At 43.5% G+C, this 115,343-nt stretch carries 108 protein-coding genes and 3 pseudogenes (1 of these 111 running past the window's edge); 52 read left to right on the forward strand and 59 right to left on the reverse strand.

Going from position 1 to position 115,343, the window contains the following annotated elements:
- Nucleotides 1-2: 2 nt before the first annotated feature.
- Entirely contained in the window at nucleotides 3-632 is a 630-nt protein-coding gene (locus tag AACT52_RS04535) for an AAA family ATPase (RefSeq protein WP_073629432.1), read from the reverse strand.
- A gap of 404 nt (nucleotides 633-1,036) precedes the next feature.
- Here AACT52_RS04535 and AACT52_RS04540 point away from each other — a divergent pair, with 404 nt between their 5' ends.
- The gene (locus tag AACT52_RS04540; RefSeq protein WP_073629434.1) at nucleotides 1,037-2,509 is read left to right on the forward strand and encodes a TldD/PmbA family protein; all 1,473 of its coding nucleotides are present in this window, start codon (nucleotides 1,037-1,039) and stop codon (nucleotides 2,507-2,509) included.
- 154 nt (nucleotides 2,510-2,663) lie between these two features.
- Nucleotides 2,664-4,004 (forward strand): TldD/PmbA family protein, encoded by a 1,341-nt coding sequence (locus AACT52_RS04545; RefSeq protein ID WP_073629436.1) that lies wholly within the window; start codon nucleotides 2,664-2,666, stop codon nucleotides 4,002-4,004.
- A gap of 99 nt (nucleotides 4,005-4,103) precedes the next feature.
- Here the strand turns inward: AACT52_RS04545 and AACT52_RS04550 are convergent, their stop codons facing one another.
- The 4 genes and pseudogenes from AACT52_RS04550 to AACT52_RS04565 form a co-directional block, all read right to left on the reverse strand.
- Nucleotides 4,104-4,511 carry a pentapeptide repeat-containing protein gene (locus AACT52_RS04550; RefSeq protein WP_073629438.1) on the reverse strand — a complete coding sequence of 136 codons (408 nt, stop codon included), beginning with the start codon at nucleotides 4,509-4,511 and terminating at the stop codon, nucleotides 4,104-4,106.
- A 400-nt stretch (nucleotides 4,512-4,911) separates the two neighbouring features.
- A pseudogene (locus AACT52_RS04555) lies at nucleotides 4,912-5,364 on the reverse strand (Clp protease N-terminal domain-containing protein); the annotation flags it as partial.
- Between the two features lie 138 nt (nucleotides 5,365-5,502).
- Nucleotides 5,503-5,751, reverse strand: a pseudogene (locus AACT52_RS04560) (ArsR/SmtB family transcription factor); the annotation flags it as partial.
- Between the two features lie 106 nt (nucleotides 5,752-5,857).
- Entirely contained in the window at nucleotides 5,858-6,847 is a 990-nt protein-coding gene (locus tag AACT52_RS04565) for an aspartate carbamoyltransferase catalytic subunit (RefSeq protein WP_073629442.1), read from the reverse strand.
- 346 nt (nucleotides 6,848-7,193) lie between these two features.
- Between AACT52_RS04565 and AACT52_RS04570 the strand changes: the two genes are divergently transcribed.
- Both AACT52_RS04570 and AACT52_RS04575 read left to right on the forward strand, forming a co-directional pair.
- Entirely contained in the window at nucleotides 7,194-8,126 is a 933-nt protein-coding gene (locus tag AACT52_RS04570; protein ID WP_073629444.1) for a CBS domain-containing protein, read from the forward strand.
- Between the two features lie 1,619 nt (nucleotides 8,127-9,745).
- Nucleotides 9,746-16,654 carry a LamG-like jellyroll fold domain-containing protein gene (locus tag AACT52_RS04575; protein ID WP_073629446.1) on the forward strand — a complete coding sequence of 2,303 codons (6,909 nt, stop codon included), beginning with the start codon at nucleotides 9,746-9,748 and terminating at the stop codon, nucleotides 16,652-16,654.
- A gap of 238 nt (nucleotides 16,655-16,892) precedes the next feature.
- Here the strand turns inward: AACT52_RS04575 and AACT52_RS04580 are convergent, their stop codons facing one another.
- Nucleotides 16,893-17,084 carry a hypothetical protein gene (locus AACT52_RS04580; RefSeq protein WP_073629448.1) on the reverse strand — a complete coding sequence of 64 codons (192 nt, stop codon included), beginning with the start codon at nucleotides 17,082-17,084 and terminating at the stop codon, nucleotides 16,893-16,895.
- Between the two features lie 230 nt (nucleotides 17,085-17,314).
- On the opposite strand from AACT52_RS04580, the gene mnmE reads away from it, so the two are divergent.
- The 6 genes from mnmE to AACT52_RS04605 all read left to right on the forward strand — a co-directional run bounded on the left by mnmE (nucleotide 17,315) and on the right by AACT52_RS04605 (nucleotide 24,133).
- Complete coding sequence (gene mnmE / locus AACT52_RS04585) at nucleotides 17,315-18,697, forward strand: tRNA uridine-5-carboxymethylaminomethyl(34) synthesis GTPase MnmE (protein WP_073629450.1); 1,383 nt, start codon at nucleotides 17,315-17,317, stop codon at nucleotides 18,695-18,697.
- 401 nt (nucleotides 18,698-19,098) lie between these two features.
- A complete protein-coding gene (locus AACT52_RS04590) occupies nucleotides 19,099-19,869 on the forward strand; it encodes an SDR family NAD(P)-dependent oxidoreductase (RefSeq protein WP_073629452.1) in 771 nt (256 codons plus the stop codon).
- A 468-nt stretch (nucleotides 19,870-20,337) separates the two neighbouring features.
- The gene (locus tag AACT52_RS04595; protein WP_073629691.1) at nucleotides 20,338-21,927 is read left to right on the forward strand and encodes an alkaline phosphatase D family protein; all 1,590 of its coding nucleotides are present in this window, start codon (nucleotides 20,338-20,340) and stop codon (nucleotides 21,925-21,927) included.
- A gap of 190 nt (nucleotides 21,928-22,117) precedes the next feature.
- On the forward strand, nucleotides 22,118-22,591 hold the full coding sequence (locus AACT52_RS04600; RefSeq protein WP_073629454.1) for a peptidoglycan-binding domain-containing protein: 474 nt from the start codon (nucleotides 22,118-22,120) through the stop codon (nucleotides 22,589-22,591).
- A gap of 218 nt (nucleotides 22,592-22,809) precedes the next feature.
- A complete protein-coding gene (locus AACT52_RS41190; RefSeq protein WP_143172739.1) occupies nucleotides 22,810-22,881 on the forward strand; it encodes an element excision factor XisI family protein in 72 nt (23 codons plus the stop codon).
- A gap of 154 nt (nucleotides 22,882-23,035) precedes the next feature.
- On the forward strand, nucleotides 23,036-24,133 hold the full coding sequence (locus tag AACT52_RS04605; RefSeq protein WP_073629456.1) for a serine/threonine protein kinase: 1,098 nt from the start codon (nucleotides 23,036-23,038) through the stop codon (nucleotides 24,131-24,133).
- 85 nt (nucleotides 24,134-24,218) lie between these two features.
- Here AACT52_RS04605 and AACT52_RS04610 read toward each other — a convergent pair whose 3' ends face one another.
- A complete protein-coding gene (locus AACT52_RS04610) occupies nucleotides 24,219-25,634 on the reverse strand; it encodes a 1-acyl-sn-glycerol-3-phosphate acyltransferase (protein WP_073629458.1) in 1,416 nt (471 codons plus the stop codon).
- Nucleotides 25,635-25,781: 147 nt separating this feature from the next.
- On the opposite strand from AACT52_RS04610, the gene AACT52_RS04615 reads away from it, so the two are divergent.
- The 5 genes from AACT52_RS04615 (at nucleotide 25,782) to AACT52_RS04635 (ending at nucleotide 30,407) form a co-directional block, all read left to right on the forward strand.
- Nucleotides 25,782-26,594, forward strand: coding sequence for a uroporphyrinogen-III synthase (locus AACT52_RS04615; RefSeq protein WP_073629460.1), 813 nt, complete (start codon nucleotides 25,782-25,784; stop codon nucleotides 26,592-26,594).
- An 893-nt stretch (nucleotides 26,595-27,487) separates the two neighbouring features.
- A complete protein-coding gene (locus AACT52_RS04620) occupies nucleotides 27,488-28,336 on the forward strand; it encodes a GTPase domain-containing protein (RefSeq protein ID WP_073629464.1) in 849 nt (282 codons plus the stop codon).
- A gap of 235 nt (nucleotides 28,337-28,571) precedes the next feature.
- A complete protein-coding gene (locus AACT52_RS04625; RefSeq protein ID WP_073629466.1) occupies nucleotides 28,572-29,156 on the forward strand; it encodes a hypothetical protein in 585 nt (194 codons plus the stop codon).
- A gap of 49 nt (nucleotides 29,157-29,205) precedes the next feature.
- A complete protein-coding gene (locus AACT52_RS04630) occupies nucleotides 29,206-29,355 on the forward strand; it encodes a hypothetical protein (protein WP_143172736.1) in 150 nt (49 codons plus the stop codon).
- A gap of 74 nt (nucleotides 29,356-29,429) precedes the next feature.
- Entirely contained in the window at nucleotides 29,430-30,407 is a 978-nt protein-coding gene (locus AACT52_RS04635; RefSeq protein WP_073629468.1) for a 2-hydroxyacid dehydrogenase, read from the forward strand.
- Between the two features lie 175 nt (nucleotides 30,408-30,582).
- On the opposite strand, the gene AACT52_RS04640 is transcribed toward AACT52_RS04635, so the two are convergent.
- Together AACT52_RS04640 and glgA are read right to left on the reverse strand one after the other, a co-directional pair.
- Nucleotides 30,583-31,146, reverse strand: coding sequence for a Uma2 family endonuclease (locus AACT52_RS04640; protein WP_073629470.1), 564 nt, complete (start codon nucleotides 31,144-31,146; stop codon nucleotides 30,583-30,585).
- A gap of 187 nt (nucleotides 31,147-31,333) precedes the next feature.
- The gene (gene glgA, locus AACT52_RS04645) at nucleotides 31,334-32,812 is read right to left on the reverse strand and encodes a glycogen synthase GlgA (protein ID WP_073629472.1); all 1,479 of its coding nucleotides are present in this window, start codon (nucleotides 32,810-32,812) and stop codon (nucleotides 31,334-31,336) included.
- Nucleotides 32,813-33,088: 276 nt separating this feature from the next.
- Here glgA and AACT52_RS04650 point away from each other — a divergent pair, with 276 nt between their 5' ends.
- Complete coding sequence (locus AACT52_RS04650; RefSeq protein WP_073629474.1) at nucleotides 33,089-33,376, forward strand: DUF6679 family protein; 288 nt, start codon at nucleotides 33,089-33,091, stop codon at nucleotides 33,374-33,376.
- Between the two features lie 276 nt (nucleotides 33,377-33,652).
- Here AACT52_RS04650 and AACT52_RS04655 read toward each other — a convergent pair whose 3' ends face one another.
- The 3 genes from AACT52_RS04655 to glsA all read right to left on the reverse strand — a co-directional run bounded on the left by AACT52_RS04655 (nucleotide 33,653) and on the right by glsA (nucleotide 35,750).
- The gene (locus AACT52_RS04655; protein WP_073629476.1) at nucleotides 33,653-34,087 is read right to left on the reverse strand and encodes a response regulator; all 435 of its coding nucleotides are present in this window, start codon (nucleotides 34,085-34,087) and stop codon (nucleotides 33,653-33,655) included.
- A gap of 502 nt (nucleotides 34,088-34,589) precedes the next feature.
- Nucleotides 34,590-34,712, reverse strand: a complete 123-nt coding sequence (locus AACT52_RS41195; protein WP_272937075.1) for a hypothetical protein — start codon at nucleotides 34,710-34,712, stop codon at nucleotides 34,590-34,592.
- A 45-nt stretch (nucleotides 34,713-34,757) separates the two neighbouring features.
- A complete protein-coding gene (gene glsA / locus AACT52_RS04660; protein ID WP_073629480.1) occupies nucleotides 34,758-35,750 on the reverse strand; it encodes a glutaminase A in 993 nt (330 codons plus the stop codon).
- Between the two features lie 821 nt (nucleotides 35,751-36,571).
- On the opposite strand from glsA, the gene AACT52_RS04665 reads away from it, so the two are divergent.
- The 3 genes from AACT52_RS04665 to AACT52_RS04675 all read left to right on the forward strand — a co-directional run bounded on the left by AACT52_RS04665 (nucleotide 36,572) and on the right by AACT52_RS04675 (nucleotide 40,913).
- A complete protein-coding gene (locus AACT52_RS04665; protein WP_073629482.1) occupies nucleotides 36,572-37,720 on the forward strand; it encodes a septal ring lytic transglycosylase RlpA family protein in 1,149 nt (382 codons plus the stop codon).
- 151 nt (nucleotides 37,721-37,871) lie between these two features.
- Complete coding sequence (locus tag AACT52_RS04670) at nucleotides 37,872-39,476, forward strand: bifunctional pantoate--beta-alanine ligase/(d)CMP kinase (RefSeq protein WP_073629484.1); 1,605 nt, start codon at nucleotides 37,872-37,874, stop codon at nucleotides 39,474-39,476.
- A gap of 573 nt (nucleotides 39,477-40,049) precedes the next feature.
- Entirely contained in the window at nucleotides 40,050-40,913 is an 864-nt protein-coding gene (locus AACT52_RS04675; protein WP_073629486.1) for a DUF5895 domain-containing protein, read from the forward strand.
- A 33-nt stretch (nucleotides 40,914-40,946) separates the two neighbouring features.
- On the opposite strand, the gene AACT52_RS04680 is transcribed toward AACT52_RS04675, so the two are convergent.
- From AACT52_RS04680 to AACT52_RS04690, 3 genes are all read right to left on the reverse strand, one after another.
- Complete coding sequence (locus AACT52_RS04680) at nucleotides 40,947-41,117, reverse strand: hypothetical protein (protein WP_158054556.1); 171 nt, start codon at nucleotides 41,115-41,117, stop codon at nucleotides 40,947-40,949.
- A gap of 97 nt (nucleotides 41,118-41,214) precedes the next feature.
- On the reverse strand, nucleotides 41,215-42,684 hold the full coding sequence (locus AACT52_RS04685) for a ketol-acid reductoisomerase (protein WP_073629488.1): 1,470 nt from the start codon (nucleotides 42,682-42,684) through the stop codon (nucleotides 41,215-41,217).
- A gap of 13 nt (nucleotides 42,685-42,697) precedes the next feature.
- The gene (locus AACT52_RS04690) at nucleotides 42,698-43,369 is read right to left on the reverse strand and encodes a cysteine hydrolase family protein (protein ID WP_073629490.1); all 672 of its coding nucleotides are present in this window, start codon (nucleotides 43,367-43,369) and stop codon (nucleotides 42,698-42,700) included.
- Nucleotides 43,370-43,646: 277 nt separating this feature from the next.
- Between AACT52_RS04690 and AACT52_RS04695 the strand changes: the two genes are divergently transcribed.
- Together AACT52_RS04695 and AACT52_RS04700 are read left to right on the forward strand one after the other, a co-directional pair.
- Nucleotides 43,647-44,528, forward strand: coding sequence for a LysR family transcriptional regulator (locus AACT52_RS04695; RefSeq protein ID WP_073629492.1), 882 nt, complete (start codon nucleotides 43,647-43,649; stop codon nucleotides 44,526-44,528).
- A gap of 64 nt (nucleotides 44,529-44,592) precedes the next feature.
- Complete coding sequence (locus tag AACT52_RS04700) at nucleotides 44,593-45,234, forward strand: Uma2 family endonuclease (RefSeq protein ID WP_073629494.1); 642 nt, start codon at nucleotides 44,593-44,595, stop codon at nucleotides 45,232-45,234.
- A 118-nt stretch (nucleotides 45,235-45,352) separates the two neighbouring features.
- On the opposite strand, the gene AACT52_RS04705 is transcribed toward AACT52_RS04700, so the two are convergent.
- The 5 genes from AACT52_RS04705 to AACT52_RS04730 all read right to left on the reverse strand — a co-directional run bounded on the left by AACT52_RS04705 (nucleotide 45,353) and on the right by AACT52_RS04730 (nucleotide 48,859).
- Complete coding sequence (locus AACT52_RS04705; protein ID WP_073629496.1) at nucleotides 45,353-46,039, reverse strand: PHP domain-containing protein; 687 nt, start codon at nucleotides 46,037-46,039, stop codon at nucleotides 45,353-45,355.
- Between the two features lie 339 nt (nucleotides 46,040-46,378).
- The gene (purM, locus tag AACT52_RS04710; protein ID WP_073629498.1) at nucleotides 46,379-47,404 is read right to left on the reverse strand and encodes a phosphoribosylformylglycinamidine cyclo-ligase; all 1,026 of its coding nucleotides are present in this window, start codon (nucleotides 47,402-47,404) and stop codon (nucleotides 46,379-46,381) included.
- 78 nt (nucleotides 47,405-47,482) lie between these two features.
- Nucleotides 47,483-47,689: a hypothetical protein gene (locus tag AACT52_RS04715; protein ID WP_073629500.1), complete on the reverse strand. Its 207-nt coding sequence runs from the start codon at nucleotides 47,687-47,689 to the stop codon at nucleotides 47,483-47,485.
- Nucleotides 47,690-47,804: 115 nt separating this feature from the next.
- Complete coding sequence (locus tag AACT52_RS41200) at nucleotides 47,805-48,086, reverse strand: DUF3303 family protein (RefSeq protein WP_443216618.1); 282 nt, start codon at nucleotides 48,084-48,086, stop codon at nucleotides 47,805-47,807.
- 170 nt (nucleotides 48,087-48,256) lie between these two features.
- Complete coding sequence (locus AACT52_RS04730; RefSeq protein WP_073629502.1) at nucleotides 48,257-48,859, reverse strand: superoxide dismutase; 603 nt, start codon at nucleotides 48,857-48,859, stop codon at nucleotides 48,257-48,259.
- 840 nt (nucleotides 48,860-49,699) lie between these two features.
- On the opposite strand from AACT52_RS04730, the gene AACT52_RS04735 reads away from it, so the two are divergent.
- Entirely contained in the window at nucleotides 49,700-49,843 is a 144-nt protein-coding gene (locus tag AACT52_RS04735) for a hypothetical protein (protein ID WP_198940869.1), read from the forward strand.
- 750 nt (nucleotides 49,844-50,593) lie between these two features.
- On the forward strand, nucleotides 50,594-51,838 hold the full coding sequence (locus AACT52_RS04740) for an acyltransferase family protein (protein WP_083630184.1): 1,245 nt from the start codon (nucleotides 50,594-50,596) through the stop codon (nucleotides 51,836-51,838).
- Nucleotides 51,839-52,175: 337 nt separating this feature from the next.
- Here AACT52_RS04740 and AACT52_RS04745 read toward each other — a convergent pair whose 3' ends face one another.
- A complete protein-coding gene (locus tag AACT52_RS04745; RefSeq protein WP_083630186.1) occupies nucleotides 52,176-53,039 on the reverse strand; it encodes a GNAT family N-acetyltransferase in 864 nt (287 codons plus the stop codon).
- A 351-nt stretch (nucleotides 53,040-53,390) separates the two neighbouring features.
- Here AACT52_RS04745 and AACT52_RS04750 point away from each other — a divergent pair, with 351 nt between their 5' ends.
- Nucleotides 53,391-54,383: an NAD-dependent epimerase/dehydratase family protein gene (locus AACT52_RS04750; protein WP_073629506.1), complete on the forward strand. Its 993-nt coding sequence runs from the start codon at nucleotides 53,391-53,393 to the stop codon at nucleotides 54,381-54,383.
- A gap of 100 nt (nucleotides 54,384-54,483) precedes the next feature.
- Here the strand turns inward: AACT52_RS04750 and AACT52_RS04755 are convergent, their stop codons facing one another.
- Both AACT52_RS04755 and AACT52_RS04760 read right to left on the reverse strand, forming a co-directional pair.
- Complete coding sequence (locus AACT52_RS04755) at nucleotides 54,484-56,610, reverse strand: endonuclease (RefSeq protein ID WP_073629508.1); 2,127 nt, start codon at nucleotides 56,608-56,610, stop codon at nucleotides 54,484-54,486.
- 907 nt (nucleotides 56,611-57,517) lie between these two features.
- Entirely contained in the window at nucleotides 57,518-58,240 is a 723-nt protein-coding gene (locus AACT52_RS04760) for a DUF3891 family protein (RefSeq protein WP_073629510.1), read from the reverse strand.
- Nucleotides 58,241-58,340: 100 nt separating this feature from the next.
- Here AACT52_RS04760 and AACT52_RS04765 point away from each other — a divergent pair, with 100 nt between their 5' ends.
- The 4 genes from AACT52_RS04765 to AACT52_RS04780 all read left to right on the forward strand — a co-directional run bounded on the left by AACT52_RS04765 (nucleotide 58,341) and on the right by AACT52_RS04780 (nucleotide 63,312).
- Entirely contained in the window at nucleotides 58,341-59,246 is a 906-nt protein-coding gene (locus tag AACT52_RS04765) for a carbohydrate ABC transporter permease (protein WP_073629512.1), read from the forward strand.
- 343 nt (nucleotides 59,247-59,589) lie between these two features.
- Nucleotides 59,590-59,751, forward strand: coding sequence for a hypothetical protein (locus tag AACT52_RS04770; protein ID WP_158054557.1), 162 nt, complete (start codon nucleotides 59,590-59,592; stop codon nucleotides 59,749-59,751).
- A gap of 231 nt (nucleotides 59,752-59,982) precedes the next feature.
- On the forward strand, nucleotides 59,983-62,853 hold the full coding sequence (locus tag AACT52_RS04775; RefSeq protein ID WP_073629514.1) for a two-partner secretion domain-containing protein: 2,871 nt from the start codon (nucleotides 59,983-59,985) through the stop codon (nucleotides 62,851-62,853).
- A 54-nt stretch (nucleotides 62,854-62,907) separates the two neighbouring features.
- The gene (locus AACT52_RS04780; protein ID WP_143172738.1) at nucleotides 62,908-63,312 is read left to right on the forward strand and encodes a hypothetical protein; all 405 of its coding nucleotides are present in this window, start codon (nucleotides 62,908-62,910) and stop codon (nucleotides 63,310-63,312) included.
- Between the two features lie 232 nt (nucleotides 63,313-63,544).
- Here AACT52_RS04780 and AACT52_RS04785 read toward each other — a convergent pair whose 3' ends face one another.
- On the reverse strand, nucleotides 63,545-63,715 hold the full coding sequence (locus tag AACT52_RS04785; protein WP_158054558.1) for a hypothetical protein: 171 nt from the start codon (nucleotides 63,713-63,715) through the stop codon (nucleotides 63,545-63,547).
- A 170-nt stretch (nucleotides 63,716-63,885) separates the two neighbouring features.
- On the opposite strand from AACT52_RS04785, the gene AACT52_RS04790 reads away from it, so the two are divergent.
- Together AACT52_RS04790 and AACT52_RS04795 are read left to right on the forward strand one after the other, a co-directional pair.
- The gene (locus tag AACT52_RS04790; RefSeq protein ID WP_073629516.1) at nucleotides 63,886-66,549 is read left to right on the forward strand and encodes a two-partner secretion domain-containing protein; all 2,664 of its coding nucleotides are present in this window, start codon (nucleotides 63,886-63,888) and stop codon (nucleotides 66,547-66,549) included.
- A complete protein-coding gene (locus tag AACT52_RS04795) occupies nucleotides 66,546-66,707 on the forward strand; it encodes a hypothetical protein (protein ID WP_158054560.1) in 162 nt (53 codons plus the stop codon). The genes AACT52_RS04790 and AACT52_RS04795 overlap by 4 nt, the downstream gene beginning before the upstream one ends.
- A 57-nt stretch (nucleotides 66,708-66,764) precedes the next feature.
- Here AACT52_RS04795 and AACT52_RS04800 read toward each other — a convergent pair whose 3' ends face one another.
- Nucleotides 66,765-67,121: an ArsR/SmtB family transcription factor gene (locus AACT52_RS04800; RefSeq protein ID WP_073629518.1), complete on the reverse strand. Its 357-nt coding sequence runs from the start codon at nucleotides 67,119-67,121 to the stop codon at nucleotides 66,765-66,767.
- A gap of 78 nt (nucleotides 67,122-67,199) precedes the next feature.
- Between AACT52_RS04800 and trxA the strand changes: the two genes are divergently transcribed.
- From trxA to AACT52_RS04820, 4 genes are all read left to right on the forward strand, one after another.
- Nucleotides 67,200-67,523, forward strand: a complete 324-nt coding sequence (trxA, locus tag AACT52_RS04805) for a thioredoxin (RefSeq protein WP_073629520.1) — start codon at nucleotides 67,200-67,202, stop codon at nucleotides 67,521-67,523.
- Nucleotides 67,524-67,698: 175 nt separating this feature from the next.
- Entirely contained in the window at nucleotides 67,699-68,493 is a 795-nt protein-coding gene (locus tag AACT52_RS04810) for an SDR family NAD(P)-dependent oxidoreductase (protein WP_073629522.1), read from the forward strand.
- Between the two features lie 134 nt (nucleotides 68,494-68,627).
- Nucleotides 68,628-69,743, forward strand: coding sequence for an alkene reductase (locus AACT52_RS04815; RefSeq protein WP_073629524.1), 1,116 nt, complete (start codon nucleotides 68,628-68,630; stop codon nucleotides 69,741-69,743).
- Nucleotides 69,744-69,821: 78 nt separating this feature from the next.
- Nucleotides 69,822-70,493: a nitroreductase family protein gene (locus AACT52_RS04820; RefSeq protein WP_073629526.1), complete on the forward strand. Its 672-nt coding sequence runs from the start codon at nucleotides 69,822-69,824 to the stop codon at nucleotides 70,491-70,493.
- A gap of 29 nt (nucleotides 70,494-70,522) precedes the next feature.
- Here AACT52_RS04820 and AACT52_RS04825 read toward each other — a convergent pair whose 3' ends face one another.
- Nucleotides 70,523-70,645, reverse strand: coding sequence for a hypothetical protein (locus AACT52_RS04825; protein WP_339374967.1), 123 nt, complete (start codon nucleotides 70,643-70,645; stop codon nucleotides 70,523-70,525).
- On the opposite strand from AACT52_RS04825, the gene AACT52_RS04830 reads away from it, so the two are divergent.
- The 17 genes and pseudogenes from AACT52_RS04830 to AACT52_RS04915 all read left to right on the forward strand — a co-directional run bounded on the left by AACT52_RS04830 (nucleotide 70,644) and on the right by AACT52_RS04915 (nucleotide 96,345).
- The gene (locus AACT52_RS04830; protein WP_073629528.1) at nucleotides 70,644-71,966 is read left to right on the forward strand and encodes an MFS transporter; all 1,323 of its coding nucleotides are present in this window, start codon (nucleotides 70,644-70,646) and stop codon (nucleotides 71,964-71,966) included. The genes AACT52_RS04825 and AACT52_RS04830 overlap by 2 nt on opposite strands.
- A 15-nt stretch (nucleotides 71,967-71,981) precedes the next feature.
- On the forward strand, nucleotides 71,982-72,671 hold the full coding sequence (locus tag AACT52_RS04835) for an SDR family NAD(P)-dependent oxidoreductase (RefSeq protein ID WP_073629530.1): 690 nt from the start codon (nucleotides 71,982-71,984) through the stop codon (nucleotides 72,669-72,671).
- Nucleotides 72,672-72,699: 28 nt separating this feature from the next.
- Complete coding sequence (locus AACT52_RS04840; RefSeq protein WP_073629532.1) at nucleotides 72,700-73,485, forward strand: class I SAM-dependent methyltransferase; 786 nt, start codon at nucleotides 72,700-72,702, stop codon at nucleotides 73,483-73,485.
- A gap of 59 nt (nucleotides 73,486-73,544) precedes the next feature.
- A complete protein-coding gene (locus tag AACT52_RS04845) occupies nucleotides 73,545-73,892 on the forward strand; it encodes a GFA family protein (RefSeq protein ID WP_073629534.1) in 348 nt (115 codons plus the stop codon).
- A gap of 82 nt (nucleotides 73,893-73,974) precedes the next feature.
- Nucleotides 73,975-74,673: a glutathione binding-like protein gene (locus tag AACT52_RS04850; protein WP_073629536.1), complete on the forward strand. Its 699-nt coding sequence runs from the start codon at nucleotides 73,975-73,977 to the stop codon at nucleotides 74,671-74,673.
- Nucleotides 74,674-75,141: 468 nt separating this feature from the next.
- On the forward strand, nucleotides 75,142-76,335 hold the full coding sequence (locus AACT52_RS04855; protein ID WP_073629538.1) for an MFS transporter: 1,194 nt from the start codon (nucleotides 75,142-75,144) through the stop codon (nucleotides 76,333-76,335).
- Nucleotides 76,336-76,666: 331 nt separating this feature from the next.
- A pseudogene (locus AACT52_RS41205) lies at nucleotides 76,667-76,816 on the forward strand (alpha/beta fold hydrolase); the annotation flags it as partial.
- Between the two features lie 36 nt (nucleotides 76,817-76,852).
- Nucleotides 76,853-77,554 carry an NAD(P)H-dependent oxidoreductase gene (locus AACT52_RS04865; RefSeq protein ID WP_073629540.1) on the forward strand — a complete coding sequence of 234 codons (702 nt, stop codon included), beginning with the start codon at nucleotides 76,853-76,855 and terminating at the stop codon, nucleotides 77,552-77,554.
- Between the two features lie 521 nt (nucleotides 77,555-78,075).
- Nucleotides 78,076-80,661: an AAA-like domain-containing protein gene (locus tag AACT52_RS04870; protein WP_073629542.1), complete on the forward strand. Its 2,586-nt coding sequence runs from the start codon at nucleotides 78,076-78,078 to the stop codon at nucleotides 80,659-80,661.
- A 912-nt stretch (nucleotides 80,662-81,573) separates the two neighbouring features.
- Nucleotides 81,574-82,056: a hypothetical protein gene (locus tag AACT52_RS04875; RefSeq protein ID WP_073629544.1), complete on the forward strand. Its 483-nt coding sequence runs from the start codon at nucleotides 81,574-81,576 to the stop codon at nucleotides 82,054-82,056.
- A 289-nt stretch (nucleotides 82,057-82,345) separates the two neighbouring features.
- Entirely contained in the window at nucleotides 82,346-82,870 is a 525-nt protein-coding gene (locus tag AACT52_RS04880; RefSeq protein WP_073629546.1) for a hypothetical protein, read from the forward strand.
- Between the two features lie 504 nt (nucleotides 82,871-83,374).
- Nucleotides 83,375-85,660, forward strand: coding sequence for a TOMM precursor leader peptide-binding protein (locus AACT52_RS04885; protein WP_073629548.1), 2,286 nt, complete (start codon nucleotides 83,375-83,377; stop codon nucleotides 85,658-85,660).
- Between the two features lie 581 nt (nucleotides 85,661-86,241).
- A complete protein-coding gene (locus tag AACT52_RS04890) occupies nucleotides 86,242-87,324 on the forward strand; it encodes an amidohydrolase family protein (protein ID WP_073629550.1) in 1,083 nt (360 codons plus the stop codon).
- 26 nt (nucleotides 87,325-87,350) lie between these two features.
- Nucleotides 87,351-92,813 (forward strand): trifunctional serine/threonine-protein kinase/ATP-binding protein/sensor histidine kinase, encoded by a 5,463-nt coding sequence (locus tag AACT52_RS04895; protein ID WP_073629552.1) that lies wholly within the window; start codon nucleotides 87,351-87,353, stop codon nucleotides 92,811-92,813.
- A gap of 25 nt (nucleotides 92,814-92,838) precedes the next feature.
- Nucleotides 92,839-93,198 carry a response regulator gene (locus AACT52_RS04900; protein ID WP_198940871.1) on the forward strand — a complete coding sequence of 120 codons (360 nt, stop codon included), beginning with the start codon at nucleotides 92,839-92,841 and terminating at the stop codon, nucleotides 93,196-93,198.
- Nucleotides 93,199-93,221: 23 nt separating this feature from the next.
- Complete coding sequence (locus AACT52_RS04910; protein ID WP_073629556.1) at nucleotides 93,222-95,402, forward strand: AAA-like domain-containing protein; 2,181 nt, start codon at nucleotides 93,222-93,224, stop codon at nucleotides 95,400-95,402.
- Nucleotides 95,403-95,427: 25 nt separating this feature from the next.
- Nucleotides 95,428-96,345: an ABC transporter permease gene (locus AACT52_RS04915; protein ID WP_073629558.1), complete on the forward strand. Its 918-nt coding sequence runs from the start codon at nucleotides 95,428-95,430 to the stop codon at nucleotides 96,343-96,345.
- 67 nt (nucleotides 96,346-96,412) lie between these two features.
- Here AACT52_RS04915 and AACT52_RS04920 read toward each other — a convergent pair whose 3' ends face one another.
- Nucleotides 96,413-96,775 (reverse strand): helix-turn-helix domain-containing protein, encoded by a 363-nt coding sequence (locus tag AACT52_RS04920; protein ID WP_073629560.1) that lies wholly within the window; start codon nucleotides 96,773-96,775, stop codon nucleotides 96,413-96,415.
- Between the two features lie 199 nt (nucleotides 96,776-96,974).
- On the opposite strand from AACT52_RS04920, the gene AACT52_RS04925 reads away from it, so the two are divergent.
- On the forward strand, nucleotides 96,975-97,442 hold the full coding sequence (locus tag AACT52_RS04925; RefSeq protein ID WP_073629562.1) for a hypothetical protein: 468 nt from the start codon (nucleotides 96,975-96,977) through the stop codon (nucleotides 97,440-97,442).
- Nucleotides 97,443-97,489: 47 nt separating this feature from the next.
- On the opposite strand, the gene prfA is transcribed toward AACT52_RS04925, so the two are convergent.
- From prfA to rplC, 32 genes are all read right to left on the reverse strand, one after another.
- On the reverse strand, nucleotides 97,490-98,590 hold the full coding sequence (prfA, locus tag AACT52_RS04930; protein ID WP_073629564.1) for a peptide chain release factor 1: 1,101 nt from the start codon (nucleotides 98,588-98,590) through the stop codon (nucleotides 97,490-97,492).
- 104 nt (nucleotides 98,591-98,694) lie between these two features.
- Nucleotides 98,695-98,937 (reverse strand): 50S ribosomal protein L31, encoded by a 243-nt coding sequence (gene rpmE / locus AACT52_RS04935; RefSeq protein WP_073629566.1) that lies wholly within the window; start codon nucleotides 98,935-98,937, stop codon nucleotides 98,695-98,697.
- A gap of 134 nt (nucleotides 98,938-99,071) precedes the next feature.
- Entirely contained in the window at nucleotides 99,072-99,488 is a 417-nt protein-coding gene (gene rpsI, locus AACT52_RS04940; protein WP_073629568.1) for a 30S ribosomal protein S9, read from the reverse strand.
- The gene (rplM, locus tag AACT52_RS04945) at nucleotides 99,488-99,949 is read right to left on the reverse strand and encodes a 50S ribosomal protein L13 (protein ID WP_073629570.1); all 462 of its coding nucleotides are present in this window, start codon (nucleotides 99,947-99,949) and stop codon (nucleotides 99,488-99,490) included. The genes rpsI and rplM overlap by 1 nt, the downstream gene beginning before the upstream one ends.
- Nucleotides 99,950-100,055: 106 nt before the next feature.
- Nucleotides 100,056-100,883: a tRNA pseudouridine(38-40) synthase TruA gene (truA, locus tag AACT52_RS04950; RefSeq protein ID WP_073629695.1), complete on the reverse strand. Its 828-nt coding sequence runs from the start codon at nucleotides 100,881-100,883 to the stop codon at nucleotides 100,056-100,058.
- A gap of 217 nt (nucleotides 100,884-101,100) precedes the next feature.
- Nucleotides 101,101-101,451 (reverse strand): 50S ribosomal protein L17, encoded by a 351-nt coding sequence (gene rplQ / locus AACT52_RS04955; protein ID WP_073629572.1) that lies wholly within the window; start codon nucleotides 101,449-101,451, stop codon nucleotides 101,101-101,103.
- Nucleotides 101,452-101,490: 39 nt separating this feature from the next.
- Nucleotides 101,491-102,438 carry a DNA-directed RNA polymerase subunit alpha gene (locus tag AACT52_RS04960; protein WP_073629574.1) on the reverse strand — a complete coding sequence of 316 codons (948 nt, stop codon included), beginning with the start codon at nucleotides 102,436-102,438 and terminating at the stop codon, nucleotides 101,491-101,493.
- 136 nt (nucleotides 102,439-102,574) lie between these two features.
- The gene (locus AACT52_RS41210; protein ID WP_073629576.1) at nucleotides 102,575-102,754 is read right to left on the reverse strand and encodes a hypothetical protein; all 180 of its coding nucleotides are present in this window, start codon (nucleotides 102,752-102,754) and stop codon (nucleotides 102,575-102,577) included.
- A 33-nt stretch (nucleotides 102,755-102,787) separates the two neighbouring features.
- Complete coding sequence (gene rpsK / locus AACT52_RS04965; RefSeq protein ID WP_041036056.1) at nucleotides 102,788-103,186, reverse strand: 30S ribosomal protein S11; 399 nt, start codon at nucleotides 103,184-103,186, stop codon at nucleotides 102,788-102,790.
- 54 nt (nucleotides 103,187-103,240) lie between these two features.
- On the reverse strand, nucleotides 103,241-103,621 hold the full coding sequence (gene rpsM / locus AACT52_RS04970) for a 30S ribosomal protein S13 (RefSeq protein ID WP_041036058.1): 381 nt from the start codon (nucleotides 103,619-103,621) through the stop codon (nucleotides 103,241-103,243).
- Between the two features lie 106 nt (nucleotides 103,622-103,727).
- Nucleotides 103,728-103,841, reverse strand: coding sequence for a 50S ribosomal protein L36 (gene rpmJ / locus AACT52_RS04975; protein ID WP_071599794.1), 114 nt, complete (start codon nucleotides 103,839-103,841; stop codon nucleotides 103,728-103,730).
- 428 nt (nucleotides 103,842-104,269) lie between these two features.
- Nucleotides 104,270-104,494 (reverse strand): translation initiation factor IF-1, encoded by a 225-nt coding sequence (gene infA, locus AACT52_RS04980; RefSeq protein ID WP_006276978.1) that lies wholly within the window; start codon nucleotides 104,492-104,494, stop codon nucleotides 104,270-104,272.
- Between the two features lie 196 nt (nucleotides 104,495-104,690).
- A complete protein-coding gene (locus AACT52_RS04985; RefSeq protein ID WP_073629578.1) occupies nucleotides 104,691-105,242 on the reverse strand; it encodes an adenylate kinase in 552 nt (183 codons plus the stop codon).
- Nucleotides 105,242-106,555 carry a preprotein translocase subunit SecY gene (gene secY / locus AACT52_RS04990; protein ID WP_073629580.1) on the reverse strand — a complete coding sequence of 438 codons (1,314 nt, stop codon included), beginning with the start codon at nucleotides 106,553-106,555 and terminating at the stop codon, nucleotides 105,242-105,244. Before secY ends, AACT52_RS04985 begins: the two co-directional genes overlap by 1 nt.
- A 71-nt stretch (nucleotides 106,556-106,626) precedes the next feature.
- Nucleotides 106,627-107,076: a 50S ribosomal protein L15 gene (rplO, locus tag AACT52_RS04995; protein ID WP_073629582.1), complete on the reverse strand. Its 450-nt coding sequence runs from the start codon at nucleotides 107,074-107,076 to the stop codon at nucleotides 106,627-106,629.
- Nucleotides 107,077-107,155: 79 nt separating this feature from the next.
- Entirely contained in the window at nucleotides 107,156-107,680 is a 525-nt protein-coding gene (gene rpsE / locus AACT52_RS05000) for a 30S ribosomal protein S5 (RefSeq protein ID WP_041037869.1), read from the reverse strand.
- 66 nt (nucleotides 107,681-107,746) lie between these two features.
- The gene (gene rplR, locus AACT52_RS05005) at nucleotides 107,747-108,109 is read right to left on the reverse strand and encodes a 50S ribosomal protein L18 (RefSeq protein ID WP_073629584.1); all 363 of its coding nucleotides are present in this window, start codon (nucleotides 108,107-108,109) and stop codon (nucleotides 107,747-107,749) included.
- A gap of 2 nt (nucleotides 108,110-108,111) precedes the next feature.
- The gene (rplF, locus tag AACT52_RS05010) at nucleotides 108,112-108,657 is read right to left on the reverse strand and encodes a 50S ribosomal protein L6 (protein ID WP_073629586.1); all 546 of its coding nucleotides are present in this window, start codon (nucleotides 108,655-108,657) and stop codon (nucleotides 108,112-108,114) included.
- 93 nt (nucleotides 108,658-108,750) lie between these two features.
- Complete coding sequence (gene rpsH, locus AACT52_RS05015) at nucleotides 108,751-109,152, reverse strand: 30S ribosomal protein S8 (protein WP_073629588.1); 402 nt, start codon at nucleotides 109,150-109,152, stop codon at nucleotides 108,751-108,753.
- A gap of 20 nt (nucleotides 109,153-109,172) precedes the next feature.
- The gene (gene rplE / locus AACT52_RS05020) at nucleotides 109,173-109,721 is read right to left on the reverse strand and encodes a 50S ribosomal protein L5 (protein ID WP_073629590.1); all 549 of its coding nucleotides are present in this window, start codon (nucleotides 109,719-109,721) and stop codon (nucleotides 109,173-109,175) included.
- Between the two features lie 100 nt (nucleotides 109,722-109,821).
- Nucleotides 109,822-110,178: a 50S ribosomal protein L24 gene (rplX, locus tag AACT52_RS05025; RefSeq protein ID WP_073629592.1), complete on the reverse strand. Its 357-nt coding sequence runs from the start codon at nucleotides 110,176-110,178 to the stop codon at nucleotides 109,822-109,824.
- Nucleotides 110,178-110,546, reverse strand: coding sequence for a 50S ribosomal protein L14 (rplN, locus tag AACT52_RS05030; RefSeq protein ID WP_041036069.1), 369 nt, complete (start codon nucleotides 110,544-110,546; stop codon nucleotides 110,178-110,180). The genes rplX and rplN overlap by 1 nt, the downstream gene beginning before the upstream one ends.
- Nucleotides 110,547-110,598: 52 nt before the next feature.
- Nucleotides 110,599-110,847 carry a 30S ribosomal protein S17 gene (rpsQ, locus tag AACT52_RS05035; protein WP_073629594.1) on the reverse strand — a complete coding sequence of 83 codons (249 nt, stop codon included), beginning with the start codon at nucleotides 110,845-110,847 and terminating at the stop codon, nucleotides 110,599-110,601.
- A gap of 6 nt (nucleotides 110,848-110,853) precedes the next feature.
- Entirely contained in the window at nucleotides 110,854-111,087 is a 234-nt protein-coding gene (gene rpmC, locus AACT52_RS05040; protein ID WP_073629596.1) for a 50S ribosomal protein L29, read from the reverse strand.
- Between the two features lie 3 nt (nucleotides 111,088-111,090).
- The gene (gene rplP / locus AACT52_RS05045; protein ID WP_073629598.1) at nucleotides 111,091-111,516 is read right to left on the reverse strand and encodes a 50S ribosomal protein L16; all 426 of its coding nucleotides are present in this window, start codon (nucleotides 111,514-111,516) and stop codon (nucleotides 111,091-111,093) included.
- Nucleotides 111,517-111,636: 120 nt separating this feature from the next.
- On the reverse strand, nucleotides 111,637-112,404 hold the full coding sequence (gene rpsC, locus AACT52_RS05050) for a 30S ribosomal protein S3 (RefSeq protein WP_073629600.1): 768 nt from the start codon (nucleotides 112,402-112,404) through the stop codon (nucleotides 111,637-111,639).
- Nucleotides 112,405-112,442: 38 nt separating this feature from the next.
- Entirely contained in the window at nucleotides 112,443-112,808 is a 366-nt protein-coding gene (gene rplV, locus AACT52_RS05055; protein WP_073629602.1) for a 50S ribosomal protein L22, read from the reverse strand.
- Between the two features lie 99 nt (nucleotides 112,809-112,907).
- Nucleotides 112,908-113,186, reverse strand: coding sequence for a 30S ribosomal protein S19 (gene rpsS, locus AACT52_RS05060; protein ID WP_073629604.1), 279 nt, complete (start codon nucleotides 113,184-113,186; stop codon nucleotides 112,908-112,910).
- Between the two features lie 120 nt (nucleotides 113,187-113,306).
- The gene (rplB, locus tag AACT52_RS05065; RefSeq protein ID WP_073629606.1) at nucleotides 113,307-114,170 is read right to left on the reverse strand and encodes a 50S ribosomal protein L2; all 864 of its coding nucleotides are present in this window, start codon (nucleotides 114,168-114,170) and stop codon (nucleotides 113,307-113,309) included.
- Between the two features lie 4 nt (nucleotides 114,171-114,174).
- Nucleotides 114,175-114,489: a 50S ribosomal protein L23 gene (locus tag AACT52_RS05070; RefSeq protein WP_073629608.1), complete on the reverse strand. Its 315-nt coding sequence runs from the start codon at nucleotides 114,487-114,489 to the stop codon at nucleotides 114,175-114,177.
- The gene (gene rplD / locus AACT52_RS05075; protein ID WP_073629610.1) at nucleotides 114,482-115,114 is read right to left on the reverse strand and encodes a 50S ribosomal protein L4; all 633 of its coding nucleotides are present in this window, start codon (nucleotides 115,112-115,114) and stop codon (nucleotides 114,482-114,484) included. Before rplD ends, AACT52_RS05070 begins: the two co-directional genes overlap by 8 nt.
- Nucleotides 115,115-115,182: 68 nt before the next feature.
- Nucleotides 115,183-115,343, reverse strand: the 3' portion of a protein-coding gene (gene rplC, locus AACT52_RS05080; protein ID WP_073629612.1) for a 50S ribosomal protein L3. 481 nt of this gene lie beyond the right edge of the window; only the last 161 of its 642 coding nucleotides appear in the window; the start codon falls outside the window, past its right edge; it ends in the stop codon at nucleotides 115,183-115,185.

A 115,343-nucleotide genomic window follows, 5' to 3' on the forward strand; every position in this document is an offset into this window, starting at 1 on the left:
TTCTACTGACAGGATACCGTTACGTGGGCTTTCTTACTTTTCAGACATCCTCTTAAAGCTGAGTATTGACTTGCTCCAGATTTCACACCTAGAATAGTTTTATTTCCATATTCATGTACGTGTAAACTCTCATAGTTTTTATTGAGAATATAACCAGCTTTTTTGCGAATTAATTCATCTAAGAGAGTTGCTTGTGTTTTGGTAGTATACTTAATTTTTTGACCTGTATTTTCAGACTCAATTACCGGAACACATGTTTTGATACCGATAAATTTAATATATCTTTCAGGTCTTCTTTCATAGATTACCCATCTATCTTTTTTTTTGTATTCCTTTTCCATCTGTTGTACACAACTACCGCCATCACGATAGCTGTAGGTTATGGATATGTCTGAGCCAGACCAATCAAAGTGATTGTGAGGAGGAAAAAATCTAGAAAATTTATAATTTTCATCTTCATTTCTTATTGGTTTATATACACAAGCTAAAGCATATAATATGGTGGATTTACCACAACCATTTACTCCCATAAGGGATATTAATGGTGAGCCTTCAAAGTCGATAGATACTTTAGAAACATTTTTTAGTTTTTTAATATCTATTTTATGAATAACTTGGCTATGTATTCCCATTATATTATGCTTGTATTTTCATTAACTCGCCGGGCAAGTTTAGTAAGGTTAAAGGACAAAAGTAGAGCTAGAGAATTGTTAAAAATTACAATAATAATTCTAAGCTAGAGTATACTAATTTACGGCAATTTATAACGTACTTTAGCAAAATGTTAAAGGTTACAGAACGTTACGTTACACTAATAGACCCTACTTGCTAGTTTAGAGGGTGGGGAAACCTCTACCTCCTTTGTGCCGACTGCGGCTTACACGGATTTGTTAGACTGGTTTCAATCGCTCATAAGGTTTAATACAGAACCGCTCACGCCCCTAATCTTATGACCCTGCTGGGTGTTAACTAATTATACTCAGTCCATTGAGAACCGCCATAACACTCCGATAATGCCAGCTTTCTGAGGCTACTGATGCTTACAAATACTCTACTGCTCTCCAAACAACTGCCCACTTTACAATACTCCTCCACACCAGAGCGATTCGATGAATCTTGGGAAGCTCCCTTGTCTACCCTCTTAGGACTGGGACGTGCTGCTGGTGCTGATTTTATTGAATTCTTCTTAGAGCGTGTCAACTATATTAGCTGCCTTGCAGAAGAAGACGCCATCACCAGCATTACACCGCGTCTTTCCACAGGTGCAGGAGTCAGAGTATTTCGTGGCAAAGCAGATTGCTACGTTAGCACCAATGACCTTTCCTTTGCTGGTTTGAAAGCAGCTTTGGAAAAAGGTCTTTCTATCCTGGGATTACAACTTCCGGCTCCCAACGCCTTCATCCCAGAAATCAACCTGGAATTGCTGCGAGACTACGGTACCAAAAGAAGCAAAGATGGCTGGTTACCTCTGTGTACATCCATCCGGGAAATGGGAGAAGTTCTCCTTGATGGTACTGCTCAGCTTCAGCAAAAAGCAAGCCACGTACAATCACGCCGCGCCACTTATTTCCGTGATTGGCAAGAAGTCTTAGTCGCCGCCAGTGATGGCACTTTTGCTCGTGACATTCGCCTCACTCAATCAGTAGGACTTATCCTCCTGTGCGCTGACGGTGCTCATCGCGCTTCTATGGCTGAACGTGCTGGTAATACCAGCGATCCCAATTTCCTGAAAGCTTGGGATTATAGAGAAGCAGCAGAGCACATTGCAGAATCAGCAGGAAAAATGCTCTACGCTGATTATGTGGAATCAGGCACTTACCCCATCATCATGGCGAATCACTTTGGCGGGGTGATCTTCCACGAAGCATGCGGACACCTACTAGAAACCACTCAAATCGAACGCAACACCACTCCCTTTGCTGACAAAAAAGGTGAAAAAATTGCCCATGAGGCACTAACAGCTTGGGATGAAGGGCGAACTGAAAACGCCTTCGGTACAATTGATATGGATGACGAAGGTATGCCGTCTCAAAGAACGCTATTAATTGAAAAAGGCGTTTTGAAAAACTTCTTGGCAGATAGAACAGGTTCAGTGCGTACCGGGCACCCCAGAACCGGGAGTGGACGCCGCCAGAGTTTTACCTTTGCCGCTGCTAGCCGGATGCGTAATACCTACATTGCGACTGGTGAGCACACCACCGACGATTTATTCGCCTCTGTAGATAAAGGTATCTACTGTAAAAAGATGGGTGGCGGTAGCGTTGGTGCTACCGGTCAATTTAACTTTGGTGTAGATGAAGCTTATCTCATTGAAAATGGCAAAATCACCAAGCCACTGAAGGGAGCGATCCTGATTGGTGAAGCTAAGGAAATTATGAACAAAATTTCCATGTGTTCTCAAGATTTGTCGCTTGCAGCCGGCTTCTGTGGTTCTGTCAGTGGCAGTATCTACACAACAGTAGGACAGCCTCACATCAAGGTTGATTCGATTACCGTAGGCGGACGCTAACTCGTTCCCAGGTTTAGACTAACTCGTTCCCAGGTTCCACCTGGGAATGCCAACAAGCGTGGCTCTGCCACACGATACCAGGAGGCAGAGCCTCCTGCAATACACTCCCAGGTAGAACCTGGGAGCGAGAAAATAGGTGAATTTTAAATAAACTATGTCGAACATCACTGAGATTGCAAATTATGCCAAGGAAAGTGCTGATAAGCTTGGCATCAAGAAATTCGATATCTATGGCTCAACAGCAGATGCAACAAGTGTGCAAGTCGATCAAGGTGAGCCCAAGCAAGTGAAAGCTTCTAATCTTTCTGGTGTCACCGTTCGTGTTTGGAATGAAGACAATACAATGGGTGTCACCAGCACAACAGATGTAGACCCCAAAGGACTGGAATTAGCTTTAAAAACGGCTTACGAAGCTAGTTTTTTTGGGGTGAAAGAAAATGTCCCTGATTTTAGTCCAGAGTCTACTGTTCCCCTGAACAATTCATCCCACGAAAAAGCACCTCAAGCACCTGTTTCTCAACTTATAGAAAGCCTGTTAGCTGCTGAAAAAGAAGTCCTCGCAGCTCATCCGGCGATTAAAGGAGTGCCATATAACAGTTTGGCGCAAAGAGATATTGATAAATTTTATCTCAACAGCGATGGCGCGATGAGAACAGAATCCCACTCTATATCATCAATCTATCTTTACAGCAAAACTGAGGAAGACGGAAGAAAACCCCGCAGTGGTGGTGCTTTTAGAATCAACCGGAGTTTGGACACTCTAGACATCAATGGTTGCATCAAAGAAACGGCAGAGAAAACTATCAGCCACTTGAACTATGAAAAAATCAAGTCTGGTAAATATCGAGTTGTTTTCTCGCCAGATGCTTTCTTAAGTTTATTGGGTGCTTTTTCCAACTTGTTTAATGCTCAAAGTATTCTAGACAAGCAAAGTTTATCTACCCCTGATGATTTAGGGAAGCAAATTGCTTCTCCTTTACTTTCAGTGTATGATGATGCGCTGCATCCAGCAAACGTTGGGGCAGAAACTTTTGATGGTGAAGGAACTCCTACCCGCAAAGTTTCGTTAATTGAAAATGGGGTTTTAACAGGTTTTCTCCACAGTGCAGGAACTGCTAAAAGGATGAATGCCAAGCCGACTGGTAACGCCAATATTGGTGCAAAAGTCTCTGTCAGCCCTAATTTCTATCACGTTTTTGCAGCCGCACCTGGCGAACAGGAATTGAGCTTAGAAACGGCAGAAAATGTGATTTTTATTGATGATTTACAAGCTCTCCATGCAGGTGTGAAAGCCTTACAAGGTTCTTTTTCCCTACCATTTGATGGTTGGCTTGTCAATAATGGTGTGAAGACAAGCATTGAATCAGCGACTGTTGCAGGAGATTTTCTCGAACTGCTTAAGTCAATTATTTTTGTGGAAAAAGAACCAGAGTTGACACCCGGAGGCGTATGTCCCAAAATCTGGGTTGATGAATTGTCGATTACTGGTGAGTAACTTCAGACAATAGACTTCTTATTTTTGTTCCTGGGCTGCTGCTTGGGAACAATATTTTTTCCTTATTTTACATCATTGCTTATGCCAGTATGAAGGCTTTTAGTATCGTTTCAATAAATTAGTACCTACCAAAACACCATCTTCAACTTCAGCACTATATAAATTAGCATTATTCAAATTAGCATTGGTGAGGTTAGCTTTATTTAAGCTAGCACTATTGAGAAATGCTTCTGTTAAATTAGCAGATTGCAAATTTGCACCAGTTAAATCAGCACCTTCTAAATTGGCATCTTTCAGGTTAGCTCCCGTTAAATTCGCATTCCTCAAATCAGCACCAATGAGGTGAGCGCCTTTGAGATTAGCTCCTCTTAAATCACACCCAAAACATTCTCCCGTTTCTAATAATTGCCGGACTTGAGCAGGGTTTTCTGCTTTAACAGGAACGGGAGTGGCTAGAGATATTGTACTTAATAAAGTTACAGCAGTTAACAAAAATGTCAGTTTCATATTGATTTCTCTCCCACACTCTTAGAAGTTAGTTACTAAATCAGTCGGCAAAAATAAACGTATGTTATGTTTGTTTGGACTAAGTTACTTAACTTCTACAAACCCTTTGTCTCAAATTCCAGAAAAGTCACCTCGTTTTACTTAAATCTTGCACCCAACAAGAGCCTCTGACGACTCACTGTTGCAACTCTTGCAAGATCTCAGTTTATTGAAGTCATAAAAAAAACACTATAGCAATCCTAAATCGTTCATGAACACAAGATTCCCGACTTCGCCAAAGTTGTCGGGAATCTGGCGCGATTTATGCGCTTTGCGCAGGCACTTTCACACAAATCAAATATTAGGTGTTTCTAGGCAAGTACTCCAGAAACACCTCATCTGTCTAAGCCAAAGCAGTTCGCAGTCGTTGTTCCAAAGAAACTAAATCTACCCCAAGATTTTGCAGAACTCTAATTGCGACTCCTCCGCCTGCACCCCCTGCACCTTCGCGCAGAATACCTAATAGCAAATGCTCTGTACCAACGTAGTTAACACCAAGTTGTCGCGACTGTTCTACTGATAGTTCTATCACCCGTTTGGCTCTGGGAGTGAAGGGAATATCTAAAGGTGTATTACCCCTACCTCTGCCAATTATTTTTTCTACCTCTATTTGTGCATTTTCCAAGTTCACCCCCACAAAGGAGAGAAACTGTGATCCTAAACCACTTCCTTCGCCAAGCAGTCCTAGCAAAATTTGTTCTGTCCCCACAAAGTTATGTCCTAAGCGGTGAGATTCACCCTGAGCAAATAAGATGGCTGTCATTGCTTTTTCAGTAAATCTTTCAGGATGTTTGGGGTGGAATCTGCCAGACATAAACCCAAAAAGTCTGTCAAAGATAGACTCAAAAAATGTTTCTAACATAAATCCTTCCTGCGTCGATGTATTGTTCACTGGTCCAATAACGCGATCGCGCCTACTTCTCCCCGTCGTCAAAAAAGCAAGCAAATCCTCCATCGTCTCAGCATTCGCTGAGTACCACAGAAATTGCTTCTCTTTGCGGCTATTCACTAACTCCTCATTCCGCAGCTTCTCCAAATGGTGCGATAAGGTTGAGTTCGGAATTTTGAGCTTTTCCTGAATCTCACCCACTGTCATCCCTTCTGGATAAGCTGCAAACAGCAGCCGCATAATTTCAAGCCGTGGCTCCGACCCCAATGCAGCAAACATATCTGCATAGCGAGCCGTATCTTCTTTAGGCATATTTCTAGAATAATCGAAATAATGTAGATGTCAACACTAATATTTTGTATTGTGATTGTTGAAATCTAGAGACGTAGCATGCTACGTCTCTATAGAAATTCTCCTGCTAGGACTTCCCACTTCCTATCAAATACAGCAGCGCCATACGAACGGCAACACCACTGGTCACTTGAGCTTGAATCAGGCTAAATTCAGGGTCATCCATTAATTCCGAGCTAATTTCGACACCACGGTTAACAGGACCTGGGTGCAAAACTTTGACGTTTGGCTTGCACAGTTGCAACTTTGAGCGTGTAATACCAAACATCTGATGGTATTCTCGCAAAGAAGGCAATAAATGAGCAGTCATTCGTTCCTTTTGCAAGCGCAAAGTCATGACAAAATCAGCATCTTGCAAAGCTGGTTCTAACTCCCAATGGAGAAACACTTTGCCTGGTCTATCTTCGCCGTAATCTGCAAATAATTTAGGTAAGAGGGTGGGTGGTGCTGCTAGATGCACATCAGCCCCACAGGCTGTAAAACTCCAAATATTTGATCGCGCTACCCGCGAATGTAGAATATCTCCAACGATCGCAATCTTTTTATCTTTTAAAAGTTCGACACGGGGATTGTCGGGATCAAGAAGAGTACAGATAGTAAATAAGTCTAGCAGGGCTTGGGAAGGATGTTCGTGTTGACCATCTCCAGCATTGAGGACGCTAACGTGTACACCAAGCCGATCCATTTCTTGGGCGATCGCATTTGGGACTCCAGCCTCCCGATGGCGGATTACCATGATATCAGTTCCCATTGCCAAGTAAGTCTTCGCCGTATCGAGAATAGTCTCTCCTTTTGTCATCGAAGAAGTTCCGGAAGCGAAGTTCAGCGTATCTGCCGATAGCCGCTTAGCAGCGAGTTCAAAACTGCTACGAGTGCGGGTGGATGGTTCAAAAAATAAATTCGCCACCACCTGTCCCTGTAAGGTTGGTACTTTCTTCGTTCGCCGTGATAGGACTTCTTGAAAACTAGCAGCAGTTTGCAAAACAGTATCGTACTCAACTGTGGTGAAGTCAGCGAGGGAAAGAATATGATGACGAGTCCAGGTGGTATTAGGCATAAAAGAATAATGGTTTTCGGCTTAGAGACACGCAGCGTACTGTAACAGGAGCTTCGATGCACACTTGTAGCATATATTGGAGGTTGCTTGCGAGTTTAGTTTTTATCACTTTTATTGTTTCAGTGACGCTGATTGAAACGCATCTCTACAGTTTTTTATTTACATATGCAACAGGAATCATACCACCTGTCATCTATCAAAATAGATACCTGCCTCAACTGCTCCTAAATTTTAAATCATAAGTAAATGTAACGAAAAGTAACAAAGTTGACAACAGATTGGAACAGGTAAGGAATTGTATCAGTCTTGGTACATTATAAAACAGTGTTCCTTAGACAAATCAGCCATGCAACTTGATGACCTGCTGCTGAGTGAACCAGCAATAGAGGCGGCAATAGACTATAATCCACTGACTGTTGCACCAAAGACATTGCTGGTAGATGTCATTGCTGTAATGAATCAAAAGCGAATTCAAAGTTGCTCATTATCAAGTGTTGCACCATTAGATGCAATGACTGTACAACAGACAGACCCAAGCTGTGTCTTAGTAATGGAGAAAACAGAGTTACTGGGAATTTTTACAGAACGGGATATTGTACGGCTAACGGCAGATGGCATCAACTTTGGAAAGGTGACAATAGCTGAAGTCATGACGCAACCAGTGATTACCCTACAGCAAGCTGCTTTTAAAGATGTTTTTGCTGCTTTGTTCTTATTCCGGCGGTATCGCATTCGTCATCTACCGATAGTAGGAGAAAAAAACGAAGTTATTGGTGTAGTTTCTCACGAGAGTATTCGTAGCATTTTACGCCCTATTCATCTCCTGAAATTCATGCGTGTCGCAGATGTGATGACAACCCAAGTGATTCGTGCCCCAATGACTGCTTCGGTATTGAGTTTAGCTCAGGTGATGGCAGAGTTTCGGATTAGCTGTGTCGTGATTACTGAGGAACAACTACAGTCAGATTTGAGACAATTTGTTCACATTCCCGTGGGAATTGTCACTGAACAAGACATTGTGCAATTTCAGGCAATGGAAGTCAATTTATCTGAAGTTTTAGCGCAGACTATAATGAGTCAATCGCTATTTGTGCTAAGTCCTGAGGATTCTCTATGGACAGCTCTTGCCCAGATGCAACAGCAACATCCGCGAAGATTAGTGGTGTCTTGGGATGGAGGAACAGGATTAGGCATTGTGACTCAAACCAGCTTACTGCGAGTCCTCGATCCAGTTCAAATGTACAGTGTTATCGAAACTTTGCAGAACACAGTTAGGTAGCCACAAGATGAGTCATTGTGTTTGTAGTTGGATGGCGATCGCAACTACAAATTTGTCATAACAATTCATAATCTCGTAATCTTGTTAATCTCCTTTCCAGGTATAACCTAGAAATGCGGTATCAGCGGCTAGTAACGCAAGTAAGGAAGGCATCCCCTCCCAATGGTATTCCAAGCCTCTGACTGGAAGGCACAGTGGGGTGGGATTGGCACCCCCCCAGTTTATAGGACAATACGGTTCAGATAAGAAAATTTCTTCAACGATAACCCATAACCCTTGTAGAGACGTGCCATGGCACGTCTCTACACGCATGAAATCTCGACAAAAAATCGTTAACTGAACCATCTTGGTTTATAGGACGGGCTAGAAGACCATCCCACAAGAAAAAGTTGGATATTCTTTTATTTGGAAGTCCCTAAAGTACAGAATTCAAAATTCAAAATTATTAAACCACATATAAAAGTCGCGGAGAGCTTAAAAAAATATTGCTCCGTTTTTTTTACCTCCATTAATTTGTTAAAAACTGAAAACAAAAATGAATTTATTTTTTTCTTAACTGTCTTAACTGTCTTCTTAACTGTCTTAACTGTCTTAACTGTCCTAACTATCTCCTAATCTTTAGTTATTTAACTATATGCTTAACTGTTTCATCTGGTCTTAATATTGGTATAAATTATTTTGAAAGAGGTGCAAAGGCGAAGGTAGCAATCCTCTGCTGCAACCATTGGAAGTACTTATGCCTGACTGAAAGTATGGTCTAAGCACCGGAAGAAGAAGCTGTGCACTTTAAGTAGTTTTTACTAGCTTATTTTCTACAAAGCAATAATTTTTACATTAAAAATAAGGCTAATATTATTGAGTTTCTTAAAGATTTAATAAATTCACGTAATCTTGTTAAATTTGCAAGTTACCTAAAATGATTTTATTATCAAGCTAATAAGCAGTGTATGTTAAGCCTTCGCATTGATGGGCTGGCATGGCACACCTTAGGCAATACTTCTCGAATAAGGCAGACCTAACCCCCCTAGTACACGATGGCGGAAATAAAGCTACCCTTCGGGTTCACCAGTCGCCTGCTGTCGGGAAACCCTCCAAAGGGCGCTGGTTCACCATTCCAAAGCAGCGAAAAGTCTAGGTAATCAGCTTTTTGACTTTTGACTTTTGACTTTTGACTTCCGCGCAGCGGTACTAGCCCCCCTTCCCTACAAGGGAATGGGGGAAACTACCTCCCCTCTCCTTCTAGGAGAGGGGCACCTGGAGAGGTTAACCGAGAAGTATTGACACCTTAGGTGTATTTCAAAAATCTGCCCAGGAGTGCTATGGACAAGCAAAATACGCCTGCACAGACTAACAGAAAATTAGGGTTCTCAAACCCGCTTCGGCGGGATTTGATTGTGTAACCGCACCTAGTACTCTGTCAATTTTGATTTGAGGGATTATTAAATTCTCCGCGTCCCTGTTTCTCCGTGTCTCCCTTCGGGTTCGCAGTCGCCTACGGAGGGAAACCCTCCTGCAGCGCTGTCTCACCGCGTCAATCTAAACCCATCAATTCTATGTTGACAGAATACTAGAGGTCAACTCAAAAAAGCATCGAACAACACAACTAACAGGGAATAAGTATGACTATCACAGACAATTTTCTCAAAACTTACACTGACAAAGCCTACAAGCACACCAGCTTGGTAAGCCACAAAGGGGCTCTCATCTCCTTTGCGCTAGACGACCAGCGCCGCATTTATTACTCTGTACTGGATTTAAACTCTACTGACCCACAAAAAAGCTCCCTAGATGTCAATTACTGGCAAAAAAACCCCAGCGAGTTACAGTTTCCGACTGAAATTGGTCAGGTTGGGTATAGTATCGTGGGTACAACCTCGATGCCTATTGTTAAAAAGGGAAGTCGAGATGAAGCCAAACCGGGAGAATTACGTCCAGAAGAAATCGATCCATTCCTGTCTACAACCGCCCGATTGACCGCAGACGCGCCTTTTCAGGCTCTTTCTGATGAGAAGTATATCTATATATTCCGCCAGTCGGTTGATGCCAATGACTTAAATAATGTCTATCTTCAGACGAGTGGTACTAGAGCATCGGGGGCAAATCAACAACGGAATTTTAGACTTTATCGGACAAACGCCAGTGGGGATTTAGTTCCACTAGTTCAAGATACTTTACTGGTAGACCGTTTTGTGTTAGTCGGAACCGAATTGAAGCTGAAGCGAGAAGTCCGCTACAAGCGCAGCCGCCACAAAACTCAACCCCTGAATAACAAAGATACCTTGGGGGCAGAAGATATGGAGAATAAACCCTTCTTCGAGCCTACCCTGGAATTAGATTTTGTCCGCTATCTACAAAATGGGCGCTTTAGTGTATTGCTGTTACCGACTCAGGTGGCTGATGTGCAGCGCTGGCAAATCTTTGCTCACAATAACAAGACTCAACTCATTGATTCGTTTAATATAGAGCGCTCTAAAGATGGGTTCTTTAACACTCAAGGAACAATCTTTTACACTAGCCCTGAAGCAGAATATCAGGATGCAGTATTTGAGCGCCAACCCGGTACTTGTCCGTTTACAGGTCAACCTCTAATTCCTATTTTGACTAAAAAGGGATATGCCGAGTCAACGCTGAAGTTTAATGGCTCAGATAGTTATGTAGACCTTGGTGAAGGAGTTACGGTAGGTGGTCAGTTTACCATAGAAGCGTGGATTTACTCAGAGTCAACAGATACCAATTTTCACGGATTTTTAGGAAACCATGCATCCTCGAATTCCAATCGTTCTGCTTCCCTCTGGGTAAAAGGGCTAAAAATCATGGTTTCCTTTGGTGATGGCTCAAACCCGTATCAATGTACAACGGTTAATGATGTTTTAACTGATAACTGTTGGCATCATGTCGCTTGGACGTTTGACCGTGACAATTGCCAAATATACGTTGACGGACAATTGCAGAAGTTACCGACTGAAAACGAGTTGCTAGGTAAAATTCCCGGAGATACACCAATCAAATATATCGGCAAGCTAGATAAGTTCTTCAAGGGTAAGATAGACGAAGTTCGCATCTGGAATTATGCCCGTTCAGAGTACGACATCAGAGCGAATATGAACTTCCGTCTTGTGGGTGATGAATTTGGGTTGTTAGGATACTGGCGCTTTGACGAAGGCGGTGGTACTCAAGTTTTTGACCAAACAGCTCATGCCCACCACGGTAGTATCTCTGGGGATGCTGAATGGATAACTTCAGATGCGCCCATTGGGGAACGACCAGGTATTCAGCGCACCAGTTTTCAGTTTCAGGGGCGTACCTTAGAATCAGGGCTGGCTTCACTTTTGTATTATCAGCAGGAACAGGCAAAAACTGGCTACGACGAAACCAGCAAACCAATGAAGCAAAGTGCGAGGGTGCTACTGGCTGGAGCGACAAAGGATGCAACTAACGAACCTAACTATATTGGCGCATTGGATTTTGCAGTATCCCGCAACGGCACCCTGGCACAGATACCCGACAATATTAACTTAGGAGAGAAGCTTGAAAATAACACAAGTGAAATCTTGGAGAATATTCAAGCGTTGGAGGTAGAAGAAACAAAACTTCAAGAGCGAATTAAGAAGTTATTAAGTGCTGGTATTGAGGTAACTTTCCAAGCCAAGGACAAACAATCAGAGGACAGGTTCGGCTATTCAGTGGCTATCAGTGGAGACTGGGCACTGGTTGGAGCTGAGGGTAAAGATAGCTTTGCTGGTGCTGCCTATCTGTTCCATCTCGAAAATGGTCAGTGGATACAAAAAAGCAAAATCCAAGCCAAGGACAAACAACCAAATGACAACTTCGGCAATTCAGTGGCTATCAGTGGAGACTGGGCACTGGTTGGAGCTCAGAGTAAAGATAGCAATGCTGGTGCTGCCTATCTGTTCCATCTCGAAAATGGTCAGTGGATACAAAAAAGCAAAATCCAAGCCAAGGACAAACAATCAGAGGACAGGTTCGGCTATTCAGTGGCTATCAGTGGAGACTGGGCACTGGTTGGAGCTGAGGGTAAAGATAGCTTTGCTGGTGCTGCCTATCTGTTCCATCTCGAAAATGGTCAGTGGATACAAAAAAGCAAAATCCAAGCCAAGGACAAACAATCAGAGGACAGTTTCGGCCATTCAGTGGCTATCAGTGGAAAGTGGGCACTGGTTGGGGATTACCCTGAAAGCAATCCTGGTGCTGCCTATCTGTTCCATCTCGAAGATGGTGAGTGGACACAAAAACAGAAATTCCAAGCCCAAGACAAGCAAGCAGGTGACCACTTCGGTAACTCAGTAGCCATTAGTGGAGACTGGGCAATGGTTGGGGTTGAGGATAAATATAAAAACACTGGTGTTGTTTATAGGTTTGCCCACATTCTGCCAGTATTACGAGCGCAACTGCAAGAGGTACAAGCAAAAATTGAACAACTCAAACAACTCTTAAGTCAGACACCGATTTCCTTGCCTCTGGTATACTTCGATCCTATGGGTCTGACGGTTTCTGGTGGCTTACTCGGTTTCGCTTCTACTAAGGATACTCCTCAACTGTTTGATAGCGCTACGGGTCAACTCGCCCTTTATTTCCGAGGAGAAAATGACGAGTTCTTCGCTGCTTACTACGATAGCAACACAGCTAAAGCTCAATATCAATTACCAGCAAAGACAGGAAAGTTGACTTTGGTGGCTCGTTCTGCTATAGGAGAAATGAATCAAACTCAGATTACTGTTGCTGACGGTTCAAGCGCCCAGAACTGCAGAGTCACGATTACCAACGCAGCCACAGGTATAACCGAAACTTGGAATGAGGTTCCGCGCGAAGTCAAGAAATTTGCAGATGTTCTCAACGGTCAAGCCCAGGATTACAAATACGAGGAACAAGCGAGTACCAATAAACCTGCCTATGTGCTAGAAAATGGCTCACTGCATTTTATAGCATTCTCTAATGATGCTTCAGGCGATGTCCAAAACGCCACTGTTAATCAACCCTACTCTAGTGCGCTTTCTTGTAACTGGATAGCAGATTCGCCAGGACAAGCATTGTCTTTTGATGGCAATGATTATATTTCTGTCACTGATACTAACAAACTGCCGCAGTTGGATGCTAAGGGCGATGTCACCTTAGAAGCCTGGGTTCAGCCTAGTACACTTAATAGTGAGACGCAGGTGATTTATCACTATTCAGACAACTGCAAATATGCCTTAAGTTTGAAATACCAAGATACCAATACTTACAAAATTAAGGCAGGAGTTGATAATCGATCGCTCCAGACGGTTGGATCTGTATCCAAAGATAACTGGAATCATCTAGCTGTCGTTTTTAACCAGTCCTATGCTTTGCAGTTCGATGGTGGAGATTACTTAGACGCAGGTACAGATAGCACTCTCAATGTCACTGAGGATTTGACCATTGAGGTAGTCTTAAAAGTAGACGATATCAATTTACGGGGTATCCTGAGTAAAGGAGTGCTACAGTCTGGTCTTTCCCAGGAGTATGTTCCCTACGCGCTGTCTTTGCAAAGCGGAAAGCTCGTATTCAGCTTTGAAAATGATGAAGGGCAGCAGCAAAAAATAGAAAGCACTACCTCACTCCAAGCAAACCGAGTTTACAAAATCGCAATCACTCGCCAAAAACAAACAGAAACCACTACCTCAAGCGATCCTACATACGGGGGTTTAGTTCCAGAAAGTGTAGGCGATTTCAGCGATATTATCAATACCGACAATTTTAATAGCAAATCTGAGGAAATTGAAAAAGTCATGAAGGCTGACTTTGTTGCTTCCAAGAAACGCGGAAAGCAGTTGCAAGATATGGACTCGCCAAATCCGCCTGATACAACAACTTCCGGGCTGCCGACGGGCACTCAAGTTAGCCAATGGATTGAAGTTAAAATCTATATTGATGGGAAACTTGACAACAACAAAGCTTTACCCGCCGCCACTTGTGGGCGCAACAGTCAGCCCCTAGAAATTGGCAAAGTTGGTGAGAGTTACTTCAAGGGAACCATTGCTGAGGTGCGTTTGTGGAATCGAGCTTTACCACAAGGTGAAATCAACCAAAACATCGTCGGTGCAGAAGAAGGGCTATTAGCTTGGTGGCGCATAGAAGAAAACGAAGGTAGCATTGCCTACGATTCTAAGAGCAACAATCATGCCCAGATTAAAGGGGCGCAATGGGTAAAAAATCCAGACCCCAACGGCTCTAGCCTCGTGATCTACGTAAACGGGATTTCAATGGCAACCGAAGCGACTGATTCTATTTCTTGGCAAACGAAGCAGTTCACCTTGGGCGCTCTCAAAAAAGACAGCAGCTTCACCAACTACTTATCAGGAACAATAGAAGAAGTCCGCATCTGGAAGGTAGCCCGTACCCAAGAGCAAATTCAGGACAATTTGTTTACCCGCCTCAAGGGAGAGAAAGAAAATTTAATTGCTAACTACACTTTCGATGGAGAAGATACAGATACCGAACTTTTAGATTCTTCTCTTCTTAGCAATCACCTACCTTTGGATAGTGGAGATAACAAACCTAACTTTATCTTATCCACGGCTCCTATCAGCAATGATATTGCTCAAGTGCGTTCAGCCCTAGCCGGAATTCAAACTCAATTCAACGACATCATCCACAGTCGCCCTGCCGTACAAGAATACGCTGATTCACAGTACGACATCGACGGTAATATGATTGCAGTGATGAAGCGCTGTTATGCCTATATCAAAAATAACCAGTGGCACTTACTCACAGGTTATAAAGTCGGCAATCTCATTACCGAGTGGATTAGTCAAGCGCAGTTCGACCCGCAGATTCTCGGTTTCATTGAAGGCGCTCCTCCTGTCCCCAGCGAAAACTTGACTGTAGGGGCGGTATCCATCACTGGCAACTATGCAGGTGTCACCTCCCTAGAAGTGGTGGAAGCGGAAAACGTCATGTATAAGTTCTCCCATTCTAAGGAAGAAGGCTCCGATCTAGCTTTTGCAGCAGAAGGCAAAATAGGTGCAGGGTTTGATACCCGCGTCCTCGTAGCTCCCTTTGGCTTTGGGATTTCATTTAGATTGAAGGGCGAGTTCACAGCTGGTCTTGGTTACCAGGCTCAATCCTCCAAGGGCTGGTCAAGCGACCAAAGTTTCGCCTTTGGCAGAAATGTGACTAAAAACACTTCTGTCTCCTTAGGCGGTAATTGGGAATCTCCTAATGATATACGAAATCCCAATTTAGGTCAGCGCTATGTGCCGAGCAATATGGGCTTCGCTTTGGTGCAGTCGGAAACAGCTGATGTGTTTGCCCTGCGCCTTGCTCACAATGGTGCTCTGGTTTCCTTACGCTTTCAACCTAATCCCGACATCCCCAAGGATGTAAATCTCATTCCCTTTCCCATCAATCCTCGTTACACCAAACAGGGGACTTTAGATGGAGCCGTGGGTTACACTGACAAAGGCAAAGTGCAAGATAAAGACTATCTTGATGCTAAAGACTACGGCGAGTACAGCTATTTCAAACCCAAAGAAGCCTACGCGCTCAAGAAACGCATTAAGCAAGAAGAAGAGGAACTGAAAGCTTATTACCGGAACTTTGATACAGGTATTGATGGCACAATGTTTTCTGCCGCATCTGAGCCAGCAGCGGATTTTTCCAAGCAATTAGAGAACAAGTTCGGACTGTCGATTGGCAATACATCTTCCAGTAATAGCGTTCCCAAAGATGGTAGTCTTTCAGAAAAGTATGCCAAACGAAATCTCGTCAATACTTATGTCTGGACGGCAGATGGTGGCTTTTATGCAGAATCAACTGAAGTGACAGAGGTCAAACAGGAAACTATTGCTGGAACGTTCTCTAATTCTTATTCATTTGGTGGTGGATTTGGAATCTCACTAGAACTAGATCCTGTCGTTCTTCAAACTTCCATGACAGCCATGACTGGGGGACACTTGAATGTAACCAAGAGCAAAACCCAAGAATCTCAAAATTCCTTCAGGCTGGATGTGACGGTTAATACCCCAGGAGACTTGCAAAAATACGACGACCAGGGGAACCCTGTCTATGAGGATGACAGTCCTAAAATTGTAGAAGGTAAAGTAGATGCTTACCGTTTTATGAGCTTCTACTTAGAACCTGTCAAAGAAAACTTCGAGGATTTGTTCAACAAGGTTATAGCTCCCGGTTGGCTTAAGGAAAGCAATCATCCCAATGCTTTAGCAATGCGCCAAGCACAACAGGTAGAGAAAACTCCTCCTTGCTGGCGTGTGTTCCATCGTGTCACCTTTATTAGCCGGATTTTGCCCTCATTTCCAAGCGACACTGCACCTCCTTTAGAGCAAGCTATGCAAGCTGCGAATATCGAGAGCAACTGGGTACTCATTCAGAAGCTCGAACCTTTGGTTAGACATAAGACCAATAATTTTGGCGAATTCTCCGCAGCTGTGGGGAAGGCTGTTGATACTTATCTACCAGAGTTGAGAGATCATAAATCAGAAGTTATCAAGTACATGGCGTTGTACTTTGGCATTGATGACGCGGTTTAACGATTGAGGGGTACGGGGAGTTATGAGTCCTGCGTTGTAACTAATAAGATCAGCGTCGGGATACATGGACTCCCCGTGCTTGTTTGGTGGATTATATGCCATAGGGACTTCCAAATTAAAAAATATCCAACTTTTTTTTGTGGGAGTGGCACTAAGCGCCCGTCCTGTAAATTGGGCGGGCAAGATGCCCACCCCACAAGATTGGATAATTTATTTGTTGGAAATCCCTTATTGACTCTTAAGTATCTTCGGGAAAAACCCATTTGGGAGGTTCCATGAGTCTTTTGAGTCGTGCTGCTTCAGCTATTTCGTGCATTTTGTCTAAAGGAGTCTCTTGGATGAACTTTGATGCAGCCTCTACATAAGATTTTTCATCTACAGCGCTGTCGTTGGTTTTGGTTTCAGGATTATTAATTTTATCCTCTTCCACGCAAACCTCCTGGTTTGTCATTATCAGAACGGCAGTGAAACAAAAAGACTTGTCTTTGTCTAGTAAATCTTAACCTTGTCGCTGTCCTATGTGAGCTTGTATGCAACATTTCTAAAATCAAATCAAAAATTAAAAATCAAAAATCGAAAATCAAAAATACTATAGAAATTTTATGATGCGACTTCTCTACAATCGAAGATATATTCAATGTCTTGGTTAAAAGGGCGCAAATGTCGGAAATCTTTGCTACTACTGGAACCATCGCCGCGATCGCCACTGCTGTTGTTCCACAACAGGGGAGCGTTGGAATTGTGCGCGTATCTGGTTTGCAAGCAACGTCCATCGCCCAAACTCTTTTCTTTGCACCAGGGCGTCAAGTTTGGGAATCTCACCGCATTCTTTACGGTTACATCCGCCATCCCCAAACGCAGCAACTCGTGGATGAAGCACTTTTGCTGATTATGAAAGCACCTCGTTCCTACACCCGTGAAGATGTGGTGGAATTCCACTGTCATGGGGGAATCATGGCGGTGCAGCAGGTGTTGCAACTGTGTCTGGAAAATGGCGCAAGACTAGCACAACCAGGAGAATTTACCCTGCGGGCGTTTTTGAATGGGCGACTCGATTTAACTCAAGCAGAAAGTATTGCCGATTTGGTAGGAGCGCGATCGCCTCAAGCCGCACAAACAGCACTCGCCGGTTTGCAGGGAAAATTAGCTCATCCTATCCGTCAGTTACGCGCTAGCTGTTTGGATGTCTTGGCAGAAATCGAAGCGAGGATAGATTTTGAGGAAGATTTACCCCCGTTGGAGCATAATGTCATCATATCAGAAATTGAGAGAATTTCAAAAGACGTATCCCGGATTCTGGCAACCGCTGACAAAGGCGAACTGTTGCGCACAGGTTTGAAAGTGGCGATCGTTGGGCGTCCGAATGTCGGGAAATCAAGTTTGTTGAATGCTTGGAGCAGAAGTGATCGAGCGATCGTTACTGAGCTACCAGGTACAACGCGCGATGTTGTAGAATCGCAGTTGGTTGTTGGTGGGATTCCTGTGCAGGTACTAGATACAGCAGGAATTCGGGAAACACAAGACCAAGTAGAAAAGATAGGGGTTGAGCGATCGCGCCGTGCTGCCAGTGCAGCCGACTTAGTGCTGTTGACCATTGACGCTCAAACAGGTTGGACACCAGCAGACCAAGAAATCTACGAACAAGTGCAACACCGTCCCTTGATTTTGGTGATTAACAAAATCGACCTAGCATCACCAGAAGGAGTGCAATATCCAAAGAGTATCAACCACGTTGTCAAAACAGCAGCCGCTCAAAACCAAGGTATTGAAGGTCTAGAAGCAGCGATTTTGGAACAAGTGCAAGCTGGAAAAGTACAAGCTGCTGATTTGGATTTAGCAATCAACCAACGACAAGCAGCAGCATTGGTAAAAGCGAAAACATCTTTGGAACAAGTGCAAGCGACAATAGTCCAGCAGTACCCTCTTGATTTCTGGACAATTGACCTACGAGGTGCAATTCAGGCTCTAGGGGAAATTACGGGTGAAGAAGTGACAGAATCAGTACTTGATAGGATTTTTAGTAAATTTTGTATAGGGAAATAAACCACGAAGACGCGTATGGGCAAAGCGCAGGCTACGCCTTAGCGCAGCCATGCCCGTAGGGCTATACGCGCACGGTCTCCGTCAGGAGAAGGGCAAGAAGAATTTTCTTAGCGCTCTTGGCGTCTTCGCGGTTCGTTGATACTAAGTACAGGCATTGCATAAGTTCGTAACTTTTTTAAACGCACCAGGTAGCTAAGGTAGCGCAGCGAAAAGTTCTGCAGGAGGGTTTCCCGACCTAGGAAACTTTTCAAGACAAAGGGACGCAGAGTCTCGCCAAATTTAATCCGCTACCAATTAATAAAATGGTGTACTAAGTTGTAGTCATATATGAAACTAAGGCAGGCTTTTCATCTGCCAATAGATAATTTAGATTTATTTATAAAGTTTGTGAATTGAAACGAATGTCTTTTCTCGAAGAAATTAACAACGCTAATGCATTAATCGTAGGAGCAAGCCAAGGCATTGGTTTAGGCTTTGTGCAAAAATTACTGCAAGATAACAGGTTTGCCAGGGTTTATGCAACTTATCGCCAGCCAGAGTCTGCTTCCGAATTATTAAATCTCAAAGATGAATACTCTGACAGATTAACTTGTCTGTCGATGGATATTACTGATGAATCACAGATTGTTGAAGTTGTTCAACAAATAAGTGCAGCAGTAAACAAGCTTCACTTAGCTGTCAATTGTGTAGGATTGCTGCATGAGGAGACATTGCAACCAGAAAAAAGTTTAAAACGTATTGAGCCAGAAAATTTAATGCGCTACTTCCAAGTCAATAGCATTGGGGCTATCCTGCTTGCCAAACACCTTTTACCCCTATTTCGTCATCATGAGCGCAGTGTTTTTGCCAGTATTTCTGCTAAGGTAGGCAGTATTGGTGATAACCAGTTGGGAGGATGGTATGGATATCGAGCCTCCAAAGCTGCACTCAACATGTTCATGCGATCAGCAGCAATTGAGTATAAAAGAACTAGCCCCAAGACATTGATAGTAATGTTACATCCGGGGACAACCGATACTCGCCTTTCTCGTCCATTTCAAGCAAATGTACCGGCTGAAAAATTATTTTCCGTGGAACGCACAGTTACCCAATTGCTAGCTGTTATCGAACAGCTTCAGGATGGAGATAGCGGGCAGTTTTTTTCCTGGGATGGTAGCCGCTTGCCTTGGTAGAAATAGAGAAAAGAAAAGAGTTGTTACCTAATAAGAATGACTATTCTGAAACATCTAAATTTATAAAGGTCTAAGGTTAAATTTAGAGATAAAGAAGGTTAAGTAAAGGTTATTTATAAAGGTTCTGGGTTGCATACACAACAAAGTAGGGGCACAGCATGCTGTGCCCCTAAAAACAGTCTTGTTTGAAGTGTTATCAAATATGATAAATTTCTTGTGATTCATGCTTTCCGATTCTAATGCTTTCGTTTAGATTCGGTTAAATTCAGGTTAAACAATAGAGTGAATTTCGTGCAAAGAAACTTTGTAGAGTTAGGGTGCAAAGTGTATAGACGTGTAGCAGCTTGTCGTTAAAAATTAACCTTGAAACGTCACGAAAATCTATTCGTGTGCTTTGTTTATTTTTGGTTAGTTGTGGTTCGGTTCATTCAATTTCATTTAGCACTTGTAACTAGGGTTATTAATTTTATGAAATCCAATCCATTAAAGCTAAACCGTCGCCAGTTCTTGCTACGTTCAGCCATTACCAGCGGTGGAATCATTGCCACAAACTTTTTATCAAAATCAACAGGTTTTGCTCAAGCACCTGCCATAATCACATCTGATAAACTGCGTCCCACCATACCTTATGGAGTCGCCAGTGGTGACATCAACGGCAATAGAGCTGTGATTTGGAGTCGGAGCGATCGCCCAGCCCGAATCATTGTAGAATACGCAACAGATGAATCTTTCCGTGGTGCGCAGCGTGTTCTTGGACCAACTGCCCTTGAAGCCAGCGACTATACAGCACGGGCTTATCTTAAAAATCTGCCATCAAATCAGCAGATATTTTACAAGGTAACTTTCCAAGACTTAGCCGATACAAAAATCTACTCAGAACCTGTCGTAGGTACTTTCCGTACTCCCCCTGCATATCCGCGAGATATATTGTTTGCTTGGTCTGGAGACACTGCCGGTCAGGGATGGGGTATTAATCCGGAGTTCGGTGGTATGAAGATTTACGAAACCATCCGAAAAGTCAATCCAGACTTTTTCATTCATTCCGGCGACAACATTTATGCCGATGGTCCGATCCAATCAGAAGTCAAGCTAGATGACGGTAGCATCTGGAAAAACATCACGACACCAGAAAAATCAAAAGTTGCCGAAACCTTGGCAGAATATCGTGGTAACTATATATACAACCTATTGGATGAAAATGTCCGTCGCTTTAATGCCCAAGTCCCCATACTAGCGCAATGGGACGACCACGAAACAACAAACAACTGGTATCCAGGCGAAATACTCGATGATAATCGCTACACAGTCAAGGACGTTTCCTTGCTAGCACAACGGGCAAATCAAGCATTTTTGGAATACTTCCCCATTCGGATTGATGCTGATGACCCAACCAGAATTTATCGGTCGTTCAAGTATGGTCCTAACTTGGAAATTTTTATGCTGGATGAACGCAGTTATCGGGGACCAAACACAGAGAATCGCCAAACAGAACAAAGCGCAGAAACGGCATTTATAGGCAATGCACAAGTACGTTGGTTGAAAAACCAATTGCGAAAATCAACAGCAACATGGAAAGTCATTGCAAGTGATATGCCTATTGGACTGGTAGTTCCCGATGGTTCCACCAACTTTGAAAACTTAGCTAACGGAGACGGTCCAGCTTTGGGACGGGAACTAGAACTTGCCGATTTACTACGGTTCATCAAACAAAACAATATCAGGAATGTTGTGTGGTTAACAGCAGACGTACATTACGCCGCAGCACACTACTACGACCCCAACAAAGCCCAGTTTCAAGACTTCAAACCCTTTTGGGAGTTCGTTGCAGGTCCTATCAACTCTGGTACATTTGGACCAAATAAACTCGACAATACCTTTGGTCCAGAGGTGAAGTTCCTAAGTATACCTACAGATTTGAAAGCAAATCGACCTCCAAGTGATGGTTTCCAATTCTTTGGCACAGTCAAAATTGACGGTGATACAGAGGTGATGACAGTCGCATTGGTTAACTTGGAAGGCAAAACTCTCTACAGTGTAGATTTACCGCCGGAAAAATAAACCGTGTAGACACCCCGAGAGCAGCTTTGTGCAAGCTAGACGCGAAGGCGTGAAGGACATGAGAGTTCTTCGCGCTTTTATTTTGCAACGCCACTACGCAATAGTACCCTTTTGTGTACCAAGCCAAATCCGAAATCGTCATAGACGCAGGTGAAGAATTTATCAGTACTTCATTCGAGATAAGTTAGCTATGGTAGCAGCAAATACGACCAACGACCCCACGTTAAAGCTTGGTTCTGAAGGCGAAAAAGTTAAAGAGTTACAACAACTGTTGAACAAAAGGCTCAATCGTAAGCACGATGTCAAGGTTGATGGCGTTTTTGGAGCCAAGACAGAAGATGCTGTCAAAATTATCCAATACCAATTCCTCCTTAAACAAGACGGCATTGCTGGTCCTCTAACCTGGAAATCTCTGCGTGCTAACGCCCCAGTAGATAAACCTACTTTGCGTCGTGGTAGCACTGGCGAACAAGTTTCGATTGTGCAAAAAGTCTTGAAAGATGGCGGATATGACACTGGTGCAATTGATGGCAATTTTGGAGAGAAAACAGAAGCAGCAGTGAAAGCTTTTCAGGAAGATAAAAAACTAGTCGCTGATGGCATTATTGGTGATAAGACTTGGGAAGCTTTGAGCAAATTAGCTACTTTCCTAACAGTTGATTAAAACTAATAGACCTCTCCAAAAAACAATGTAGAGACGTGCCATGGCGAGCCAGCACCCTTTGGAGGGTCTCCCTCGTGCCGGCTCTGGCGTCACGTCTGGTACAAGGGTTGTAGACAACGCACAATTAATTTCTGGAGATGTCTAATAGCTTCTCTAGTTCTCCCATAACTTTACTTTCAAGCTCCTGCTGCGGTAGGAGCTTTTAATTTTGTTTTTCAGTGGTAGAGGATATTGTGTTGGCATTCCACCCTCCCTCGATCAGGAAGTTTACGGAATTTGCGGTAGGGTAAGTCATCAAGAGGAAAATTTTTTCTTAAGATACAAATGGAGAGTTTTGGTTTTCGCCGAACCGTAGCAAAGCTTACGGTGGTCTTCTAACTTGATCGAACTTTCCTTGGAGAAATAGAGCCTTACAAGACAACACAAGCGTGCAGCGTCAAACTCATGAGCAGCTTCCCAGATTTTTCCGAGCAAGGCTATCAAATTCAGCGCATACTGGGGAAAAACAGCACCAGTGGTCGTGTCACTTACCTGGCAACCCATACAACCACCAAGACGCCCGTAGTCATTAAGCAGTTTCAGTTCGCAACAGTTGGAGCCACTTGGTCAGACTATGATGCCTACCAACAGGAAATGCAAGTGTTGCAACAACTGCATCATCCCAGCATTCCCCGCTATCTCGATTCCTTTGAAACTGCATCTGGCTTTTGCTTAGTTCAGGAATATAAACCTGCTTCCTCGTTAGCTGAACCCTACCAGTGGACACCAGAGGAAATCAAGCAAATTGCTGTAGCGATATTAGATGTTTTAGTCTACCTGCAATCCACTTATCCTCCCGTCATTCATCGGGATATTAAACCAGAGAATATCCTCGTTGAGCGTCAGCAGAAACTCAAGGTTTATCTAGTGGATTTTGGGTTTGCACGTCAGGGAGGTGGAGAAGTAGCAGTAAGTAGCACGGTTAAGGGTTCACTGGGCTTTATGGCACCCGAACAACTCTTCAATCGCCAGCTAACCGAAGCCTCCGACCTTTATAGTCTCGGTGTGACGCTCATCTGCTTGCTGACACAAACCCGCTCAACTCAAGTCGGTGACTTAATAGATTCGGCTTATCGTATCAATGTCAAACAGTTGCTACCTTCGCTCCATCCAAAGTTTATCAACTGGCTGCAAAAGATGACCGCACCCGATCTGACAAATCGCTTCAATAATGCTGCTACTGCTCTTTCGGCACTACAGTCGATTGATGTTGTTGGCAACCCAAAAGTGGGAAAGCGAGTGCAGCACGGCAAACTCAATTCAATCGCCAAAGTAGTTGGGCTTGGTACCCTTGCCTTGGTCAGCCTACTTGGCACAATAAGCTTCATTTCCAGCATCTCTAATTCTACAGATACTCATGAACACCATGAGCACCACAAAATTAAGAGACATGACAAGGAAAAAAATCACCGATTCGACAGGAAAGATCATGATGCAGACGACCGACATGACAAGGACGACGATGAGCATGATGATGATGATGATGATGATGATGATGATTAAGTGCTGTTTGTCTTAATCCTTTGTCGTAGCGATAAAAATGCGATCGCCGTAAGGCGGCCGCTCCGCGCCATCGCCCCCAAAAACTTCACGAAATCATCTTCTCAAACGCCACTTGCAAATCTTGCGTCAGGTCATTAACCGCAACTCTTGCTGCTTGACGACTTGTCTGATAAGTTGACCAACGTTGTGTGACTGAAATTGGCTCACCTACTGTTAGCCGTGATTTTCGCCAACCTAAGCGAGGTCGTGCAGGGTTTTTCTCCCCTTTTATCCGGGCGATCAGGTCGAACAAGATTAAGGATGTTTCGGCAAATCTCTCAAAAGTAGGTTTTTCTAGAACATAAGTTCCTGTCACCGCTACAAAACTCTCAGCTAGGCGCATATGTAGAGTCCGCAGAGATGCTTCTTCAGCAATCCAGTCTGCCAAGCCCCGCTCTACGGGTGATAATGCGTGTAAATTTGGCAAATCCTTGCGGTGGATATCATCCCAGCCTGCTGACTCTATTCGGCGACTGCGCTCAATCACTGTTCCGTGGGATTCAAGACCAAAATATTGCTCTGCTGCTTGTAGTGACCTATCTAACACCGTTTGGAGTCGAGCCTCAAGTACCTCGTTACGACTTGCAGATGGATCTGTTTGCTTGACAATTGGTGTGCTTTGGTGGTAAAAGCGAGCGTAAAACTGTTCCATTTGGGAAAGGACATGTTCACCGAGGCGAAAGAGTCGCTCATAAAAAACTTTTTCTGGCTCAACGAGGTTTGATTCACCAAGTTGTTGCACTGGTAAACCGCAATCAGCTTCCAATTTGCCCAAAAGCCAATCTAGTTTTCCCCAAGATGGATTGATGTAGTGATATTGATTGCAAATCGGTACAATGAAAACTTCCTCAGTTCGGTTAGCTTTGACCAAATCTTCCACACACCAGAAACCCATATGAGCTACGCCAGGTTCCAGAGGGCTAACAATTTCGCTATGTCCATTAGTTGCGCCTTCGGGAGCTACACTTATTGGCAGTTTGCCATTGGCAAACAAATCCCGCGCTGTCTTCATACCAACCTTGTCTAGCCGCTTACCTCGATGAATTGGCAAGCCTCCCAACCGAGAAAAGAACCAACCAAGCCAATCCCCAGCCCACAAAGTCATCCCTCGGTCATAGAGAAAATGAGAATGAATAGGATGCTGTAATGAAATTCCCTTTTGACGAGCCACTTTCGGTACAGCACGGGAGAGTAAATACATCATGCAAAGAGGATCATCAACCTCCGGGTGGCGAAATGCTATCAAAAAGCGAATTTTGCCAGCTTGGAATTTTTGGTAAAGATTGACTAGCACCTCAACATTCACAGTTTCAACCTGTGCGATACCAGCAGGTAACCACGGTCGAATCCGAAACCGCAGCAAGACTGGTAGCAAATTCTGGGTAATATAATATACAAGTGGGTTAAATCGCTCGGGAATAAACTCTAGGGGCGGTTGAGCGAGTTGAATCGAATGCGGCAAGATGGCTCTCCTGGTCGTGTTGCTTAAAATAGGTAAACTTTAAGCCCTTAGTCCTTAAATTATAGTCTTTCCCTGTGGGAAGCTGCCTTTGCGGTTCATACCCGCCTTTACGGTTCGTTATTATTTTGTGCAAGGAGGTAAATTAAACTGCTGACTCCAACCGTACAACTGCCCTTACACGGTAAGCGAATTATCGTTACCGCACCTCGCAACTACGCTGTCAGGTTATCTGAGCAACTGATCAACCAAGGCGGTTTGCCGATTTTGATGCCAACCATCGAAACCTGTCTGCTGGAAAACTTTGCTGAGTTAGATGCTGCACTGGAACAAATCGACACATTTGATTGGATTGCTTTTACCAGTAGAAACGGTATCGAAGCATTTTTCCAACGTTTAGAAGATTTGGAGCTAAATCTTAGCGCATTGACAAACTGTATGTTTTGTGCAATTGGTACAGACGCAGAAAGATTAGCAGCTTTTGGCATCAAAGCCGATTTAATACCAACGCAACCTAGTCCCACCGGAATTATTACTGAATTGGCTAAAATTCCAAATATTGCCCAGCAAACTGTACTTGTTCCGGTTCCAGAAGTTGTCGGTGTATCAGAACCCGATGTGATTCCAAACTTCATTGCAGGTTTAGAAAAATTGCGCATGAAGGTGACTTGTGTACCAACTTATAGGACGCGGTGTTTGGACAAAAATATTTATGAGGTTGAGTTAAATCTGATTCGGCAAGGCAAAATTGATGTCATTGCCTTTAGTAGCACTGTGGAAGTCGCAGGTTTTTTGCAAATGGTTGATTCAAAAAGTGATTATGAACAGTGCCTCCTTGCTTGCTTTGGACCTTATACAGCAGCAAATGCAAAGAAGTTAGGTTTAAATGTCTCGATAGTTGCTCAAGATTATAGTTCATTTGCAGGGTTTGCTCAGGCGATCGCTCTTTGGGCATTGAAATAAGTTTGTTAAGCAATAATTGCTAGTATTAATCAAGCTGTTCACGCATGAGCCATTACTCAAAGGGTAGCATCCAAAGTCGGGAACAAAGCGATTTTGTGCGGTTAAACTAAAGCCACAAGGTTTCCACACTCCCGAAGGTTTTTGAATGAACAGTAAGATTCATGCTGAATCGTTTGGTCTCTTAAAATTGACTTTATAAATCATTTCTTATGGTGCTTTTCGAGCAACTACAAACACAGTATATACTGGCTAAGCAGATTGACAAAGGTGAATATTTACATCTTCATATGTTGGCAGTAGCACCAGAGTACAGAGGAAAAAAATTGCTCAGAACTTAGTACAAGTTTGCGTTGAAAATGCTGTTAATGCTCGTTATCGAATTGCTTTTACGGAAGCAGTAAATTCAATTTCCCAGCAGGTTTTTATAAACTGTGGTTTTGTCGCTCGTCACGAAATTCTATACAAACAGTAAACTTACCATAATGTGCGGATTTTTGGCTCAATTGAAGGACATTTAGGAACCGTCTTGATGGACAAAGCATTGGTATGAACAGAACGAGATAGGAAAAACTTTTCTACGCCTTCAAGGATAATGCGTGATACTGCCAATAGTAGTGTGAAGGCAAGAACCATGAATCCTGAAACCGAGAAACTAATGCAGCAACTAGAACAACAATATGAAGGTACTGCGATGAAACCTTTGTATACGGCTACAGTGTTAAGAAATGTGAATTGCTTAAAAGAGCTAGGTTATATAGCCATTCGGAATCATTTGTGAGAAAATACTCAAATAAATTTTTATTTTACAAGCATTATAGCCGTTTTTGATTCTCACGTATCAATTTAGGACTGCTATATCAATAAGGTTAAAAGTTAATGGAGTTTTAGGACAAATGGCTGGAAAACGACGTTGGAAGCAGTGGTTTGGGAGGTTCACTCAAGAACTCAACCTCACATCGGGATTAGCCTCTTTGGGCGGTTTGATCCTTTCTATTATTGCTTTTGTGGGTTTGAACGCATTTTCAAGTACACTGGCCGCCCTCGTGGGAATTCTGGGAATTATCATTGCTGTCATAGCTATAACTATTCCTGCTTGGAAAGCTATTCCTCCAAGACTTAAAAATGCCAACACACTTGTTGGGCAAAGGCTAAATTTGGAAAAGCTTCAAGAGGTAGATCCTCCACTCTTAAAGCTTGGGGTTGTAGGCCCAGAGCTAGTTGGTAAATCTACCCTATTGATGAGAATTCTTCATCAAACGCCTGCCAAAGTACGAACCGATACAGTACATGCATACGTTACGTCACTTAAAATAGAACCGTTCCACTTTATAGCTTTGCTTGACGGTCCTGGTGAGATGTATGCTAACCAATTTCAAGTTGCAACTCCTGCGAATATCCTACTCATTGTGCTTGATCATCATGCCTCTGATAATGAAAAAAGTATTGATGAAGCTCGCATTCAAAAGCATATAGACTTCCAAAAACAACTCCGTTGGCACTTAAGGGAACAGAATAACAAACCTGCTTCAATACATCTGCTTCTAAACAAGCGAGATCTCTGGGAAAAGAACTCTCAAAATGAATGTATACGGTTGAAAAAATTTTTAGAGTCTGAGGAGAAAGCCTGGAAAGATAGCAATTTAGTAGCACAGGTTACTTCCGCCGAACACTCTAATGAACGACCTAATGATATTGCACAGCTTGTATCGGATTTAAAAAGATTGGTAATTAACATGAGTTAAACAGAATTTATAGGTTGAAATGCTTACAGAGCAAGGTTTATGAAATTAAACATAAAAGCAAATATCAATTAATTTTGAGAATACAGTCAATATTTAACAGAATTCTTGAGTTGCTGACTTTATTCTCAGTAAGCTCACAAACTTTTAAAAGTTGCTATTTTCCAAAACCTTTTCTAACCAGGTCTTTCAGAGCTTCCAGTTCATCGAACTCACGTTAATTAGCTAAAAGCAGATTATGGATACAAGTCAACCTAGCAAGAGTTTGATTATTAATAATTCTCCTATCGAGTTTGCTGTGATAGGACCAAAGGGCAAGCCCAATGGAATTCTTGTACGCAGTGACAACTTAAAAATTGATGTTATTGGACTTGCTGCTTTAGGGAGCGAAAATTCTAATTCCTACTCAAACTCAAGTCGTGACTTACTTTTTGGTAACTTATTTTTTTGTCCAAGGAAAATTTGGTCAGTGGCGAGTGTTCCACTTGATCAAATTGATCGTAACTGGGACGAACGAAAGTCAGAGTATCGATTTTATTGGGTAGGATTGTGTTCACGATTAGATAAAGAGTCAGTTCGTAAGACTTTCAACCGTCAAATAACAGACCTATTTTTTGGGATTGAACAAAATGATATTGAGCAAGTTGAATGGAGTATTGCACCTGTTGTTCTTGTTTGTTCAGAAATTCATATACGTCTTGTAAAAAGACAGCTAAGGTTTATCACTTTATTAATAATGTATGCATTTATAGTGGTACTTTCATTTATAGTGGTATTTTTAGTGCACTTGGGGCCACAGATTTTATTATTCAAACGACCATGATACGAATCTAAATCCCTTCCGGACACGCTTCGCGAACGCTATATAGATAATGGTAATCGATATTCCAGATGCAGACCGCAAGAAGGCTGAACAGATAGTTGCCCAAGCTCATCAACTCTGTCCCTACTCGACGAAAGCGATTCGTGGGAATATCAATGTAAGAATAGCGGTCGGTGGTTTGAATTGTTCTTGCCTTTAGGCTTAAGTTGACATCATTATGTTGCAGCTAGTAGCTTAAATTGAGCGTAAGCGAAACCGAACAAATCCTCAACCATGTCCAAACCCAAAGTCTTCATCACTCGTCGCCTTCCCACCAAGTTAGAGCAACTGCAACAGATTGCTACCATTGAAGTCTGGGAAGAACGCCAACCGCCTCCCTATAAAGTTTTACTAAAAAAGGTCAAAACAATTGATGGTTTGCTGTGCTTGCTGACAGACCAGATTGATCAGCAACTGATAGAAGCAGCTGGAAGCTCTTTTAAAGTTATTAGCCAAATGGCAGTTGGATACGACAATATTGATATTCCTGCCGCTACTGCACGGAAGATACCAGTTGGTCATACCCCTGGTGTGTTAACAGATGCGACTGCTGACTTGACTTGGGCGTTACTCATGGCGGCTGCACGGCGAGTGGTAGAAGCAGACCGATTTGCTCGTGGGGGTCAGTGGCGGACGTGGGAACCAAATTTGTTATTGGGACCGAACATCACAGGTGCGACTTTAGGGATTGTCGGTTTTGGGCGCATTGGTCAGGCGATCGCTCGTCGTGCTAAAGGATTTGATATGAAAATTTTTTATACTAGCAGACACAGATGTGACCAGGAGTTAGAAAAACTTTTAGGTGTGGAATTTACTACGTTTGAACGTCTGCTGCAAGAGTCTGATTTTGTGACAATTCATACACCTTTGTTAGACGAAACTTATCATCTTTTTGGCGATCGCCAGTTTGAATTGATGAAGCAGTCTGCCATTGTCATCAATACAGCGCGGGGAGCAATTATAGACCCAGAAGCATTATACACAGCGCTTACGAGTGGTCAAATTGCAGGTGCTGCCATAGATGTCACTGACCCAGAACCGATACCAACTGATAGTCCCTTACTGAGCTTAGATAACCTGATTATTACACCTCATATTGGCAGTGCCAGCCTTCAAACACGAGAAAAAATGGCAAACATGGCGATCGCTAATCTCATTGCTGGGTTGAAGGGGGAGCGATTGCCCAATTGTATCAATCCGGAAGTCTATTAATAGTATCTAGATGTAAATTCAAAGAGCTTCATACAATTTAACAATCTATAGCAATCCTAATTCAATCGTGAAAATCTCCGCTTTCTCTTTCCTCTGTGTTCTCTGCGTCCTCTGCGGTTCAAAAAAATCAATTTAACAAATCATGTAGCATTGCTATATTTTTTAGGAATTGCTGCTAGTAAACGACATCTTCGTAAAGCTCCGCGATCGTTCCTTCAAACTTAATACTGTGTAGTCGAAATGATTTATTTTCTGCTGTATAAGATTGCAAAACCCACAGCCCTTCATCATTACGACGGAAACACTCGACTCGCTGACGTTTAGTGTTAATTAAAACATACTCTTGGAGACTTTCTAAAGTTTGGTAATCCGCGAATTTGTCTCCTCGATCAAAGGCTTCAGTAGAGTCAGATAAAACTTCGACAATTAAACAGGGAAATCTTTTATACGCAGGAGTTTCTTGATCTCGTTGGTCGCAAGTCACCATCACATCGGGATAGTAATATCGATTTAGAGATTCGATACGTGCTTTCATGTCGGCGATGTAAACACGACAGCCTGAGCCACGCACATGATTACGCAGGAGAGCAAACAGGTTACCCGCAATGGTAACGTGGGAGTCAAGCGCTCCAGCCATTGCGTAGATGTAGCCGTCAATGTATTCATGTTTGATGTCGCTGTGTTCCTCCATTCGGAGGTATTCGTCAGGGGTGAGATAGATTTCAGGTGAAGTAACCATATTTGAGACCTCAAGTGTGAAGTACCCACTACTATAAACGGTACTGAATTTTAGTGGTGAGTACTTCACCGAGCACTATTAAAAAAGAACCAGGGATGAAAAATCCCTGGTACTAACACACCCAAATGAGTCAACCTTGTTTTTTGGCTTGAGTTGATGTCATTTATTGTAGTAGCAGACTAAGCTACTACCATTTGTGTCGAATATGTTCGTAAATCTCCACGTATTCCTCTCCTGGGTGGTTCCAAGAGTAGTCATACTCCATACCCTGAAGGGCAAGTTTGCGGAACTCTTCTGGATTGTTGTACCACAACTTCAAAGCACGTTCCATTGCCGACTCAAAGGCAGCATAATCTGACTGGTAGAACACATAGCCATTGCGTTCTTCCGGAGGCTTATTCTGGTCGTAGTCTCGGTCAAACACCGTATTGACTAGCCCACCGACTCCTCGAACTACGGGTACAGTGCCATACCTCAGCCCAATCATCTGGGTTAACCCACAAGGTTCGTAATTGCTAGGGACAATAATCATATCTGCCCCTGCATAAATCAGGTGGGATAATTCTTCGTTAAAGCCAAGTTCTAAATGAACATCCGGATTATCGTTCAAAAAGTTTTTCTCATGGCGGAAATGGGCATTGATTCCTGATTCTGTTGCTGAACCCAACAGCACAAATTGCGCTCCATTCTGGAGGGCGTAATAAATTGCGTGATGGACAAGATGAACGCCTTTTTGCTCATCTAAACGACCAATGAAAGCAATGACTGGCTTATCAACATCCTGCAATAGCAGGCGATCGCGTAAGGCTTTTTTGTTCTTTGCCTTTTCTTCAAAATCGTCCTTACTATAAGGATAGGCGATGTAGCGGTCTATTTCAGGATTCCAAAAATCATAATCAATGCCGTTGAGTACACCAGTGAATTTATCCTGGTATAAGTGCAAGCTATGACCCAATCCATAGCCAATGTCAGTGCAACGAGCTTCCCAAGCATGATGTGGCGAAACTGTCGTCACAGCATTGGAGTAAACAATGCCCCCTTTCATAAAGTTCAGGGCAAAAGGATTGAAGTTGTCTTGCAGCTTATCATACTGGAAGTAGTAAGACTCCCGGTTTAAATTCGTTGCCCTGAGAGTATCGACACCGGCAAACCCTTGATGCTTAAAGTTGTGGATGGTGTAGCAAACCCGTTGGTACTCCATGCCATGATATTTGTAGATTTCATAGAGCATGACTGGAACCAAACCCGTCTGCCAATCATGGCAATGGATAACATCAGGTCGTTTGTTGCTTTGAAGCAGAAATTCCAAAGCGGCTTTGCTAAAGAAGGCAAACCGCATATTGTCATCGCCGCAACCGTAGTAGCAGCCCCGATTGAAGAAATTATCTCCTGAGTGGGGTTCAATAAAGAAACACAGCCGTCCGTGTACCCAGCCACAATAGACTGAACAGTGAATTGCAGCGCCATACCAGGGTACCCACAAGTTCATGAAGGCGTCATGAAGCCCCCAAATGTGGTCGTAGCGCATGCAATCGTACATCGGCAGAATGATTTCGACGGTATGCCCCCGGATTTCTAATTCTCTACTGAGTCCGTAAACGACATCGCCTAAACCTCCAGCTTTGATGACAGGAGCGCACTCCGAGGCAATTTGTACGATGTACATCTTTATCCTCGCTTAATAAAAATTTACTTTTATTATCTTTTCTATCATTACAGAAAAGATGTATCCATTGGCAAGTCTCGTACCGTCTATTAGGTACAAATCTTAGGACATGAGGTGGTTTGTATCAGATATTACTAAAATTTTTTAACCAAAAGCTTTTCAAAATTAGAAAATAATGTAAAAATATATCTTAAGCTAGATGTCAGAATATATCTTCAGCTAAATTGACAAATCTTGTTAAGCCTAGTAAAAGCACTTAAATCCAATATAATCTGTATGGAGAGTAAACTCAAGGAACTGATTGGTCAGCCTAATGTTTGGCTTTTCGTCAAAAGCAGTAACGGCTGGTTAAAGAACGTAGAAATCTTAGATGTCAATTTGGACACTGTAACATTTCGTTATGAACATGAATCCGAGGCAGAGAACAGGGTTTGGGAAAAGACCACTCGGATTGACAATATTGCAGAGATTGAAGTTCGTCTTTTAACACTACCTAGGGGCGATAAGCAAGTACAAGAAATTAAAAATAGACTTTCCAAGCTGCTAGAGCAGGAGGAAAGATAAAAATTATAAGGTGTTCGTCTAACTGCATTTGTCTGCTGGTACACCGTTTGCTACTGTTGAACCAGCAACCTATGCAGTGTGTGCGGTTGATAGGTTGGCGAATCAAAGTGCAGGAGTGATTGCAGTGAGTTGAGATTACGCAGCCACCACATGATCTAGCTGCGATTCACACTGTTGGAAAATGTAGTTAACGGCACCAAAGAGTGATATTTTGGGTAAAAGTATTAAGTGCTTTAGACAACGGAGGAAACACGACGCGAGCGATTTTAATCGCAGTCAAGGTAACTCTATTAACTTTATTATTTCTGTGATTAATTCTGTTGGTTCTACAGGCTTCATCAGGTAAGCTTCAAACCCAGACATGAAAGCAAGATCACGTCCTTCTTGTATGTCCATAGCTGTTACAGCGATCGCCCGAATCGCTCCCAGGGGAGGATCAAGCGTTCTGACTCTGCGAATTAAGGAATAGCCATCAACTTCTGGCATAGCAATATCACTAATCAAGAGATTCGGTTCAAATTGTCTTATAACCTGTAAAGCTTCTACTGCCGATGCTGCCGTCATCACTTGGATACCAGCGCTTTCAAGAATAAAAGCGATTAAATTACAGTTATCGGCATCATCATCGACGACAACTACCCGTAACCCTTCTAAAGGCTGAAAATCATCTATATCGTCCTCGGGATGAAAATTTTCAGAATCGTTTGACACGATAATATCGTCTCCTCATTGCTTACTCAATTAGGGGGAAGTCCTACTGGGAGCTAGGTACGAACTAGCTACTCAGTGGGCGTTTAAATTGATGAGTGATGAAATCAAGCTTTAAAAGCAGTAGTCTTATTTCGTGTGAAGCATCTGCCACTTCCACAAAACCCTTAAGTAATTTGAGGATTTTAGCGGTTAACGGTTGGTTAATTTGGTTAATATTGAGGCGGCTGGAAAAGCTTAATTTAGCTGTCCCAAACATTGAGTAGCTCACAGATAGCTCTAATCTTTATAAAGCTGTGCGGTTGGATGGAGCGAGCGAAGCGTTTTTCCGGTGCGCCCTACACCAGTCAGCCTTTTACTTCTTATTACACTACCACAGGACTCGAAGGAGCGCTGTCAGTAGCAAACAACGAGAAATGTACGGATAGCCTGTCTTTGCTAAAACGCAACGAAATGATTATTTTTTTAGGAGCTTAAAAACCTAATACCACCATCATCTAAAAAACTAGAGTGCCATGCCAAAATGCGATCGCCGTAAAGCGATCGCATTTTTCTTATATGCTAATACCAAGTTGCAGTCATAGAGACAAGTTGTCATGCTGAGCGTAACGGTAGTGAAGCGAAGCATCTTGCAAGATTCTTCCCTATGCCTGCGGCACGCACTCGCGTTCGGTCAGAATGACATGTTTGAACGCAACTTGGTATAACTACCAAAATTTAACCTATTGCTTGCACACTCGAACAAATGTAAACCAAACTGCTGCGAAAGCTCTTCACAAACCTTAACCCCTCGAACACTGTTAGCGCGTGAATCGAGTAGTGGAGAAAACACTCCAATTCCCATCTTATCTGGTATAACAGCGATAATTCCGCCAGAAATTCCACTTTTTGCCGGAATACCAATTTTATATGCCCATTCGCCTGCAAAATTATACATTCCACAGGTGTACATCACACTCAGAATGTCTTTAACGTAACGGCTATCCACGGCTTGTTTTCCTGTAATCGGGTTGATACCCTTGTTCGCTAAGGTAGCCGCCATCACTGCTAAATCATGGCAACTCACCATGACAGAACACTGTTGGAAGTAAAGGTCTAGCGCCTCATCGATATTTTGGTCAATCATGCCAAAATTGAGCATTAAGTGTGCCATTGCACGGTTACGATGTCCTGTGAGGCGTTCTGAGGTAAATACTGAAATATCAACGAACACATTGTGGCCAGTGTATCGTTGGAACATATCCAGCATCCGGTTGAGACGTTCGGTTACATCCGACCCTTTGATTAAGCTTGTGGTTGCGATCGCCCCCGCATTGACCATTGGGTTGTATGGTCGCTTCGATTTCTCATCGAGGACAATTGCGTTAAATGCGTCTCCTGTCGGTTCTACACCTACTCTTGTCAAAAGATAATCTCGTCCATGATCCTCAAGCGCCAGTCCGTAAACAAACACTTTGGAAATCGATTGAATCGTAAATAGCTGATTGTAGTCCCCAACTTCGTAAACATCGCCATTGACGGTAGCGATACAAATGCTGAACAAGTCTGGATTGACTTTTGCTAGTTCAGGAATGTAGTTTGCTACAGTTCCATCCCTTAAGGACTGGTACTTTGAATGCAAGTCCTCAACAAAAGATTGAAATTGTGAATCTTCTTGCTTTGCCATGAAGCTGACAGTTGAGTGTGAAAAATTACGCTTTTTCTTCTATCCTTGACAAATTTTGATGTATTCGATTTGCATACGCGAATCTAGTTAATATTCTGCTCAGGGATTTTGCTTGGACGGTAAAAATTATTCATGCAAGTAACATCTAGCCTCCTGTTTTGTCACTTTAGACAGTATGTAATTTATTTTACTAAATTTTAAATAAGGTTTAACAAGTATGCATATTATGAGTCATCTAATATCCAGCTAGTTAAAAATTATAATGATTTTAAAGTTAACTTGAATACTGCTGTCATGTTTGAAGCGAAAACTGGGTCATTGCTTGCAAACAAACCCTGAAAAAGGGCTTAAAAGCTAGTACTTAGCAAAGGATACTTAACATATAGTTTATATCTAGTTATCAAAATCACTAAAAATATTGATTTTGTGTTTAAACTTATTGTTCAAGTAGAACTACTGGAAATTAAGTGAAAGTATGGTAGTATAAGCCGCTGTTGAAAGCAGATACCATTAATTCTCTTTATAGACAAGCGCGTACGCTACCCTGAACAATTTAATTACCAAATATTGTTAGGTTTTAATAATAAAATTTTTAATCAAACAAAAAACTGTTACACAGCCAAAAAGCTCTTTTGAGTAAGGTTTTGGGCTTAAAAAGTGAGTTTGAATTTGATAAATTTACCAAGGATTACGCTAGATCCCCGATCCCCAACGCTATAAGTTCGTGGTAGTCTGTTGCAGTTAAAAGCAAAAAGTGAAAGCAGAACGAGTTGGAGTTTTAGGGATATGTCACTCATCAGTGGTGCAAAATCCCGCCAATTATGGAACTTTTGTTCTTCAGTCGCTTTAATATCGGACGCATGAATCAAAAACATTTGTGGACTGTTGTCGCTCTATTTTCTACTGTTCTTGGGATACCGTCAGTAGGTCGCGCTCAGACGGCCAAGAAAACGGCTCCATCTTCGCTACCTATTGCCTCTGGTGATGTGGTGAAAGTAGGAGAGTATAAATCCCCAGCAGAGAACCCTGCTTCAGATGCTGCTGTGATGACTGAAATTCATACTCATCAAGTGGCAGGGCGTCAGGCGGCAACGCTCTATATTCGCAACATCCCCGTTCTTACCTTTGTTGGTGACAAGTCAGTTGCCAGTTCAGAGACAAAAATGGGTGCATTTGGTAACGAGAACGGCGCACAGCTTGTCAGTACAAATGCAAGCAGCCCAACGAAGGTAGCATCAATTGGGGCAAGCGTGGATATTAATAACCAGGCTAACTCTACCAAAGATGACCCAGTTCAGAGGGCAACAGTTGTAGCAGCTAGGATAAACCAGCTGATCTGGGACAAGGTGGACGCCAGCAAGATTACAGTCAGTTGGAAAGCAGGAGGCGAATCCACAGCCAATGAGAGCCAGCAGAAAAACAACCAACTTGGTGAGCAACCGCCACAAGGTCGCTATATCATCAAGGCAAATGGCGAAGAAATCGTGGAAATCGATGGCGATACACGGCTTGCAGATACAACCAATGATCGAGCAAAAGATGCACTGCAAGCAACAAATCGCTTGCGCAGACTCATAGGCAATGCATCTCCCATGAACGAAATTGCCAATTTACCCCAGCAATCATCGCCAATATCTCTACCAAATTTGCCACAACAGATTGCCGGACAAGTGATAGCCAGCGCTAAAGGTATGGCTTCTTATTACGGATATGATGGTTCTGGCAATCGTACCGCCACCGGTGAGAGGTTTAATCCAGAAGGATTAACAGCTGCCCATCGCCACTTACCCTTTGGTACGCGAGTCCGCGTTACCAACACCCGCAATGGTCGTTCTGTAGTGGTGCGGATTAATGACAGAGGACCCTTCATTCGTGGTCGAATTATTGACCTTTCTGTTGCCGCCGCACGGATTTTGGGAATGATGGGCAGTGGCGTTGCACCAGTGCGGGTAGAAATCCTGGGTAGGTAGAATTCGTAATTCGTAATTCGTCCCACTCGTTAGTAATTACGAATTACGAATTATCAATTACGAATTATCCTCGTTCCCCTAGTTGCTGGTCTCTTCCTCGCTTTCAGATATAAACTAACGGGGAGAGCTAGAGAAAACTAGGGGTATTTTTGTGCGCCTGTTGAGAACAGTCGCAGCTTTACGCTGCTATTTAGCTAAACACCGTTTTGAAAACCAGCTTGTGGATCAAGCGCAGCCGTTGCCATTTGAGGTGACTGGTAGATCAAAGACAGCAGTTGGTTTGGTTCCGACAATGGGAGCGTTGCACGAAGGTCATTTAAACTTGATTCAACGGGCGCGGCACGAAAATGCCACGGTGATTGTGAGTATCTTCGTTAATCCGCTGCAATTTGCTCCAAACGAAGATTACCAACGCTATCCTCGCACTTTTGACCAGGACGAATTACTTTGTGAACAAGCAGGGGTAGATGCAATTTTTGCTCCTACTCCGGAAGAGGTAGGAGTTGCCGAGAAGAATATACAAGAATTAAAAGTTACACAAGTTATCCCACCATCTGCTATGATATCTGGCTTGTGTGGTCGTTCTCGGCTGGGTCACTTTCAGGGTGTAGCGACGATTGTGACTAAGCTTTTCAACTTAGTACAGCCTGATCGAGCCTACTTTGGTCAAAAGGACGGTCAGCAGCTTGCCATTATTAAACGGCTAGTCGCTGATTTGAATTTTCCAATCGAAATTGTTGCTTGTCCTACGGTGCGAGAAGCATCTGGTCTTGCCATAAGTTCTCGCAACCAATATTTGACCGCAACACAAAAGCAGCAAGCAGCAGTGTTGTATGGCGGCTTGCTGAAAGCGCAAGCGGCGTTCAAAGCAGGAGAACGCGATGCAAAAGCGCTTATAGCAGTGGTGCAGCAAGAAGTGGCAATGGTTAGTTCTGTCTTAGTGGAATATATTGAGTTGGTTGAACCAAATACGTTGATGCTTATAGAAGAAAAAATTCAGGAGGAAGGAATGCTCGCGATCGCCGCTCGCCTAGGTTCTACACGTTTGATTGATAATACTATTCTGCGCGATCGCAAGCCGATCATCGCTATAGATGGACCAGCAGGAGCTGGAAAATCCACTGTTGCTCGTCAAGTAGCGGCAAACCTAGGTTTAGTGTATTTAGATTCAGGAGCAATGTACCGCGCTGTCACTTGGCTGGTACTGCAAAAGGGAATTGCCCTTGACGATGAGTGTGCGATCGCTGAATTAGCCAACGGGTGTGTCATTGAACTGACTCCTACCGAGAACTTGCAATCACCGATGCGGGTTTGGATTAATGGGACTGATGTTACACAAGCAATCCGCACTCTAGAGGTGACATCTAAAGTCTCAGCAGTAGCAGCACAGACCGCCGTGCGTCAAGCACTGGTTAAACAACAGCATAGCTGGGGGAAAAAAGGTGGTTTGGTTGCAGAAGGACGGGATATAGGTACTCACGTATTCCCTGATGCCGAACTGAAAATCTTTCTAACCGCTTCTGTCAGTGAACGTGCACGTCGCCGCATGCAAGACTTTAAAAAACAGGGTCAACCTGAAGTGAGTTTAGAGCAGATGGAAAAGGACATCGCTGAACGCGACTGGAAAGACACCACGCGTAAAGTTTCCCCCTTAAAAAAAGCACCAGATGCTGTTGAAATTAAAACTGATGGTTTGAGCGTTTCTGAAGTCACAGAACAAATTGTTGACTATTACCAGCAGCGATTATCTCAATAGTTTGCCCCTGCTGTTCATTTTCAACCGAATGCCACAAATATTAAAAGCCCGGTTTCTTAGAAATCGGGTTTATTCAACTGATTGTAGCATATTACAAAACTAGGGGAGTAAGGGTGTGGGGGGGGGAAGAAAATCATGGGCGGGGTGGTTCGGTCGCCCACTAAGAAAAAAAGATTTGTATCAACCCTTGTAGGCGCGTTTCGACAAGAGAGAAGTTGCAAGGAGGAGCGCTAGCGATGCAGGCAGGTTTCCCACGCCCAGGTGACTGGCGTTGGTTTCCCTCCGGGCAAACTTCGGAGCGTCGTTGTTTCAATCCCACGTTCAAAAAGTCGCCCCTATACCCCTATACCCCTACACCCCTTTGAACCATCCCCACTAAAAATACTCTACATGGGCGCTTTGACAGGCAGTTGTTAAAATCAGGTTTAGATTGTGCGTGACTTCTTGAATAAAGTGATAGAGTATTCTCAGTTTTAGACCAATTGTGTCTAAAGCCACTAAGTGCATCGAAGTCCCAAGCATTGCTAAACCGTGTAAACTTGATCTGCAAAACATTGACAACCGCCTAAGACGATGAAACCATCTGCAAAATTCGACTTTGAGGACGAGAAGTACAACGCACCAGCTTCTCAAGTACTCCCTTGGTGTCAGATGATTAATCCTCGCTATGGCACAAATGGCTTACAACCTCACGGTTTGGCAATTAAGCTGGATAACGCCCACGCTGTGGGCTTTCAGCCCGATGACAATTGGCAGCAAATGGAGCATGAATTTAGCTCCGGAGTCGAAACGGTGTATATGACCACCACTCCACGGTTAGTCGTAGTCCGTCGGGGACCGTTATCTGTCAAAGACCGGGAAACTGGAGTAAAATTGGGTACACTCAAAGACAATTACGATGCTTTTTTAGCAGACAAACTTAAATTTAAAACATTTACTCGCTATTTAATTTATTTAGTAGGAGAAGATAAAAATTTCTTACATGAATTACCGCTACAGCTTACTGTAAATGGAGCAGCCGGAGCAAGTTTCAGTAAAGCTTACTGTGAATACCAACAAGGTAGGGTCACTGGTGGGTTCCTTGCTGAACTAGAAAAGGCTTATGCTGGATACCGCAAGCAGCCTCTCACACCAAAAGGTGCGCTATTCCACGCCCACGGGATTTTCTCCCCCATTATTAACTGTGAAGAAAGAGGAATTGAACCGAATATAGTTTTAGTAGCTTCAACTGTGGACTATAAACATCCCACAGTCGCCACCTTAACACAGTACCTGATTGGTTCCGACTCGCAAGAGTCTGAAATTATCTGTAAGACTTTTGAAGAGCATAAGGACTTTGGTAAGGAAACGATGAAACCAGAAACACCTCGGATGGAGATGGCGGGGGTTTCTAGTTCCTACGTTTACCCTGATGAAGATGATTATCCACCATATTAACAGTTACCAGTTATCAGTTATCAGTTATCAGTTTCATCCGCAGGGTTTAAGTCCCCCACCAATTGGACCAGAGAGCGTTGGTGGTGAGCCACTGCGGTCTTGGGGTTTCCCCAAGTAGAGCAAGTGGCGTTCGCGAAGCGTCTCCGAAGGAGATACCCGGAGGGCGGGTTTAAATCCCCCACCATAGCAGGCGTCACTGGTCACTGTTCACTGTTTTAAGTAATTCAAAATTCAAAGATTCCCGACTTCTTAAAGAAGTCGGGAATCTTGTTGTTCACCAATGATTTAAGATTGCTATATTCTATGCAAAAATATCAACAGAAGGTCGTAACTGGGCGCAAACTGAGAAAGCTTGGTGAATGTCATTCCTCAAAAAGTTGTCAAATAGTCTTTCATCTACTTGTTTCTCATCATTCAATGCAGTGAAAGCCTGTTGGCATAATACATAATCAAATCGTGGTGCCCATTTTCTAGCTCCAAGCCGTGCTGTGATAGAGCAATTGTCAACCATAAAAGCAACTCCTTTTTGATGCATATAAGGGTTTAGAGAATCCACAGCTTCAATGATGGATTCATTGACAATTTCAGAATAAAGATGTCCCTTTTCCTTCAGTAAGTCTACTTGAGCCATCATAGTAGCGATATAAACTCCAGCAGTGACAGGATGAATGGCAAATTTTTCGGGTTGTCTATTGGCACGAACATTAATGCCAACTTGCCACATTTGTGTGCCGTCAATTTTTCCTATAGGGTAACGGTGATGACGATGAGTTGCTTGAATGACGCTGCGAATTTCGTTTCCAGAAGCAACTTCATCATAAATTTCCATTAAAATTTCAAAGGCTGGATGATAAGCAGCACAGTAAGCTTTCTTAAAGGTTTCTTTGTCTGCATGATTTAGAGATTCATAAACAGATAAGATTCCGTTTTTAGAAATCATCCTGGTGATTGTTCCTGTGAGCAACTCTACAGAATTTACATAAGCTGCTTCCTGAGAGTATTCATGATGAAGAAACCAGCGATATAAACTTTCTACAATGCCGTGAACTGCTCCCAGAAGGATTCCTCTTTCTCCAAAAATGTCAGACTTATATTCTGATTCAAGAGTCGTTTGAAATATTGTCGGAGAACCAATTGCAACTGCCCATCCAAGTGCATAATCTGTTGCTTTTCCATTGACATCCTGATGAATTGCAAAGCTGGAGTTAATCCCTGCTCCGTTAATTTCTTTTCCTTGTTCATAAAGTCGCCTGACTGAAGGTCCCATTCCTTTAGGACAAACAGCAATTACATTAATATTTTCAGGGAAAGATTCACCAATGTTTTTCAAATGTCCGAGCAAAAATCCATGAGACAATCCAAGTGTGGCTCCTGAACGTGTAGCCTCAAAAATCTGCTGGTAATTTTCCGCCTGTGCAGCATCGGAAATGAGAAGAATTGATAAATCTGACTCGGAAATCACTTCATACATTTCTCCTAATGTGTTATTCTCTCTAGTAAATCCATCTTTTTCTACCAATGAAATAGAAGATGAATTTTTCCGAAGACCTACTTTGACTTTAATATTAGTACCTCCCAGAGAATCTCTTAAATTCTGTGCTTGAGCAGGACCTTGAGATGACCAACCAATCACTCCAATTTGATGAATCTCTTCAAAAGCTTTAGGTAAAAGCGGAAAAAGATGGCGTCCTCCTCGAATGATATATTCTTCCCTACCAGCTAAAAGAATCTTCTCTTTTTCAAAAGTATTCGTGCTAAATTCCAAATTCATAGTCAGACTCTCTTCATTGATGAAAGTTTTTACAGGATATTTTTACGGTTTGCATAATAGCAATACACTCTTCAGCACTCACCAAACTCACGCCAATATTCCTTAGCTCTTGCAAACCTCGTTCGTAAACTTGAGATGTGGCATCCGGTATGAAAACGGCTCGAAAATCTCGTTCACTTGCCTCATAAATTGTGGTGCGTGGGCAGTTAGGAAAGTTACATCCGCAAACCACTAAAGTGTTAACGGAAGACTCACGTAAATGTTTTTCAAGAGAGGTTTGATAAAAAGCTCCCCATCTTGATTTGTACATGATCCATTCACGATAACTAATTGATTGAAACGCTCCAGAAATGAGCTTATCTACATCAAGCATGATTTGAGTTGATGGTTTTAATTCGTTTACAAGCTCTACTCCCTCAGTACCAGGTATTGCAGCCTGCTTGCCGTTTATAATGTCTTGTCTGCGACATAAATCAACGTTTGAGCCATCAGGTAGATAAATCCTGACAACATGGATAATTGGTTTACCATTTTGTCTAAATGCTTGGACTAATTGCTGAATATTGGGTATCACTTCCCATGTGCCAGGAATTTCTGCAGAAGCTCCCGGTAGTGCGAAAGAATTTTGCACATCTATAGTAAGCAAAGCAGCATTTTTCCAATCGGGACTAGTGTCGTCTGTCATGAAATTAAATTCCTAAATATTAGCTTTTTTGAATATTTAATGTCTGTAAAAAAGAATTTTTGAAAAAATAACCACAGATGGACACAGATGGACACAGATAATTTATTTCTATTAATGTGTGTGCATTTGTAGTTATAAATAGTTATTCATTATCAATAAAAAATATATTATTGATGCTAGTTGGTTGCTCATCTACGTTGTTAATTATTAATATAAATGCTATTTTTCTCACTGTCTAACACATTTTTTATAGGCAATTAACACTTAAAAGATTCAAATGGAACTGCGACATTTACGCTATTTTGTTGCTGTGGCAGAAGATCTGCACTTTGGTCGAGCTGCAGAACGCCTGCACATGACTCAGCAACCTCTAAGCCAGCAAATCCGCCAATTGGAGGATGAATTAGGCGTACTCTTGTTTCACCGTACTAAGCGCCGAGTTCAGTTAACGGAACCAGGAAAAGCTTTTTTGGTGGAAGCACGCCAGATTCTGTTAAAAGCTGCTCAGGCTGTGGAGATAGCAAGGCAAGTGGCTCAGGGAGAGAGTGGACGGCTGAAGGTAGGATTCTCTGGTTTTGCTACCTATAGCGTTTTACCTAAAGCTTTGAGGATTTTTCGAGAACGCTTTCCACGCGTGGAACTGGAATTAGAGGAAATGACAACGACTGCTCAAGTACAGGCGCTGCAAGAGCAGCAAATCCACCTCGGTTTAATGATTCCGCCTATACCTGACGCCACCTTAACCCTTGAACCAATCCTACGAGAGCCACTTGTCGTGATATTGCCAGAAACTCATCCGCTCGCAGCTCAGCCAGAGTTAGCGTTACCTACGTTGGCTAACGAGTCTTTCATTCTGGTATCACGTCACTTAGAACCTGGCTACTACGACCAGTGCATTAGTTTGTTTCAACAGGCAGGTTTCACCCCTAAAGTAGTGCAAAAAGCCAGCCAAAAGCAGACAATTCTTGGTCTTGTCTCTGCTGGTTTGGGTGTTTCTCTCGCTCCTGCATCGATTCGTAATATTCACAGGACAGGGGTTGTCTACATTACTCTCAATACATTAAACGCAGAGGTGGAGCTAGTCGCAGTCTGGCGACAAGATGAGCTATTACCAGTTTTGCGGACGTTCCTTGAGGTTATGAAAGAGGTTGTGGGTTAAAATTTCTCTGAAGATGCTGCTCAAGACACAATATAACAAGAGCCTTAATCCACTTTGTTGATTTATGAGTAACCTACAAACAAAATTACCAACTGACACATGGGTAGCAGCCACTTGGAATGAATATACTCAGATAATCGAAAATCCAGCATATGAAAAAGCTAAGAGCTATTACTACAACCGCAAAATGAGGATTGAAATGCCACCAGTAGGTTCGGATCATTCAAGAGACCATACAGTTGTTATCTTTGCTGTTAACCTGTTTGCCACTATAAAAGCGATTAATCTCAATGGCAGGGATAATTGTACCTATCGGAAAACTGGCTTTGATGATGCTCAACCAGATGTATCATATTATATTGGCAAGAATGCTGATGTCATTCCTTGGGGTATTTCCATTATTCACCTTGATATCTATCCTGCCCCTGATTTGGTTATTGAAATTGCAAATACTTCTCTTGCAGATGATAAAGGTGATAAACGTCTATTATATGAGGAATTAGGAGTAGGTGAATATTGGATTATAGATGTACAAAATGTTCAAGTTATTGCTTTTGCTGTAGAAAATGGTGGTAGTCGGAAAATTACTCAGTCTCAAGTTCTACCTGAGTTAGCAATATCTCTTCTGGAAGAAGCTTTCCGCCGTACTCGTGAAATGAATCAAACGCAAGTTGGTGCTTGGTTATTATCCCAATTTCAGCAATAATTTAGCAGAATTCTAACTCTAACTTTTACAATCGATAATCTCAAATCCAATATAATCATCTGTTTTTAGCCCCTGGTTTGTTGAACCAGGAGTATTGCTAAAAGACTAAACTCCATGTTTACAACCGCTGAAGCAGGTTTAAACCGTGAGTATCGGTACCGCAGGTGTTCAAAAGACCGTATTCACTAGCCAATTGTTGCACCTGCATCGATTCTACGGCACTAGGTTTCCAAGGGTTGGGGTTGTTGTAGGCATAAAAAGTTTCAACGCCATTGATACCCACTTGTGCAGCAGCAGGAATCAAGTCAAAATGCGATCGCCTATAACGAGCTGGGTGAGCTAGTACTGCCAGTCCCCCTGCTTTCTGAATGGCAGCAATTACGTTAGCTGCTTGATATTCTTCACCTGTAGTAATTTTTCTTTGGATGTATGGTTTCATACTGGGGTGTTCTGCCTCGAAAGAATAACCCAAAATATGAACTTCAATATTTAAAAGATTGGCATTAATTTCTACGCCACTCCAGAGCTGAGGAGCGTTTGCGCCTGGGTTGTTCCACTTCCAGTTTTCCAACCAGTCTAAAGCTGCTAGGTAGCCACTTATACTATGATGGTCAGTAATTGCAAGCCCTTTTAGACCAATGGTGACAGCTTGCTCCATCAATGCATTCGGCTGCAACCTGCCATCTGAATAGACGGTGTGCATATGAAAGTTGAAAGACGTCGGGCAACTTTTTGCATGAATGCTTTGGAATACTTGCTTTAATTGTTCGGTAGAGGTAGATACCTCAACAATATCGACTGTCATAACCCCCTCTTTTCTGTATTAGGTAATTTTTTACACTGAAATATGCGACACTAAGAGCCCAGAACATACCAGCACCGCAAATGAGTGTTGGTAGCTATTTCCTGGGCATCATTGGCAAAATTTTTCAATATGTTAAGACTACGTTAGCAAATTCAAAGGCTAACGATCATGCGTATTTTCGATTAGTTTTATAAGCAAAAGTAAGAAATGTTGCAACTAATGCCCGTTAAACCCACATTTTGCTACCGGGGCAAATATTTAGTAAATATTTAAAATAGGGCAAATAAGCACTTTAAAACACAAGAAAGAATCAATTTTATAGTGTATAAATATTATCACTTATATTGGCAATCCAATTAATTCACCGGAGCCAGTGATTACCTCACCAATTGTAAAGGCTGTTATATTTTGTGAATCAAAGTAGGTGATTGCTTGCTGTACCTGAAGCGGAGGTACTAGCAGCACAAATCCTACCCCCATATTGAAAGTGTTATACATAGCTTGTGGGGTCACTGAGCCAACTTCCGCCAACCACTGAAATAGTGGTGGGATAGACCAATCGCGCGAAATCTTAATCGCTTGACCTTTACCCAAACAACGAGGTAAATTTTCTGGCAATCCTCCACCCGTGATATGAGCCATACCATGAATTTCCAATCCCGCTTGACGCGCAGCAAGTACGGGTTTGACGTAAATACGCGTGGGTGTGAGGAAAACTTCACCTAATGTTTGTGAACCAAATATTTCTAGGCGATCGCTCCACGAAAATTCTTTTTCGCTGACAATTTTCCTAACCAAACTAAAGCCATTGCTGTGTACGCCAGTGCTAGCGAGTGCGATCGCCACATCTCCCACTTGTAAGAGCGAACCATCCAGCATCTGGCTTTTTTCCACAATTCCTACACAAAATCCAGCCAAGTCATACTCACCAACCTGGTAAAAACCCGGCATTTCTGCGGTTTCTCCTCCTAGTAAAGCACAACCTGCCTGCTGACACCCAGACGCTATACCTGCAACTACTTGAGTGAGCTGCTCTTGGTTTAGTTTACCTGTCGCTAGATAATCCAAAAAAAACAGCGGTTCTGCGCCAGATGTCAACACATCGTTGACGCACATTGCTACCAAATCAATGCCTACGGTGTCATGACGATTGAGAGCATGAGCGATTTTCAGCTTTGTCCCCACACCATCAGTCCCAGAAACCAAAACAGGTTCCTTGTAACCACTTGGTAGTTGAAAGCCACCACTAAAGCCACCCAATCCACCAATGACTTCCGGTCTAAAGGTGCTGTGAACCAAATTACGAATTTTATTTACAAACTCTCGACCAGCCTCAACATCAACTCCAGCATCTTTATAATCCATTTGTCAAAACACCGCCATCAATTCAAGTTAGAAGTCAGGATTTAGGAGTTAATAACTCATAACTCCTAAGTCCTCACTTTAAAATACCTCATCTTCCATACCGCGCCACCATTCCCCCAAATTCATTAAGTCTTGGTGAATATCTTCTAACTGTTGAGCATACTCATTTTCTGAAAGTGTCGCTTGACGTTCTTGAAGTTTTTTCAGTCGCAGTTGCACCAATAACCAAGGTTTGGCAATACTGCCAGTTGCTTCTATATATTGCGCTAAGTTTGTGCTATCCATATGCCTTTTTCATTTGTAGATTTTCGATGGGCTTTGCCTAAAAGTCATTCCACCCAGATTAAGCCACCCAGTATAATCATCACAAGATGAGTATCTGGTTGTTTGATGTCGCTGATTAAGATAAAAAGGTCATCAAAGCATTGCGGTTATCGTCTCCATTGTCTCCTTCGATGGGACTACAGGTACGATATCGAATTCGCCTAGGTCTTGCCACTGTAACACCCACTGCTGCAACAAGCGCAGGTCGTCGCATTCCATCAGTTGGAAACAACGGTCGCGCGTTGGCTTCAACCCAGCTGCCAACGTAATTCAAACCCTCGGGCATCATCCGCCCTTGCTCCCGGAACCGCCGATAGACCGCCACGGCATCACGGTTCTTGAAGTGCTCGATGACCATGAACAGCATTCCGCCTCCTTAGTCATTGGTTGTTTTGAAAAAACAGCCAGGAACTGAGGTTCCTGGCTCATAGCTTGAGTTAGTTAGAACCGACTAAAATTTTGGTTTTCGAGTCTGTTCCAACAGAATTAAGCTATATAAAAATTTATTTGCAGGGGAGTTTTGCCAGCTTATTTGGCTGCTTTGGCATACTGTTCAGCAACAAAGTCCCAGTTAATCAGACTGTCTACGAAAGTTTGCAGGTAGTCTGGACGACGATTTTGGTAATCCAGATAGTACGCATGTTCCCACACATCAGCGGTTAACAAAGGAGTTTGACCGCTCGTGATCGGGTTAGCAGCATTGGGTGTTTTCACAACCTTCAGTTGACCGTTCTCTACCACCAGCCAAGCGTAACCACTGCCAAACTGGGTTGCTCCAGCTTCTTTGAATTGTTTTTTGAATTCATCTAAGCTACCGAAGGAGGCATTGATTTTTTCAGCTAATTCCCCAGAGGGACTGCCACCGTCTTTCTTCAAAACATGCCAGTAGAAGGTGTGGTTCCATACTTGAGCCGCATTGTTGAAGATACCAGCTTTAGACGAGTCATTAGCGGTCGCCAAGATGACTTCTTCCAATGACTTGTCAGCAAGTTCTGTGCCCTCGACAAGCTTGTTAAGGTTGGTAACGTAACCAGCGTGGTGCTTGTCGTGATGGAACTGTAGGGTCTGAGCCGAGATGAATGGCTCTAGAGCGTTGTAGTCGTATGGTAATGGGGGAAGTTCAAATGCCATTGTGTAAATCCTCTCTTTACCGTTATCCAGTTTAGAGCTTATGTGGTAGCTCTGGAAATGACAGATTTGTGCTTGGCAGTTCTTGCTGCTTGGCACTGCAATATAAAACTTAACAATCTGATTGTACTAGGAAATGTCGCTTTCATAGCCTCGTCAACAAGTGGGATATGTTCATGAGTACACACTGTTGAGTGCTGAGTAAAAACTACAAGCGGAAATTTTTAACATTCATTCCTCAGCATTTAGCACTGATGAATTAACTCTGACTACTGATAGAGGTATTTCTTATAGCAATTGCCTATAATTTAATGCTCAAAATCAGTCCCCTTTAACCTAACTTGACAAGAGGGGCAATAGGAAATTATTCATAATAAACATAAAGTAAAGTAGTTTTACTTATAACCAGTTTTTCATTTTATCAAGACTTTATAAAGGTTTTACTTTTTTAGGTAAAATTTCTATGAAATACTTTAAAAACTATTGCTATTTATGTTGGCTTCAATGTTAATGTGTATCTAAATAGTGAAAACATTAGGCTGCTAGCAAAAGTGGATATCTTTGACTACATTTAATGATGTATATTGATAACCGCAAGTAGTTAGTTTCTATATATCGCCTCTTTCTCGCACTATTTCCTCCTATTCCTCTATTAATAGAGCAGAAGAAAGGGAAAATCTGGCTTGTGGGTACAATAGAGGAAAGCGCTTTACACTCGTTGATCTATGGTTCTAAAAATCGAATCAAGATTTTTGTGAAAAGTCTAATGTCAAAGTAGCTGCAAATGAGTGCGTATGTGCCGCAATTGGCAAAATGCACGATGGAAGCTCAGAGGTAATTTCTATGTTTAAGCTAGGCTTTATCCGCTCAATCCTTCTGGCTCACATCCAGCAACCCCTACTAAAGGGAACTCTTTTCGTGGAGTATGAGTTAGTACTTCAGAGAGTCCCCGCCGTAAGAATTCCTGGTGGTTTAACTCCCCCCTGATTTTAAATATTAGAGGTCTTGCTTCTACTCTATCCAGCCTTCCAAGAGAAAGCTTGAACAAAGCACGATTTAATACAGGATTGCGCAAGTTAGTGACGATTTTTACTTGCGAGTGCTGTCAACGCGCAGAGTGCAGCTTCAAGGAAGAGTAGCGCAACTTCACATTATTAAAGATGTGAATTTATGTATGAGCATCTGTATTTAGTTCAATACAGAAGTTCATTTTCTATAGGGCAAAAGCTGTAGAACTTTGCCTGAAGCAGAAGTTTGCCGTCCGTCTCAAAAAGGGCTCAAGTGGCTTCGGAACTCATTTGCCATTGGTAGTAACAGACGTAGTTTTACCCTAAGGCATAACATCTGCATAAGTCGTTAACACTTATATATCTATGTAGCAACCTGCTATTGCAGGAGTCATGTTTGTAGGCTGTTCTCCTACCTTGTAATGACGACTCGTCTTCAAGGTTTTGTTTAAATTGAGAGAAAGCTTTTATCTGTGCAATCAGAATATTAAGCATGATTGTTAACGACATAGCTTTGTTAGTAGTGCTATTTGAGTCAGGACAATAAGCTTGATCTGAATCAGCCATTTTCTGACATTAAGTTGCAGAAACATTTTTCATTAATATCTTGCTTTTGAGGAAATCAAATTCCTCGGAAATAGCATGAACCCATTTTCAGAAAATCGTGCTGACGATTATTGTTCTGTGTCCAAAATTTCATTTTTAACCTTTCGTTACTTCCCTATTATCAATGAATCAAAATCAAATTCGTGATCCTTCAAATACTTCAAATAATTCAAATAATATATATTATGAAAAACCCAGTAAGGGGCGACTCCGCCTGGCTTACTTAGACGGCATCCGAGGTTTGGCGGCTCTCTATGTAGTGCTAGTTCACTGCTGGGACCCCAACCTCACTCAAGCTTTACAACCTGCCTTGCTTTGGTTACCGATGACAAAGTTCCTAAGATATGGAATTTTTGCTGTTGTCATTTTTATTGTTCTTTCCGGCTACTGTTTGATGCTTCCGGTGGTTCGTTCTGATAAAAGATATTTTTCAGGAGGTTTACTAGGTTTCTTTAAGCGACGAATTCGGCGAATCGTACCACCTTACTACGCAGCTCTGTTCCTATGCATCTTGATGAGTATATTGATACTTTGGATAGAGCAAATTTCTGGTTTAGGTTGGGATAATGAAAGACTGCATATTTTGAAAGGTTTATTCTCTCCTACCTTTTCCTTTCATGATGTGGTTGTTTATCTTCTACTTATTCAAAATTTTGGCTTACATATCAACAAAATTAATGGTCCAACATGGACGATCGCAGTGGAGTGGCAAATCTATTTTGTGTTTGCCATCTTGTTAATACCGATATGGCGGCGTTTAGGGTTATTGTATACGGTAGCGATCGCCTTCTTGGGTGGAATTACACTTAACTATCTATTGGGTGAAGCCTCGCAAAATATCCACCCCTGGTTTTTGGGTCTTTTTGCTTTGGGAATGGCTGCAGCAGAAATCAGTTTTTCTCAAAAACCATCTTTGATACGGATAAAAAATTCATTACCTTGGTCTAGGCTTGCTGCTGTGTTTGCTTGTCTTGCTTTCATCACAGAGTGGCTGCGATTTGAGTTGGTAACAGGAATAGACGAATGGATTGTTCATCATTTTCTTGCCTTGGGGACAGCATGTTTTCTCATTTACTGCACCAACTTTGTGATGAACGACAAGCCACTTCCCCCAGCTGTGCGACTTTTAGAATCACCGTGGGTCGTTGGACTGGGAATATTTTCCTATAGCCTCTATATCACACATGCTCCTGTGGTATGGCTTGTACATCAACTCTTACTGAGCTTCCAGTTGTCTCCTTCAATCATGGCTGTTAAATGGTTCCTCATCGCTGTTCCATTGTCAATACTGGTTGGCTACGTATTCTACCGAGTCTTTGAGCGACCTTTTATGTCCCACCTCCCGGTCAACGTGAAGTCTCGGGCTTGAAGGGGAATCTCTCACATTCCGCACCCTAAACGGCAATAAATTACTTCGATTTTTATCGCTACTTGTTTTCTCATATAGGAATCCGCGCATCATTGATGAAAAATCTTGAGTAGTGTAGGGGAGCCAGTGCTGCAGGAGGGTTTCCCGACAGAGGTATCTGGTGAGACCAGCGCTGCAGGAGGGTCTCCCGACCTAGGCGACTGGCGAACCCGAAGGGCGTTGGGCACTGCCAGTCAGATCCTGCCCACTATATTCGGGTTTTCGTGGCGCATCACAGACCTATTACAATCTGTCACCAACCCTTAGAAAAGATGACTGATTGGCGAATGATACTTACCTAACCAACTTCTAAGCTTGTCACAGCAAATACACGATTTATAGGCTTGTTAGGAATTTCTTTATTGTACATCCGAGCGACTTCAAAGACTGGCTTCATCCCGTAACGTTGAGCCAGCTTAATCGCTTCTGGATTAGCATCTGGCACATCAAGAAACACCCTCGCATCAGAACCAAAAGCAAGCAAGGCGAGTAAGAGTTGCTCGGCAATCTGTTCATCGTCAGCATTCAACGGTCCAATCCGCAAACCTGTATAACTAGGGCGGATGACTCCATAACCAACAACATGCCCATCTCTAACAACCCCTAAGGCAGTACTGTTTGGCTGCTTGATCCAAAGTCGTAGGAACTGCGATCGCTCAGCCGGAAAAAGCTGTTGATCGTAAGCAACTAACTTCTCAAAAGGCACAGTTTTGAGTTCTACAATGCCAGACGGCACAACGCCGCCGCCTACAGCCTCATAACGAATATGATGGTAGGCGATTTGAAAACCTGATTTCTGGTAGTTCTCCTGTTGGGCAATCACTCCATCTAAACTAATGTTACGCTCAGTACCAAGATATGCCATTGCTGCCCTCCACATTTTCATGCCAAAACCCCGCCCACGAAACTGCGGCTTGACAATATAAAAGCCAAGAACGGCAAAGTGCTTAGAGTAAGCAACAGCGGAAATACTTGCCACAAGTTCATTGTTCAACTCCCCCACGAAAAAACCGCATTGATCAGCTTGGTAAAAACATTCAGCATCATAAGTTCCTGGATTCCAGCCTTCAACGGCTGCCCAATCAATTACCAAATCTAATTCTGACCTCTTCATTGGTCGAACGGTAAAATTGTCCATTGTCATTGGTGTTATCGTGGTCATAACATCTTTCTACTTCCATATTATTGTCGAGCGATCGCATTTACTCACTACTCCCCTATTTATGAAGTTATCGCAGGAGTTAAACTCAACAAGATTGGAAGACTGTCCTGCTGAGTTTAATTTCATTACTTATTGCTGGCGCTGATACAAAGCGCCTTTATTTTAGAAGCTATTAGTACAGGTATTAGCATTGAGAAACAATTTAGTAGGAAAAGTAGAAAATTTTATTCTTGAATATAAAAATTAATTTTTTGTGTCATATCTAAGTATTTAATTATGTAAGGCTCTATTGTGGACTGAAGTGTTAGACGCTTAATTTATTGATTGAAGTTTTGATGGAATTTAGAGCAGATGTCAAAAGAGAAGGACGTTCCAGACGAGAAAAACCGTTCAGTGAAAAATATCTTGCTCCTGGGGGCAACCGGCTATGTTGGTGGAGCGCTGTCCCGAAGGCTTTCCCAAACACAAGATTTCAAAGTGTTGGCACTCGTGCGTCCAAGTAGTAACACTGAGGCTATCAAGCCCTTTTGTAAGGAAATAATCCGCTCTAAAGAAGCACAATTCTCCGCAGAAGACGTTGAAGCAGTAATTCGCAACCATGATGTTAAAAGGATAATTAATGTGGCGTGGAATATGCCTCCGGAATCGACCAAAGAGGCTCAATTCGAGAAAGATCGCATCGCTTTGGAAGCAGCTTTACACGGCGCAAGCGCAGTCTCAGCGGATATTCATGTAATCACAACGAGTGGGAATTTTTCTCTAACCACTGCCAACGGAGGACGAATAACAGAAACACCTCCGCCAAAAGATTTCGCCAAGCCCAAGTATTTAGCATGGGGGGAGTCATTATCGGGTGTAAATTTGATCAAGGATGCACTGACAGAGGAATACATTAGCAAAGGGGGTAACGCCTCTATCGTGTATCCTTCATCAGTATATGGTCCATCGCCAACCCGTGGTGGGTTCTGGGATTTTGGAATTCAGCAGTTTATCACGGGCAAACCACACTGGGGCTATGAGCCATTTCCCCCAGATTTTATGACGGCATGGATTCAGGTTGAAGATCTAGCAGAATGCTACATTGCTGCAGCGCGAAGAGGCGAGAAAGGAGGACACTACCTTGCAGCAGGTGAAAATCTGAGTATTAGCCAGATGGCAACTTTGTTGGCGGAGGCTGCTGGGGTAAAATTTCAGCCACCGATATTTGAAAATAAAGATAACGTGGTGTTTGACGATTCTCATACCCGAGAAGTACTCCAACTTGAATGGAAGTATAAAGTGGCTGATGAGGTTAAGGCTTGGGTGGAGCGAATTAAAGAGTTGGGTACTTATTTTTTGGGGTAGATAATGGCTCTTTTTGAATTTTTAATAAAAAAGCCTGTGTTGTCATAACAACATAGGCTTTCCTAAATTCAACTGATAAATTTAATTAAAAAACTATACTTCAGCCAATCCCCAAACGAAAATCAATTAAGTCTGCCCACTCTGGAAAATCAATCAATGGATTGCGATTACCTTGCTTATCAGAACTGGCGATCGCCATATTTCTGTGTTTTTCATGTTCAGTCACTGGATATTTCTTATGCCAATCAAGTAATATTTCTAGGTTTTCTGGTTTATACTCTTGATTAGAATTATTAATAAAACCAGGGTAACGTAGCAAAAAGTAAAGAGTTGCCCGTGCTACTTCTCCTTTACCAAAGCCTGGTTCAAACTTTTTACCTTCTGATTTCCCACAATTGTTGCGGATTGCTTCTGGAAAGTCAGGAAAATCAGCGTAGGGACTATTGCTTCGGAAGGAATTACACTGTGTTTCACATGCAAATAAATGGTGCAAATCGCCTTTCATAGGCATAGCTTTGTCAAACCATGATTGTGGAACGACATGCTCGCAGTTGAAAGGTAAATCTGCTTCAAGCACATCTACCTTTTCTATGAGTTTTGCTGTCGTGAGTGATTCTCTAAGCATGATTTCTTGCAAACGAAATGCTCGCATTTTTTCTATCTGCAAGTCCTCTCTGATGATTTGTTCTGGTGTAAACTCTAGTTGCGAGTAAATGCTTCGGAGCTTGAAGTCAGGTTGCACATCTACCCAAGGATATAAATGTTGTTTAGGGTCATATGATAATTGTCTTTTGTGGGTTGTTTTCAGCAACTGTTGCAGACGGTTATACAATTTAGACTTGTTTAACGAATTGAGTTCGGAGAGGATTTCGCTGTAGTACGTGTCACGATTTCGTTTATCTTCAGCCTCATCATAGTAAGGAATCTCTCCTTGACGAAGGCGCTGTAATTGTCTCAGTTCTGCCTGTAATTCAGAATCGCCTTCAATATCTGGTAGTTCAATATCAGGTTGTCCAGTTGCGATGCTTTGTGAATCTGGAGTTTGACTTACCGTAACTGAAGGAGGTTGAGCAGATGAAGCGATTGATGCTTGTCCAAAACTCACACTAACTTGAAGAGGAATCGTCCAGGTAACAATACCGTTATTTATGTTATTATTCATCGGTTGCTTGTCGTTAAAAGTAGGTACGGTAGGCTTTAGTGGTTGGCTTTCATCAAACAACTGAGAACGCAAATTGCGCTGAATCTGAGATAGATTTTGCTGTTTTTTAATGTCTTCAACGATTCGACTGACGCGAACTCCTTCATTAGCTACCCAAGCAATGCGGTCTTCTCCCATTGCTGGAGTCCATACACTTCCGTCAATCGTTAAGTAGTTACCTTGCTCATCCATTTTGGGAACTCCTGAATGATGGAGTCCCACAACTTCCCACTGATCATTAAAAACAGGTGAACCAGAAGAACCTGGTGCTGTGTCAGTTTGGTAATGCAGGAAATCATCAAACAAATCGACTAATTGATTTTCCCTTAGGGCGACTTGCTTCGGTTCCCCTCCTGGATGTTGAATAATGTTAAGGTATTCCCCTAATATGACTTTGCCTTGCTCTTCAATCAAAGGATTCCAGCCAAACTCACTTAACGGAAGACCATCTGGTTTTTCTTTAACAGCAACTAGGCTATAGTCAAGGTCTTTATTGGTGATAAAAAAAGTGGTGGGATCTAATTCATAAGCAGAGGACTGCAACATCTGTCCATCTGTACTGCTTTGATAATTAAATTCTGCCAAAGCTGACGTAGCTTCTTCTACCGAAGACAGCACATGATTGTTAGTGAGTAGCAGACGACGGGAAACCATGCAGCCAGTTCCGTATCCTATCACTTTCCCACTACGGCTGCGTAAAATAATGCGACAGATAGACCGCGATACCCGCAACCCGTATTCTAAGTAAGAAATACTCATTAAATCTCTTTGACCAAGGATACGCTCTTGCACAATGCGATTAAACTCCTCAGTAGATAAATTATCTATGGAGATTTTGGCACCTGACAATATTGAAGTTGCTACTGGATTACGAGCAATTCTCTCTAAACGCCTGTTGACACGTTCAGGGGTGTCTACATTGAGAACCGAACCAACTGAAAGTTTATGAAAGTTGCGATCGCGAGATGCAGAACGCGTTTTATATCGTTCTATGGTTTCTTGAATAACCCGCTGAGGAAGAACCATTGAGAAATCCTTAAGTACAAACGTTTATAAATTCGTAGCGTTATCTGTGCCGGAAACAAAAGTTGGCAATAAGCGCTCTTTGCTCTTACTACAAGCAACTCTCGAATTTTTACGGATTTATGCACTCCTGTACTTAGTTCGGTGACTTTTAACAATCTTAGGACTTACGCAAAATAAACGTTTTGTAGGGGGAATTCATGAATTCCCCTATGTGAATTTGTTGTTTCGGAAATTTTCTGGGTAATATCAGGTTCGGTTGATTAGTTATGATTCCCGTGATATCTGAACCCCACCCCTTAATCCCCTCCCCGAGCTTCGGGGAGGGGCGGTTTTGGCGCTCTTACAAACCGGGGTGGGGTTCTTCGGAATTTATAAGCAATTAAGTAAAGTTGATATAAGTCCTAAATCTCTTTCACCTTATCATTTCTTGGACTTAAATTTGATTTATAAAGTTAATCTTTTTACTTCCTTCCAACACAAGATTATCTATTTTTATCAAAGGTTAAGAGTAAGGAAACCCCAATTTAACCTTAGTTTTACCTTTTTTCCTAGTAGGTATTTTTTGGGGGCGAAACGAGTAAATACATAGGGTAATAGGGTTCAGTTAAGGATTTTTGGTGGAATTCGCGTTCTCTGTAGAGACGCGCTGAATGAAAGCGTCTCTACATTAGACAAGATTGCGGCATGTGAGTTCCATCTGTGTAGCCTACGGCACGGCTTACGCCTACATCTGTGTCCATCTGTGGTTAATTATTCTTTTTTTTTGACTTTTGCAAAAAGTCTATTGTGGTTGTGATAAGGGTTCTGGTCTTATCACCAAGCGTATTGACTTAAAAACAAAGTAACGTACCATTTTTAATGGTACGTTACTAAAATTTAATCTTTACTTTATAAATGACTTCTAATTCTACCGAACAAAAGTCCACTCTAAGGTTTTTATCGGTGCCGTCTGAAGCGCTTGTGTCAGTTCTTCGTTACTGTCAAACTTCAATTCCTCTAGGTAGGTGGCTTCGACATTGACAGTAAACTTTTCTTCAAGAAAGGGCCAAGGTTTTACTGTTACCCCATCAGTATGCTCTATCACATCGTAGCGGTTGCCGTCTGGCAGAGTCGCAATTTCTAAAGCACGTTCACCCGCAGGTAAGACGTGGTTGCAGAGGATGAGTGAAAGGCGATCGCACCATTGAAAAAACTCGTAAGCTTGCGCTGCTTCGTCTTTCGTAACATTCAATTCCTTGCGCCATTGCTCTTGATGCTGGAGTTGTTCGTCTAAAAAGCTATCCAATTCTGGTGATTCTCCGCGCTTACCTTCATTAAGAAAGCTCATGTGCATGGAAATCAGCATAGCTACCCATCGTCCGCGATATCGGGCATTTTGTGCAAGTTGCCGCAACTTGTTTAAATCAGTTTTCTTGTCTAGGGTAAAATCTAGCGGTGCGCCAGCCTCTGTGAGGTGATTGCCTTCCCATTCCTTTTCCAAATCGTCGTGATGGGAAATTGCCGCAATTGTCTCCAGCCAACGCAGGGGGCGTTTTTCTGGATGCCAATGTCCCGCTATTTGAGCAGCTAGTAAAGCGTGGGCGCGATGGTAAATAACTTCCCATCCTTTCTCATGTAAATTAGCAATCATGAATTAGGCTTAATGGCTTGTGTAATATCAATTTGCTCTTTCATCTTGCACTTATATTAGGTGGCAATTCATCCCTCAACAGCACGAAAAAAAGCATCCTATGAATAGATTGACAGCCAAAGATTGGGTTCTGATCTCACAGCGACTGACTCCTTACTTGTTTTTGCTGCCGGCAATGGTTATCTTGGCATTAACTGTCTTTTGGCCCGCACTGCAAGCGTTTTACCTCAGCTTTACCCGCTATGAATATGACTTGACTCAGATGCCCCAATGGGTGGGTTTTGCCAACTTCCAGCGCTTGTGGAAAGATCCAGTTTTTTGGCAAACCTTGGTTAACACCTTGCTGTACCTTCTGGGTGTCGTACCAATTTTGGTCATTGCTCCGTTAGCACTCGCAATTTTAGTCAATCAGAAACTGCGCTTAATGCACTGGTTTCGAGCAGCATACTACACGCCAGTAGTCATTTCAATGGTCGTTGCAGGAATTGCCTGGAAATGGCTGTACGCAGAAAATGGCTTACTCAATCAGTTGCTCAAAGGCATTTTCCCAGAAGGAATCCCCTGGCTCACTAGTCCCCGCTTTGCATTGTACAGCGTGATGGCTGTGACCATATGGAAAGGATTAGGCTACTACATGGTAATTTATCTAGCTGGGCTGCAATCCATCCCCACTGATATCTACGAAGCCGCAGCAATTGATGGATCAGACGGTGTGCGTAAGCATTGGGATATCACTGTACCCTTGATGAAACCATATATAGCTCTCGTTGGCGTAATTTCCGCTATTTCTGCCACCAAGGTGTTTGAAGAAGTTTACATCATGACACAGGGCGGACCACGCAATAGCTCGAAAACAATTGTTTACTATTTATATGAACAAGCATTTACCAATTTGGAAATTAGCTATGCTTGCGCAATTGGGTTAGTGCTATTCCTGATCATTTTAGGGCTATCTGTTGTGCGATTAATGATTAATCAACAAGACGGCGATAATATCACAGCATAATAAGCTGAAAATCCTGTAATTTGCATACCATATTTAAATCAAATTTTTGTAGGGTGGGCATCCTGCCATGCGTGTCAAGAATTACGTTTAAACCTTTATTCCACGTTGGCTTTACCCCACCCCGGTTTGTAAGAGCGCCAAAACCTCCCCTCCCCAAGGCATCGGGGAGGGGATTAAGGGGTGGGGTAAATCAATGTGCGGTAAAACTTTAAGCGTTAAATTGACACCAATGGCATCCGGTTCCCCCAAATTGTGCTTTCTTAAAGGCACAACAGCTTAGAGCTTAGCGGGAACTGCATAAGTTAGGTTTGTCTGCAACTAATAATTAACAGCTTACAGAAGTATGAAACCACACCTCGCCCCCTTAACACAGGAAAGGGGGTTTTTATTTTGCTCAGGTGATGGGCGATCGCCCCAAGTGCAGTGTCAGGAGGGCGATCGCCCTCCTGACACTGCGCTGAGTCCCAAAGGGACACGCTACGCGTTAGCGCAGCTCCTCCCTTAGGAGGCACGTGCAATCGCTTTTTCAACCTCAAAAATCGCCCAATTTTCACCTTATATTGAAAAAATTTGTAAAAGTTTTCTAGATTAGTACACGCACCTGCGCAGGCGCGATCGCGTGCGTATGAGTGCGGATGAGCGTGTATACAGCTTAAAACTTGATTTCTACGGTTGTAGATAATCATGCTTAACTGAAGTTATTGCAATCAAGGTGCTGGAGGGTGCAATGTTTAGGATGAGTACTTGTGGGGCTTGGTTTATCCCAATTGCAACAGTTTTCTGGTGCAATTGCGCTTCTGCTCAAATTACCCCAGACGCCACTCTACCCAATAATTCCATCATTAACATTAATGGCAAGACCTTCAATATCACAGGTGGAACAACTGCTGGCACTAATCTGTTCCACAGCTTCCAACAGTTTTCTGTTCCCACTGGTGGCGAAGCTTTCTTTAACAATACGCTTGGCATTCAAAACATCATTAGTCGAGTCACAGGTGGGTCAATATCTAATATTGATGGGTTGATTCGCACCCTAGGGAAGGCTAACCTGTTTTTGATTAACCCAAATGGAATTGTATTTGGACCAAATGCCAGATTAAATATTGGCGGCTCTTTCTTTGCAAGTACTGCTAACAGTATAAATTTTGCCGATGGAACTAAATTCAGTGCCACTCCATCACAAGACTTACCCCTGTTGACAATAACTGCACCGATTGGACTAAATATGGGCAGCAATCCAGGACCGATTCTGGTAAAAGGACCAGGGCACGACATTAATTATGAAAATATTGTCAAGACAGGACCCCGTCCCCCAATTAACACTAGCGTTACAGGATTGCAAGTGAAGGAGGGGCAAACCTTGGCACTGGTGGGAGCTAATGTGTCGCTTGAGGGAGGCGTTCTCAAGTCACCATCCGGACGTATTGAAATCGGCAGTGTAAGCAGCAATGGAGTTGTGAGCCTCGTGCCGGTACCAGAAGGTTGGAAGTTGGGTTATGAAGGTATTACCAGTTTTGGAGATATTCAGTTTTCACAGAAAACGTTCGTAAATGCCACAGGAGTTGGCGGCGGTTCGATTGCAGTTGCTGGTAATAACATCAATTTCACCGAACAGTCAATTCTGCTAGCTGATACCCTAGGTGATAGAAATGGGGGAGAAATCAGCATTGTCGGCGAGAATATAGGTATCAATCAGTCCAACATCAGCTCTAACACCTTCAGTTCCGGGAATGCCGGACAAATTAAGCTGGATGCCAACAACATCACGTTTGATAATAACAGTAGCGCGAGCATTCAGACATTGGGCAAGGGTGACGCTGGAAACATCAACATTTTGGCAAATTCTTTTCAACTTCTTGAAAAATCGGCGCTCAATAGCAATACGGAGGAAAATAGTACAGGTAACGCCGGAGACATCAACATTAATGTTGCAGGTTCTATGGTGAGCAAATCTGCAGGTATAACTACCGACACCTCTGGCACAGGTAATGCTGGAAAAATTAACATCTACGCAAATTCTTTTCAGATGGAAAATTTGGGTGTCTTTAGCCGTGTGGTAAACACAGGTAAACCCGGAGAAATCAACGTTAATGTCGCCGACTCTTTTGTGATAAAGTCTTCAAATATAAATACCGACACCTATGGCACAGGTGACGCTGGCAAAATCAACATTACTGCAAATTCTTTTAAACTTGAAGAGTCGGGGATCAAGAGTAGTACGACGCAAAATAGCACAGGTAACGCCGGGGAAATCAACATTCAGGTCGCAGGCTCTTTGGAAATACCGAAAGATGTAGGTATAATTACGACTACCTCTGGCACAGGTGACGCTGGAAAAATTAACATCTACGCAAATTCTTTTCAGCTTGAAAATTCGGGGCTCAAGAGCAGTACAGAGGGAAATAGCACAGGTAACGCCGGGGAAATCAACATTCAGGTCGCAAACTCTTTTGTGATAAACTCAGCAGGTATAAGTACCAACACCTCTGGCACAGGTGACGCTGGCAAAATCAACATTCAGGTCGCAGGTCCGATGGTGATAAACAGAGCAGGTATAAGTACCAACACCTCTGGCACAGGTGACGCTGGACAAATTACTGTTACTGCTGAATCTTTGAAAATCAATCCGGGTGAAATTGTTGCAACAAGTAATGGCAGTGGCAATGCAGGAAACTTGAGTGTGCGAACAAAAACCCTAGTTATTGACAATGTTATTGGCAATCAAGCGGGATTACGAGTTGAAAGTACAGGTGATGGCAATGCTGGTACTTTGGAGATTGTAGCAGATACCATTCAACTTGATAATCAGAGTCGGATTGATGCAACCACTACCTCTGGCAATGGTGGCGATCTCAGATTAGATGTTGCTAACTTACTGCTTGTACGCCGTGGTAGTCAAATCTCTGCCACTGCGGGTACTGACCAGAAAGGTGGTAATGGCGGCAACATTACTATCAATGCTCCTGAGGGCTTTATCGTTGCCGTTCCCAATGAAAACAGCGACATTACTGCTAATGCTTTCAATGGCACTGGTGGTAAAATCAATATCAACTCCTTAGGCATTTTTAACTTCACTCAGCGTAGTCGAGAAGACTTGGTGCGCGAGTTGAAAACTGATAACCCAAGTGAACTCAACACGCAAAAGTTATCAACCAACGACATCACAGCATTTTCTCTAACCAATCCAACTTTAAGCGGTCAGGTCAGTATAAATACACCGGATGTTGACCCAAGTAAAGGATTACTCGAGCTACCCATAGTGTTAACAGATACATTAGGTCTCATAGCAGACACTGGTTGTGCTGGCGTTGCTAGCACAGATTCTGACACACAAAAAAGCAATTTTACTATCACCGGACGTGGCGGTTTACCTCCCAGCCCCTACGAACCCCTCAGTACTGATGTCGTTTGGTCAGATAATCGTATACAAAATATCGCATCCCAACAGCGCTCGGAGAAACCATCTACCAAACCACCGACTGCATATGATGCGGTGAAGATTGTACCTGCAACGGGGTGGGTGTTCGACGGCAAGGGGCACGTTACCCTCATCTCCCATGCTTCTAATGCAAACTTGGGTTCTACTCCTGCTTGTCAAAAGAAATAATTTGGAGGGGAAACCAGGGCGATCGCCCTCCTCCCGCATTGCACTCTCGTCTCTTTGGGACACGCTACGCGTTCGCGCGATCGCTCTCTCAATCTCAAAAATCCTCTAACTTTCACCTTTCACCTTATATTGAAAAATTTTTCTACATTAGGTAAGCGCACCTGGGCAGGCGATCGCCCTCCTGACACTGCACTTGGGGCGATCGCTCTGCCAAGCTCAAAAATCGCCCAACTTCACCTTATATTGAAAAATTTTTCTAGCTCATGTAGGCGCACCTGTATAGGCGATCGCCCTCCTGACACTGCACTGAGTCCCAAAAGGACACTCCACTTGGAGCGAGCGCTGTGGCAGCCTCAAAAATCGCCGAACTTTCACCTTATATTGAAAAAAAATTGTAAAAGTTTTCTAGATTATGTACGTGCACTTGCGCAGGTGATCGCCCTCCTGACACTGCACTGAGTCCCAAAAGGACACTGCACTTGGAGCGATCGCTCACCTGACACTGCACTTGGGGCGATCGCTCTGCCAAGCTCAAAAATTGCCCAACTTCACCTTATATTGAAAAATTTTTCTAGCTCATGTAAGCGCACCTGTATAGGCGATCGCCCTCCTGACACTGCACTTGGCGCGATCACTGTGGCAACCTCAAAAATCGCCCAACTTTCACCTTATATTGAAAAATTTTTCTAGCTCATGTAGGCGCACCTGTATAGGCGATCGCCCTCCTGACACTGCACTGAGTCCCAAAAGGACACTGCACTTGGGGCGATCGCCCTCCTGACACTGCACTCTCCTCCCTTTGGGACACGCACTCGTGTTCGCGCAATCGCTCTTTGAACCTCAAAAATCGCCCAACTTTCACCTTAAATTGAAAAATTTTTCTAGCTCATGTACGCGCACCTGCGCAGGCGCGAGCGTGTATATGAGTGCGGATAGGCGCGTATACAGCTTAAAGCCTGATTTCTACCGTTGCAACAAATCGTGGTTAACTGAGTAATAGCACAACTGCAATCAAAGTGCTGGAGGGATGGAATGTTTGCCATAAGTACTCGTTGGGCTTGGTTCATCGGAATTGCAACAGCTTTCTGGTGCAATTGTGCCTTGGCTCAAATTACCCCAGACGCCACTCTACCAAATAATTCCATCATCAACATCAATGGCAACACCTTCAATATCACAGGCGGAACACAAGCAGGCAGTAATCTGTTCCACAGTTTCAAAGATTTCTCTGTTCGCACTGGTAGCGAAGCTTTCTTTAACAATACGGTTGATATTCAAAACATCATTAGTCGTGTCACAGGTGGATCAGTTTCTAATATTGATGGGTTAATCCGCACCTTAGGTACAGCCAACCTGTTTCTGATTAATCCCAACGGGATTATTTTTGGTACCAATGCTTCGCTGAGCATTGGTGGCTCATTTCTAGCAAGCACGGCGAGTAGCCTGAAGTTTGCGGATGGTTTTGAGTTCAGTACCACTGCTTCCCAATCCACACCCTTACTGACAGTGAGTGTTCCCATTGGCTTGCAATATGGGGGAAATACGGGGAGCATCCTCAATCAATCCAGTGCCTACGATAGAACTAGTGGAAGCTATGGTTTAAGCGTACAGCCAGGTAAGACTTTAGCACTAGTGGGGGGCAATGTGAGTTTGGATGGTGCGGATCTGATTGCTCCAGGTGCTCGAGTCGAGCTTGGAGGTGTGACAAATTCGGGAACGGTAGATTTAAGTGTTAATGGTAGCGCTCTGCGTTTAAGTTTCCCTAATGGAGTAGAGCGAGCAGATGTGTCTCTCACAAAAGCTAGCATTTCTGCTACTGGAACTAATTACATTGCTGATAATAATGGCTTTAGACGCGTTCCTGCATTCCCCGCAGGGAGTATTGCCATCAATGCTAGGAATATAAATGTTTTGCAGGGCGGTTATCTTAGCGCTTCAGATTACAGCAACAATAAGGCAGGAGAAATTGCGCTCAATGCTACCGACACAATCTCTGTAACTGGTACAGCAAAAAGCCCTGTCTCTTTCATAGCTGATGGGAATCGGGGTGCCATAAATATTAAAGGTAAGTCAATTTCCTTGACTCGTTCTGACCTGTCTACCGGAGATTTGGGAGGGTATGCAGGAACTATATCTTTACAAGCTGATGAGTCACTTTCTCTTGCAAATAGCTTGGTCCTCAGTAACATTGGATATGGTAAGGTGGCAGGTGATATTAATTTGAAGGGCAGGTCGATTTCTATCACTGGTCGCTCTCAAATCAATGCCTTTGGAACCTCGGGAATTTCAGGAAATATTAATATTAATGCCTCTGATTCTGTCATGATTTCTGACAGCAGCTTCAATACATTTGCTGGAGACAAAGGAAGAGGAGGCAATATCGATATTAAGGCAGGCTCTGTTTTGTTGACTGACACAGCAACATTGAATGCTAGTACTTTTGGTGACGCACCTGCTGGCAATATCGATATTAAAACAGGCTCTGTTTTGTTGACTAACGGAGCAAAATTGAATGCTAGTACTTTAGGTGACGCACCTGCTGGCAATATCATAATCAATGCAGATTCTATTACCATTTCTGGAGTTAACTCGTTTGGACTTCGTAGCGGATTATTTACTTCTACAGAGGGATCATCAACGTTTGATGGATTAAGTGGTAAGGGTGGTGATATCAGAATTAATGCTGGTACTGTACGTGTGTTAGACGGGGCGGTTATAAGTGCAACAACTACGGGTGATAATAATGCTGGAAATATCACTATTAACACCACTGGTTCGTTGTCATTGATTAATGGTGGTGAAGTATCTGTAAGTCAAGTATCTGTAGATAACAATGAAGGAAGAGGGAATGCAGGTAGCTTAGAGTTAAAGGCTCGCTCTATCCTATTGGACAACCAAGGGAAGATTACGGCTACATCTACATCCAGTAATGGTGGCAATATCATACTACGGGCGCAAGACTTATTGTTGCTGCGCCATAATAGTCAGATCTCTACCACAGCGGGTACTGCACAACAGGGTGGTGATGGCGGCAGCATCACTATCAATGCTCAGTCGGGCTTTATCGTCAGCGCTCCCAATGAAAACAGCGACATTACCGCCAATGCTTTCAATGGTAGTGGTGGGAAAATTAATATCAACTCCTTAGGCATTTTTAATTTCACTCAGCGTAGTCGAGAAGACTTGGTGCGCCAGTTGGAAACTGATAACCCCAATCAACTCAATCCGCGAGAATTACAAACCAACGACATCACAGCATTTTCCCAAACCAACTCAACTTTAAGCGGTCAGGTAATTATCAATACACCCGATGCTGACCAAACCTTGGGATTTGTAGAACTGCCCATAGCGTTAGCAGATACATCAGAGCTAATAGCAGGTACTAGCTGTGGTGCTATTGCCAGCACAGATTCTGACACAGAAAAAAACAAATTTACTATTACCGGACGTGGCGGTTTACCCCCCAACCCCTACGAACCCCTGACTACTGATGTGATCTGGTCAGATAATCGCATACCAAATATCGCATCCCAACAGCGCACAGAGAAACCATCTACCAAACCACCATCTAAAGACGATGCGGTGAAGATTGTACCTGCAACGGGGTGGGTGTTCGACGGGAAGGGGCACGTTACCCTCATCTCCCATACTTCTAATGCAAACTTGGGTTCTACTGCTGCTTGTCAAAACAAATGATTTGGACAGGAAAGGAGGGCGATCGCCCAAGGGGGAAATTACCCTTAATCACAGCACCCCACCCCAATGACTGGCTACGCCAAACTTCCCCTCCTCGCTTGCGGGGAGGCGTTAGGGGTGGGGTTTTCCGGATTTTGCGGGTAATTGAACGGACATGATATTACCAAATTTTTCCTAAAAATCTCATCATAAAAGTGCTGACAACACCTCTTTACTCATAAAACTTGCTGTGAACCAGCCTTTTGATAACTTGAGGAGCCAACACACAAAGGTTTAGCTGAGCGCAACACGGCGTCCAGCAACCCCGGAAAAAGCGCTTCCAAATCCTCTGTACGCAACATATTAATGTGCTGTGTTCCTTCTTTGCGAGTCAAGACGACACCTGACTCCCGCAAAATTTTGAAGTGATTGGACATGGTGGACTTGGCAATGGCAAAATCGAAGTCAGCACAGCAATGCTCTCCCTGAGTTGCCAGTCGCCGCACGATTTCCAGCCGCACTGGATCGCCTAAGGCATACAGCACTCCTGCCAAAGAAATATGTTTTCGGTCTGGATGATATAGCAGTCTCATACTTGCATTATCTCATTCAGTAGACTATATTTTAATTATTCGATAATATCGAATAAACGAACTAATAGGAGGGCAAGTATGTCATCCGTAGCAAATGTAACAGAATCTACGTTCAAGCAAGAAGTCCTTGAAAGTGAAGTTCCAGTCTTGGTAGACTTTTGGGCACCTTGGTGTGGACCTTGTCGTATGGTGGCTCCCGTGGTAGATGAGATTGCTACCGAATACACAGGGCAGGTAAAAGTAGTGAAATTAAACACAGATGAAAATCCTACTGTTGCCAGCCATTATGGGATTCGCAGCATTCCTACGCTGTTAGTCTTCAAGGGGGGTCGGCAAGTCGATACGGTGGTGGGCGCAGTGCCAAAAACAACCTTGAGCAAGACCTTAGCGCAGTATCTATAGTTATAATTCGTAATTGATAATTGCTACTTTGTAATAAATCACTCAATTACGAATTAAGATTTGGACGGGTGTAGGGAATAGGGGAAAAAATACTGAGCTTATACCTCACACCTCACACCAAGTCTTAACAGACGAGCATAATGCGTAAATCCTATCATTTGCTGGAGTGAGCGCAATGGACTTGAAATTGCATGGTAAATCTGCGCTGGTGAGTGGTTCAACTGCAGGTATTGGTTTTGCGATCGCTCGAGGATTAGCACAAGAGGGAGCATCAGTGATTATTACTGGACGTTCTCTTGCACGAGTCGAACAGGCTATAGACAAAATTCAGCAAAGCAACCCAGAAGCAAAAGTTTCCGGTGTAGTCGCCGATCTTGCAAAAAAAGAAGGAGCAGAGCAAGTCTTTCAACAAGTTCCTAGCATTGATATTCTCGTCAACAATCTTGGTGTTTTCGAGCCAAAAGCATTTTCCGATATTACTGATGAAGATTGGTTCGACATCTTTGAAGCTAACGTTCTCAGTGGAGTGCGCCTGAGTCGCCAATACCTGCCAAAGATGTTAGAGCAAGACTGGGGACGTATTATTTTTATCTCCAGTGAGTCTGCTCTGCAAATTCCTGTTGAGATGATTCACTATGGCATGACCAAAACGGCTCAGCTTGCCGTTGCTAGGGGTTTAGCAGAATCGACTGTTGGGACTCAAGTCACAGTCAACTCTGTTCTTGCAGGACCCACTCGGTCAGAGGGCGTGGAAAACTTTGTAGCAAAGATGGCAAAAGAGCGTGGTATCAGTGTCAGTGAAGTCGAAGCAGACTTTTTCAAAAATATCCGTCCAACTTCTCTGCTCAAACGCTTTGCAACAATCGATGAGGTAGCAGCGATGGTCGTGTATCTATCCAGTCCCATAGCTTCAGCCACTAATGGTGCAGCTTTGCGGGTAGATGGCGGGGTTGTGCAGTCAGTTGTTTAACAGTTATCAGTTATCAGTTATCAGTTTCATCAGCCTGCTTACTGAGAACCGATGACTGATTGAACTGAGTTTGGTTATAAACCAGGAATTTGAATTTTTGGCAAAACAAAATACACAATTTAGAGATTTAACCCATGAACACTAACATTAACTTACTCTCTCCCTACAAGTTAGGTCATTTAGAACTGCCCAACCGCATAGTGATGGCTCCCTTAACCCGACAACGGGCAGGTGAGGGTAACGTACCGCACCAACTTAATGCCACCTACTATGTCCAACGCGCCTCTGCGGGGCTGATTATTGCTGAAGCGACTCAGGTTTCTCCACAAGGTCAAGGGTATCCTTACACACCAGGTATTCATTCACAAGAACAAGTAGAAGGTTGGAAGTTAGTCACAGATGCAGTGCATCAGTATGGAGGGAGAATTTTCCTGCAACTCTGGCATGTAGGACGCATTTCACACCCTGATTTCCAACCGAATGGCGAGTTACCGCTAGCACCTTCTGCGATCGCACCCAAGGGTCAGCTACTCACCTATGAAGGCATGAAACCATATGTAACTCCTCGTGCTTTGGAAACGTCAGAGATTCCCGAAATTATCGAACAATATCGCAAAGGGGCAGAAAATGCTCTAGCTGCTGGTTTTGATGGGGTGGAGGTTCACGGAGCTAATGGTTATTTACTTGACCAATTTCTCCGGGATGGTACGAATCAGCGCACAGATAACTATGGCGGTTCCGTGGAAAATCGTGCTCGGCTGCTCTTGGAGATCACCGAGGCGGTTGTTGGTGTCTGGGGTGCAAAACGCGTAGGGGTACGCCTGTCTCCCAGTGGAACTTTTAACGACATACAAGACTCCAATCCGCTAGTAACTTTTGGTTACGCAGCCCAGGCGTTGAACCAGTTTGATTTAGCATATCTGCATATCTTTGAGGCGATAGAAGCAGACATTAGGTATGGCGCGACAGTGGTGCCAACCAGTCATATACGGGAACGTTACAAAGGTACATTGATAGTCAATGGTGGATATACCCGTGAAAAAGGCGATGCAGTCTTGGCAAAAGGAGAAGCAGACTTAGTTGCCTTTGGCACACTGTTTATCTCAAATCCGGATTTACCCCGACGCTTTGCTCTGAATGCACCGTTGAATGAGGCAGATACGACAACCTTTTATGGCGGTGGGGAAAAGGGCTATACCGACTATCCTACGGTGGAAGAGCAACACCCTTCTTTAGTAGGGGCAAAGTAATTCGTAATTGATAATTACGAATTACGAATTTGTGTCATGCAACCTTATAATCTTCTTAAAAATTAACGGACAGATCCAATGGTTCAAGAACTCAGCCTTCAAACCAAACCTCTGGATGTACCTAGCGCGGTTATTCAGCGTCGTTCTATCAAAAGTTTCAAACCAGATCCCATATCCCCGGAATTACTGAAGCAACTTGTTGAGCTAACTGTAGCAGCACCCAGTAGCTATAACATTCAAGATTGGCGGATAATTCTTGTACAAGATGACGAGCAAAAGGCAGCTCTTTCTGCAGCAGCTTGGAATCAAAAGCAAATTGTCGAAGCGCCTGTAACTTTTGTCTTTGCTGCTGACGCTACTGCTGGCGAACAAGACTTGACGCCAATTTATGAGCAAGGACTTGCAACTGGTGCATGGACTGAGGGCACGGTAAACTACTTTAAAACCGCTATCCCGCAGCATCAAGCAGGACTAGGAGACAAGCGGCGGGAATATGCAATTAAAGATGCTGTCATTGCTGCGACTCATTTGGTGCTAGCAGCAGAAAGTCTAGGCTTGTCCACCTGCTTTATGAATGGTTGGATTGAAGAGAAAGTCAAAGAAGTGATTGGTGCTGCAGACAATCCAGATATTGCGATCGCTCTTCTTGTCCCTGTTGGATATGCAGCAGAATCGCGTCGCGATCCCGGACGTTTGCCATTTGCCCACAACGTCTTTGTAGATAAAGTAGGAAACCCTTATGAAGGTTGAACGAGATAATCTACCAAGATAAAAGAGATTCATGATGAGCGTTGGCAGATAGCCAGTAGCGAAGTACAGTCTATTTGCCAATGCTCATCTGCGATTAGCTTGACTCGAAAGTCAATCGCACCAAAATCAACATCTACCAAAGAAAAAACCATGTCCATAGCCTCATATCTAGCGCGTCGTTCGCTTCATTATGGCTGGCTGGTTGCGGGCTTAACTTTCTTAGCCTTGCTAGTCGCTGCTGGAATTCGTGCCACTCCCAGTGTACTTATTGTCCCTCTTGAACACGAGTTTGGTTGGTCTAGAGCAACTATCTCACTGGCGATTTCTATTAACTTGATACTCTACGGGTTGATTGGACCTTTTGCCGCAGCAGTCTTAGAGCAAATCGGGATTCGACGCACGATGGTGTTTGCTCTCGCCTTACTCGGCGTTGGCGTCAGCTTAACTACACTGATGTCAGCATCATGGCAACTGGTTCTGCTATGGGGGGTAGTCGTAGGTAGCGGTACTGGCGTCATTGCTTTAGTTTTGGGTGCTGTTGTCGTCAATCGCTGGTTTGTGGAACGACGGGGTTTGGTTCTCGGTGTCTTAACTGCAAGCACTGCTACCGGACAATTGGTGTTTCTCCCAATGCTGGCATCATTAGTCGAACGCTTCGGGTGGCGGAGTGCCGTTCTAACCATTGCTGGTGTTGCTGTGTTGATTATTCCTCTGATTGCGCTATTGATGCGCGTTCGCGAAGCGGGCGCTCTGCGCCATCGCCCTTCTCAAGTTGGCTTACGAGCGTTTGGTGATCACTCCGAAACGGTGGAGGTGCGGCATCGCAGTGTCAACCCTATTGCCTCCACCCTGAGTACACTGAGATTGGGAATGCGTAGACGCGATTTCTGGTTGTTGTCTGGTAGTTTTTTTATCTGCGGTGCCAGCACCAATGGACTAATCGGCACCCATCTCATTCCCGCCTGTATCGACCACGGAATTCCTGAAATCAAAGCAGCAGGGCTGTTAGCCGTGATGGGGATATTTGATTTTGTCGGGACCACAGCCTCAGGCTGGCTGTCTGACCGCTGGAACAACCGCCACCTGTTGTTTTGGTACTACGGACTGCGAGGGTTGTCCTTAATCTTCTTGCCTTTCAGTTTCGACCCCCATTTCTACGGACTCTCCATTTTCGCAGTGTTCTACGGTCTTGATTGGATTGCCACGGTACCCCCCACCGTGCGGCTAACTACCAATGTGTTTGGCAAAGAAAAAGCGGGTGTGATGTTTGGCTGGATAGTTGCAGCACATCAAATCGGCGCAGCCACAGCAGCATTCGGAGCAGGGGCGCTGAGAACTTGGCAGGGCAGTTATCTACAGGCATTTATCCTGTCTGGTATTCTGTGCTTAATTGCAGCTGTGCTTGTTCTTCGTATTGATCAACGTCCAAATTCAAGAGATTCTCAGCTTTCTCCAGCCCAACTTCATCCTTAAGGAGGAACCGAGCAAATGTCAGCAATAGCTTTGATTGTCGGAGCAGGTAGTGGATTGAGTGCATCTATAGCCCGCTTGTTTGCAAAAGAAGGAATAACCGTGGCTTTAGCTGCTCGTCAAATTGATAAACTGAGTCAGCTAAGCAGTGAGATTGGTGCTGCTACCTTCGCCGCCGATGTCTCCAAACCGGACGAAGTAGAGCAGTTATTTATTGATGTTGAAAATAAAGTAGGTTCCCCTAATATCGTCGTTTATAATCCCAGTTTTCGAGTCCGGGGACCTCTTATTGATTTAGATCCTACCGACGTAGCGAAAACTTTAGATATCACTGCCTATGGTGGCTTTCTGGTTGCTCAAGCTGCTGCTAAACGGATGTTGGAGCAGGGAGGCGGTGCTATCTTCTTTACAGGAGCTTCAGCAAGTGTGAAGGGTTATCCGCAATCTGCTCCCTTTGCAATGGGCAAATTTGCACTGCGTGGTTTGGCTCAAAGCATTGCGCGGGAACTAGCACCAAAAAATATCCATGTGGCGCATTTTGTCATTGATGGTGCAATCCGTTCAGCAGTACGCCCAGATCCGGCAGACAAACCCGATAGTACACTTGACCCTGATGCGATCGCCTTAACTTATCTCAACATTTTGCGTCAGCCCCGGAGTGCTTGGACATGGGAAGTAGAACTTCGACCCTGGGTAGAGCATTTCTAGTTAAGACAATGGTGTACTAAAGATACTAATGAAAATTGATTTTGGTTTAACTGCTAGTGATTACGCAAAACACCGCGCCGGTTTTCCCAGTTCATTATTTGACAGACTGTCTGAACAGGGTATCGGTTTACCAGGACAGAATATTGTGGATCTTGGTACAGGAACAGGAACACTAGCACGCGGCTTTGCGGCTAGAGGTTGTCATGTGATTGGGATAGATCCATCAACATCACTCCTAGAACAAGCCAAACAGTTAAGCAAAGCTGCTCAACTCCAACTAGATTATCGAGTCGCTACTGCTGAGAATACTGGCTTACCAGACGCAAGTGCTGATGTTGTTACAGCTGGACAATGCTGGCATTGGTTTGAGCGATCGCGCGCTGTGCAAGAAGTTACGCGTATACTCAAAGCAAATGGCTACATTGTCATTGCCCATTTCGATTGGATACCCTTAAAAGGTAATGTCGTTGAAGCAACAGAACAACTGATAGAAGCTCATAATCCAAACTGGAAGATGGGTGGCGGTTCAGCAGCAAACACAAATGGTTTGCATCCATTATGGTTACGAGATCTTGCTGAGGGAGGATTTCAAGAAATACAAACATTTTCTTACGATGTGTTTGTTCCTTACACCCATGAAGACTGGCGTGGGCGAATTCGTGCTAGTGCTGGTGTAAGAGCCAGCTTGACATCAGATAAAGTAGAAGTATTTGATCGTGAACTAGCAACATTACTCCAAGCAAAATATCCAGAACCGATTCTTCAGGTTCACCATAGAGTTTTTGCAGTTATTGCTAAATCACCGCAATCTTAAGTTAACGCTGAAATTGTTAGATTGAGCGCTGCTGGTTTTAAGGATTTTTGGAGAGTGAGATGAAAAAGTATAGTGGTCGCTGTCATTGTGGCAAAGTTCAATTTGAAGTGACAACGAATCTTGATCGAGTTGTGCGATGCAATTGCTCTTTGTGCTCCAGAAGAGGTGCAATCATGCATCGCGTTCCCGCAGAACAATTCACTTTGATAGCTGGCGAAGACTATCTTACCCTCTACCAATTTCATACAAAAACAGCAAAGCACTATTTTTGTAAGGTTTGCGGCATTTATCCCTTCCACAGACCCCGCGTTGCTCCCGATTTTTATGGAATTAATGTCGCGTGCTTAGAAGATGTTGATTCCTTTGAGCTACAGCCTGGGCTTGTTGATGGTCGCTCATACGAGTAGCCAGGGTGCAGAGTGTTGTTTATGCATCTGTTATCCAGCGTTCACTTAAACAAAACAATTGAACAATTTAGGAGAAAGAACAATGATTGAACTTTATTATTGGACAACACCAAACGGTCACAAAATTACAATCTTCCTTGAAGAAGTTGAACTACCTTATACGATTGTTCCTATCAACATTGGTGCTGGAGATCAGTTTAAACCTGAATTTCTCAAGATTTCTCCTAACAATCGCATTCCGGCAATTGTAGACCATGAACCAGCAGGAGGAGGTGAGCCAATTTCTGTTTTTGAATCGGGTGCAATCTTGCTGTATTTGGCAGAAAAAACTGGGAAGTTGATTCCTCAAGATTTGCATGGACGTGTTGAAGTTCTCCAATGGTTATTCTGGCAGATGGGGGGTTTAGGACCAATGGCGGGACAGAATCACCACTTCAACAGGTATGCTCCCGAAAAGATTGACTATGCTATTAAGCGCTATGTGAATGAGACAGCACGTTTATACGCTGTCTTGGATAAGCGGTTGGCAGATAGGGAGTTTGTGGCTGGTGATTATTCCATCGCCGATATTGCTGCCTATCCTTGGATCGTGCCATATGAGAGCCAAAGCCAAAAATTAGAGGACTTCCCCAACCTCAAGCGCTGGTTTGAAACCATTCAAGCGCGTCCAGCAGTGATTCGTGCTTACGAGAAGGCAGAAGCCTTCAAAAATCAGGCGCTTGATCCAGAAAAGTCTAGAGATTTGTTATTCAACCAGTCGGCGAAAACGATTCAGCGTTAGTACATACTTTGTAAGTATTGTCAACTGCTTCACTCATCGTTCCCCACATTTTCCCCAAATTTCCTCGTTTTAGAGGATAAAAAACCACAGATGGACACAGATGGACACAGATAAAATTACATCTGTGTTTATCTGTGTTTATTTGTAGTCCTCAGCTTGAGTCTTATACTAAGTTGCGGCTCAATTACCTCACCCCGCCCTCCGGGCACCCCTCTCCAAGGCATCGGAGAGGGGCAGGGGTGAGGTGATACGTATGAACGCAACTCGGTATTATATGATGTCTGGATGAACACTTATAAAAAACGAACAACCTCAAGAGCCTCCCTTCCCCTGTCTGCAAGTTCCTAGAAGGTTGGGGTGAGGTAAAGTGGGTTCATGGCAAGGGTTTCCAAAGGATCGGAACTTGCTGCAAGACTAAAGTTATAAGTTGAGCAATATTGTCTGCCACCCAAAGAATAGGAGACATAAGTGGATAGTTCTACAACAGAAAAACCAGGTAAGCAGCGCGTTTCATTGGGACTACTAGGCGCTGCTGCTTTTATGGTCTTTGCTGATGTGCGAGTGATTGCTCCCCTGCTTCACATCATTGCCAATGAGTTTAAAGTCGGTGTAGGTAGCGCGGCAATAATTGTCAGTGCTTACAGTATTCCTTATGGACTGTTCCAGTTAGTTTACGGTCCACTTGGAGACCGTATCGGCAAGTTAAAGGTGATGACAGCAGCGATGGCTGCATTTGCTGTTGGAACAGCAGTCTGTGCGTTTGTACCTAATATCGCGTTACTGACATTGCTGCGTTTTCTCACGGGGATGGCTGCTGGTGGGATTATCCCGCTCTCACTAGCTTATATTGGCGACAATTTCCCTTACGAGGAACGCCAAACTGCAATTGGACGTTACTTAAGTGCGCTTATGTTGGGTCAAATTCTTGGCGGCAGTTTGGGAGGTATTTTTGGAGAATATATCAGCTGGCGTGACATCTTTTTGTTATTTGGGATTGTGTCACTGATGATTGCTGTAGCAATGTGGTACGCAACGCGCCGAATACCTGATAAGCAGAATATACAAAATCGGGTAGGTTTGGTAAATTTTAAGCCTTATTACCAACTCATGAGGCAACCTGCTGCTCGTAATGTCATTATAGCGGTGTTTATTGAAAGCTTTCTCTTTGCGGCGTTCACCTACACTGGTGCATTTCTGCGAGACCGATATAACCTACCTTATGTCACCATCGGGTTTATGCTGGGTGGTTTTGGAGTGGGTGGACTGATTTACAGTCGTTGTGTCAAGTGGTTAGTCAACAAGCTTGGTGAAAGTGGTCTGGTTGGTGTCGGCGGCTGGTTGATGTGTGCTTGCTATTTGTCAATCGCCGTGTTCCAAAACTCGATACTGTTTATCCCCTTGAGCATTCTAATGGGATTGGGCTTCTATATGATGCACAGCACTTTCCAGACACAAGCGACTGAATTAGCACCCCAAGCACGAGGGACTGCGGTTTCGCTGTTCGCGTTCAACCTGTTTATCGGACAGGGAATTGGCGCAGCAGCTTTCGGTAGGGTTGTGGATAGTTTGGGCTACGTTCCGTGTTTTGTTGTGGCTGGAGTTGCGATCGCCCTACTCTCCGTCTGGTATGTGTATCAAAAGCAGCGTATTAGATTGGGATAAAACCGAAGCGAGAAAAATGAGTGATTACCCCTTCCCGCCCACGACTCATGGATTGTATCATCAGAGCCGGGCTATCCTGAAGAGCGACACACGAAACATGAATGAAAAACGTTCATTGCCCCACGTTGGTTCTAGTTGGTAAGCAGGACATTTTAACCCCGGTGAAGTTTAATGACTCACATCTTGCACCTAGCCCTAGCGATTAGAAATCGCGGCTATACAAACGAAGTCCGCTTGCGCGGACTGACGAAAAATCAAGGGTTTAGAACCCGCGTAGGCGGGTTTTGCCTGTGTAGCCGCGACTTTAGTCGCCTGGTGCAAGATCTGAGATGAGCAACTTGCCCAAGGAATTCCTCACGCCGAACTAGTTGTGCTTAAGCGTGGTGGTCATGCTTTCTTGATTGAGTCGCCAGATGCTGTGGCTCAACTCATGCTTAACTTCCTAGCGAAGCTATGTCACTCTCATTTGCCTGTCTCATGACAACTTAATTTTATTAATTCGACGGATGTTAAATTTATGAAATTCTTTATTGTTCACGCCCATCCAGAACCCAACAGTTTTAATGGTACGTTGACTCGCTATGCCAAGGAAGTTTTGAAAACCACAGGACATGAAGTCATCATTTCCGACCTTTATGCTATGCAGTTCAATCCAGTTTCGGATCAGCGCAACTTCACTTCTCAAAAAGACCCAAACTACTTTAAGCAACAAGTCGAAGAAATGTATGCAACCGTTGTTGATGGCTTTGCCCCAGACATCAAAGCGGAGATGGAAAAACTCGACTGGTGTGATGTGCTAATTTTTCAGTTTCCTCTTTGGTGGTTTGGACTTCCTGGTATCCTCAAGGGTTGGGTTGACCGAGTCTTTGCAATGGGGCGAATTTATGGCGACGGTAGGTTTTATGACAATGGAGTTTTCCAAGGCAAAAAAGCCATGCTGTCTCTCACCACAAGTGGTCCATTAACTATGTACACGGAAATAGGTATTAACGGTGATATTCATACCATCCTTTATCCGATTAATCACGGGATTTTTCGCTTTGTGGGTTTCGATGTTTTGCCACCTTTCATCGTTTGGAATGCCAGTCGCATTGGGGATGAACGTCGCCAAGCCTATCTTGAGGAGTACAAGCAGCGGTTGTTAATGATTAATGCAACGCCTCCTATTGTCTATCCAACGCTTGCAGACTTTGATGAAGATTTCCAACTGAAGCAGTGATGACAGTTAGTTAAATACTAAACTTTACCTAGATTGAGTAGATTTATGTTAACTGCTACATCTAGGTATTTAACAATTTCAAACAGTAGTTAGCCCGATTTTATATCAGTCTCAAGCACTAATTTTTACTTTAGGTATAGCGTTTTCTACCAAATTTAAATTTTCAAAAGTTTATTTATAATATAAGAAAAAAACATTTTCAACTCGTTTAACGCTAAAATTTCCTAGAATAATTAGGAAATTAGGGATTGTCAAAACAAGCTTTAAAAACAATGTTATATTTTTGTCATAAAACGCAATACTCTTAACTAGCTAGTAAAAAAATATAATAAAATTAAAAAATAACAAAAAAATGATAAAAAGTCAAGGATAAATCAAAGAATATTTACTTCATCTTCCATACTTAATCCTATGCTACAAGAAAGCACCGTTACGGTAGAACACTTGTATCCTGAGATTACCTCCATCGTTGCCAAGTATCTGTCGCGTTTACAGTTAGCCTTATATTTTATTAAACTGCTATGAGTAGGTTCGTTGTTTTAAACTTAGGTCAGGGAAACCTACACGATGGCTTTGCCACTGTTACGGCACAGCTTGGAGAAGCAGACAACCCCTACCTAACCAAATTAACTGCCAGTTTACCAGCCGCACCAAAAATTTCTGAACTCTACCAAAATTGGCAGTTGGTTTACTATGCTTTCTATCAGCGTTTGAGTTGGCGTCTTGATATCGAGATAGACGATTATTTTGAAATTGAAGAAGGTTATGTAACTAATATTTCAGAATCTGACATGAATGAGTTATGTCAGATGTTGTCAAAAAGAATGAATGCATGGCTCAACTCAACAAAGTTTCGCAAAATTGACCAGCAATTACGTACACAATTAAAACCATCTGAAGAGATTCGCTTCATTATTGAAACCAACGACAATTTACTGCGACGACTTCCCTGGCATCTGTGGAACTTCTTTGAGGATTATCCATACGCAGAAGTTGCCTTGAGCGCTGCAGAGTATCAAAGGCCGAATAAATCGCTTGTCAATAACTGCAAAGATAAAGTTAGAATTTTAGCAATTTTTGGGAATAGTCAAGGAATTGATATTAGTCACGATAGAACTCTTTTAGAGAAATTATCAACTCGAGCAGAAATTAAATTTTTAGTAGAGCCCGATCTTAGTCATTTAAACGAGCAGCTTTGGCAACAAGGTTGGGATATTCTCTTTTTTGCTGGTCATAGTTGTAGTAAACAAAAAGGATTTTTGCAAATTAATCAAACAGACACGATTACCCTAGAGCAATTAAAATATGCTCTCAAGCAAGCTATTCGTCGTGGTTTGAAGCTAGCAATTTTCAACTCTTGTGATGGTTTAGGTTTGGCGCAACAACTCCAGGATTTGCACATCCCACAAGTCATTGTCATGCGTGAGCCTGTACCGGATGTGGTCGCTCAAGAATTTTTAAAGTATTTTTTGGCTGAATTTTCGTCTGGAAAGTCTTTATACGCTGCGGTGCGTTCTGCACGCGAAAGACTGCAAGGATTAGAGGGGGAATATCCCTGTGCCACCTGGCTACCAGTCATTTTCCAGAATCCTGCCCAAGCGCCTATGATTTGGTCAGACAATGCACGGAATAAATGGAAACAGAAAACAGATTCCTCAATGGTAGCTTCTATCATGAATGCTAGAGGGGTGCAAACAAACATCCGATTGCCACTAGCAACTCCGGTTTTCTCCAAAACAGCAACACTCGATTCTTTGGTTGAGAATCTGAATCGAAAGCTACTGGACAATCAAAATCGCCCCCTCAATGGCACAGAAATCTTACTCCTACGGGGCATTTGGCAGAATCAAACCTATATCGAAATTGCCCAGCAAGGCGGCTATAGCCCTGGTTACTTTACAAATGTTGTCGCCCCGGAGTTGCGTCAAAAACTTTCTCAGATTATTGGCAGGCGCGTGACCAAAAAAAACTGTCGGCTGCTGCTCGAATCCTACGTTAATGCACAAGCCTCTGCAACAACACCACTAGGACAAAATCCTCCTACAGAGTTTTTCCCCAATGCCAAGCAGGATATGCCACCTCGTTTCCCTAGTGGTTTAGTCTCGGTTGGCTCTCCTTATTACATTGAGCACTCTTCGATTGAGGCACAGGTTTATGAAGAAATCATGAACCCAGGAGCCTTAATTCGCATGAAAGCTCCTCAAGAAATGGGTAAAACCTCGCTGCTGTTAAGGATTTTGGAATATGCCAACCGCATGGGCTACCAGACAGTGAGCCTGAACCTGCAGGAGCAAGTTGACCAAGGCATTCTAAGCGATTTGAATCGATTTTTGCGCTGGTTGTGTGCCAACGTCTCGCGTCAGCTTGAGCTTGAGCCAAGATTAGACGAGTATTGGGATGATGATATTGGCAGCAAAGTCAGCTGTTCCCTTTACTTGCGAAATTATGTGCTAGAGCAAATTGACTCTCCTCTGGTTTTAGCGTTGGACGAAGTCAACCAGATTTTTGAGCATCCGCAAGTGGCAAAAGAATTTTTACCTTTGTTGCGTTCATGGTATGAAGACGCTAAAAGACAGCCCATTTGGCAAAAGCTGCGCCTCATTGTGGTTCACTCAACTGAAGTTTATGTTCCCCTCCAGCTTCATCAGTCCCCATTTAATGTAGGGCTACCGATTCAGTTAACCTGTTTCAGTTTAGACCAGGTGCAGCAGTTAGCCCAGCGCTTTGGATTGGATTGGACAGATGGTAAGGAAGCAAAACTGCTGATGGATATGGTTGGGGGACATCCTGCGTTAGTACACCTGGCACTCTATCACCTCAGTCGTGGAGAAGTCACTTTGGCGCAATTGCTGCAAAGTGCTTCCACACCCACTGGGATTTATTACCATCACTTGCAGCGTCATAGGGCAAGTTTGCAGGCGCAGCCAGAATTGGCATCCGCTCTTTCTACGGTGATGAATGCCTCTAAACCCGTAGAATTAGAAGCTGTCTTTGCTTACAAGTTAAGCAGTATGGGGCTGATTAAGTTAGATAACAATCTAGCCACACCCAGTTGTCAGTTATATCGACAGTATTTTCAGACCAAGTGTGAGACCAGAGTTGGTTGATTCACATTTTGCACCAAGAAAAATTGATGGAAATTACTTACTCAGTATTAAACTAGAACCCTTAATTTAGCGATAAAAACCAATAAAAATCAGGTAGCCTTATCGCGCATCTTTTTAGCTTATACGGTTTTATACGGGGAGGTGCAAGATATGAGCGCCCCACGAGGGGGAAGTCAAAAGTCAAAAGTCACGCATTCAAAAGTATTAAACTCCCTCGCAACAAATGAAAGATGCACCTGCATTCTCGACTTTCTGAAAGCCTTGCTATAGGGGCGTTCTAAAATGTGCATCTTAAGAGTTGACAAATTTAATACTAAATAGTTAGTACTATTTTACACCTATTTTTAGGTAATTGAACCACGATTTTGGGTCAAGCTACGTTCGGCTGGTTAAATCACTGTGGTCTATTTATGCTCCCTTTACTCAAAGTTTATTTTCATAAATCACATAGGACTGCTTTCGTTCTTTCTTATTTATGCCTTGAGGCGAGTCAATGTCAAAGCAACAGTCAGAATAAAGAACTAGATCTCGATGCAATTTCTCATATAAATATTCATAATAATTGCAGAAAAGCTCATATCAAAATCCTTGAAACTCATACAAAACTCATATTTATATGAAATATGAAAAAATGTATCTGTTAGTATGAATCATGAGCTGTAACACGCTATAAAATGATATTCTTGATGACGAGTTAAGCTAAAGTACAAATAAACTTGCATATTTAAATCTTTTAAAATTATTGTGGAATGGGCATCTTACCCGCTCAGATATATTTTGCTGTTCGGGTACCTTCATATATTTTTAATTGCGGTTCACTAGTTGTTATTGCTCATTTTTTTATATTTTGATTGGATGATTTATCGTATCGACATGGGATAATTAACACAGTTTACAAGGGAGTTATCAGGTATGAGCCTTCAAATATATCAAGATAAATTTGATGATTTTTTCAATCAAATAACTGAAGAGTCAAGTAACACTAGAGGGGCAGAAGTCATTGATAAACAAGATTTCTTGTTTATCAATAAAAAGCTTTCCCAACTCATTGCCAAATCATGGCTACCAAATGATCCAGAGGGAGCAGAATTTAGAAAAATACTTTTGAGAGGTGACTCAGAGGAAATAAAAAATTGGCTGAAAAACCACGATGTTGATCTTGAAGGCTTTTTCCGCGTTTCAATAAATATCGAGGTAAGTTGGGATACTTTTTTTGGAAATTTAAAAGAAACAACGACTTTAGGAGCGATATCAAATAGAGCGAACACCTATATATTACCTTACCCTCCACGACCTGCTGTAGTTACAGATGAGCAACTAGAAAGGTGGGTAAATGATACTAATCCTGATAATAAATTTCCTCTTGACCCCTATATTCCTCTCTCTTCATGTTGAAGTTTTTCTAATATAACTTGCAGATAATGAATCATTGTCTCATTTTATTGAGGCAATGATTCATGTTTTTATGGTAAGGCTGATACTAAACAATCTACTTTCTAAAGATTAACTTTACAAAAGAGTGAACCTTTAGTTTTAATAAAGAAAATCTGTCAAAATATGTATGTAAATTTTTCTATTAGTATGTAACATTTATCAGACTTCTGTTTAATTAAATGTAGTTCTTATAGACACATCTAAATGCATGATGCCATGATGTTCACAATGCTTTTCAGGGTATCAAGTTATGAACAATGAAATCAGTGGTAGATTCAAGAGTCAATCTATAAAACTCTCCCAGCTTGAGCAGTGCTGTGATGCTAACCCAGAGGCTAATGAATGCAGGAAATATGAAGAATTCAAGCAGCACTGTGATACCAACCCAGAGGCTGAGGAGTGCAGGGTTTACGGAGACTTCAAGAGCCAATCTAAAAAAGTTTCCCAAATTATTGCCAAATCATGGCTACCAAATGATCCAGAAGGAATGGAAATCAAGAGAGTTATCTTTAGGCGTAACTCGAATGAGATAAAAAATCTTCTGAAAAAGCACGGTATTGATCTTGAAGGGTTTTTCGGTCCAACAAAGGTCGTTGTAGACTGGAGTTCCTACAAAGGGGTTCTTACAGAAGACGTGGGTGAAATAGTATATATCTTACCGTATCCTCCACGACCAAATGAAGTTAAAGATGAGCAGTTAGAAGAATGGGTTAACAACAATGACCCTGATACTTTATACCCTACTACCCCTTATATTCCTCTAACTTCGTGCTGAAGTTTCTCTTACTTCAAATTAATTGGAGGAAACATCTACATTGAGGTAATACCAATTCTATGTGAGGTTGCAAATTATCGGTCAGGCTGGAAGCCTGGGGCTATACAAACAAAGCCTGGCGACCCAGGCTCATTCTATGGATCTTTAAAAAGAATTGGTATAAGTAGGTCGGTGTAAATAATTCTGACTTTTCACGTCATGTGGAAAAACTAACGTAAAACCTAACCCCCCGACCCCCTTCCCTACAAGGGAAGGGGGAGTACATTAGCTCCCCTCTCCTTGTAGGAGAGGGGTTGGGGGAGAGGTTTTAAACATGCCGTGAAAAGTCAGGTAAATAATTAAAGGTATGTAGTAAGCGCTTTAGCGCTTTAGCGCTTACTACGAACGAGTTTCCAAGCTTTAGTTTTCTTTACATAGTTTGATTTTTTCTCGCCTACTTACTTAAAAATACTCCGCTAGAGTACTTAACCTAGCGGAGTTACATACCATAAAAAAGAGATTGCCATGCTTAATAAGCCACAGTTAAAGAATTGTTTTCAAGTTGAAAGTGTTGAATCAGAAAGCGTCTTTCTTATCTCTGATAGAAATTCTTTTTTGCTGAGGGGTCATCTCTATCAATTGTTAACACCTATGCTGAATGGTCAGCATAGCGTTGACGAAATTGTGGACAAAATTCTCCCAGAACTACTGCCAAGAAATGCCTCTGCTCAAGAGCTTATCTCTACTAGCGCCAATGTTTATTATGCTCTCATGCAGATGGAACAGCAGGGTTATATTACTGAAAGTGATATAACCCTGCCATCTGCATTAACAGCTTTTTGTGAGACTTTGAACGTCAGCCCACAAGAGGCTAACTGTCGATTGCAAAGGACTAAAATTGCAGTCAAAACTTTCGGTTCTCTTGCTACCTCAGAATTGATTTCCACTCTTGAATCCCTGCATATCCAAGTTTCTGATGAGGGAGACATCGTGGTGGTTTTGACCGATGACTATCTGCAAGAAGATTTGGACGCCTTTAATAAAAAAGCCTTGCAGGATCAACGTCCTTGGATGCTGGTCAAACCAGTAGGAACAATTCTTTGGATTGGACCAATATTTCATCCAGGGAAAACAGGTTGTTGGGAGTGCTTAGCCCAGCGTTTGCGAGCCAACCGCCCTGTTGAAGGGTTTATTCAGAGACGCAAGGATGTTTCAACCCCTATACCAACCCCTCTGAGTTTCCTTCCTTCAACATTGCAAGCTGCACTAGGCATGGCAGCCACGGAAATCTTTAAATGGATTGTACAGGGTGAGAACAAACGACTTGAAGGTGTTTTAGTCACCCACGATACCCTGTCTCTAGAGACCCAAAATCACATCCTTGTTAAGCGTCCCCAGTGCCCTTGCTGTGGAAATCCAGATTTGAATCGCAAACCCTTGCCCATTGTTTTAGGAAACCGCAAGAAAACTTTTACCGCAGATGGAGGACATCGTTGTGTTTCTCCGGAAGAAACACTGAAGAAATATCAACACCACATTAGCCCGATTACAGGAGTTGTCCGAGAACTCAGGCAGTTACCACAATGCGTGAATGGTTTGACCCATATTTATGCTGCTAAGCATCATTGTGCTTCTATGTTCGATACATTGGACTCCTTACGCCAAAATATCGGTGGTAGAAGTGCGGGTAAAGGGAAGACAGATCCGCAAGCTAGGGCAAGCGGTTTTTGTGAAGCGATTGAGAGATATTCTGGAGTTTTTCAAGGAGACGAAATCAGACACAAAGGCAGCTACCAAAAAATAGGAGAGGCAGCAATTCATCCTAACGCCTGTATGAATTTTAGCCAAGAGCAATACAGAAACCGTGAGGAATGGAATGCGAACTGTTCTAATGTGTTTCAAAAGGTTCCAGAATTATTCGATGAAGAAAGAGAAATTGACTGGACACCTGTTTGGTCTTTAACTCATCAAGAATTTAAATATTTGCCAACCGCTTACTGCTATTACGGCTATCCCCAACCGTCAAAGCCTGATTGTTGGGCTGAATCCAATGGCTGTGCTGCTGGCAATACCTTGGAAGAGGCAATCCTCCAAGGTTTTATGGAAATAGTGGAGCGGGATTGTATAGCGTTGTGGTGGTATAACCGTGTCAAGCGACCAAGGGTAGATTTAGATAGTTTTGATGAGTTGTATTTTCAAAATCTGAAAAATTACTACCAAACTCTCCATCGTGAACTTTGGGTTCTAGATATCACCAATGATTTAAACATACCAGCTTTTGCCGCCATGAGTCGGAGAACAGATAAAGAGGTAGAAGACATCATCTTTGGCTTCGGTGCCCATTTTGATCCAAAAATCGCTATTCTAAGAGCGCTCACCGAGGTAAACCAATCGCTGCCTGCAGTTTTATCAGCTGATATGGATGGAAGTACTCAATACCCCTCATCTGCGGATCAACTGGCAAGAGACTGGTGGAAAACTGCTACTCTGGAAAATCAACCTTATCTGGTTCCCGATGAAAGCGTTGTGCCAAAAGTGTCTTCTGATTATCCCCAAGTTTGGAGTGATAATTTGCTGGAAGATGTCATGACCTGCAAGCAAATTGCTGAGAAACATGGTATGGAAATGCTGGTTCTGGATCAAACGCGTCCCGATATTGGACTCAAGGTGGTGAAGGTTATCGTTCCGGGAATGCGTCACTTTTGGAAAAGGTTAGATTCTGGAAGGCTTTATGATGTTCCTGTTCAATTGGGTTGGTTACAAGAGCCACTGCAGGAAAACCAACTCAACCCTTTTCCAATGTGGATGTAATTCACATCTTGTACCACTAGTGGTTCATCGCATTAGTTTTGATTGATTTGTGTATCATCAAAACTCTGTACGAACGCTCAGATGCAACGTTTCTACAACCCACCAGAATTAATGGGACAAACCACTATAGCAATCCTAAATCATTCATGAGAAATTCTGAACCGATTGGGCGAATAGAATATGCGCTAAGGCTTCGTAGTAAGCGCTGTCTTGCCTGCGGCACGCCTGACGGCGAACGCGCTTAGCGCTTACTACAATCTACTTCTAATATCATGTCCGGCTGAATACTTATCATTACCCTAAGAACCCCACCCCCCGTAAAGCTACGCTTCACGTCCCCTCCCCGCTTGCGGGGAGGGGCGGCGCGGGGTGGGGTGCAGTTAACGTGGCAATCATGACTAATTAACCGGACATGATATAACCCTCAATTATTTCTTGACAAACCACTAGGTGTCATTCTGGACGGAGCGCAAGCGGAGTGAAGAATCTAAGAGATGTTTCGCTTCACTTCGTTTCGCTCAACATGACAGGTGCAAGATGCGCGTGTAGCAAACAATTGGGCGATAGAGAGAGGAGAAACTATGCTTAAGGGATATCAAATTATTGATGCGGATTGCCACGTACTTGAGCCTAAAGATATGTGGCAACAGTATCTCGAACCTGCGTTTAAAAGCCACGCGCCAACGCCGGACTTGAAAGTTGCAGGCGAGAGGATTTTTGACAAGTTATCTGCTGAGTTAGAGCACCAAACAGCCAAGCAAGTCACACGGGATCATCCTATGTCCGTGCTCAATTGCTTTGACTCAGAGTCCCAGGTAAGGGTGATGAAGCAGATGGGGGTTGATGTTTCGTTTCTTTATCCCACTATGGGAATGTGGCTGTTGGCAGTTGATACAATGACACCGCAACTGGCTGGTGCTTTCACTCGTGCCTATAACAATTGGTTACGAGATTTTTGCAGCTACGATCCCCAAATTTTGAAAGGAGTGGGAGCAATTAATCTTCACGCTCCTGAAGAGATGGTGCCAGAATTGCATCGAATAGCAGAGTTTGGTTGCCAGGCAGTTGTATTGCGTCCCAACCCAGTTAAAGGGCGATTGCTGAGTGATCCCTCTTATGAGCGATTTTGGACTGAATGTGAGCGCTTAGGAATTGCGGTCAGTATTCATGAGGGAACGCATTGTCGGTTACCAACCACTGGAGCTGATCGGTTTCATACCCGTTTTGCTATGCATGCGTGCTCTCATCCCATGGAACAAATGATGGCGATGTTGGCGCTGATTGAAGGGGGAGTGTTAGAGCGCCACCCCAAGCTTAGGGTAGGTTTTCTGGAAGCTGGCTGTGGTTGGTTACCCTACTGGCTGTGGCGATTGGATGAAGAGTATAAGAACTTGGCATGGGAAGTTGCAAACAATGTGAAGATCAAGCCTTCAGAGTATTTCCGCCGTCAGTGCTTTATCTCTATTGAGCCAGAGGAACCTTATCTCGAGCAGATCATCGAGTATATCGGCTCCGATAACTTACTCTTTGGTTCTGACTACCCTCATGTGGATCACGATGTGGACATGAGCGAGAAAGCAGTAGCGCTTCAGGAGCGACTATCCAAGAAAACTGTGCAAAAGCTACTATGGGATAACCCAGCTCGCTTCTACGGACTGGAATAAAACATAAAAATTGCTGGAACTTGGCGATGGATATCTTGGGCTATCAAGCTAGGGAACTACTCTATGAGAGTGATAACTCGTTGGTCTATCGTGCCTACCGGGAGGAGGATAACCAAAGAGTTATCCTCAAAATGCTCAAACAAGCTTATCCACCCCCAAAAAGAATAGCTGAGTTCCACCGGGAATATGAAATCACGAAAAACCTTAACCTAACAGGTGTGGTAAATGCCTACAGCTTGAAAACCGAGCAGCATCGGTGGGTGATGGTTCTAGAAGATTTTGGTGGTGAATCCCTCCAACGAGTTAAGCAGAACAGAGAATTCACTCTCAATGAGTTTTTGTCACTGGCAATTGAGGTTGTTGGCATCCTCGGTCAGGTACACGACTTAAATGTCATACACAAAGATATTAACCCTTCTAATATCGTTTGGAATCAGACAACGGGTCAGCTCAAACTCATTGACTTTGGCATCTCCACAGAACTTTCACAAGAAGCCACAACTTTCCGCAATCCGAATTTATTGGAAGGAACATTAGCCTATATCTCCCCAGAACAGACTGGACGCATGAATCGGGCGATTGATTATCGAACCGATTTTTATTCCTTGGGAGTCACCTTCTACGAATTACTAACGGGTCAGTTGCCTTTCTCTATCCACGATGCACTGGAATTGATACATTGCCATATTGCTAGACAATCTGATCTGCCACACGAACATAGACCAGACATTCCCTTAGTCATTTCAGAGATCGTGCTGAAGCTCATGGCAAAAAACGCTGAAGCTCGCTACCAAACAGCTTATGGTCTGAAGGCGGATTTGGAGGAATGTCTGCGGCAATGGCAGACTCTAGGGCAGATTCATGCCTTCCCACTTGGTCAACAAGATGTTTCCGGCAGATTCCAAATTCCGCAAAAGCTTTATGGGCGGGAAAAGGAAATTGACACGATATTAGCTGCTTTTGTGCGCGTAGCGTGTCCGGAGGACACACGAGTCAGCCAGGGAGCTAGTGAGATGATGCTGGTTACTGGATATTCTGGCATTGGTAAATCTGCTTTAGTTCAGGAAGTTTATAAGCCAATTACAGAAAAGCGGGGATACTTTACCTCCGGTAAATTTGACCAATATCAAAGAGATATTCCCTATGTTTCACTAGTACAAGCCTTTCGCTCCTTAATTCGGCAACTGTTAACAGAAAGCCAAGCCCAGATAGAGAACTGGCGAGAAAAACTACTCGCTGCCCTCGGCTCCAACGGTCAAGTGATAGTTGATGTCATTCCTGAAGTAGAACTGATTATTGGACCTCAACCAGCAGTGCCAGAACTGGCTGCAACAGAAGCCCAAAATCGTTTTAACTTCGTGTTTCAAAACTTCATCAAAGTATTTACCCAAGCCTCACATCCCCTAGTCCTTTTCTTAGATGACTTACAGTGGGCTGATGGGGCTTCACTAAAATTGATTGAACTATTGATGACGGCGGTAGATAGTTCTTACTTGTTACTTATTGCTGCTTATCGAGATAACGAAGTCAGTGCAACCCACCCTTTGCTATTGACGCTGGATGAAATTAGGAAGAGGGGAGCAACGGTTCATCAAATCGTGCTTGCCCCCTTAACCCTGCCCGATGTTACGCAGTTTACGGCAGATGCTCTCAACTGTGCGCCAGAAAAAGCCAGACCGTTGTCAGAATTGGTACTCGCGAAGACTCAAGGCAATCCCTTCTTCATAAATGAGTTTTTGAAGTCACTCTATACCGAAGAGCTTTTGAAATTTGACTTCCAAAAAAGGGTTTGGCAGTGGAATTTAGCACAAATTCAGTTGCGGAATATTACTGATAATGTGGTTGAACTGATGGCTGACAAGCTGCGAAAGTTGGGAGAACAGACACAACAGGTCTTGAGGCTAGCTGCTTGTATTGGTAACCAGTTTGAACTCCAAACCCTGGGAATTATCTACGAAAAATCTCCCCAAGCAACAGCTGCTGATCTGTGGACGGCAATGGAAGAGGGTTTGGTCTTGCCCTTGGGGGATGGCTACAAGTTGATAGAACTCAATGTTAAGGGTTTGGCAGATGAAGTCACAGTCGAATACAAGTTTACCCATGACCGCATCCAACAAGCAGCCTATTCCCTCATTCCTGAATCCCAAAAGCAAGACGTACACTCGCAAGTGGGGAGACTGCTGTTACGGAACACATCGCCACAGGAGCAAGAGCAGAAAATTTTTACCATTGTCAACCAACTTAACCAAGGTCGCGATCGCCTCAAACACCAGACAGAACGAGATGAGCTAGCCCAATTAAACCTGATAGCGGGTCGGAAAGCAAAGGCATCGGTAGCTTATCAATCGGCGTTCAATTACTTGCAAATTGGTATCAAACTGCTTAACTCTCCTCAATTCCTTTCATCAGATAATAAAGATGGTAGCTGGCAGCGACAGTATGACCTAACCCTGACACTTTACCTAGAAGCAGCAGAAGCAGCCTGCCTCAGTGATCGTCTTGAAGAGGTGGAGCAATGGACTGAGGTGATACTGCAAAAAGCCAAAACCCTGCTGGATAAAGTGAAAGCCTATGAAATTAAGATCCAAGCTTATTATGGGCGGCAGCAATCATCAGAAGCAATGAAGATTGGATTGCAAGCTCTGCAATTTTTGGGAGTGGAAATTCCGAAAAAACCAAATCAGGCGGATTTGGTTTATCGTCTGGAGGAGACAAAGGCTATTTGGGCTGGGCAGAATATTGAGGATTTAATTGATCTGCCGAAAATGACTGATGCCAAAAAGTTGGCAACAATGCCGTTATTATTTCTAGTGCTGAGTCTTGCGTCTGTAGGATTCCCTGAGCTGTTCCCTTTCCTCATACTCGGATTGGTCAATATATCCCTTAAGTTTGGCACTACGTCTTTCTCAGCTCCTTCCTATGCTGTGTATGGAATCGTTCTATGTGGGGCAGCAGAAGATATTGAGGCAGGCTATCAATTCAATCAATTAGCGTTGAAGCTTTTGAAAAGACTTGATACCAAACAATTCGAGGCAAAGACAGTCTATGTATTTAATACATTCGTTAGACATTGGAAAGAGCATACCCGGGAATCATTAAAACCTTTTCTCGAGGTACACCAATGTGGATTGGAAACAGGAGATATGATTTGGAGTTGCACAGCGCTATTCATGTACGCTTTACATGCATACTGGATTGGTCAGGAATTGGAGGAATTGGAACGAGAGATTGTCAAATACAGCGAGGCGATTAATCAACATAAACAGGAACTATCCCAGCGTTGGATTGAGTTGGTTCGACAACCTGTCTTAAACCTGATTGGCAAAACCCAAAATCCCTGTCTTTTGGTTAGTCAAACTTACGATGAGAAAACCATGCTGTCTGTTTACCAAAAAGTCAATGATAGACAGGCAATGGGTTGGTTTTATCTAAATAAACTTGTTCTTTGCTATCTGTTTCAGGAGTACCAGCAAGCGATTGAAAATGCTACTAAGGCTGAAGAGCATTTGGGCGTAGCACTAGGATTATATACAACATCTATCTTTAACTTCTATTATTCTCTAGCCCTCCTTGCTGTGTTTCCTGTTGTCCAGGAAGCTGAACAACCACACATTTTAGAAAAGGTAGATACCAATCAGAAAAAAATGGAAAACTGGGCGCATCATGCCCCAATGAATTTTCTCCATAAGTTCTATTTAGTGGAAGCTGAACGCGCCCGCGTGTTAGGTAAAGATAGCGATGCTAGAGAATATTACGATCGCGCCATTACCCTAGCCCAAGAAAACGAATATCTCAACGAGGAAGCCCTCGCCTACGAACTGGCAGGTAAATTTTACCTAGCCAGAAACCAAAATCATGTTGCCCGCCACTACCTGCAAGATGCCCATTATGCTTATCAGCGTTGGGGGGCGGTGGCTAAGGTGAAAGATTTGGAAGCAAGATATCCACAGTTTTTAGCTAATACCTCAACAGATAGCTTTGCAACTCGCTTAAATCCCTCAACCACCAACACGGGTACAACAACATCTGATGTCTTAGATTTAAACAGTATATTGCAAGCCTCGCAATCTCTTTCTGGCGAAATTATTCTGGATAAGCTACTAAAACAGCTTATGAAACTCGTGATTGAGAATGCGGGTGCTCAAAAAGGTTTTATGCTTCTAGAGCGCAAGAGTCAGTGGGTTATCGAAGCTCAAGGAAGTGTAAATTCTAATGACATTACTATACTGCAATCAATTCCAGTAGATTCCATAAATCCTGATACTCAAATTCCGCTCCTATCACCCGCCATCATCAACTATGTCGCCCGCACTCAGGAAAATGTGGTGTTAAATGATGCTACCAATGAAGGTCAATTTACCCGCGATCCTTACATTATTGCTACTAAACCCAAATCGATTCTCTGCACTCCCTTACTGCATCAAGGCAAACTGAGCGGCATTTTATATTTAGAAAATAATCTCACAACTGGCGCTTTTACGAGCGATCGCGTCGAAGTCCTCAAAATCCTTTCTGCCCAAGCCGCCATCTCCATTGAAAATTCCCGTCTCTACGAACAGTTAGAAGATTACAACCGGACTCTAGAACAGAAAGTGGAGGTGAGAACCCAGGAATTACAAGAGAAAAATCAGGAGTTGGCAAGTATCCTGCAAAAACTCAAAGCCACGCAAGCTCAGATTATCGCACAAGAGAAATTGGCTTCTTTGGGAGCTTTAACAGCGGGCATTGCCCATGAAATCAAAAATCCCTTAAACTTTGTTAACAACTTTGCCGAACTTTCTGTAGAGTTAACCCAAGAACTACTCGAAGAGATTTCAAATCAACAAGACCGATTAGACTCGGAATCTAGAGAATATATTGAAGAGATTTTAAATGATTTGAAACAAAACGCTAAAAAAATTAATGAGCACGGCAAACGAGCAGATAACATAGTGCATGGGATGTTGATGCATTCTCGGGGGCAAACAGGCGATCGCCAAGAAACCGACATCAACGCAATGCTTGCAGAAGCTATTAGTTTAACTTATCAGGGAATGCGTGCTAAGGATGCTTCCTTTAACATCGTTGTAGAAACTGACTATGATGACAACCTTGGTTTAATCAATGTTGTGCCGCAGAATATCAGTCGTGCTTTAATAAATATTATTAATAACGCTTGCTACGCTGCGTATAAAAAGAGAATGCGTTTTCAGCGAGAGCCAGAACACGATAGTGAGGAGTTTTCACCTACGCTTTCAGTCAGCACTAAAGATTTAGGTAAGCAAGTAGAAATACACATCCGAGATAACGGTGAAGGAATTCCGCAGAAATTGCGAGATCAGATTTTTAATCCTTTTTTCACCACGAAGCCACCCGGCGAAGGAACTGGTTTGGGTCTTTCTATTACTCATGATATTATTGTCCAGCAGCATCAAGGAAAGATCAGAGTAGAAAGCGAAGTAAACTCCTATACACTGTTTATTATCACTTTGCCCAAGAGTTTTCCCTAGAAAAAGAAATTTGAAAATGAAAATAATGGTTGTAGATGATGAACAAGACGTTCAATTTTTGTTTGAGCAAAGATTTAGAAGAGAACTCAGACAAAATCAAATTACCTTATATTTTACCTTGTCAGCAGAGGAAGCACTAAACCAATTACAAAATAACAAAAGTGAGTGTTTATCGCTGATATTAACAGATATCAATATGCCTGGAATGAACGGGCTAGAATTACTCAAAATTATTAAACAAAATTTTCCTCATTTAAAAGTGTTTGTCATCACTGCTTATAACGATGAAAATAATTACCAAATAGCTCAACAATACGGTGCTGATGAATATATCACAAAGCCAATAGAATTTAACAAACTTAAGGAAAAAATATTGAATTCGTAAACAATCCCAATCAGGACAAAACTATGCCAGCTAAAATACTGGTTGTGGATGATGAGCCTGACTTAGAACCGCTGCTTTGTCAGGCATTTAGAAAAAAAATTAGGCAAAAGCAATTCCAATTAATTTTTGCCCAAAATGGATTAGAAGCCCTCGAAAAGCTACAAGACGAACCGGATATAGATATAGTTTTAACCGACATCTATATGCCGGAAATGAATGGGCTAACTTTACTTACTAAACTCAATGAGTTATATCCCATCATCAAAGCAGTTATTATTTCTGCGTATGGCGATATAGAAAATATCAGAACGGCAATGAATCGGGGTGCTTTTGACTTCTTAACTAAGCCGATTAATTTTCAGGATTTAGAAATTACAACCAACAAAACTCTGCAACATGTGCAGCGGATGAAAGCGGCTCATGAACAGGAGCGTTTGGCACAGCAGGCTCAAGCAGAATTATTGAGCCGTCTACAGCAAGAGGTGACTGAACGTCAGCGAGCAGAGGAAGCATTGCGCGAAAGTGAGAGAAGGTTGGCTCAATTTCTAGAAGCTGTGCCAGTGGGGGTATTTGTCGTTGATGCTAATGGTAAACCTTACTATGCCAATCAGACGGCACAGCAGATACTGGGCAAGGGAATTGAACCTGGAGCTACAGCTGCACAATTGACCGAGATTTATCAAGTCTATCAGGCGGGGACGGAACAGTTGTACCCCACGCAAGAGCAACCCATTCTACAAGCATTAAATGGGGAAAGTGTAACCGTTGATGACATGATGATCCACCAAGCTGACAAAATTATCCCTTTAGAGGTGTCAGCAACCCCGATTTATGATGAGAAGGGAGAAATTGTCTATGCCATAGCTGCTTTTGCTGATATCACCCAACGCAAACAAGCGGAAGCGGAACGGATTCAGTTTACTCAAGAATTAGCAAGCAAAAACGCCGCCTTGGAGCAGGCAAAAGACGCATTAGCTGAATCCAACCGTACCTTAGAACAAAAAGTCGAAGAGCGTACTCGCGAACTCTCACAAACACTCGAAATTCTTAAAGCTACTCAAGCTGAATTGGTATTTGAAAACGCTCTGCTTAAAAATGCAGAACAATCTTCAACTTTTGATTATCAAGTAGGCGGTAGTTTGCCAATGAATGCTCCTACATATGTGGTGCGTTCCGCAGATCGTTTGCTTTATCAAGCACTGAAGCGTGGAGAGTTTTGTTACATTTTGAACACACGCCAAATGGGCAAGTCAAGCCTCATGGTACACATGATGGACTATCTCCAAAAAGAGGGGTTTAGCTGTGCAGCGATTGATATCACTCGCCTTGGTACTGAAAACGTGACTCCTGATCAATGGTATAAGGGATTTGCGGTGGAGTTATGGCAAAATTTTAATTTGTTTGGAAAAGTCAATCTGAAAGCTTGGTGGAATGAGGAAAAAGATTTATCGCCTATCCAATGCTTAAGCAGATTTATAGAGGATATTATACTTGCTCAGGTTAAAAGTGAAAAGCTATTTATTTTTGTAGATGAAATTGATACTGTCTTAGGCTTAAATTTTCCAGTCAATGACTTTTTTGCTTTGATTCGCTCCTGCTATAACCAACGTAGTATTAATCCAGAGTATGAACGTTTAACTTTTGCTTTGTTTGGAGTAGCAACACCTTCAGATTTGATAACTGATCCCCAAAGAACGCCTTTTAACATTGGTCAAGCAATTCAACTTAATGGCTTTCAAATTCATGAAGCTCAACCTTTACTTTATGGATTGACAGAGAAAGTGAGCAATCCACAAGTGGTGCTGAAAGAAGTGTTAGCTTGGACAAGCGGTCAACCTTTTCTGACTCAAAAACTTTGCAAACTTATACGCCGTGCTTCATCCCCGATTCCTACAAATAATCAAGCGCAATGGGTTGAATATTTGGTGCGAACTTCTGTGATAGACAATTGGGAATCTCAGGATGAGCCAGAGCATTTGAGAACTATACGCGATCGCATCCTTAACAGCGAGCAGCAACCTGTTCGGCTACTAGAACTTTATCAACAAATTTTGCAGCAACAAGAAGTTGTCTGTGTAGACTCTCCAGAGGAAAGGGAATTGCTGTTATCGGGGCTAGTTGTCAACCAACAGGGTTCTTTAAAAGTGCATAACCGTATTTATGAATTAATATTTAATCGTAGTTGGATCAATCTGCATATTTAAATTAAATAATTAGTTTTATAGGCTTGTGTCTACTCAAATTCCTCACTCTCAATTACATCCTCCAAGTAATGTAGCCCAACCGCCAAAATTACCTCGCCCACGACTCAACTGGCTACAACCTTTGACATTGCTTGCACCTGCTGGAATTTGGTTGTTGCTTTTGCTGGTGCTGCCAACACTGATAATTTTTGAGTTAAGTTTAGTACCAAATATTCGCCCTGGAGATGTGGTGAATCCCAGTGGATTTGCGAACTACATCCGGATATTTGACCCCTTATACCTCCAAGTTATCGGGCGATCGCTCTTTTTTGCAGTCAGTTCGACAATCATTTGTTTAATCTTGGGTTTCCCCGTCGCCTATTGGATTGCTCAGAGAGCACCTTGGCGCTGGCGAAATTTGCTCCTTATTGGCTTTATCTTGCCTTTATGGACTTCGTCTTTACTTCGCTCTTATGCTTGGATTACAATTCTTCGTCCTACTGGTTTACTCAATAGCATACTTAGCAGTTTCAGCTTACCGACTTTAGATGTCCTTAACAGCAGTCCAGCTGTCTTAATTGGCATGAGCTATAGCTTGCTGCCTTATATGGTTTTAATTTTATACGCTGCTCTAGAAAAACTAGACAAGCGTTTGCTAGAAGCCGCAGCTGATTTAGGCGCAAATGCTGTGCAAACTTTTTGGAAAGTCACTGTACCACAAACTCTCACAGGAATTGCTGCAGCTTCTTTTTTGGTCTTCATCACGGCATTTGGCGATTTTATCAATCCCGAATTACTTGGCGGTGCTTCCAGTATGACGGCGGCGCGGTTGGTTTACAACCAGTTTCTTGGACCAACGCAAAATTGGGGATTTGGTTCAGCTTTGAGTATGACAATAATTTTGGTTGTTAGTATGGCTATTGCTCTTTTAATTAAATTTGGTGAAGCTACACCAAAGCAATAAAAAAATTGGCGTTGCTGATGAAGAGGTCATTTATAAAGTAAAAATAAATTAAAACACAACTGAAAATTTAACTCGCCTGAGCTTCATCGCTTAATGCCTCTGCCGCAGCAGCCAACCTAGCCGCCCCAGCTTGAACTATCTGAGCCACTTGAGTCAGAGGCAGATGATTAATTTGCCTAAGAATCAAACTTAAATCTGAAGCTTCGGATACTGGCTTGCCTTCTAAGCAGCAGAGTAACTCCTCCAATGTATAGCCTGCTCGTGCTGCTATTTGAGCCAAATTTTCTGTATCTGGCACCTTAACGCCCTTTTCCCACATTTGAACAGCAGTCGCAGAAACTCCCAACAGCTTACCAAAAGCTCGCTGACTCATCGAACCACGAGCTAGCTTGATGATCTCAATCAGTTTTTGTCTGCTTTGTGTATTCACTGCTGAACTGCTACTCAACTTTAATTACAAGTTTACTTGCATTATTACAAGTTTACTTGTCTGTTGACAGCCCCCTGTTTCAGTAGTAGACTATTACTTTAGTTTTAAAGTTAAAACTAAAGTTGTCAAACCCAGACACTGGGTGCATCAGAATTATTAAGAATTTGAGTATTTTTGCTGACAACAGAAAAGGCGCGTTATGGTTTGCTATTCACGAAAGATTGGTCAATATCGTCGCAAAGGTCAAAGCTTAATTGCTGCCAATAAAATTAAACCAGAAAAATGGCACATTTCCAACAGTGAGGCAAAAGAAGCACTGCAAGCACAAGGCTATAACGTAAAAGAAATTAAGAAAATCCGCTGTTTAACCCATCAAGTGTGTATTTCTTACTGGGACGAAAAAGGTAACGTATGCAGTGGGTTTTTTAGCTACAGGATTTTTGCCCGTTGGCAAATAGAAGTAGAAAAGTTAATTGAGTCCTGCCAAACTTTGAAGGAATGGCGTCACTTGAATCATCTTATGCAGTACGAATTTGCTTATTATCCATATCCCAAAAATATCGATAGTGCAGTCCACAAGACATTAGAAAACCGCCTGTGTGTGTTAGAGGAAACAACACAACAAGCGGTCTTCCAAGATATTGAAAGCCAAGTGGTTAGTCGTTAATGGTAAAAAAACTCATAATTAACAACTAACTCTAACAACCTTAAAGATTAATTACTAGCGCCAGAAGCGGCGAGTTCCGCTAACCGTTCTTGCTGGTCTTGAGAAATACAAGCCTGAATCACAGGCTCAAGTTCGCCTTCAAGAAATGAGTTGAGCGAATAGTTTTGACCTAAACGATGGTCGGTGACGCGGTTATCTTTGTAGTTGTAAGTGCGAATCTTTTCAGAACGCGACCCTGTACCTACTTGCGATCGCCGCATAGAAGTCACAGCTTCCTGTTGTTCGCGTAACTTCATTTCATATAACTTTGCCCGCAAGATTTGCATTGCCCGTTCTTTGTTTTGCAACTGGCTGCGTTCTTCTGTACAGAAAATGCGGATACCAGTGGGTTTGTGAAACAAGTCAGCCGCTGTTTCTACCTTGTTAACGTTTTGTCCACCAGCACCGCCGGAACGAGCTGTACTCATTTCAATATCCTTCGGGTCGATGTGGATTTCTACGTCATCCACTTCTGGCATGATCGCTACAGTTGCTGTAGAAGTGTGAACTCTTCCCCCAGCTTCGGTAACAGGTACGCGCTGTACCCGATGCACGCCAGCTTCAAACTTCAGCTTGCTGTAAACGTTGTCACCCTGAATTTCCAATATCGCTTCTTTGAAGCCGCCCATTTCCGCCAGCGACTCGCTCACAAGCTTCACTTTCCAATTCTGGACATCAGCATATCGTGAGTACATACGTACTAAATCACCCGCCCAGATACTTGCTTCATCACCGCCTGTACCCGCACGAATTTCCAGCATGATGTTTTTATCATCATTGGGGTCACGTGGTAGGAGCAATATCTTCAGGCGATTTTCTAGGTATTCTATTTTTTGCTCAAGTTCTTGAACTTCCAGGGCTGCCATTTCTTGCAGTTCTGGATCGCCTTGAGCTTCTTTTAACACCTCACGCGCCCCGATGAATTCTTCCTGAGCCGTTTTCCAGGTTTCATAGGTATCTACGACTTCTTCCAAAGAAGAGCGTGCCTTTGCGATTGTTTGATACTCATCAGGGTTTTTGGCAGTATCGGGGTCGGCAAGGCGACGAGTCAATTCATTAAAAGTTTGTTCAACGGATTTTAATTTCTCCAGCAGATATGTTTCAGCCATGACGAATGCAGCGCTCCTTAAAAAATAGCAAATTGGCTTGAGCATTAAATACAACAATCGACCCGGCTGATGCAGGGTCGTCGTTAACAGCTAAAGCCAGCCCGCTACTTTTTCCTTCTGCCGCCTTTGGATTGACCACCTTCGCTCATGCCGTATTTACGGAGGAAGCGTTCTACGCGACCTTCGGTGTCAATAATCTTCTGAGTTCCTGTGTAGAATGGGTGGTTTCCAGACCAAACATCTACGTGCAGTTCTGGCTTAGTGGAGCCGACGGTCATCACAAGTTGACCATTGCAGTAAACTTTTGCCTCTGGATACCACTGGGGATGAATCTCTGGTTTAGCCATTTTTCCTTCCGTGGTTTCTCTATATATATTATAACTTCTCGCTTTAGCGCTGGAATAGGGACTAGCGACTGGACATTGGCGATTGGGCAAGAATTTTCCCAGTACCTAATCGCCAATACCTAATCCCCCCTCGCTTAACGCTTGGAGTACTGAGGTGCTTTGCGAGCCTTGTGCAAACCGTATTTTTTACGCTCCTTCGCCCGTGGATCACGAGTCAGGTAGCCTTCGGTTTTTAAAGGAGGACGGTTTTCTGGGTCGAGTTGACACAGGGCGCGAGCGACTCCCAGACGAACAGCATCTGATTGTCCGGTTAAACCGCCGCCTTCAGCTTTTACGATAATGTCGTATTCGTTTTCCAAACCTAGAGTGTCTAGAGGTGCTTTGGCAACAGAGAGGTAGTTAGGGTTGAATTGGAAGTAAAGGTCTCCTGGTTTGCCATTAACAATCAATTGTCCGGTACCAGGAACTAAGCGTACCCGCGCTATTGCGTTTTTACGACGACCTGTGCCCCAGTACACGGCACGACCGCTATCAGTATCTGTTGCTTGCATTAGTTTTGTACTCCTGGAATTGTCTGAATCTTTAACTCTTTTGGTTGCTGTGCTGTATGGGGATGAGTGGGTCCAGCATAGACTTTTAGCTTAGTAAACAACTGCCTTCCCAAGCTATTTTTCGGTAGCATACCTTTGATGGCATGTTCCACAATCCGTTCTGGCAAACGTTGTTGCAGCTTGTCAAAGGTTTCAGTCTTCATACCGCCGGGACGACCGGAGTGACGACGGTAAACCTTTTGAGTGCGCTTTTTACCTGTGACTTCCACTTTTTCAGCATTTACAACGATCACGAAGTCACCTGTGTCCAAGTGAGGGGTGTATTCGGGTTTATTTTTCCCTCTAAGAATGATGGCGATTTCGCTTGCTAGGCGACCTAGACGTTGGTCAGTAGCGTCTACTATGTACCAATTGCGCTCAAGAGTATCTTGAGGAGGAAGGTATGTTTTGTCGTTTGTCATTTGTCGTTTGTCCTTTGTCATTTGTCATTTGTCTTTTGTCTTTTGTTATTTGTCTTTTGTTATTTGTTGTTAGTTGTTCTACTAACGACCAAGCACTCACAAATAACTAATAACCAAAGACTAATTTGGGTTGGGCGTCAAACCAAATCTTTGGGGGAAAGGGGAAATCAGGATAGCCGACTCGCAACAAGCATAAGCCGTGAGGGGGTGCGGCATATTTCACTTCTTGGCGGCGTTGATGTTTCCAAAGATCCGTGAAGTCAGCGACTGTCCGCTGTCCGGAACCAACCTGTACGAGCATCCCCACCAACAACCGCACCATACCATACAAAAATCCATTTGCTTGAATTTCAATATGAAGAAATGGTCCGGTGCGATAGCACTCTGCTGCTTGTACTTCTACCCAGGAATCCTTGCGACTTGAGTTTGCTCGGTGAAAAGCAGCCAGTGAATGGTGTCCAATCAGAGGTTTGAGTGCTGAGAGGATGAGAGATTCATCGAGGGGTGCATGATAATAATGCCAACTAAAGGGTCTGGCAAACAAGTTTGGTAGCTCTTCAGTATAAAGCGTATAACGATACCGTCTATAAGTAGCACTAAAGCGAGCATGCCAATTTTGACTCACTTGTGCGGAAGCTCGAATCAGTATATCTTTGGGCAAATAGCTGTTAAGAATGGTTGCCCATTTGTGAGCTGGTATCATACTCGTGACATTAAAATGTGCCACTTGAGCAGCAGCGTGAACTCCAGCATCAGTTCGTCCCGCACCGTGCAGTGTCGTTGGATGACCGAGTAGATGAGAAATAACTTTTTCTATCTCTTCTTGGACACTGCGATGTTGCGCTTGCCGTTGCCAGCCATGAAAATGAGTGCCCAGGTATTGAATTACCAGGGCGACTCTATAAGTTGGTGTAGGCTGGTGGCTATCTAACATAAAGATTTTGTCCTTTGTGAGACCAGTCCTGTTGGCGCAGCCTGCCCGCAGGGCGAATGAGGGTTTCCCGCGCCCAGGGAACTGGCGTAAGCGCAAAGCGCACGCCAAGGGCGAACGCGCAGCGTCTCCGAAGGAGATACCCGTGAGGGTCATTTGTCCTTTGTCATTTGTCCATGATTCTTGACTAATAACTAATGACTAATGACAAATGACTAAATTAGACGAGTTCGAGGATAGCCATCTCAGAATTATCACCCCGACGAGGTACGGTATGCAGAATCCGGGTATAACCTCCTTGGCGATTACCATACCGAGTGGGAACTTGCTCAAACAAAGCATGAACCAGTTCTTTGTCGTATATGTAGCCTAAGGCTTGACGGCGTGCTGCTAGAGAACCGTCTTTGGCTAGAGTAATCATTTTGTCTACTTCGGAGCGTACCACCTTAGCTCGGGCTAAAGTGGTAGTGATTCGTCCATGACGGATGACTTCAGTAGTAAGCGAGCGCAACAGGGCGCGGCGCTGGTCAGCTGGTTTGCTGAGTTTTTTAATCCCACAACGGTGACGCATAATTATGCACTACAAATTAAAATTATCTAAGGTTTTCTCTTAGGTGTGTTTAGAAGCTCTTTCAGTCGGTAGGGTAATTCCCAAGCGTCGCTGTAAAGCTTCAACGACCTCTTCAGCTGACTTCTGACCGAAGTTTTTAATTTCTAACAGGTCTTCTTGGGTGTAATCCAACAAGTCAGCAACAGAGTTAACTTGTGCCCGTTTGAGACAGTTATACGCTCGCACAGAAAGTTGCAACTCTTCAATTGGAATTTGGGCAGTTGGATCTTCTGAGACTTCTGCGCCTATATCCGGTGTATCAAGCGAAATATCTTTCAACGGATTGAATAGGTCTACCAGGATAGTAGCGGCAGAAGAGAGTGCTTCTTGGGGGCTTAGACTGCCATTTGTCCAAACTTCCAACAGCAGACGGTCTTTTGGTATCCCAGTATCTCCACGGGTTTCCTCAACGCTGTAGTTCACTTTCCGCACTGGCATAAATACCGAGTCGATTTGCAGAAAGTCCAAAGATGTCGCTTCTTCACGACTCCGTTCTACAGTGCGATATCCTTTGCCTCTTTCAATCCGAAACTCCATTTCCAGCTTGCCACCTTCAGCTATGGTGGCTACATACTGAGTCGGATCGATGACTTCGACTTCACTTGGCAAATCAAAATGTGCCGCAGTAACTGTTGTTGGACCTGTAACGAGTAAGCGACCAATCTGGGGTTGAGCAGAATAGCTTTTGAGGATGACTTCCTTCATTTTCATTAGGATTTCCAGCACGTCTTCCCGTACGCCCGAAACTGTGGCAAACTCGTGTGAAACGCCCGCAATCCGAACTGCTGTGACTGCTGTACCCTCTAGGTTAGACAGTAAAACCCGTCTCAGGGCATTGCCAACTGTCGTTCCTTGACCACGCTCTAGAGGTTCCAAGACAAATTTACTGTAGTGGCTCCTATTTTCCTCAGAATTTGACTCTACACATTCAATTTGAAACTGCGCCACGGAGTAGCCTCCCTTGTTATAAGGTCCTGCTAGCAGGGAAAATCCTTGCCTCGTCGGACACTTGGTTGCGGCAAAACCGTCTTTCCCAGTGTCCTTGCTTTTTTTACTTAATGCCCTCTTGAGCTACTTTGGTGTATCAAACTGCATTTTCCGATGGCGGTGAAGTTTGAATTCCCAAAGAGCCAGCGGGCGCTAATAGTGTTTTGGGTTGTTTGAAGTTTTGAGTTTCTTGCAGAAGTTGCTTGATGTTGGTGAAGGAAACTCCCCCGAAATGGGGGTGTCCTCCATAATTTTCTGCAACGAAGGCGATCCTCAAACTCTTTGCCCTCACCGCCCAATCATGTTGTATCTATACTCGGCGGCGTTTGGGCGGACGGCAACCATTATGAGGAATCGGGGTAATATCCCGAATCAGCGTGATTTCCAGTCCTGCTCCTTGGAGTGCTCGGATAGCCGTTTCTCGACCTGCTCCTGGACCTGAGACCATAACTTCAATTTGGCGCATCCCTTGGTCGATCGCTCGACGTGCTGCACTTTCCGCTGCTGTCTGTGCTGCAAAAGGAGTTCCCTTCTTTGCTCCCTTAAAACCGCTAGAGCCAGCACTTGCCCAGGAGATGACATCTCCATTTTGATCGGTAATGGTGACAATGCTATTGTTGAAAGTAGACTGGATGTAACCCAGCCCATTTGGAACGTTGCGTTTTTGCTTTTTGCTTCCGGATTTTTTGTTGCTTTGCTGTCGCGCCATATTACACTCAGTTAAATTAAGATTAAGTATTGCTGAAGGTAGGCAAAGAAAAAATTACTTGGATGGTGCTTTCTTCTTACCAGCCACTGTCTGCCGTCTTCCTCGACGAGTTCTGGCATTAGTACGAGTTCTTTGTCCTCTGACTGGTAATCCCATCCGGTGACGGCGACCTCTATAGGTGCCAATGTCGATTAAGCGCTTGATGTTCATTGCCTCCCAGCGCCTTAGATCACCTTCTACTTGGTAGTTGCTTTCTATTTCTCCGCGCAGGGCTGCTACATCAGCATCGCTCAGGTCTTTAACACGGGTATCAGGGTTAACAGACGTAGCCTCTAAAATCTCTTTCGACAGAGATAAACCTATTCCATAGATGTAAGTGAGACCGATTTCAACGCGTTTGTCACGTGGAAGGTCTACTCCGGCAATACGTGCCACAACAATCTCCCTATTTCTAAAAGCTAGTGGTGTAAATGTTTGTCAGTTAGCAGTCAGCAGTTATCAGATGACGCACCGGCGATGACTGTTAACTATAAATGCTGTGTTATCCTTGACGCTGCTTATGCTTGGGATTCACACAAATCACCATGACGCGACCACGACGTCTAATCACGGTACACTTTTCACAGATTTTCTTGACAGAGGCTCTGACTTTCATCGCTTTTCTTTTGACTCCAAATGGTAGATTATAACATTTTAGGGTAAATTAATCAGTAAAATTCATCGTAAAAACAAAAAACTTTGTGATATGGTATTATTTATTACATAGTTTTTCTCTTGTTACATTTGATCACTCATTGGAGTTTTAGTTATATCGTTGTGTTTCAAGCTAACTTTGAGGCGAGCGCAAGAAATTCCAGTGTCGAAGGCAACTGCGTTTTTGCTATTGATCAGGCAATCACTCTTGGAAAAACTTGCTTATGTCTGATACTTTCATGCCTTGGTAAATTAGGACATGAGAGTCATTGTTCACATCGACGCCGAAAACTGTCACGAGGTGATACCTGAGTAACAGTAACTTCTATTTGAATCGCATCTTGGTTAATCAATAATTCATTTGCCTCCTGTAAAGAGTTTGAGAATTGTCTATTTCTTACGTAGTCGATAGGTAATTCTACCTTTTGTCAAGTCGTAAGGTGTTAGTTCTACTTTGACGCGATCGCCAGGTAAAATTTTGATATAGTTACGGCGAATCTTGCCAGAAATGTGAGCCAAGACATTAAAGCCGTTATCCAGATCAACGCGAAACATTGCATTTGGCAGGGACTCTGTGACCGTGCCTTCCATTTCAATCAAATCTTGCTTAGACAAGTTTTTTCCTCAACTCAACAGTCTCCTGGTTTGTTGCAGCGTGTTGTAGCCTGCTAAAAAACATAATTCGGAGAATATATCAACAGTTTATTAATATATCTTATCCAATCTTGACATAGATCTGTCGGCATAGGGAACAGGGAACAAGCGACAGGGAAAAACCTGTTACCTTAAACTTGTAACCTATTCCCTCTTTCTAGGCGATGAGCTTGTGCAATTCGCTAGTGACTTCTTCTGGGGACTGATCGCCGTTGACACTGAGAAGAGTCTGGCGACTGCTGTAAAAGTCAATCAAGGGTGCCGTTTCAGAGCGGTAGACTTCTAAGCGGCGACGAATCACCTCTTCGGTGTCATCTTTTCTTCCTCGCTGCAGCAACCGCGCTATCAGAATTTCGTCTGGCACTTCCAGATTGACCACCTTTTCGCCATGCTGGTTTAGCTGTTGCAGCAACTCCTCTAAGAAAACTGCTTGATTAACGGTACGGGGAAAGCCATCCAGAATCCAACCTGATTGAGTATCAGGCTGACTCAAACGTTCCTGCACCATTTCCTGCACTAGCTGGTCAGGAACCAACTCACCTTTGTCCATATAACCTTGAGCCTTGACACCCAAAGGGGTTTGCTCTTTTAGGGCTTGGCGCAGTATGTCACCCGTAGAAATATGGGCAATTTTCCAGTTGTCAGCTAGCGTTTTCGCTTGCGTTCCCTTACCAGCTCCAGGCGGTCCCAAGAAGATTACTCGTGTCACTATTGTTTCACCATTCCTTCATAGCGCTGAGAGATAACATAGGTTTGGATTTGCCTTGATGTATCAATAGCTACACCTACAAGAATCAATAGAGAGGTAGCACCTAGTCCCCTGAAGGTTCGCACATTCAAAGCACTTTCAACCGCGGTAGGGATAATCGCAATCAAACCCAAGAAGATAGCACCTAAAAAAGTGAGTCGATTAAGAACGCGCTCAATGTACTCGCTAGTTGCCTTTCCCGGACGAATGCCTGGTATACTAGACCCCATCTTCTTCAAGTTCTGCGCCACATCAACTGGGTTGACAATCAACGAAGAATAGAAGTAGCTAAAGAACACAATCGAAACTAGGTAGATAAGGGCATATACCCAAGGCTGAGAACCACCTGGGATCAGATAAGTGTTAACTATTTTTGAATACTCTGGATTGCGGATGAAGTTTTCTGCCAAAAGGGGCAAACTCAGAATTGCAGTTGCAAAAATAATCGGCATGACGCCCCCTTGATTGAGTCGTAGGGGTAGGTAGTTACGCTGCTCTGCAAAAATTCTGCGACCAACTTGACGGCGAGCAGAAATAATCGGAATGCGGCGGATTCCTTCTTGGACAAACACAATTCCAACAATCGTGGCGATGAAAAGCAGCAGTAGTACGATAACGCGACCTACTGTTTCTCGGCTTCCGCTTTGTACAAAATCGATAGTGTCGCCCAAGGCTTTTGGCAGTGTTGCCACAATATTGACAAAAATCAATAAAGATGCACCATTGCCAACACCTTGCTCTGTAATGACTTCTGATGCCCACATGACAAACATCGAACCAGCTACAAGAGCCAGCGCTGTTTCGATGACAAAAATCGGTCCGTAGTTGAAGGCAAAGGGTTTGAGCCAGAACGCTGCTAAGAAGACACTTTGAATAATCCCCCAACCCAAAGACACATACCGTGTAATTTGGGAAATCTTGCGCCGTCCTGCTTCACCTTCATTTTTCTGTAAATTTTCTAAAGCTGGGATGGCAGCAGTGAGCAATTGGATGATAATCGAAGCGTTAATGTAAGGCAAAATACCCAAGGCAAAGACTCCCAAAGCAGAGAGTCCACCTCCGGAAAAGATATCCAAAAAGCTTAATATCTGGTTGTTGCCTTGGATGGCTCTGGCAAACTCGTCTCGATTAATATTTGGTATAGGCAAATGTATGCCAAGACGAATCAAAAAGAGAATACCGAGTGTGACAAGCAGCCGACCTCGCAGCCCGGCTGCTTGCGCCATCTGCATAAAAGTTTCTTGAGCCGTTGGGGCTTTATCTCGACTAATCATAAAGGGCTACCTTGCTAGTTAAGTCAGGCGCTTGGCTGGGGTAGGCTTGTCGTAGGTGCGCGCTTTTTGGCTTACTTTGAAACTACTTCGCAACTCCCACCAGCTGCCTCAATTTTGCTACGAGCTGTACCTGTAAAAGCAGCCGCTTGCACCTTGAGCGGAACGCTCAATTCCCCATCCCCCAAAATCTTCAAAGGTCCTCGACTCCCAGTGAGAATACCAGCTTCTTTTAAGGAGATCAGTGTAACTTCTGTATTTGCAGGCAGGGAGGCTAGCTTTTCTACATTAATCGTAGTGTACTTCTTAGGATTAATCAGGGGAAAGCCTTTCAACTTAGGAATACGGCGGTACAATGGCTGTTGACCCCCTTCAAATCCAGGTCGGGTACCGCCACCAGAACGCGCGTTTTGACCACGCATACCTTTACCAGCACTAGCACCCTGACCGGCAGAAACCCCCCTACCTAAACGACGAGGGCGTTTCTTAGAGCCTTTTTGAGGACGAACATCAGTGAGTCTCATAGTCGAAACCTTATGTAAAATTAGTCACCTATGATTTGTCCTTTGTCATTTGCCAAGGACTAAGGACAAATATCGATTTTTAAATGTAAAGATTTTCAACAGGAATGCCTCGGTCTTCGGCAACTTCTGCAAAGGTTCGCAAGGTACCTAGGGCATTAATTGCGGCTCTGGCATTATTGAGAGGATTATTTGACCCAAGTTGCTTAGCCAGGATATTACGAATTCCTGCCAATTCAAGCACTGTACGCACAGCACCACCAGCAATTACCCCAGTACCAGGAGCTGCAGGTCGCATCATCACCTTAGCGCCGCCCCCGATACCGTCAATCGGATGGGGTATGGAGTTAGATTTGGTCATGGGGATATCTATGAGATGCTTTTTGCCGTCGGCTACGCCTTTTTTTACAGCACCAATCACATCTGAGGCTTTGCCTACTCCCACGCCAACTTGACCACGTTCATTACCCACAACGACTATTGCCCGGAAGCTAAGTTTTTTACCTCCTTTGACGACTTTACTGACGCGTCGGATTTGGATGACTCGCTCTTGCCAGTTGGTTTCTTCTTTTTTTGTACGGTTAGTTTTACGACGACCAGTTGCCATTTTAATTACCTCGTGATGGTCAGAAGTCATGAGTCAATGAGACGCTTACCAATGACAATGACTTCTTTAAAAATCTAGACCAGCTTCGCGAGCTGCTTCTGCTAGTGCTTTGACACGACCGTGGTAAAGGTTGCCACCTCGGTCAAAGACAACTTTGGTGATCCCTTTTTCTAGAGAGCGAGCTGCAATTAATTTGCCGACTTCAACAGAAGCATTGCAATTGGAACCGGAAGCTAATTTAGATTTCAACTCTGGTTCTACAGTTGAGGCTGCCACCAAGGTATGATGCTGGGTATCATCAATGACTTGAGCATAAATATGTTGGTGGGAGCGAAAGATGGCTAAGCGTGGGCGTTCTGTAGAACCACTGACTCTACCACGAATGCGTCTATGGCGACGCTCTTTTGATTCTCTACCTGTAAGCTTCATTTTTACTTCTTACTCTTACCAGTTTTACCAGCTTTACGTCTTACCGCTTCACCAGCGTAACGAATACCTTTGCCTTTGTAAGGTTCTGGTGGGCGAACAGCACGAATTTTCGCTGCTGTGTTGCCTACCACTTCTTTGTCATAGCCGCTGACAATAACGTTGGTATTATTTTCAACGACAAACTGAATGCCGTCAGGCGGAGCGATTTGCACTTGATGGCTATAACCCATGTTCAAAACCAGGTTCCGACCTTGAACTTGCGCCCTGTAACCAACCCCTTGAATTTCCAAACGACGTTGAAAGCCTGTGGAAACTCCTTCAACCATATTGGCAACCAAGGTGCGGCACAAACCGTGCATTTGGCGCGATGTGCGAGAATCATCGCGACGGTTGACCTGTAATGTTTCTCCTTCTTGGGAGACTGTGACATGAGTAGGCAAATCGCGAGAGAGTTCCCCTTTAGGACCTTTGACAAGCACTTTTGTGCCGTCAATGGTCACTTGCACTTTGGCAGGAACTGTAATTGGGCGTTTACCAATTCGAGACATAACTTTTTGTCCTTTGTTATTTGTCCTTTGTTATTTGTCCTTTGTTATTTGTCTTTTACGAATGACAAATGACTTATGACAAATGACTCATGACTACCAAACGTAGCAAAGTACTTCACCACCCAAGTTTTGACGTCGTGCTTCACGGTCAGTCATAATGCCACTTGATGTCGAAATAATGGCAATACCGATACCGCCTAGTACTCTTGGTAGTTCTTTTTTATTCGAGTAAACGCGCAAACCTGGTTTACTCACTCGCTTTAAGGCAGTGATCAGAGGCTGGCGATTCTTGCCCTTGTATTTCAAGGAAATCACCAAATTGCCCTTCACGCCTTCTCCTGCTTCTTCAAACTCAGCAATAAAGCCTTCATCGCGCAGCACTTTTGCAATGCTACGAGTCAATTTTGTGGATGGCACGTGTGTTGTTTGATGCCGCGCCATGTTGGCATTGCGGATGCGCGTGAGCATATCTGCAATTGTGTCGTTAACCGCCATCGTTCCCTCTTTAGATGAACTTATTGATCCCGAAAGGGCATTCCCATTTCTTTAAGTAAGGCGCGACCCTCTTCGTCAGTTTTTGCCGTGGTGATGATGGAAATATCCATCCCACGGATTTGGTCAATCCTGTCGTACTCAACTTCTGGAAAAATGAGTTGCTCTCTGACACCTAGAGTATAGTTGCCGCGACCATCAAAGCTTTTGGGACTAATCCCGCGAAAGTCCCGAATTCTTGGTAGTGACAGATTGATTAAACGGTCGAGAAAGGAATACATCCTTTCGCTTCTTAAGGTCACCATGATACCAACGGGCATACCTTGGCGAATTTTGAAGCCAGCGATCGCTTTTTTCGCTCGCGTCACTACAGGCTTTTGACCGGTAATTAGCGCAATCTCGCTTAAAGACGCTTCTAGTGCTTTGGCATTTTGAGATGCTTCCCCTAATCCACGGTTTACCGTGACTTTCACCACTTTCGGTACTTCATGAATGTTCTTGTACTGAAACTGTTGTATCAGTTTGGGGACAATTGTTTCCTGGTATACAGTTTTAAGTCTTATTGGTGCCATAGTTTTTTGTCCTTTTTATCCCTGGGCTTGGTCAGGGAACAATGAAGTTTTGAGTTGTAAGTTCTGAGTTTTATTCCTAACTCCTAACTTCTCGTTGCTTCTATTTATCTATGATTTCGCCAGTTTTCTTAAGCATCCTGACTTTCTTGCCTTCTTCTGTGAAGGTGTAGGAAATGCGACTGGCAACGTTTTGCTTGGTGGAATAGAGCATCACGTTAGAACTGTGGATTGGGTATTCCTGATTGACAATCCGTCCAGATTCTCCTTCTTGCTGGGGTTTAACGTGCTTAGTTTTAATATTTACACCTTTGACAATGACTTTACTCTCTTGGGGAAGCGCTTTAATCACTTCACCAACTTTGCCTTTGTCTTTCCCAGCAATGACTTGTACGGTATCGCCAGCTTTTACGTGCATTTTGTAAAAAACTTTCGGCTGATTTCTCTTTTGAGTTACCATTACAGCACCTCCGGAGCCAGAGAAACAATTTTGGTAAAGTTTTTGTCACGTAGTTCCCGTGCCACTGGTCCGAAAACCCGTGTTCCTCTGGGGTTACCATCTTTATTAATGATAACTGCGGCATTATCGTCAAAGCGAATACTCATACCGCTGTCTCGATTAATATTATGTCGGGTGCGGACAATGACTGCCTCGACAACATCAGACTTCTTCACAGCCATATTTGGCTGAGCATCTTTGACTACGGCGATAATGCGATCGCCTATGAAGCCATAACGGCGGTTCCCTGCTCCTAATACGCGGATGCACATCAGTTTGCGGGCACCGCTATTATCTGCGACATTAAGGTAAGTTTGGGGTTGAATCACAATTGTTCTCCCTTGTTGTGTTGTTAGCTACCTAACAACTCATGAATTATGTTTAGCTAGCTTTGGTCGTCAGGATTTCTGCCACTGTCCAGCGCTTGGTTTTACTCAGGGGTCGTGTTTCCTGAATGCGAACGCGATCGCCGACTTTACATTTATTTTCTTCATCGTGCGCCTTATAGCGCCGAGTTTTCACGACAATCTTGCCGTATTTGGGATGGGGAGCGCGGTTTTCGATGGCGACTACGACCGTTTTTTGCATTTTGTCGCTCACTACCAACCCAACTCGTTCTTTAACTGCCATACTCTTCTACTCTGATTCTTTAGCGGGTTGACTTGAGGAAGATGCCCGTTTCCGCTCTGCTTCCACAGTCATTAATTGAGCGAGGCGGTGGCGGGCGTGTCTAAACTTGTGCGGTTTGTCTAGCTGTCTGGTTGCTTGTTGCAAGCGCAACTGAAACAATTCCTTTTTGACGGCGGTAATTTGCTGCGCCAGTTGCTCGTCAGTTAATTCTCTGGCTTCGGAAATCTTGGGAAGAGGCATAACTTACACCTGCTGTTCCTCTTGGGAGCGTGTAATGAACTTGGTTTTAATGGGCAACTTGTAAGCTGCCAATCGCATTGCTTCGCGCGCGGTTTCTTCGGCAACGCCTGCAATTTCAAACAAAATTCGTCCGGGTTTGACGACTGCTACCCAGTACTCTGGCGAACCCTTACCAGAACCCATCCGGGTTTCTGCAGGACGCATGGTGACTGGTTTATCGGGGAAAATCCGAATCCAGATTTTACCACCCCGGCGGATATAACGAGTCATTGCCCGACGAGAAGCTTCGATTTGGCGGGAGGTGATCCAACAGGGTTCTAAAGCTTGGAGAGCAAAGTCCCCAAAGTTGAGGCTGCTGCCGCGAGTGGCGAGACCATTCATCCGTCCGCGCTGTTGTTTACGGAATTTCGTTCTTCTTGGACTTAGCATGACTAGGTACTAGGGATTAGGGATTAGTGATTGGGGATTAGGGATTAGGGATTAGTTATTAGGGATGGGAAGGTTCTTTCTCAGTCTCTAATTGCCGGTCTCCGCCTCGCCAGTCCCCCTTTATCCTTCATTTGAGCGGTCTTCAAATTGTTGGCGACGGCGTTGTTGTTGGCGGCGAGATGGAGGGCGATCGCGATCGCGATCGCGAGTCGTTGCTGCGGGAGTCGTTTCTTCCTGTCCGGGAATAATTTCTCCCTTGAACACCCACACCTTAATACCGAGAATTCCGTAAACAGTTTTTGCCGTGCAGTATGAGTAGTCAATGTCAGCTCGCAACGTGTGTAGAGGTACTCTACCTTCACGAGTCCACTCTGTCCGGGCGATTTCTGCCCCGTTGAGCCGTCCGCTGACTTGAATTTTGATGCCTTGTATGCCAGCGCGTTGAGCACGCTGAATCGCTTGCCGTACGACACGCCGGAAGGAAACGCGGCGTTCGAGTTGCTGAGCAATATATTCAGCAATCAAGAAGGCATCCGCATCAACTCGTTGTACTTCAACTACGTTAATACGAATCTGGCGATTGCTCCCCAGCAGTTGCTGGAGACCGGTACGTAAAGATTCAATGCCTTGCCCACCTCGACCTACAACCACACCAGGTCGAGCTGTACGTACCTCTAAATCGATTTGGTCTGCTTTGCGGTCAATCCGCACTTCAGAAATTCCGGCGTTATTTTGGGCGTATCTACCCAGTTTTCGTTCTATGTACTGACGAAGTTTGTGGTCTTCTTGTAGAAGTTCTGGATAGCGACTCGGGTCAGCAAACCAACGAGATTGATGTTCTTGGGTTACGCCCAAGCGAAAACCGACTGGATGTATCTTCTGTCCCACAAATGCTTCCTCTAAAAATTCTTTCTGTAGGTAATTTTTTATTCGCCTGCGGCGCTGTCAGCTGCGACAGCCACAGTGATATGACACGTCGGCTTGCGAATCTGATAAGCACGACCTTGCGCCCTAGGTTGGAACCGTTTTAGTACCGGACCTTGATCCGCGTAGGCTTGAGTAATGACCAAATTCGTTCTATCTAGCCCTGCGTTATGCTCGGCATTAGCTGCAGCGCTTCTGAGAACCTTTAACACTGGCTCGCAGGAGCGATAGGGCATGAATTCTAGAATAATCAGCGCTTCTCGGTACGAGCGCCCCCGGATTTGGTCAAGTACGCGACGCACTTTATAGGGAGACATCCGTATATAACGGGCGATCGCTTTCACTTCTGTCGTATTATCTACTGCCATATTTTTCTCCATTTGTCAAGAGGATGACCCTTGCAAAGCGTCCTTCGAGAGTCAAGAGCCACTCATTTTGACTTTAAACTCTGGATTTTGGGCTTTTAACTATCTACCTGATTTTTTGTCACTCTTCGCGTGACCTCTAAAAGTACGCGTCGGGGCAAATTCGCCTAGTTTGTGTCCCACCATTTGGTCAGAGATGAAAATTGGCACGTGCTGGCGTCCGTTATGAACGGCAATGGTATGACCTACCATGAGCGGTAAAATTGTCGAAGCCCGGGACCAAGTTTTAATGACTTCTTTTTTGTTGTTTTCGTTGAGCTTTTCAATTTTCGTCATTAGATGATCCGCAACGAACGGACCTTTTTTTAGAGAACGACCCATAATTCGATTTTGGATTTTGGATTTTGGAGTTTAGATTTAGAATTTTCGATTTACCAAGTTGTTATTTTGGATTTTGGATGAAATTTCCAATCCAAAATCCAAAATTTCAAATCTAAAATTCTAAGATTCACGACCGCCACGACCGCGTTTAGAAGATTTACGGCGACGGCGGACAATTAACTTGCTACTGGGTTTCTTACGCTTGCGTGTTTTATAGCCTAAAGCAGGTTTACCCCAAGGTGTCACAGGTCCCGGTCTACCGATGGGTGCCCGACCTTCACCACCACCATGTGGGTGGTCAACTGGGTTCATCACACTACCTCTGACTTGAGGACGGCGACCCTTCCAGCGAATTCTACCCGCTTTACCGGCACTCAGGTTTCTGGCATCGAGATTACCGACTTGTCCAATAGTGGCATAGCACTCGCGGCGCACCAGGCGGACTTCTCCAGAAGGCAACTTGAGTGTAACGTAGTTACCTTCTTTTGCCACAACTTGAGCAGTTGCACCAGCAGCGCGAACGATTTGACCGCCTTTACCGGGTTTCAATTCTACGTTGTGAACGCCGGTTCCTAAGGGAATGTTGGATAGGGGTAAAGCGTTGCCATCTTCGATGGGAGAATCTGGACCTGCAACAACTGTTGTCCCGACTTTCAAACCATTCGGTTGAAGGATGTAACGCTTTTCGCCGTCTTCGTATTGCAAAAGGGCAATCCGCGCGTTGCGGTTGGGGTCGTATTCAATTGCCGTCACTGTGGCACGAATACCACGCTTATCTCGTTTAAAGTCGATGATGCGGTAAAGGCGCTTGTGACCGCCACCCCGGTGCCGAACGGTGATCCGCCCTTGATTATTTCTACCTTTGGCGCGATGTATGGATACTGTTAGCGATTTTTCTGGCTCGGTTTTGGTAATTTCCGAGAAGTCAGAAATCGTAACTTGGCGAGTACTGGGGGTATAAGGGCGATAAGAACGAGTACCCATTTTCTTAAACCTCTGGGAAGAGAACTTGTCTAATCTTGTCTACGTCCCCAGCTGCCACTGTCACAATAGCTCGCTTGTATTGGGGCTTGAAACCAATAAACTTACCAACACGCCGCTTTTTGCGCGGTGGCTTTGAAGTGTTGACTTTTTCGACCTTGACGTCAAATAAATCTTCAATTGCGGCTCTGATTTGTGGTTTTGTTGCTTTTGGAACCACTTCAAAGGTGTATTTATTTTGCTCCATCAAAATCGTCGCTTTTTCAGTGACAATTGGGCGACGCACAAGGTCGGGAAGGTTGCGGGGGTCAAATTTAGTCACCGTAGACCTCCTGAATTTTTTCGAGTGCTGATGCTGTCACAACAATCTTGTCGGCGTGCAGCAAATCGTAAACATTTAACTGATCAGCAGCAAGTAGCTTTAATTTTTCTACGTTGCGGGCTGATAAATATATGTTTTCTGTACGTTCAGACAAGATTAACAAGGTATTATTTTCTGGCTCTGACCCCCAACGGGCGATCGCTCCCACTAACTCTTTTGTTTTGGGACGCTGGATCTGATCACCAAATTCTTCCACTACGATTAAATCATCAATCCGACTAGCAAAAGCCGTTCGCAAAGCTAAACGCCGCTCTTTGCGGTTCATCTTGATCTCATAATTTCGCGGTTTCGGTCCAAAAATGACACCACCACCACGCCACAACGGTGAACGAATAGATCCAGCACGCGCACGACCTGTCCCTTTTTGCCGCCAAGGTTTGCGACCGCCACCTCTGACCTCAGAACGGGTTTTGGTACTTGCGGTTCCTTGGCGAGCATTGGTCATTTGTCTTACCAAGGCTCGATGTACGACATGAGATGCCGTTTCCTCTTTGGCAACCTTGAGGTCGAACGTTTTTTGTTCGACTTGTTCTCCTTGCCAATTTTTGACTACATACTCAAACATTTCTCTGTCTACCTCTTCATAGCTATCAGCTATCTACTTCTAGCCATCAGCGAAAAGCAAGCTGACTGCTATTTACTACGACCAACTAATGTTGCCGGGACAATATCTACTAAGGCACCTGGCTTACCAGGAATACCTCCCTTGATGAGTATTAAGTTGCGTTCTGGGTCTACTCGTACCACAGTCAGTTTGCGAATTGTGACGCGCGTACCTCCCAAACGTCCTGCCA

It is taken from the genome of Scytonema sp. HK-05, from assembly GCF_963872035.1.
Classification (GTDB): Bacteria; Cyanobacteriota; Cyanobacteriia; order Cyanobacteriales; family Nostocaceae; genus Kalymmatonema.

What these genes read in the sequence shown, in the direction of transcription:
- AACT52_RS04535 (WP_073629432.1), bottom strand. Translation starts at nt 632, where the DNA reads ATGGGAATACATAGCCAAGTTATTCATAAAATAGATATTAAAAAACTA.
- AACT52_RS04540 (WP_073629434.1), top strand. Translation starts at nt 1,037, where the DNA reads ATGCTTACAAATACTCTACTGCTCTCCAAACAACTGCCCACTTTACAA.
- AACT52_RS04545 (WP_073629436.1), top strand. Translation starts at nt 2,664, where the DNA reads ATGTCGAACATCACTGAGATTGCAAATTATGCCAAGGAAAGTGCTGAT.
- AACT52_RS04550 (WP_073629438.1), bottom strand. Translation starts at nt 4,511, where the DNA reads ATGAAACTGACATTTTTGTTAACTGCTGTAACTTTATTAAGTACAATA.
- AACT52_RS04565 (WP_073629442.1), bottom strand. Translation starts at nt 6,847, where the DNA reads ATGCCTAATACCACCTGGACTCGTCATCATATTCTTTCCCTCGCTGAC.
- AACT52_RS04570 (WP_073629444.1), top strand. Translation starts at nt 7,194, where the DNA reads ATGCAACTTGATGACCTGCTGCTGAGTGAACCAGCAATAGAGGCGGCA.
- AACT52_RS04575 (WP_073629446.1), top strand. Translation starts at nt 9,746, where the DNA reads ATGACTATCACAGACAATTTTCTCAAAACTTACACTGACAAAGCCTAC.
- mnmE (WP_073629450.1), top strand. Translation starts at nt 17,315, where the DNA reads ATGTCGGAAATCTTTGCTACTACTGGAACCATCGCCGCGATCGCCACT.
- AACT52_RS04590 (WP_073629452.1), top strand. Translation starts at nt 19,099, where the DNA reads ATGTCTTTTCTCGAAGAAATTAACAACGCTAATGCATTAATCGTAGGA.
- AACT52_RS04595 (WP_073629691.1), top strand. Translation starts at nt 20,338, where the DNA reads ATGAAATCCAATCCATTAAAGCTAAACCGTCGCCAGTTCTTGCTACGT.
- AACT52_RS04600 (WP_073629454.1), top strand. Translation starts at nt 22,118, where the DNA reads ATGGTAGCAGCAAATACGACCAACGACCCCACGTTAAAGCTTGGTTCT.
- AACT52_RS04605 (WP_073629456.1), top strand. Translation starts at nt 23,036, where the DNA reads ATGAGCAGCTTCCCAGATTTTTCCGAGCAAGGCTATCAAATTCAGCGC.
- AACT52_RS04620 (WP_073629464.1), top strand. Translation starts at nt 27,488, where the DNA reads ATGGCTGGAAAACGACGTTGGAAGCAGTGGTTTGGGAGGTTCACTCAA.
- AACT52_RS04625 (WP_073629466.1), top strand. Translation starts at nt 28,572, where the DNA reads ATGGATACAAGTCAACCTAGCAAGAGTTTGATTATTAATAATTCTCCT.
- AACT52_RS04630 (WP_143172736.1), top strand. Translation starts at nt 29,206, where the DNA reads ATGGTAATCGATATTCCAGATGCAGACCGCAAGAAGGCTGAACAGATA.
- AACT52_RS04635 (WP_073629468.1), top strand. Translation starts at nt 29,430, where the DNA reads ATGTCCAAACCCAAAGTCTTCATCACTCGTCGCCTTCCCACCAAGTTA.
- AACT52_RS04640 (WP_073629470.1), bottom strand. Translation starts at nt 31,146, where the DNA reads ATGGTTACTTCACCTGAAATCTATCTCACCCCTGACGAATACCTCCGA.
- glgA (WP_073629472.1), bottom strand. Translation starts at nt 32,812, where the DNA reads ATGTACATCGTACAAATTGCCTCGGAGTGCGCTCCTGTCATCAAAGCT.
- AACT52_RS04650 (WP_073629474.1), top strand. Translation starts at nt 33,089, where the DNA reads ATGGAGAGTAAACTCAAGGAACTGATTGGTCAGCCTAATGTTTGGCTT.
- AACT52_RS41195 (WP_272937075.1), bottom strand. Translation starts at nt 34,712, where the DNA reads ATGCTTCGCTTCACTACCGTTACGCTCAGCATGACAACTTGTCTCTAT.
- glsA (WP_073629480.1), bottom strand. Translation starts at nt 35,750, where the DNA reads ATGGCAAAGCAAGAAGATTCACAATTTCAATCTTTTGTTGAGGACTTG.
- AACT52_RS04665 (WP_073629482.1), top strand. Translation starts at nt 36,572, where the DNA reads ATGGAACTTTTGTTCTTCAGTCGCTTTAATATCGGACGCATGAATCAA.
- AACT52_RS04675 (WP_073629486.1), top strand. Translation starts at nt 40,050, where the DNA reads ATGAAACCATCTGCAAAATTCGACTTTGAGGACGAGAAGTACAACGCA.
- AACT52_RS04685 (WP_073629488.1), bottom strand. Translation starts at nt 42,684, where the DNA reads ATGAATTTGGAATTTAGCACGAATACTTTTGAAAAAGAGAAGATTCTT.
- AACT52_RS04690 (WP_073629490.1), bottom strand. Translation starts at nt 43,369, where the DNA reads ATGACAGACGACACTAGTCCCGATTGGAAAAATGCTGCTTTGCTTACT.
- AACT52_RS04695 (WP_073629492.1), top strand. Translation starts at nt 43,647, where the DNA reads ATGGAACTGCGACATTTACGCTATTTTGTTGCTGTGGCAGAAGATCTG.
- AACT52_RS04700 (WP_073629494.1), top strand. Translation starts at nt 44,593, where the DNA reads ATGAGTAACCTACAAACAAAATTACCAACTGACACATGGGTAGCAGCC.
- AACT52_RS04705 (WP_073629496.1), bottom strand. Translation starts at nt 46,039, where the DNA reads ATGACAGTCGATATTGTTGAGGTATCTACCTCTACCGAACAATTAAAG.
- purM (WP_073629498.1), bottom strand. Translation starts at nt 47,404, where the DNA reads ATGGATTATAAAGATGCTGGAGTTGATGTTGAGGCTGGTCGAGAGTTT.
- AACT52_RS04715 (WP_073629500.1), bottom strand. Translation starts at nt 47,689, where the DNA reads ATGGATAGCACAAACTTAGCGCAATATATAGAAGCAACTGGCAGTATT.
- AACT52_RS41200 (WP_443216618.1), bottom strand. Translation starts at nt 48,086, where the DNA reads ATGGTCATCGAGCACTTCAAGAACCGTGATGCCGTGGCGGTCTATCGG.
- AACT52_RS04730 (WP_073629502.1), bottom strand. Translation starts at nt 48,859, where the DNA reads ATGGCATTTGAACTTCCCCCATTACCATACGACTACAACGCTCTAGAG.
- AACT52_RS04735 (WP_198940869.1), top strand. Translation starts at nt 49,700, where the DNA reads ATGTTTAAGCTAGGCTTTATCCGCTCAATCCTTCTGGCTCACATCCAG.
- AACT52_RS04740 (WP_083630184.1), top strand. Translation starts at nt 50,594, where the DNA reads ATGAATCAAAATCAAATTCGTGATCCTTCAAATACTTCAAATAATTCA.
- AACT52_RS04745 (WP_083630186.1), bottom strand. Translation starts at nt 53,039, where the DNA reads ATGACCACGATAACACCAATGACAATGGACAATTTTACCGTTCGACCA.
- AACT52_RS04750 (WP_073629506.1), top strand. Translation starts at nt 53,391, where the DNA reads ATGTCAAAAGAGAAGGACGTTCCAGACGAGAAAAACCGTTCAGTGAAA.
- AACT52_RS04755 (WP_073629508.1), bottom strand. Translation starts at nt 56,610, where the DNA reads ATGGTTCTTCCTCAGCGGGTTATTCAAGAAACCATAGAACGATATAAA.
- AACT52_RS04760 (WP_073629510.1), bottom strand. Translation starts at nt 58,240, where the DNA reads ATGATTGCTAATTTACATGAGAAAGGATGGGAAGTTATTTACCATCGC.
- AACT52_RS04765 (WP_073629512.1), top strand. Translation starts at nt 58,341, where the DNA reads ATGAATAGATTGACAGCCAAAGATTGGGTTCTGATCTCACAGCGACTG.
- AACT52_RS04770 (WP_158054557.1), top strand. Translation starts at nt 59,590, where the DNA reads ATGAAACCACACCTCGCCCCCTTAACACAGGAAAGGGGGTTTTTATTT.
- AACT52_RS04775 (WP_073629514.1), top strand. Translation starts at nt 59,983, where the DNA reads ATGAGTACTTGTGGGGCTTGGTTTATCCCAATTGCAACAGTTTTCTGG.
- AACT52_RS04790 (WP_073629516.1), top strand. Translation starts at nt 63,886, where the DNA reads ATGTTTGCCATAAGTACTCGTTGGGCTTGGTTCATCGGAATTGCAACA.
- AACT52_RS04795 (WP_158054560.1), top strand. Translation starts at nt 66,546, where the DNA reads ATGATTTGGACAGGAAAGGAGGGCGATCGCCCAAGGGGGAAATTACCC.
- AACT52_RS04800 (WP_073629518.1), bottom strand. Translation starts at nt 67,121, where the DNA reads ATGAGACTGCTATATCATCCAGACCGAAAACATATTTCTTTGGCAGGA.
- trxA (WP_073629520.1), top strand. Translation starts at nt 67,200, where the DNA reads ATGTCATCCGTAGCAAATGTAACAGAATCTACGTTCAAGCAAGAAGTC.
- AACT52_RS04810 (WP_073629522.1), top strand. Translation starts at nt 67,699, where the DNA reads ATGGACTTGAAATTGCATGGTAAATCTGCGCTGGTGAGTGGTTCAACT.
- AACT52_RS04815 (WP_073629524.1), top strand. Translation starts at nt 68,628, where the DNA reads ATGAACACTAACATTAACTTACTCTCTCCCTACAAGTTAGGTCATTTA.
- AACT52_RS04820 (WP_073629526.1), top strand. Translation starts at nt 69,822, where the DNA reads ATGGTTCAAGAACTCAGCCTTCAAACCAAACCTCTGGATGTACCTAGC.
- AACT52_RS04830 (WP_073629528.1), top strand. Translation starts at nt 70,644, where the DNA reads ATGTCCATAGCCTCATATCTAGCGCGTCGTTCGCTTCATTATGGCTGG.
- AACT52_RS04825 (WP_339374967.1), bottom strand. Translation starts at nt 70,645, where the DNA reads ATGGTTTTTTCTTTGGTAGATGTTGATTTTGGTGCGATTGACTTTCGA.
- AACT52_RS04835 (WP_073629530.1), top strand. Translation starts at nt 71,982, where the DNA reads ATGTCAGCAATAGCTTTGATTGTCGGAGCAGGTAGTGGATTGAGTGCA.
- AACT52_RS04840 (WP_073629532.1), top strand. Translation starts at nt 72,700, where the DNA reads ATGAAAATTGATTTTGGTTTAACTGCTAGTGATTACGCAAAACACCGC.
- AACT52_RS04845 (WP_073629534.1), top strand. Translation starts at nt 73,545, where the DNA reads ATGAAAAAGTATAGTGGTCGCTGTCATTGTGGCAAAGTTCAATTTGAA.
- AACT52_RS04850 (WP_073629536.1), top strand. Translation starts at nt 73,975, where the DNA reads ATGATTGAACTTTATTATTGGACAACACCAAACGGTCACAAAATTACA.
- AACT52_RS04865 (WP_073629540.1), top strand. Translation starts at nt 76,853, where the DNA reads ATGAAATTCTTTATTGTTCACGCCCATCCAGAACCCAACAGTTTTAAT.
- AACT52_RS04870 (WP_073629542.1), top strand. Translation starts at nt 78,076, where the DNA reads ATGAGTAGGTTCGTTGTTTTAAACTTAGGTCAGGGAAACCTACACGAT.
- AACT52_RS04875 (WP_073629544.1), top strand. Translation starts at nt 81,574, where the DNA reads ATGAGCCTTCAAATATATCAAGATAAATTTGATGATTTTTTCAATCAA.
- AACT52_RS04880 (WP_073629546.1), top strand. Translation starts at nt 82,346, where the DNA reads ATGAACAATGAAATCAGTGGTAGATTCAAGAGTCAATCTATAAAACTC.
- AACT52_RS04885 (WP_073629548.1), top strand. Translation starts at nt 83,375, where the DNA reads ATGCTTAATAAGCCACAGTTAAAGAATTGTTTTCAAGTTGAAAGTGTT.
- AACT52_RS04890 (WP_073629550.1), top strand. Translation starts at nt 86,242, where the DNA reads ATGCTTAAGGGATATCAAATTATTGATGCGGATTGCCACGTACTTGAG.
- AACT52_RS04895 (WP_073629552.1), top strand. Translation starts at nt 87,351, where the DNA reads ATGGATATCTTGGGCTATCAAGCTAGGGAACTACTCTATGAGAGTGAT.
- AACT52_RS04900 (WP_198940871.1), top strand. Translation starts at nt 92,839, where the DNA reads ATGGTTGTAGATGATGAACAAGACGTTCAATTTTTGTTTGAGCAAAGA.
- AACT52_RS04910 (WP_073629556.1), top strand. Translation starts at nt 93,222, where the DNA reads ATGCCAGCTAAAATACTGGTTGTGGATGATGAGCCTGACTTAGAACCG.
- AACT52_RS04925 (WP_073629562.1), top strand. Translation starts at nt 96,975, where the DNA reads ATGGTTTGCTATTCACGAAAGATTGGTCAATATCGTCGCAAAGGTCAA.
- prfA (WP_073629564.1), bottom strand. Translation starts at nt 98,590, where the DNA reads ATGGCTGAAACATATCTGCTGGAGAAATTAAAATCCGTTGAACAAACT.
- rpmE (WP_073629566.1), bottom strand. Translation starts at nt 98,937, where the DNA reads ATGGCTAAACCAGAGATTCATCCCCAGTGGTATCCAGAGGCAAAAGTT.
- rpsI (WP_073629568.1), bottom strand. Translation starts at nt 99,488, where the DNA reads ATGCAAGCAACAGATACTGATAGCGGTCGTGCCGTGTACTGGGGCACA.
- rplM (WP_073629570.1), bottom strand. Translation starts at nt 99,949, where the DNA reads ATGACAAACGACAAAACATACCTTCCTCCTCAAGATACTCTTGAGCGC.
- truA (WP_073629695.1), bottom strand. Translation starts at nt 100,883, where the DNA reads ATGTTAGATAGCCACCAGCCTACACCAACTTATAGAGTCGCCCTGGTA.
- rplQ (WP_073629572.1), bottom strand. Translation starts at nt 101,451, where the DNA reads ATGCGTCACCGTTGTGGGATTAAAAAACTCAGCAAACCAGCTGACCAG.
- rpsK (WP_041036056.1), bottom strand. Translation starts at nt 103,186, where the DNA reads ATGGCGCGACAGCAAAGCAACAAAAAATCCGGAAGCAAAAAGCAAAAA.
- rpmJ (WP_071599794.1), bottom strand. Translation starts at nt 103,841, where the DNA reads ATGAAAGTCAGAGCCTCTGTCAAGAAAATCTGTGAAAAGTGTACCGTG.
- secY (WP_073629580.1), bottom strand. Translation starts at nt 106,555, where the DNA reads ATGATTAGTCGAGATAAAGCCCCAACGGCTCAAGAAACTTTTATGCAG.
- rplO (WP_073629582.1), bottom strand. Translation starts at nt 107,076, where the DNA reads ATGAGACTCACTGATGTTCGTCCTCAAAAAGGCTCTAAGAAACGCCCT.
- rpsE (WP_041037869.1), bottom strand. Translation starts at nt 107,680, where the DNA reads ATGGCAACTGGTCGTCGTAAAACTAACCGTACAAAAAAAGAAGAAACC.
- rplR (WP_073629584.1), bottom strand. Translation starts at nt 108,109, where the DNA reads ATGAAGCTTACAGGTAGAGAATCAAAAGAGCGTCGCCATAGACGCATT.
- rplF (WP_073629586.1), bottom strand. Translation starts at nt 108,657, where the DNA reads ATGTCTCGAATTGGTAAACGCCCAATTACAGTTCCTGCCAAAGTGCAA.
- rpsH (WP_073629588.1), bottom strand. Translation starts at nt 109,152, where the DNA reads ATGGCGGTTAACGACACAATTGCAGATATGCTCACGCGCATCCGCAAT.
- rplE (WP_073629590.1), bottom strand. Translation starts at nt 109,721, where the DNA reads ATGGCACCAATAAGACTTAAAACTGTATACCAGGAAACAATTGTCCCC.
- rplX (WP_073629592.1), bottom strand. Translation starts at nt 110,178, where the DNA reads ATGGTAACTCAAAAGAGAAATCAGCCGAAAGTTTTTTACAAAATGCAC.
- rpsQ (WP_073629594.1), bottom strand. Translation starts at nt 110,847, where the DNA reads ATGGCAGTTAAAGAACGAGTTGGGTTGGTAGTGAGCGACAAAATGCAA.
- rpmC (WP_073629596.1), bottom strand. Translation starts at nt 111,087, where the DNA reads ATGCCTCTTCCCAAGATTTCCGAAGCCAGAGAATTAACTGACGAGCAA.
- rplP (WP_073629598.1), bottom strand. Translation starts at nt 111,516, where the DNA reads ATGCTAAGTCCAAGAAGAACGAAATTCCGTAAACAACAGCGCGGACGG.
- rplV (WP_073629602.1), bottom strand. Translation starts at nt 112,808, where the DNA reads ATGGCAGTAGATAATACGACAGAAGTGAAAGCGATCGCCCGTTATATA.
- rpsS (WP_073629604.1), bottom strand. Translation starts at nt 113,186, where the DNA reads ATGGGTCGTTCTCTAAAAAAAGGTCCGTTCGTTGCGGATCATCTAATG.
- rplB (WP_073629606.1), bottom strand. Translation starts at nt 114,170, where the DNA reads ATGGGTACTCGTTCTTATCGCCCTTATACCCCCAGTACTCGCCAAGTT.
- rplD (WP_073629610.1), bottom strand. Translation starts at nt 115,114, where the DNA reads ATGTTTGAGTATGTAGTCAAAAATTGGCAAGGAGAACAAGTCGAACAA.